The sequence below is a fragment of the Klenkia soli genome, from assembly GCF_900103975.1.
Taxonomy (GTDB): domain Bacteria; phylum Actinomycetota; class Actinomycetes; order Mycobacteriales; family Geodermatophilaceae; genus Klenkia; species Klenkia soli.
Window position 1 is genome coordinate 284,330 of the sequence record NZ_FNIR01000003.1, and the last position, 100,982, is coordinate 385,311.

Annotated in this window: 106 protein-coding genes, 1 tRNA gene and 1 rRNA gene (1 of these 108 cut by a window edge); 36 read left to right on the forward strand and 72 right to left on the reverse strand. The window is 74.0% G+C overall.

Features of this window, described 5'->3' with window-relative positions:
• A protein-coding gene (locus BLS67_RS06250; RefSeq protein ID WP_091241553.1) for an SRPBCC family protein crosses the window boundary here: on the forward strand, positions 1-137 show its 3' portion. The gene continues 325 nt to the left of window position 1, outside the view; only the last 137 of its 462 coding nucleotides appear in the window; its start codon lies off the left edge, out of view; its stop codon occupies positions 135-137.
• 453 nt (positions 138-590) lie between these two features.
• On the opposite strand, the gene BLS67_RS06255 is transcribed toward BLS67_RS06250, so the two are convergent.
• The 7 genes from BLS67_RS06255 to BLS67_RS06285 all read right to left on the reverse strand — a co-directional run bounded on the left by BLS67_RS06255 (position 591) and on the right by BLS67_RS06285 (position 4,085).
• Positions 591-1,052: a tRNA (cytidine(34)-2'-O)-methyltransferase gene (locus BLS67_RS06255; RefSeq protein ID WP_091241556.1), complete on the reverse strand. Its 462-nt coding sequence runs from the start codon at positions 1,050-1,052 to the stop codon at positions 591-593.
• A gap of 1 nt (position 1,053) precedes the next feature.
• Complete coding sequence (locus BLS67_RS06260) at positions 1,054-1,317, reverse strand: Txe/YoeB family addiction module toxin (protein ID WP_091241559.1); 264 nt, start codon at positions 1,315-1,317, stop codon at positions 1,054-1,056.
• On the reverse strand, positions 1,314-1,571 hold the full coding sequence (locus BLS67_RS06265) for a type II toxin-antitoxin system Phd/YefM family antitoxin (RefSeq protein WP_091241562.1): 258 nt from the start codon (positions 1,569-1,571) through the stop codon (positions 1,314-1,316). The genes BLS67_RS06260 and BLS67_RS06265 overlap by 4 nt, the downstream gene beginning before the upstream one ends.
• A gap of 68 nt (positions 1,572-1,639) precedes the next feature.
• Positions 1,640-2,164, reverse strand: coding sequence for a GNAT family N-acetyltransferase (locus tag BLS67_RS06270; RefSeq protein WP_165617498.1), 525 nt, complete (start codon positions 2,162-2,164; stop codon positions 1,640-1,642).
• Positions 2,161-3,141: a 4-hydroxy-tetrahydrodipicolinate synthase gene (gene dapA, locus BLS67_RS06275; RefSeq protein WP_091241566.1), complete on the reverse strand. Its 981-nt coding sequence runs from the start codon at positions 3,139-3,141 to the stop codon at positions 2,161-2,163. Before dapA ends, BLS67_RS06270 begins: the two co-directional genes overlap by 4 nt.
• A gap of 30 nt (positions 3,142-3,171) precedes the next feature.
• Entirely contained in the window at positions 3,172-3,525 is a 354-nt protein-coding gene (locus BLS67_RS06280; RefSeq protein ID WP_091241569.1) for a VOC family protein, read from the reverse strand.
• Positions 3,526-3,530: 5 nt separating this feature from the next.
• Positions 3,531-4,085: an isochorismatase family protein gene (locus BLS67_RS06285; RefSeq protein ID WP_091241572.1), complete on the reverse strand. Its 555-nt coding sequence runs from the start codon at positions 4,083-4,085 to the stop codon at positions 3,531-3,533.
• A 120-nt stretch (positions 4,086-4,205) separates the two neighbouring features.
• Between BLS67_RS06285 and BLS67_RS06290 the strand changes: the two genes are divergently transcribed.
• Positions 4,206-4,574, forward strand: a complete 369-nt coding sequence (locus BLS67_RS06290; RefSeq protein WP_091241574.1) for a hypothetical protein — start codon at positions 4,206-4,208, stop codon at positions 4,572-4,574.
• Here the strand turns inward: BLS67_RS06290 and BLS67_RS06295 are convergent, their stop codons facing one another.
• Both BLS67_RS06295 and BLS67_RS06300 read right to left on the reverse strand, forming a co-directional pair.
• Positions 4,575-5,255 (reverse strand): lysophospholipid acyltransferase family protein, encoded by a 681-nt coding sequence (locus BLS67_RS06295; RefSeq protein ID WP_207500343.1) that lies wholly within the window; start codon positions 5,253-5,255, stop codon positions 4,575-4,577.
• A 78-nt stretch (positions 5,256-5,333) separates the two neighbouring features.
• The gene (locus BLS67_RS06300; protein ID WP_091241576.1) at positions 5,334-5,699 is read right to left on the reverse strand and encodes a Rieske (2Fe-2S) protein; all 366 of its coding nucleotides are present in this window, start codon (positions 5,697-5,699) and stop codon (positions 5,334-5,336) included.
• Between the two features lie 94 nt (positions 5,700-5,793).
• Between BLS67_RS06300 and BLS67_RS06305 the strand changes: the two genes are divergently transcribed.
• Entirely contained in the window at positions 5,794-6,489 is a 696-nt protein-coding gene (locus BLS67_RS06305; protein WP_091241962.1) for a M50 family metallopeptidase, read from the forward strand.
• Here the strand turns inward: BLS67_RS06305 and BLS67_RS06310 are convergent.
• Complete coding sequence (locus tag BLS67_RS06310) at positions 6,478-8,847, reverse strand: glycoside hydrolase family 65 protein (RefSeq protein WP_091241579.1); 2,370 nt, start codon at positions 8,845-8,847, stop codon at positions 6,478-6,480. The two genes, BLS67_RS06305 and BLS67_RS06310, sit on opposite strands and share 12 nt — an antisense overlap.
• Complete coding sequence (locus BLS67_RS06315) at positions 8,844-9,563, reverse strand: HAD family hydrolase (RefSeq protein ID WP_091241582.1); 720 nt, start codon at positions 9,561-9,563, stop codon at positions 8,844-8,846. The genes BLS67_RS06310 and BLS67_RS06315 overlap by 4 nt, the downstream gene beginning before the upstream one ends.
• A gap of 104 nt (positions 9,564-9,667) precedes the next feature.
• Between BLS67_RS06315 and BLS67_RS06320 the strand changes: the two genes are divergently transcribed.
• Entirely contained in the window at positions 9,668-10,201 is a 534-nt protein-coding gene (locus BLS67_RS06320; RefSeq protein ID WP_091241586.1) for a YbhB/YbcL family Raf kinase inhibitor-like protein, read from the forward strand.
• Between the two features lie 67 nt (positions 10,202-10,268).
• Positions 10,269-11,132, forward strand: a complete 864-nt coding sequence (locus tag BLS67_RS06325) for a serine hydrolase (RefSeq protein ID WP_165617499.1) — start codon at positions 10,269-10,271, stop codon at positions 11,130-11,132.
• Here BLS67_RS06325 and BLS67_RS06330 read toward each other — a convergent pair.
• Positions 11,122-11,946 (reverse strand): GNAT family N-acetyltransferase, encoded by an 825-nt coding sequence (locus tag BLS67_RS06330; RefSeq protein ID WP_091241593.1) that lies wholly within the window; start codon positions 11,944-11,946, stop codon positions 11,122-11,124. The genes BLS67_RS06325 and BLS67_RS06330 overlap by 11 nt on opposite strands.
• Positions 11,947-12,035: 89 nt before the next feature.
• Here BLS67_RS06330 and coaA point away from each other — a divergent pair, with 89 nt between their 5' ends.
• On the forward strand, positions 12,036-12,998 hold the full coding sequence (gene coaA / locus BLS67_RS06335; protein WP_091241965.1) for a type I pantothenate kinase: 963 nt from the start codon (positions 12,036-12,038) through the stop codon (positions 12,996-12,998).
• 4 nt (positions 12,999-13,002) lie between these two features.
• Here the strand turns inward: coaA and BLS67_RS06340 are convergent, their stop codons facing one another.
• On the reverse strand, positions 13,003-13,428 hold the full coding sequence (locus BLS67_RS06340) for a VOC family protein (RefSeq protein WP_091241596.1): 426 nt from the start codon (positions 13,426-13,428) through the stop codon (positions 13,003-13,005).
• 50 nt (positions 13,429-13,478) lie between these two features.
• Here BLS67_RS06340 and BLS67_RS06345 point away from each other — a divergent pair, with 50 nt between their 5' ends.
• Positions 13,479-13,949 (forward strand): tetratricopeptide repeat protein, encoded by a 471-nt coding sequence (locus tag BLS67_RS06345; RefSeq protein WP_207500345.1) that lies wholly within the window; start codon positions 13,479-13,481, stop codon positions 13,947-13,949.
• On the opposite strand, the gene BLS67_RS06350 is transcribed toward BLS67_RS06345, so the two are convergent.
• A complete protein-coding gene (locus tag BLS67_RS06350; RefSeq protein ID WP_091241599.1) occupies positions 13,925-14,521 on the reverse strand; it encodes a DinB family protein in 597 nt (198 codons plus the stop codon). The genes BLS67_RS06345 and BLS67_RS06350 overlap by 25 nt on opposite strands.
• A 92-nt stretch (positions 14,522-14,613) precedes the next feature.
• Between BLS67_RS06350 and BLS67_RS06355 the strand changes: the two genes are divergently transcribed.
• Both BLS67_RS06355 and BLS67_RS06360 read left to right on the forward strand, forming a co-directional pair.
• The gene (locus BLS67_RS06355) at positions 14,614-15,030 is read left to right on the forward strand and encodes a VOC family protein (protein WP_091241603.1); all 417 of its coding nucleotides are present in this window, start codon (positions 14,614-14,616) and stop codon (positions 15,028-15,030) included.
• A 175-nt stretch (positions 15,031-15,205) separates the two neighbouring features.
• Positions 15,206-16,672, forward strand: a complete 1,467-nt coding sequence (locus tag BLS67_RS06360; protein ID WP_091241607.1) for an aminopeptidase P N-terminal domain-containing protein — start codon at positions 15,206-15,208, stop codon at positions 16,670-16,672.
• Here the strand turns inward: BLS67_RS06360 and BLS67_RS06365 are convergent.
• Together BLS67_RS06365 and BLS67_RS24710 are read right to left on the reverse strand one after the other, a co-directional pair.
• Positions 16,654-17,328 (reverse strand): response regulator, encoded by a 675-nt coding sequence (locus BLS67_RS06365; RefSeq protein WP_207500347.1) that lies wholly within the window; start codon positions 17,326-17,328, stop codon positions 16,654-16,656. The genes BLS67_RS06360 and BLS67_RS06365 overlap by 19 nt on opposite strands.
• On the reverse strand, positions 17,325-18,953 hold the full coding sequence (locus tag BLS67_RS24710) for a sensor histidine kinase (RefSeq protein WP_091241609.1): 1,629 nt from the start codon (positions 18,951-18,953) through the stop codon (positions 17,325-17,327). The genes BLS67_RS06365 and BLS67_RS24710 overlap by 4 nt, the downstream gene beginning before the upstream one ends.
• A 186-nt stretch (positions 18,954-19,139) precedes the next feature.
• Here BLS67_RS24710 and BLS67_RS06375 point away from each other — a divergent pair, with 186 nt between their 5' ends.
• Both BLS67_RS06375 and BLS67_RS06380 read left to right on the forward strand, forming a co-directional pair.
• On the forward strand, positions 19,140-20,543 hold the full coding sequence (locus tag BLS67_RS06375) for a CitMHS family transporter (RefSeq protein WP_207500349.1): 1,404 nt from the start codon (positions 19,140-19,142) through the stop codon (positions 20,541-20,543).
• Positions 20,544-20,554: 11 nt separating this feature from the next.
• The gene (locus BLS67_RS06380; protein WP_091241615.1) at positions 20,555-20,956 is read left to right on the forward strand and encodes a universal stress protein; all 402 of its coding nucleotides are present in this window, start codon (positions 20,555-20,557) and stop codon (positions 20,954-20,956) included.
• Between the two features lie 96 nt (positions 20,957-21,052).
• On the opposite strand, the gene gcvP is transcribed toward BLS67_RS06380, so the two are convergent.
• The 10 genes from gcvP to clsA all read right to left on the reverse strand — a co-directional run bounded on the left by gcvP (position 21,053) and on the right by clsA (position 30,122).
• Positions 21,053-24,016, reverse strand: coding sequence for an aminomethyl-transferring glycine dehydrogenase (gcvP, locus tag BLS67_RS06385; protein WP_091241618.1), 2,964 nt, complete (start codon positions 24,014-24,016; stop codon positions 21,053-21,055).
• Between the two features lie 24 nt (positions 24,017-24,040).
• Positions 24,041-24,601: a MerR family transcriptional regulator gene (locus BLS67_RS06390; protein WP_479723811.1), complete on the reverse strand. Its 561-nt coding sequence runs from the start codon at positions 24,599-24,601 to the stop codon at positions 24,041-24,043.
• Between the two features lie 216 nt (positions 24,602-24,817).
• Positions 24,818-25,309, reverse strand: coding sequence for a bifunctional nuclease family protein (locus BLS67_RS06395; protein ID WP_091241626.1), 492 nt, complete (start codon positions 25,307-25,309; stop codon positions 24,818-24,820).
• A gap of 71 nt (positions 25,310-25,380) precedes the next feature.
• A complete protein-coding gene (gene ftsR / locus BLS67_RS06400; protein ID WP_242653859.1) occupies positions 25,381-26,058 on the reverse strand; it encodes a transcriptional regulator FtsR in 678 nt (225 codons plus the stop codon).
• Between the two features lie 83 nt (positions 26,059-26,141).
• Complete coding sequence (gene odhI, locus BLS67_RS06405) at positions 26,142-26,660, reverse strand: oxoglutarate dehydrogenase inhibitor Odhl (RefSeq protein ID WP_091241632.1); 519 nt, start codon at positions 26,658-26,660, stop codon at positions 26,142-26,144.
• A 276-nt stretch (positions 26,661-26,936) separates the two neighbouring features.
• Positions 26,937-27,341, reverse strand: coding sequence for a glycine cleavage system protein GcvH (gene gcvH, locus BLS67_RS06410; protein WP_091241634.1), 405 nt, complete (start codon positions 27,339-27,341; stop codon positions 26,937-26,939).
• A gap of 13 nt (positions 27,342-27,354) precedes the next feature.
• The gene (locus BLS67_RS06415) at positions 27,355-28,221 is read right to left on the reverse strand and encodes a DUF881 domain-containing protein (RefSeq protein ID WP_207500351.1); all 867 of its coding nucleotides are present in this window, start codon (positions 28,219-28,221) and stop codon (positions 27,355-27,357) included.
• Between the two features lie 11 nt (positions 28,222-28,232).
• On the reverse strand, positions 28,233-28,565 hold the full coding sequence (locus BLS67_RS06420) for a small basic family protein (protein ID WP_055768226.1): 333 nt from the start codon (positions 28,563-28,565) through the stop codon (positions 28,233-28,235).
• 4 nt (positions 28,566-28,569) lie between these two features.
• On the reverse strand, positions 28,570-29,508 hold the full coding sequence (locus tag BLS67_RS06425; protein WP_091241638.1) for a DUF881 domain-containing protein: 939 nt from the start codon (positions 29,506-29,508) through the stop codon (positions 28,570-28,572).
• On the reverse strand, positions 29,505-30,122 hold the full coding sequence (gene clsA / locus BLS67_RS06430; RefSeq protein ID WP_242653860.1) for a cardiolipin synthase ClsA: 618 nt from the start codon (positions 30,120-30,122) through the stop codon (positions 29,505-29,507). Before clsA ends, BLS67_RS06425 begins: the two co-directional genes overlap by 4 nt.
• A gap of 158 nt (positions 30,123-30,280) precedes the next feature.
• On the opposite strand from clsA, the gene BLS67_RS06435 reads away from it, so the two are divergent.
• Together BLS67_RS06435 and BLS67_RS06440 are read left to right on the forward strand one after the other, a co-directional pair.
• Positions 30,281-31,081 (forward strand): alpha/beta fold hydrolase, encoded by an 801-nt coding sequence (locus tag BLS67_RS06435; RefSeq protein WP_091241641.1) that lies wholly within the window; start codon positions 30,281-30,283, stop codon positions 31,079-31,081.
• Positions 31,078-32,601, forward strand: a complete 1,524-nt coding sequence (locus tag BLS67_RS06440; protein ID WP_091241644.1) for a SpoIIE family protein phosphatase — start codon at positions 31,078-31,080, stop codon at positions 32,599-32,601. Before BLS67_RS06435 ends, BLS67_RS06440 begins: the two co-directional genes overlap by 4 nt.
• Here BLS67_RS06440 and BLS67_RS06445 read toward each other — a convergent pair.
• From BLS67_RS06445 to BLS67_RS06455, 3 genes are all read right to left on the reverse strand, one after another.
• On the reverse strand, positions 32,525-33,157 hold the full coding sequence (locus BLS67_RS06445; protein ID WP_207500353.1) for a VanZ family protein: 633 nt from the start codon (positions 33,155-33,157) through the stop codon (positions 32,525-32,527). The genes BLS67_RS06440 and BLS67_RS06445 overlap by 77 nt on opposite strands.
• Positions 33,158-33,296: 139 nt before the next feature.
• Positions 33,297-34,688, reverse strand: a complete 1,392-nt coding sequence (locus tag BLS67_RS06450) for an aspartate aminotransferase family protein (protein WP_091241647.1) — start codon at positions 34,686-34,688, stop codon at positions 33,297-33,299.
• A gap of 52 nt (positions 34,689-34,740) precedes the next feature.
• Positions 34,741-36,237, reverse strand: coding sequence for a CoA-acylating methylmalonate-semialdehyde dehydrogenase (locus BLS67_RS06455; protein WP_091241650.1), 1,497 nt, complete (start codon positions 36,235-36,237; stop codon positions 34,741-34,743).
• Between the two features lie 178 nt (positions 36,238-36,415).
• On the opposite strand from BLS67_RS06455, the gene BLS67_RS06460 reads away from it, so the two are divergent.
• Positions 36,416-38,002: a PucR family transcriptional regulator gene (locus tag BLS67_RS06460; protein ID WP_091241988.1), complete on the forward strand. Its 1,587-nt coding sequence runs from the start codon at positions 36,416-36,418 to the stop codon at positions 38,000-38,002.
• A 34-nt stretch (positions 38,003-38,036) separates the two neighbouring features.
• Here the strand turns inward: BLS67_RS06460 and BLS67_RS06465 are convergent, their stop codons facing one another.
• Positions 38,037-39,425: an NAD(P)/FAD-dependent oxidoreductase gene (locus BLS67_RS06465; RefSeq protein ID WP_091241653.1), complete on the reverse strand. Its 1,389-nt coding sequence runs from the start codon at positions 39,423-39,425 to the stop codon at positions 38,037-38,039.
• Positions 39,426-39,569: 144 nt separating this feature from the next.
• Between BLS67_RS06465 and BLS67_RS06470 the strand changes: the two genes are divergently transcribed.
• Positions 39,570-39,935 carry a cupin domain-containing protein gene (locus BLS67_RS06470; RefSeq protein ID WP_207500355.1) on the forward strand — a complete coding sequence of 122 codons (366 nt, stop codon included), beginning with the start codon at positions 39,570-39,572 and terminating at the stop codon, positions 39,933-39,935.
• Between the two features lie 139 nt (positions 39,936-40,074).
• Positions 40,075-41,007: a GAF domain-containing protein gene (locus tag BLS67_RS06475; RefSeq protein ID WP_091241656.1), complete on the forward strand. Its 933-nt coding sequence runs from the start codon at positions 40,075-40,077 to the stop codon at positions 41,005-41,007.
• Between the two features lie 58 nt (positions 41,008-41,065).
• Here BLS67_RS06475 and BLS67_RS06480 read toward each other — a convergent pair whose 3' ends face one another.
• On the reverse strand, positions 41,066-41,863 hold the full coding sequence (locus tag BLS67_RS06480) for a COG4705 family protein (protein WP_091241659.1): 798 nt from the start codon (positions 41,861-41,863) through the stop codon (positions 41,066-41,068).
• A 91-nt stretch (positions 41,864-41,954) separates the two neighbouring features.
• On the opposite strand from BLS67_RS06480, the gene BLS67_RS06485 reads away from it, so the two are divergent.
• From BLS67_RS06485 to BLS67_RS06500, 4 genes are read left to right on the forward strand one after another with little or no spacing between them, the layout of a single operon-like run.
• Complete coding sequence (locus BLS67_RS06485) at positions 41,955-42,638, forward strand: response regulator transcription factor (RefSeq protein ID WP_207500357.1); 684 nt, start codon at positions 41,955-41,957, stop codon at positions 42,636-42,638.
• Complete coding sequence (locus BLS67_RS06490; protein WP_091241662.1) at positions 42,635-43,969, forward strand: ATP-binding protein; 1,335 nt, start codon at positions 42,635-42,637, stop codon at positions 43,967-43,969. The genes BLS67_RS06485 and BLS67_RS06490 overlap by 4 nt, the downstream gene beginning before the upstream one ends.
• 52 nt (positions 43,970-44,021) lie before the next feature.
• Positions 44,022-44,633 (forward strand): DedA family protein, encoded by a 612-nt coding sequence (locus tag BLS67_RS06495; RefSeq protein WP_091241665.1) that lies wholly within the window; start codon positions 44,022-44,024, stop codon positions 44,631-44,633.
• Positions 44,626-45,642: a COG4705 family protein gene (locus tag BLS67_RS06500; RefSeq protein ID WP_207500359.1), complete on the forward strand. Its 1,017-nt coding sequence runs from the start codon at positions 44,626-44,628 to the stop codon at positions 45,640-45,642. The genes BLS67_RS06495 and BLS67_RS06500 overlap by 8 nt, the downstream gene beginning before the upstream one ends.
• Positions 45,643-45,744: 102 nt before the next feature.
• Here the strand turns inward: BLS67_RS06500 and BLS67_RS06505 are convergent, their stop codons facing one another.
• On the reverse strand, positions 45,745-46,359 hold the full coding sequence (locus BLS67_RS06505; RefSeq protein ID WP_091241667.1) for a TetR/AcrR family transcriptional regulator: 615 nt from the start codon (positions 46,357-46,359) through the stop codon (positions 45,745-45,747).
• Between the two features lie 339 nt (positions 46,360-46,698).
• Between BLS67_RS06505 and BLS67_RS06510 the strand changes: the two genes are divergently transcribed.
• Positions 46,699-47,799 carry an epoxide hydrolase family protein gene (locus BLS67_RS06510; protein WP_207500361.1) on the forward strand — a complete coding sequence of 367 codons (1,101 nt, stop codon included), beginning with the start codon at positions 46,699-46,701 and terminating at the stop codon, positions 47,797-47,799.
• Between the two features lie 382 nt (positions 47,800-48,181).
• Here the strand turns inward: BLS67_RS06510 and BLS67_RS06515 are convergent, their stop codons facing one another.
• The 7 genes from BLS67_RS06515 to BLS67_RS06545 form a co-directional block, all read right to left on the reverse strand.
• Entirely contained in the window at positions 48,182-48,445 is a 264-nt protein-coding gene (locus BLS67_RS06515) for a type II toxin-antitoxin system prevent-host-death family antitoxin (protein ID WP_091242000.1), read from the reverse strand.
• A gap of 423 nt (positions 48,446-48,868) precedes the next feature.
• Complete coding sequence (locus BLS67_RS06520; protein ID WP_091241676.1) at positions 48,869-49,219, reverse strand: putative quinol monooxygenase; 351 nt, start codon at positions 49,217-49,219, stop codon at positions 48,869-48,871.
• Positions 49,219-49,860 carry a 3-oxo-tetronate 4-phosphate decarboxylase gene (gene otnC, locus BLS67_RS06525; RefSeq protein WP_091241679.1) on the reverse strand — a complete coding sequence of 214 codons (642 nt, stop codon included), beginning with the start codon at positions 49,858-49,860 and terminating at the stop codon, positions 49,219-49,221. The genes BLS67_RS06520 and otnC overlap by 1 nt, the downstream gene beginning before the upstream one ends.
• Positions 49,857-51,101, reverse strand: a complete 1,245-nt coding sequence (otnK, locus tag BLS67_RS06530) for a 3-oxo-tetronate kinase (protein ID WP_207500363.1) — start codon at positions 51,099-51,101, stop codon at positions 49,857-49,859. The genes otnC and otnK overlap by 4 nt, the downstream gene beginning before the upstream one ends.
• Before the next feature lie 80 nt (positions 51,102-51,181).
• Positions 51,182-51,823 (reverse strand): AroM family protein, encoded by a 642-nt coding sequence (locus tag BLS67_RS06535; protein ID WP_091241686.1) that lies wholly within the window; start codon positions 51,821-51,823, stop codon positions 51,182-51,184.
• 32 nt (positions 51,824-51,855) lie between these two features.
• Complete coding sequence (locus tag BLS67_RS06540; RefSeq protein WP_091242003.1) at positions 51,856-52,953, reverse strand: isocitrate/isopropylmalate dehydrogenase family protein; 1,098 nt, start codon at positions 52,951-52,953, stop codon at positions 51,856-51,858.
• A 136-nt stretch (positions 52,954-53,089) separates the two neighbouring features.
• A complete protein-coding gene (locus BLS67_RS06545) occupies positions 53,090-53,782 on the reverse strand; it encodes a GntR family transcriptional regulator (RefSeq protein WP_207500365.1) in 693 nt (230 codons plus the stop codon).
• 100 nt (positions 53,783-53,882) lie between these two features.
• Between BLS67_RS06545 and BLS67_RS06550 the strand changes: the two genes are divergently transcribed.
• The 5 genes from BLS67_RS06550 to BLS67_RS06570 all read left to right on the forward strand — a co-directional run bounded on the left by BLS67_RS06550 (position 53,883) and on the right by BLS67_RS06570 (position 58,832).
• Positions 53,883-55,367 carry a CitMHS family transporter gene (locus BLS67_RS06550; RefSeq protein WP_091241694.1) on the forward strand — a complete coding sequence of 495 codons (1,485 nt, stop codon included), beginning with the start codon at positions 53,883-53,885 and terminating at the stop codon, positions 55,365-55,367.
• A 94-nt stretch (positions 55,368-55,461) separates the two neighbouring features.
• Positions 55,462-55,773 (forward strand): putative quinol monooxygenase, encoded by a 312-nt coding sequence (locus tag BLS67_RS06555; RefSeq protein WP_091241698.1) that lies wholly within the window; start codon positions 55,462-55,464, stop codon positions 55,771-55,773.
• The gene (locus BLS67_RS06560) at positions 55,770-56,234 is read left to right on the forward strand and encodes a cupin domain-containing protein (RefSeq protein WP_091241701.1); all 465 of its coding nucleotides are present in this window, start codon (positions 55,770-55,772) and stop codon (positions 56,232-56,234) included. Before BLS67_RS06555 ends, BLS67_RS06560 begins: the two co-directional genes overlap by 4 nt.
• A gap of 91 nt (positions 56,235-56,325) precedes the next feature.
• Positions 56,326-57,738: an NAD-dependent succinate-semialdehyde dehydrogenase gene (locus BLS67_RS06565; protein ID WP_091241704.1), complete on the forward strand. Its 1,413-nt coding sequence runs from the start codon at positions 56,326-56,328 to the stop codon at positions 57,736-57,738.
• A gap of 5 nt (positions 57,739-57,743) precedes the next feature.
• Positions 57,744-58,832, forward strand: a complete 1,089-nt coding sequence (locus tag BLS67_RS06570) for an Ldh family oxidoreductase (RefSeq protein WP_091242006.1) — start codon at positions 57,744-57,746, stop codon at positions 58,830-58,832.
• A 187-nt stretch (positions 58,833-59,019) separates the two neighbouring features.
• Here BLS67_RS06570 and BLS67_RS06575 read toward each other — a convergent pair whose 3' ends face one another.
• Complete coding sequence (locus BLS67_RS06575; RefSeq protein WP_091241707.1) at positions 59,020-60,075, reverse strand: aldo/keto reductase; 1,056 nt, start codon at positions 60,073-60,075, stop codon at positions 59,020-59,022.
• A gap of 32 nt (positions 60,076-60,107) precedes the next feature.
• A complete protein-coding gene (locus BLS67_RS06580) occupies positions 60,108-60,875 on the reverse strand; it encodes an SDR family oxidoreductase (RefSeq protein WP_091241710.1) in 768 nt (255 codons plus the stop codon).
• A 149-nt stretch (positions 60,876-61,024) separates the two neighbouring features.
• On the opposite strand from BLS67_RS06580, the gene BLS67_RS06585 reads away from it, so the two are divergent.
• Positions 61,025-62,167 (forward strand): metallophosphoesterase, encoded by a 1,143-nt coding sequence (locus BLS67_RS06585; RefSeq protein ID WP_242653861.1) that lies wholly within the window; start codon positions 61,025-61,027, stop codon positions 62,165-62,167.
• A 36-nt stretch (positions 62,168-62,203) separates the two neighbouring features.
• On the opposite strand, the gene BLS67_RS06590 is transcribed toward BLS67_RS06585, so the two are convergent.
• Positions 62,204-63,184, reverse strand: coding sequence for an aldo/keto reductase (locus BLS67_RS06590; protein ID WP_091242010.1), 981 nt, complete (start codon positions 63,182-63,184; stop codon positions 62,204-62,206).
• Positions 63,185-63,320: 136 nt separating this feature from the next.
• Between BLS67_RS06590 and BLS67_RS06595 the strand changes: the two genes are divergently transcribed.
• Positions 63,321-64,214, forward strand: coding sequence for a helix-turn-helix transcriptional regulator (locus BLS67_RS06595; protein WP_091241714.1), 894 nt, complete (start codon positions 63,321-63,323; stop codon positions 64,212-64,214).
• Here the strand turns inward: BLS67_RS06595 and BLS67_RS06600 are convergent.
• The gene (locus tag BLS67_RS06600) at positions 64,211-65,089 is read right to left on the reverse strand and encodes a helix-turn-helix domain-containing protein (protein ID WP_091241718.1); all 879 of its coding nucleotides are present in this window, start codon (positions 65,087-65,089) and stop codon (positions 64,211-64,213) included. The genes BLS67_RS06595 and BLS67_RS06600 overlap by 4 nt on opposite strands.
• Before the next feature lie 180 nt (positions 65,090-65,269).
• Here BLS67_RS06600 and BLS67_RS06605 point away from each other — a divergent pair, with 180 nt between their 5' ends.
• The 4 genes from BLS67_RS06605 to BLS67_RS24950 all read left to right on the forward strand — a co-directional run bounded on the left by BLS67_RS06605 (position 65,270) and on the right by BLS67_RS24950 (position 68,995).
• On the forward strand, positions 65,270-66,109 hold the full coding sequence (locus BLS67_RS06605) for an SDR family oxidoreductase (protein ID WP_091242013.1): 840 nt from the start codon (positions 65,270-65,272) through the stop codon (positions 66,107-66,109).
• 21 nt (positions 66,110-66,130) lie between these two features.
• On the forward strand, positions 66,131-66,904 hold the full coding sequence (locus tag BLS67_RS06610) for an NADPH-dependent F420 reductase (protein WP_091241722.1): 774 nt from the start codon (positions 66,131-66,133) through the stop codon (positions 66,902-66,904).
• Positions 66,905-67,218: 314 nt separating this feature from the next.
• Positions 67,219-68,529, forward strand: a complete 1,311-nt coding sequence (locus tag BLS67_RS23405; RefSeq protein WP_131801686.1) for a hypothetical protein — start codon at positions 67,219-67,221, stop codon at positions 68,527-68,529.
• Complete coding sequence (locus BLS67_RS24950) at positions 68,522-68,995, forward strand: DUF6221 family protein (protein ID WP_423221498.1); 474 nt, start codon at positions 68,522-68,524, stop codon at positions 68,993-68,995. The genes BLS67_RS23405 and BLS67_RS24950 overlap by 8 nt, the downstream gene beginning before the upstream one ends.
• A gap of 104 nt (positions 68,996-69,099) precedes the next feature.
• Here BLS67_RS24950 and BLS67_RS06625 read toward each other — a convergent pair whose 3' ends face one another.
• The 13 genes from BLS67_RS06625 to xerD all read right to left on the reverse strand — a co-directional run bounded on the left by BLS67_RS06625 (position 69,100) and on the right by xerD (position 78,645).
• On the reverse strand, positions 69,100-69,420 hold the full coding sequence (locus tag BLS67_RS06625) for a DMT family transporter (protein WP_091241733.1): 321 nt from the start codon (positions 69,418-69,420) through the stop codon (positions 69,100-69,102).
• Positions 69,420-69,794 (reverse strand): DMT family transporter, encoded by a 375-nt coding sequence (locus tag BLS67_RS06630; protein WP_091241737.1) that lies wholly within the window; start codon positions 69,792-69,794, stop codon positions 69,420-69,422. The genes BLS67_RS06625 and BLS67_RS06630 overlap by 1 nt, the downstream gene beginning before the upstream one ends.
• Complete coding sequence (locus BLS67_RS06635) at positions 69,791-70,321, reverse strand: TetR/AcrR family transcriptional regulator (protein ID WP_091241741.1); 531 nt, start codon at positions 70,319-70,321, stop codon at positions 69,791-69,793. The genes BLS67_RS06630 and BLS67_RS06635 overlap by 4 nt, the downstream gene beginning before the upstream one ends.
• 602 nt (positions 70,322-70,923) lie before the next feature.
• Positions 70,924-70,997: transfer RNA gene (locus BLS67_RS06640), tRNA-Pro, on the reverse strand.
• Between the two features lie 75 nt (positions 70,998-71,072).
• Entirely contained in the window at positions 71,073-72,419 is a 1,347-nt protein-coding gene (gene der, locus BLS67_RS06645; protein ID WP_242653862.1) for a ribosome biogenesis GTPase Der, read from the reverse strand.
• Positions 72,416-73,096, reverse strand: a complete 681-nt coding sequence (gene cmk / locus BLS67_RS06650; protein WP_091241749.1) for a (d)CMP kinase — start codon at positions 73,094-73,096, stop codon at positions 72,416-72,418. The genes der and cmk overlap by 4 nt, the downstream gene beginning before the upstream one ends.
• Entirely contained in the window at positions 73,093-73,455 is a 363-nt protein-coding gene (gene aroH / locus BLS67_RS06655) for a chorismate mutase (RefSeq protein WP_091242016.1), read from the reverse strand. The genes cmk and aroH overlap by 4 nt, the downstream gene beginning before the upstream one ends.
• Positions 73,456-73,517: 62 nt before the next feature.
• Positions 73,518-74,378 (reverse strand): pseudouridine synthase, encoded by an 861-nt coding sequence (locus BLS67_RS06660; RefSeq protein WP_278247113.1) that lies wholly within the window; start codon positions 74,376-74,378, stop codon positions 73,518-73,520.
• 9 nt (positions 74,379-74,387) lie between these two features.
• Positions 74,388-75,257, reverse strand: a complete 870-nt coding sequence (gene scpB / locus BLS67_RS06665; protein WP_242653863.1) for an SMC-Scp complex subunit ScpB — start codon at positions 75,255-75,257, stop codon at positions 74,388-74,390.
• Positions 75,254-76,096 carry a segregation and condensation protein A gene (locus BLS67_RS06670; protein ID WP_091241753.1) on the reverse strand — a complete coding sequence of 281 codons (843 nt, stop codon included), beginning with the start codon at positions 76,094-76,096 and terminating at the stop codon, positions 75,254-75,256. Before BLS67_RS06670 ends, scpB begins: the two co-directional genes overlap by 4 nt.
• Before the next feature lie 9 nt (positions 76,097-76,105).
• The gene (locus BLS67_RS06675) at positions 76,106-76,594 is read right to left on the reverse strand and encodes a hypothetical protein (RefSeq protein WP_091241757.1); all 489 of its coding nucleotides are present in this window, start codon (positions 76,592-76,594) and stop codon (positions 76,106-76,108) included.
• Positions 76,591-77,508: a ParA family protein gene (locus BLS67_RS06680; RefSeq protein ID WP_091241759.1), complete on the reverse strand. Its 918-nt coding sequence runs from the start codon at positions 77,506-77,508 to the stop codon at positions 76,591-76,593. Before BLS67_RS06680 ends, BLS67_RS06675 begins: the two co-directional genes overlap by 4 nt.
• Before the next feature lie 192 nt (positions 77,509-77,700).
• Entirely contained in the window at positions 77,701-78,645 is a 945-nt protein-coding gene (gene xerD / locus BLS67_RS06685; RefSeq protein ID WP_091241762.1) for a site-specific tyrosine recombinase XerD, read from the reverse strand.
• Between the two features lie 122 nt (positions 78,646-78,767).
• On the opposite strand from xerD, the gene BLS67_RS06690 reads away from it, so the two are divergent.
• Positions 78,768-79,388 (forward strand): hypothetical protein, encoded by a 621-nt coding sequence (locus BLS67_RS06690; protein ID WP_091242030.1) that lies wholly within the window; start codon positions 78,768-78,770, stop codon positions 79,386-79,388.
• Here BLS67_RS06690 and BLS67_RS06695 read toward each other — a convergent pair.
• From BLS67_RS06695 to steA, 8 genes are read right to left on the reverse strand one after another with little or no spacing between them, the layout of a single operon-like run.
• Positions 79,353-79,931 carry an NUDIX domain-containing protein gene (locus tag BLS67_RS06695; protein WP_091241765.1) on the reverse strand — a complete coding sequence of 193 codons (579 nt, stop codon included), beginning with the start codon at positions 79,929-79,931 and terminating at the stop codon, positions 79,353-79,355. The two genes, BLS67_RS06690 and BLS67_RS06695, sit on opposite strands and share 36 nt — an antisense overlap.
• A complete protein-coding gene (locus tag BLS67_RS06700) occupies positions 79,931-81,655 on the reverse strand; it encodes a CTP synthase (RefSeq protein ID WP_278247114.1) in 1,725 nt (574 codons plus the stop codon). Before BLS67_RS06700 ends, BLS67_RS06695 begins: the two co-directional genes overlap by 1 nt.
• Entirely contained in the window at positions 81,639-84,014 is a 2,376-nt protein-coding gene (locus tag BLS67_RS06705) for a hypothetical protein (protein WP_091241769.1), read from the reverse strand. The genes BLS67_RS06700 and BLS67_RS06705 overlap by 17 nt, the downstream gene beginning before the upstream one ends.
• The gene (locus tag BLS67_RS06710; RefSeq protein WP_091241773.1) at positions 84,011-85,114 is read right to left on the reverse strand and encodes a glycosyltransferase family 4 protein; all 1,104 of its coding nucleotides are present in this window, start codon (positions 85,112-85,114) and stop codon (positions 84,011-84,013) included. Before BLS67_RS06710 ends, BLS67_RS06705 begins: the two co-directional genes overlap by 4 nt.
• On the reverse strand, positions 85,111-86,808 hold the full coding sequence (gene murJ, locus BLS67_RS06715; RefSeq protein WP_091241776.1) for a murein biosynthesis integral membrane protein MurJ: 1,698 nt from the start codon (positions 86,806-86,808) through the stop codon (positions 85,111-85,113). The genes BLS67_RS06710 and murJ overlap by 4 nt, the downstream gene beginning before the upstream one ends.
• Position 86,809: 1 nt before the next feature.
• Positions 86,810-87,640, reverse strand: a complete 831-nt coding sequence (locus BLS67_RS06720) for a hypothetical protein (RefSeq protein ID WP_091241779.1) — start codon at positions 87,638-87,640, stop codon at positions 86,810-86,812.
• Positions 87,640-88,623, reverse strand: a complete 984-nt coding sequence (locus tag BLS67_RS06725) for a copper transporter (protein ID WP_091241782.1) — start codon at positions 88,621-88,623, stop codon at positions 87,640-87,642. The genes BLS67_RS06720 and BLS67_RS06725 overlap by 1 nt, the downstream gene beginning before the upstream one ends.
• Positions 88,620-89,753 (reverse strand): putative cytokinetic ring protein SteA, encoded by a 1,134-nt coding sequence (gene steA / locus BLS67_RS06730; protein WP_242653865.1) that lies wholly within the window; start codon positions 89,751-89,753, stop codon positions 88,620-88,622. Before steA ends, BLS67_RS06725 begins: the two co-directional genes overlap by 4 nt.
• 286 nt (positions 89,754-90,039) lie before the next feature.
• Between steA and BLS67_RS06735 the strand changes: the two genes are divergently transcribed.
• A complete protein-coding gene (locus BLS67_RS06735; protein WP_242653866.1) occupies positions 90,040-90,933 on the forward strand; it encodes a TetR/AcrR family transcriptional regulator in 894 nt (297 codons plus the stop codon).
• A 43-nt stretch (positions 90,934-90,976) separates the two neighbouring features.
• Here the strand turns inward: BLS67_RS06735 and recN are convergent, their stop codons facing one another.
• Genes recN through BLS67_RS06755 form a run of 4 tightly spaced genes read right to left on the reverse strand, consistent with a single transcriptional unit; the run spans position 90,977 to position 94,844 of the window.
• Positions 90,977-92,794, reverse strand: a complete 1,818-nt coding sequence (gene recN, locus BLS67_RS06740) for a DNA repair protein RecN (RefSeq protein ID WP_207500367.1) — start codon at positions 92,792-92,794, stop codon at positions 90,977-90,979.
• Positions 92,781-93,821, reverse strand: coding sequence for an NAD kinase (locus BLS67_RS06745; RefSeq protein WP_207500369.1), 1,041 nt, complete (start codon positions 93,819-93,821; stop codon positions 92,781-92,783). The genes recN and BLS67_RS06745 overlap by 14 nt, the downstream gene beginning before the upstream one ends.
• Entirely contained in the window at positions 93,818-94,615 is a 798-nt protein-coding gene (locus tag BLS67_RS06750) for a TlyA family RNA methyltransferase (RefSeq protein WP_091241791.1), read from the reverse strand. The genes BLS67_RS06745 and BLS67_RS06750 overlap by 4 nt, the downstream gene beginning before the upstream one ends.
• A 28-nt stretch (positions 94,616-94,643) precedes the next feature.
• Positions 94,644-94,844, reverse strand: a complete 201-nt coding sequence (locus BLS67_RS06755) for a hypothetical protein (RefSeq protein WP_091241795.1) — start codon at positions 94,842-94,844, stop codon at positions 94,644-94,646.
• Between the two features lie 157 nt (positions 94,845-95,001).
• On the opposite strand from BLS67_RS06755, the gene BLS67_RS06760 reads away from it, so the two are divergent.
• The gene (locus tag BLS67_RS06760) at positions 95,002-95,340 is read left to right on the forward strand and encodes an SCP2 sterol-binding domain-containing protein (protein ID WP_091241799.1); all 339 of its coding nucleotides are present in this window, start codon (positions 95,002-95,004) and stop codon (positions 95,338-95,340) included.
• A 10-nt stretch (positions 95,341-95,350) separates the two neighbouring features.
• Here BLS67_RS06760 and BLS67_RS06765 read toward each other — a convergent pair whose 3' ends face one another.
• Positions 95,351-96,445, reverse strand: a complete 1,095-nt coding sequence (locus BLS67_RS06765; protein WP_091242040.1) for an HAD-IIA family hydrolase — start codon at positions 96,443-96,445, stop codon at positions 95,351-95,353.
• A gap of 75 nt (positions 96,446-96,520) precedes the next feature.
• Between BLS67_RS06765 and BLS67_RS06770 the strand changes: the two genes are divergently transcribed.
• Positions 96,521-97,798, forward strand: coding sequence for a DUF1015 family protein (locus BLS67_RS06770; RefSeq protein ID WP_091241803.1), 1,278 nt, complete (start codon positions 96,521-96,523; stop codon positions 97,796-97,798).
• 6 nt (positions 97,799-97,804) lie between these two features.
• Here the strand turns inward: BLS67_RS06770 and BLS67_RS06775 are convergent, their stop codons facing one another.
• From BLS67_RS06775 to rrf, 3 genes are all read right to left on the reverse strand, one after another.
• Positions 97,805-98,215: a single-stranded DNA-binding protein gene (locus BLS67_RS06775; RefSeq protein ID WP_091241806.1), complete on the reverse strand. Its 411-nt coding sequence runs from the start codon at positions 98,213-98,215 to the stop codon at positions 97,805-97,807.
• 84 nt (positions 98,216-98,299) lie between these two features.
• Positions 98,300-99,376 (reverse strand): hypothetical protein, encoded by a 1,077-nt coding sequence (locus BLS67_RS23700; protein ID WP_207500371.1) that lies wholly within the window; start codon positions 99,374-99,376, stop codon positions 98,300-98,302.
• Between the two features lie 1,289 nt (positions 99,377-100,665).
• Positions 100,666-100,782, reverse strand: a 5S ribosomal RNA gene (rrf, locus tag BLS67_RS06790).
• Between the last annotated feature and the right edge of the window lie 200 nt (positions 100,783-100,982).

Consider the following 100,982-nt stretch of genomic DNA (forward strand, 5'->3'; position numbering starts at 1 on the left):
CCTGGTCGGGCTCGGGTACGCAGACCGGGTTGCTGCGCCTGGTGGGTCGGGTCGTGCCGATGGAGAAGGTGCTGGGGCCGGTGTTCGAGAAGGGTCTGGCCCGGCTGCGCGAGCGGGCCGAGGGTCGGCGCTCGTAGCCGGCGACCCCGACACCCTGCTCATTGCGTCACAGTGATGCAATGACGGGAAGCTGGTCGTCGCGACCCGGGGGAGAGTGCACCATCCCACCGGCGTCCGCATCGGGTCGGTCGTGCGAGTTGCGTCAGCCTGACGGAATCGAGCAGGTCGGGGAGATGTGGGCAGGGACGCCGACCGCGGGGCGATCGGCTGCACCCGGTGCGGCAGCGCAGCCGCGCTCGGCAGCGCGGACCGGGTGGGCGCCTCGTCGGCTGCGTTGCGAGCCGGTCCGGAGGTGCCAGATCCTGCTCGTCGCCGGCGTCGTCGGGACGGCCGATCCACCTGCTGGTCCACCGCTGCATCGTCTGCGCCGATAATCGACATTATGTCAGGTGGGACTTCTCGGCCGGGATTTCGTCGATCCCCGCACACCTGACCGCGAGGTCCCGGATGCTCCGCTGGGCAGGCCGGCCTCAGGAGCCGGCGAAGTCGTGCTGGCGCCAGGCCTCGTAGGCGGCGACCGCCGCGGTGTTGGACAGGTTGAGCGAGCGGCGGCCGGCCAGCATCGGCAACCGCACCCGGTCGGTCACCCGCGGGTGCGCCAGGACGTCGGCGGCCAACCCGGTGGGCTCCGGGCCGAAGAGCAGCACGTCCCCCGGTCCGTAGGCGACGTCGGTGTACCGGGTGGTCCCGCCTGCGGTGAACGCGAACACCCGCGCGCCCGGGACGGTGGACAGGAATTCCCCCAGGCCGGCGTGGACGGTCACGGAGGCCAGGTCGTGGTAGTCCAGGCCGGCTCGCCGCAGCTTGGCGTCGGACAGGTCGAAGCCCAGCGGTTCGACCAGGTGGAGGTGCGCGCCCGTGGCGGCCACCATGCGGATCGCGTTGCCGGTGTTCGGCGGGATCCGCGGCTCGTGGAACGCGATGTGGAACACGTCAGCTCCCGTAGTGGTAGCGGCAGGCCGCTACGCGGACCTCGCCGTCGACGACCCGGTAGACCAGCCGGTGCTCGTCGGTGATCCGGCGGGACCAGTAGCCGGAGAACCCGTGCTTGAGCGGTTCGGGCTTGCCGATCCCGCCGGAGTTGCCGGTGCGGGCCACGTCGGCCAGCAGGACGTTGATCCGCTTGAGGACCCGCCGGTCCTGGCTCTGCCACCAGAGGTAGTCGGCCCAGGCGTCGTCGGAGAAGACGAAGGTCACGGGGCTTCGGCGAGCTGCTGCGTACTCCCCCGGCCGCGCTCGAGCGCGTCGATCGACCCCAGCAGGCGTCGCGCGTTCTCCGGGCTGCGCAGCAGGTAGGCGGTCTCCTTCAAGGACTCGTAGTCCTCGAGCGCGACCATGACCACGGGCTCGTGCCCGGCCCGGGTGATGACGACCTCCTCGCGGTCGTCGACGACCGCGTCGAGCGTCTGCGCGTAGTTCGCCCGCGACTCGGAGTAGCTGATGGTCCGCATGTCGGCACTCCTTCGATGGACGTACAGAAAAGTGTACGCCCTCTCTCGGCATTGGTGGAGCAGGGTGATCACGGCCGACCGACCACCATGAGCACTGCGTCGACCTCGTTCTCGCCCCACCGCTGGCGCGCGGTGCCGATCTCCTGCCAGCCCAGTCGCCGGTAGAAGGCGCGGGCGTCCGCCGCCGGATCGACCAGCAGGACCGGGCTCAGCGCCGACCGGGCCGCGGACCGGCCGGCGGCATCCATGAGTGCCCGCCCGGCCCCGCGCACCGTGCCGTCGGTGACCAGGCGGGACACCACGGCGAGGTCCTCGACCCGGACGCCGGTCGCGGCCGACCACCGGTGCGCGGCCTGCAGCTCCCCCGGGTCGTCGTCCGGCCCGTGGGCGGCAGGGTGCAGCGCCACGTGCCCGACGACCCGGCCGGCGTGCTCGGCGACGAGTCCGACGAGCTCGGTCGGCGTCGCCAGCCAGTCGGCCCGGACGACCTCGCTGCGCCTCGGGTAGCCGTGGGTGGCGTGGCTGCGCCGGAGGATCGACAGCAGGGCCGGGAGATCCGACTCGAGCCGCGGCCGGACGACGACCTCGGTCACATGTCGGCGGCAAGGCCGCGGTAGGTGCCCCACCAGGGGTCGAGGTCGCGGCGGGTGTCGACGCCGGTGGCCTGCTCCCCCGCCGGCGCCAGCAGGCCGGCGGCGACCAGTCCGGCACGCAGCGCCTCGACCTCGGTGTCGTCGAGCTCGGCCAGCGGCTGCCGGACCCGGCGGTCGCCCAGCACCCCGAGCAGCTGCAGCGCGGCCTTGGCGGTGGTGGCGCCGTAGTTGGGCACGCCCATGATCGCGTCGAACGCCGGCAGCAACCGGGTGTGCGCGTCGAGGGCAACGGCGTGCTCCCCTGCCAGGAAGGCGTCGATCATGGTGCGCAGCGGCTGCCCGGCGGCGTGCGCCACCACGCTGACCAGACCGACCGCGCCGTAGGCCAGGTACCCCAAGGTCAGCGCGTCGTCCCCGCAGTAGACCTCGTAGCCCAGCGCCGTGAGCCGCGCGGCCTGGGCGGGGTTGCCGGTGGCGTCCTTGACGGCGACGACGGTGTCCAGCTCGAGCGCGGCCCGGTAGGTGTCCAGCGCGATCGACGACCCGGTGCGGCTCGGGACGTCGTAGAGCATCACCGGGATGTCGCTGACCGCGGCGACCGTGCGGATGTGCCCCAGGATGCCGTTCTGGCTGGGCTTGTTGTAGTAGGGCGTGACGACCAGCAGGCCGTCGGCGCCGATGCGCGCGGCCTGCTCGGCGATCTCGACCGAGTGCGCCGTGCTGTTGGTGCCGACGCCGGCGATCACCGACGCCCGGTCCCCCACCGCCTCGCGGACGGCGGCCAGGATCTCGCCGTCCTCGGGCACCGTGGTGGTGGGGGCCTCCCCCGTCGTCCCGGACACCACGACGCCGTCGCTGCCGGTGTCGACCACGTGGGCGGCGATGCGCGCGGTGGCCTCGAGGTCGACCCCGCCCGCCTCGTCGAAGGCGGTGGCGATGGCGGTGATCAGTCGGCCGAACCGGGGCGGGGAGCTCACCGCGGCAGCGTAGCCAGCGCCCGGACGGACTCAGCCGCGGTGCTGGGCGATGTTCACGACCGTGCCGTCGGGGGCACGGACGAAGAAGCGGCGCACCCCCCACGGCTCGGTGGTCAGCGGGTGCACGATCTCGTACCCGGCGGCCTGCGCCTCGGCGAAGGCGGCGTCGACGTCGTCGGTCTTCACCGTCAGCGCGGAGTCGACGGGCGCCGTGGCGTCGCGGGTGACCAGCTGCACGTGCGCGCCGGTGTCGGGGTCGGTGTACCGGGCCACCCAGCCCAGGCTGAACTCCTGCTGGCGCAGGCCCAGGTAGCCCGCCCAGAAGCCCTCGGCGGCCGCGATGTCGTCGACGCGCAGGTTCGTGGTGATGCCGACGGTGCGCACGACGGTCAGCCGGAGAAGGCTACGTCGGCGGCGGGGACGACCGCGGCGGTGCGGCCCGGGGCCGACTGGAAGCCCCAGTAGAGGTTGGTGTGGGAGATGACGTCGCCGGGTGGCGGGGCGCCGTAGGCGGTGAGGTCCTCGGTGGTGTGCGCGTCGCCGACCAGGGTGACGTCGTAGCCGCGGGTGAAGGCGCCGTGGATGGTCGACCGGATGCACGCGTCGGTCTGCGCGCCGGTGACCACCAGCCGGCCCACCCCGGCCTCGGCCAGCACCTGCTCGAGGTCGGTGGCCTCGAAGGAGTCGCCGTGCTCCTTGGCGACCAGGGCCTCGCCGTCGGCACGCTGCAGCCGCGGCACGTACTGCCACTGCTCGCTGCCCACCGGCAGCTCCTCCGAGGAGTGCTGCACCCAGACGACCGGGACCTGCTCGCCGCGGGCGCGGGCGACGAGGCCCTCGATGCGGCCGACGACGGCTGCGGTGTCGTGGGACTCGGCCATCACCCCGTTCTGCACGTCGATCACCAGCAGGGCGGTGTTCGGGCGGTCGGTCAGCGTGGTCATGACGTCTCCTCGGTGTCGGTGGTGCTCGCACCGTAGGACCGGGCACCGACAGTTCTCCACGGGTCGGACCGAGTAGTTCTGCCCTGGGGCGACGTCCCCGTCGTCGGCAGGGTCGTGCCCGTGACCCCGTACCAGCGCGCCGCCGCCGTCAGCTCCGCTCCCCGGACCACCGCCACCGCGTCCGCCCCCGTGCCGCTGCGCCGGTGGCCACGGGTGGGTGACCGGGTCGGTCAGGTGGTCCTGCAGTCGTCGGTGGCCGTCGTCCTCGCCGCGATGGTCGTCAACCGGCTCGGCGCCGTCCCCCTCGGCGGCGGGGCGCCGGCGGGGTCGGTGCGCACGTGGCAGCTGGACGCCCTGGCGCTGGTGCTGCTGGGCGCCCTGGGCGTCGGGCACTCGCTGCTGCGCCGCGGTCGCCCGGGGCGGTGGTCGGTCGCGGCGCTCGCGCTGCTGCTGCCGGCCGTGGTCGTGCTGGCGCCGGGCTGGGGCTGATCAGCCGGCGGCGGCGTCGTGCTCCTCGACGAGCTTGCGGTAGCCCGCGGCCGCCTTGGCCCGACCCGGGATCACCGGAGGGGCTGCACTGCGCACCTGCTCCATGACCCGACGGGTGAGGGCCACGGCGGACTCCCCCTCGCGGGCGGGGACCGGCGGCAGGAACTCGACGCGGATCCGCGGCCGACGCGGGAAGCGCACGACGTCGGTCTGCCCCGTGACGCGCACCCCCAGCACCGTGGTGCCGGGCACCGACAGGGCCAGCCGGCCGGCGCCGGACAGATAGCGCATGGCGCGCCCGCGCGAGACGGTGCCCTCGGGGAAGATGCCGATGCACCCGCCGCCGGCCAGCACGTCCACGGCCGCGGCGAGGGCGTTCTTGTCGCCCCGGCCACGGGCGATCGGGATCTGGCCCATGCCGTCGAGCACCTTGCCCACCACGGCGTTCTTCCACAGCGAGTCCTTGGCCAGCGCCCGCAGGTGCCGGCGGCGGACGGCGGCGATGCCCAGGATGACCGGATCCCACGCGCTGTCGTGGTTGGCCATGAGCACCGTCGGCCCCTCGGCCGGCAGGTGCTCCAGACCGGTGACCTGCAACCTGCCCCACCAACGGACGGCCGGGGTGCCGACGGCCATCACGAGCCGGTAGACCGGCGGCGGCGTCGTGGACGGGGTGGTCACGGGGGCCTCCTCGGGATCGCCCGGGGGCCGGGCGGCCGGGTCAGTGTGCCCGACGCCCGGGCCCGTCGCCGGGTCGGGTCAGCCCTCGACGACGACGTCGTCACCACGCCGGACGGCGCGTCGCACGCGCAGCGGCACCACCCGGCCCAGGAGCCGGATCAGCCCGGTGTAGCCGGGGGTGGGGCCGTGGTAGCCGAGGAAGCCGCGGGGGCCGGAGACCATGGCCCCGCTGCGCACGTCGTAGCGGGAACCGTGCCACGGGCAGACGAGGCAGCCGTCGGCGTCGACCGACCCCTGGGACAGGTCGGCGAGCTGGTGCCGGCAGCGGCGGGATACCGCGAACGGCTCCCCACCGGCCATCCCCACGGCGGAGGACCCGGCCCGGAGCACGGCGCCGGCGGTCAGGTCGGCGGCGGGGACGGTGGGTCGATCGGGAGTGGTCATGCCCGGGCCTACCCGGTCGCGACCAGGCTCAGCCTCATCTCCCCCGGCGCGTGCGCACCGACGTGCACAGTCCGGTGTGGTCGGCTGGGCGGCGATGAGCGAGATCTGGGACCGCGTCACCGCGACCTCTCCCCCGTTGCCCCTCCCCTGGCTGGTCGCCACCGCCGTCGTGGCCCTGGTGCTGGTCGGGCAGCGGGACGCCTGGCGGGTGACCCGCAACGCCGTGACGATCGCGCACGAGGGCGCCCACGGGGTGGCCGCGCTGCTGACCGGTCGCCGGCTGGCCGGCATCCGGTTGCACTCGGACACCTCGGGGGTGACGGTCTCCCGTGGCCGGCCCCGCGGACCGGGCATGGTCGTCACGGCGCTGGCCGGCTACGTCGGCCCGGGCCTGCTCGGGCTCGGGACCGCGGCGCTGCTGGCGGCCGGCCACGCGATCGGTGCGCTGTGGGCGCTGCTGGTCCTGCTGGCGCTGCTGCTGCTGCAGATCCGCAACTTCTTCGGGCTGTGGTCGGTGCTGGTCACCGGTGCGCTGGTGTTCGCCGCGACCTGGTGGCTGCCGGTGCAGTGGCAGTCGGCGTTCGCGCACGTGGTGGTGTGGTTCCTCCTGCTGGCCGCGCCGCGCACGGTGTGGGAGCTGCAGGCGAAGCGGCGCCGTGGCCCCACCCCGGACAGCGACGCCGACCAGCTGGCCCGGCTCACCGGCCTGCCGGGCCTGTGCTGGGTCGGGGTGTTCCTGCTGGTCGACGTCGGTGCGCTCGTGCTCGCCGTCCGGTGGCTACTGCCCTGAGGGGCGCCCTCGCCGCCGGGGTGCGCAGTGCGCCGGCTGGTGGACCGGGGCGACCTCGGGGGCCGGCGGGACGTCGAGCACCAGCTCGGCGCCCGTGACGGTGACCGTCTCGCCGTGGTGGCCGATCTCCAGGGGTTCGCCGTCCATGAGCTGGTAGACCGCCTGCTCCTGGGTGATCCGGACCCGCAGGCACCGGCCCCGGTAGACCACCCGGAACCCCAGCCCGGTGAGCTGCGGGGGCAGCCGGGGGGCGAAGGTCAGCCGGCCGTCGTGGTCGCGCATGCCGCCGAACCCGGCCACGGCGACCGTCCAGCCACCGGCCAGCGAGGCGATGTGCAGGCCGTGCCCGGAGTTGCCGTGCAGGTTCTGCAGGTCGGTCAGCGCCGCCTCGCCCCAGTAGTCGTAGGCCAGCTGCAGGTGCCCGCACTCGGCGGCCACCACGGCCTGCTGCGCGGCCGACAGGGAGGAGTCCCGCACCGTGCGGGCCTCGTAGTAGGCGAAGTCGGCGACCTTCTGCTCCTGGGTGAAGGCGTCCCCGCGCAGGTGCAGGGCCATGACCAGGTCGGCCTGCTTGACCACCTGCTTGCGGTAGATCTCGAAGTAGGGGTAGTGCAGGAGCAACGGGTACTTCTCGGGCGGGGTGCCCTCGAAGTCCCATTCCTGGTGCCGGGTGAAGCCCTCGCTGGTCATGTGCACGCCGAGCTCGTCGTCGAACGGGATGCGCATCTTCTCCGCGGCCTCGGTCCAGACGGCGAGCTCGTCGTCGGTGACCTGCAGGCGGCCGGCGACCCCAGGCTGGCGGCCCACGGCGGCGACGGCCTCGCGCAGGTTCCGCTGCGCCATCAGGTTCGTGTAGACGTTGTTGTCGACCACGGCGGTGTACTCGTCGGGACCGGTCACGCCGTCGATGCGGAAGCCCCGGCCGTCATCCAGGTGGCCGAGCGAGGCCCACAGCCGGGCGGTCTCGACCAGCATCTCGGTGCCGTGGTCGGCGTCGAAGGTCTCGTCGTGCGTGGCGTGCCAGTACCGGACGACGGCGTCGGCGATGTCGGCGTTGACGTGGAAGGCCGCGGTGCCGGCCGGCCAGTAGCCGCTGGTCTCCTCGCCCCGGATCGTGCGCCACGGGAAGGCCGCGCCCCGCTGGCCCAGCACGGCGGCGCGCTCGCGGGCCAGCTCGAGGGTCGACCAGCGCCAGATGAGCGCGTCGCGCACCGCCTCGGGTGCGGTGTAGGTGAGCACCGGCAGCACGTAGGTCTCGGTGTCCCAGAAGGCGTGCCCGTCGTAGCCGGGACCGGTCAGGCCCTTGGCCGGGATGGGCTGCCGCTCGGCGCGGAGCCCGGCCTGCAGGACGTGGAACATGCCCACCCGCACGGCCTGCTGCAGCTCGTCGTCGCCCTCGATGGTCACGTCGGCCTGCGCCCAGTGCCCGTCCAGCAGCTCACGCTGCTCGGCGGCCAACCGGTCCCAGCCGGCCAGCTTGGCGACGCTGAGCGCACCCTCCACCTGGTCGCGGACGGCGGCCGAGGACCGGCGGGAGGACCACCCGTAGGCCAGGTACTTGACCATCCGCAGCTTCTCCCCCGCCGGCAGCCGGGCCGCGAGGGTGTAGCGGGCGAGGTCCGCGGAGACCTCGAGGTCCTCGCTGGCGCTGTCGGGGATCAGCACGTCGTGGTCCATGCCGGCGGCCATGCGCAGCCGGGAGGTCTTCGTCTGGTGCACCAGGACGGCGTGCCGGCCGCGGCCGGTGTGCAGCTCGGACTGCAGCGGCTTGCGCAGCGCGGCGGCGGCGCGGGGGTCGTCGGAGCCGGAGTTCTCGATCACCTCGTTGGCCAGCAGGTCGGACTGGATGGCCACGTAGAGGTCGCCGCCGTCGTCGGTGCAGCGGACCTCGTAGCGGATGGCGGCGATCGCGCGGCGGGTCAGCGAGACCAGCCGGGTGCTGAGCACCTCGACCGTGCGGCCGTTGGGCGAGCGCCACTGCGTGCAGCGGCGCAGCACGCCGGCCCGGAGGTCGAGGGTGCGCTCGTGCGAGATGATCTGCCCGTAGTCCAGGTCCAGCGGGGAGTCGCCCACCAGCAGCCGGATCAGCTTGCCGTCGGTCACGTTGACGACGGTCTGCCCCTCCTCGGGGAAGCCGTAGCCGGCCTCGGCGTAGGGCAGCGGCCGCTCCTCGAAGTAGCCGTTCAGGTAGGTGCCCGGGACGACGGAGGGCTCGCCCTCCTCGAGGGTCCCGCGCATGCCGATGTGCCCGTTGGCCAGCGCGAAGACCGACTCGTTGACCCCGAGGCTGTCGTGGTCGATGGACGTCTCGGTGAGCGCCCACGGCTCGATCGGGAAGTGGGTCCGGCCCTCCGTCACAGGAGCTCGGCCAGGTCGGTGACGACGACGTCCGCACCGTGCTCGCGCAGCTGCTCGGCCTGCCCCACGCGGTCCACGCCCACGACGTGGCCGAAGTGCCCGGCCTTCCCCGCGGCGATCCCGGACTGGGCGTCCTCGAACACCGCGGCCTCCCCCGGCTCCAGGCCCAGCGCGCGGGCACCGGCCAGGAAGGTGTCCGGGGCGGGCTTGCCGCGGTAGCCCTCGCGGGCGGTGACGACGCCGTCGATGCGGGCGTCGACCAGGTCGGCGAACCCGCCGGCGGCGATCACCTTCTCGCCGTTGGCCGAGGCGGTCACGACGGCCACCGGCAGGCCGGCGTCCTTCACGGCACGCAGGTAGCGGACCGATCCCGCGTAGACGGTCACGCCGTGCTCGTCGATCTCGGCCTGGACCAGGTCGTTCTTGCGCGTGGCGACGCCCTGCACGGTCTGCGCGTCGGGGCCGTCGTCCGCGGAGCCCTCGGGCAGCTCGACGTCCCGGGAGGCAAGGAAGTCCCGGACGCCGTCGGCGCGCGGCTTGCCGTCGACGTAGCGCTGGTAGTCCTCGTCGCTGAACTCCCGGGCGCCCGGGTCGCGGTCACGGAGGAACTCGTCGAAGGTCCGCTTCCAGGCCGCCTGGTGCACGGTCGCGGTCTGCGTGAGCACGCCGTCGAGGTCGAAGAGGCAGCCACGGATGGTCTCGGGTAGTCCCAGCACGTGCGGAACGGTACGGCCGGTCACCGGCGATCACCTGCCGAGCGGGCCACGCCTCCTCCTCCTAGGTTGGGTGCGACCGAGTTGTCGAGCCGGAGGAGCACCCGATGTCCCGTCCCACCCCGCCGAACCCCTACGACTTCCTGCCGCAGGTGCCCGAGTTCGCGGTGACCAGCACCGACGTCCGCGACGGCCAGCCGATGGACCGTGAGCAGGTCAGCGGCAAGATGGGTCTGGACGGCGACGACCGGTCGCCGCAGCTGTCCTGGTCGGAGTTCCCCGAGGGCACCAAGGGCTTCGCCGTCACCGTGTACGACCCCGACGCCCCCACGGCCAGCGGCTTCTGGCACTGGGCCGTCACCGGCATCCCGGCCTCGGTCACCGAGCTGCCGTCGGGCGCCGCGGACGGCGGGTTGCCCGAGGGCGCCGTCCAGCTCCGCAACGACGCCGGGTTCGCCGGCTTCGTCGGCGCCGCTCCCCCGGCCGGGCACGGACCGCACCGGTACTACGTGGTGGTGCACGCCCTCGACACCGACGACCTCGGGGTGCCGGCCGAGGGCTCGTGTGCCTTCCTGGGCTTCAACCTCTTCAGCCACACCCTGGCCCGCGCGACCCTGGTGCCCACCTACGAGGTCTCCTGACCCGAGGGTTCCGGCGTGCCCGCGACCGGGTAGTGCACGACTCATGGGCCGGTGGGGCGGACGCTCGATGACGGTGGCTGCGGTGCTGGTCGCCGGCCTGCTCGTCGAGGCCGACGCGGCGAGCGCCGCCCCCGCCGTCCCGGCACCCACCCCGGTGCTGACCGCACCCGCCGTCCCGGGCCGGACTGCTGCCGTCGTCCCGCCGGCCACGGTCGCCCTGGCCGCCTTCGGCGGCACGGGGTCGCTGGTGGCGCTGGTCGGCCCGTCGCCGCGGCCGGTCTCGTCCAGCGCGGGGCACCGGGGGACGGCGGCCCCGTCGACCGCCGGTGACGTGGACGCGCCCGTCCCCACCGCGTCGCTGGTCAAGCTGTACCTGGCCGAGGGCATCCTGAGCGCGGCCCGCACGGCGGGCACCGTCGTGCCCGAGCTCGACCTGGCCCGCATCACCGCGATGTTGACGACGTCGGACGACACCGCCGCGTCCGAGCTGTGGGTGGCCCACGACGGCCCTGCGGTGGTCGTCGACGTCGCGGCCCGCTACGGGCTGCGGGCCACCGCTCCCCCGACGCCGGACCCGGGTGCCTGGGGGTCGGCGACGACGTCGGCGGCCGACCTCGCGACGTTCCTGGCCGACCTGCCCGACCGCGCGCACCCCGACGACGCCGACCTCCTGCTCGAGCTGCTCGCGCAGGCCACGCCGGTCGGGGCCGACGGGTTCGACCAGTCCTTCGGGCTGCTGGGCCCGACCCGGTCCGCCGACGTCGCCGCCAAGCAGGGCTGGATGTGCTGCGTGGCGGGTCAGCGCTACCTGCACTCCGTCGGGCTGCAGGACGGGCGGGTCGTCGTGCTGCTGGCCAGCTTCCCCGCCGACGTCGACTGGTCGGTGGCCCGGGCCGCGGTCGACGCGGCGGCCACCGCGATCAGTCGCTGACGCGCTCGGCGACCAGGGTGGTGCCGATGCGGGCGAACCCGACCCGTTCGTAGACCCGGGCGACGTCGTCGTCACCGGCGGCCAGGAAGACCGTCGTCACCGACTCCCGGGCGTGCTCGACCAGGGCCGACGCGAGACCGGCGCCCAGGCCGCGACCGCGGAACCGGGGCAGCGTGGCGACCCCGGCGATCTCGCTCGTGCCGGTGCCGTCGACGTCCACGGGCTGGTGCGAACCGACGGCCACGGGGTCGCCGTCCTCGACCGCGATCATCATGACCGTGCGCCCGTCGGCGATCCGCTCGCGCAGCACGCTGGTGGGCTGCGGTGGGTCGACCAGCCGGTCGGGCGCAGCACCCGGCGAGGAGGAGATGGGCCCGGCGGTGGCCCCCGCCGGGGTGGCGAACGCCAGCTGGGCCAACCGCTGGTAGGTGGCCAGCTGGGGGTCGTCGGCGCCGACCAGGTAGAAGCGGACCCCCTCGGGGAGGGTGACCTCGACGTCGTCGACGGCCACCAGCAGCGGCAGCTCGTCGACGCTCAGCCCGGCGGCCCGGGCGGCGTGGCCCAGCCCCGGGTTGCGCTCGGCGAACCACTCGAGGGCCTCGGGCATGCCGGAGGCCCGTTGCAGCGCGAGGGCGTCCTCGACGTCGGTGGGGCCGACCGGACCGCCACCGGGGTGCGGGCGGGCGGGGTAGGGCCACTCCGCCGAGCCGACCGGGACGTCGAGCCCGCCGACCCGCCGCACCGGGGTCTCCGGGAGCGGGGAGAGGGCGAAGTACTGCTCGATGCGGTCGAGCAGACCCGGTCGCGTCGGCACACCCGAACCCTAGACGCGCACCGGCGGACGTACCCGGCGGTGGGGCTGCGGGCCACCCGGGCGAGGTGGGTGGGGGTGCCGACGGCACCATGGTCGCCGTGACGGTCGCCCCGCGGAGCCATCCCTCGCCGTACGCGGCCTTCGACCGTGGTCAGTGGCGGGCCCTCGCCGAGGGCCAGGACCTGCCCCTGGACGCCGAGCAGCTGGCCCGGCTGGCGACCCTCGGCGACCGGATCGACCTCGACGAGGTGCGCACCGTCTACCTGCCGCTGGCCCGGTTGCTGGCCCTGCAGGTGGCCGCCAGCCGGCGGCTCTGGACGGTGCAGTCGGAGTTCCTCGGCACCAGCACCGCGAAGGTGCCGTACGTGATCGCGGTCGCCGGTAGCGTCGCGGTCGGCAAGAGCACCACAGCGCGCCTGCTGCAGGCCCTGCTCGCCGCCCAGCCGGACACCCCGCGGGTCGACCTGGTGACCACCGACGGGTTCCTGCACCCGAACGCGGTGCTGGAGTCCCGCGGCCAGCTGGGGCGCAAGGGCTTCCCCGAGACCTACGACCGCCGGGCCCTGCTCCGGTTCCTGGCCGACGTCAAGGGCGGGCGGGGGTCGGTGACCGCGCCGCTCTACTCCCACCAGTCCTACGACGTGCTGCCCGACCAGGTGCAGGTGGTCGACCGGCCCGACGTGCTCGTGCTGGAGGGCCTCAACGTGCTGCAGGCCGGCAACCGGGCCGACGGGCAGGTGCCCGAGGTGTTCCTGTCGGACTTCTTCGACTTCTCCGTCTACGTCGACGCCGGCGAGCACGACGTCGAGCAGTGGTACGTCGAGCGGTTCCACGCCCTGCGCCGGACGGCGTTCCAGGACGAGGAGGCCTACTTCCACCGCTTCGCCGACCTGACCGACGCCGAGGCCACCGAGACCGCCCGCGGGATCTGGGCGGCGGTGAACGGGCCGAACCTGCGCACCAACATCGCGCCCACCCGCTCGCGGGCCCGGCTGGTGCTGCAGAAGGCGGCCGACCACTCGGTCAAGCGGGTGCTGCTCCGCAAGCTGTGAGCGGTCAGTCGGGCAGATGGGCCCGACCGGCGTCGTCCAGCGGCCAGGCGGGGTTGTGCGCGACCTCCCAGCGGTGGCCGTCGGGGTCGGCGAACACCCCGTTGTAGCCGCCCCAGAAGGTGGCCGACCCCGGGCGGAGCACCGAACCACCCGCGGCCGCGGCCTCGGTGAGGACGGCGTCGACCTCGGCCGGTGACCCCACGTTGTGGGCCACCGTGATGCCGCCCCACCCGCCGGCGTCGTCGGGCACCTCGGAGTCCTCGGCCAGCAGGGCGCGCGACCACAGGCCCAGGTGGGTGCCGGTGCCCTGCAGGAACGCGACCTCCTCCTGGGACTGGCTGGACTCGCGCCAGCCCATCGCCGCGTAGAACGCCCGGGCCCGGGGCAGGTCGGCGACGCCGAGGGTGATGAGGGTGATGACCGGTCTCATGCCCCGACCCTGGCACGGGGCACCGACGGTTTCGAGGCATCCTGTCGTCCGTGGACTGGGAGCAGCAGGTGGCGCAGGTGTGGGCCGGGGACGTCGACGCCCCCGGCTTCGTGGACCGGATGGCCGCGCTGGCGGAGATCTGCCCCGCCGGGGACGGTTCGGGCCTGTTCGAGCTCGCCGGCGCCCACGACTCGACAGGTCATCCCGAGGAGGCGGTCCCCCGCTACGAGGAGGCGCTGCGGCGCGGGCTCACCGGGGTGCGGCGGCGGGAGGCCGCCGTCCAGCTGGCCAGCTCCTACCGGAACCTGGGCCGCCCGGCGGACGGCGCGCAGCTGCTGCGGGCAGAGCTGGAGCGCACGTCGGACGACCTGGACGACGCCGTCCGGGCGTTCCTCGCGCTGTGCCTGGCCGACGCCGGGCGGGAGCGCGAGGCGCTGGGGGTCGCCCTCGGCGCGCTGGCACCGCACGTGCCCCGCTACCGGCGTTCGCTGGCCGCCTACGCCGAGGAGCTGGCCCGGTAGAGGTCGCGCAGCACGGTGATCTCGGCGCCGTGGTGGATCAGCTCCCGGTTGAGGTGCAGCACCAGGTGGGCGAAGGGTGCCTGGGCGTCGATCGGGGTGGCCTGGCTGCGGCCGACCGTCCAGAGCTCGTCGGCGGTGAGCGCGCCGACGTCGCGCTGCCACGCCTCCACCGCCTCCTGCAGCGCGGCGACGCCTGCCGCGGCGGTCGGGTGGGCCAGGACCATGTCGTCCCGCCGTCTGGTGTGCCCGCCGAAGGTCCACTCCCAGCGCTCGGTGTAGGCCTCGACCAGGTGCGCCACCAGCCAGGCGATGGTGCGCGGGCCGGGGTCGTCGGGGCCGTCGGGCCACTCGACGACCCACTCCCCCGCACCCACCTTGCGGCGGCTGGTCTTGCCGCGCGGTGCGATCGAGAGCGCCCAGGGCGCCGGCTTCCAGAGGTACTCGTCGTCGGGGAGGTCCTGCAGGTGCTGGTGCAGGTCGAGCCAGGAGAAGCCCAGCTGGCCGGTGACCAGCGACGACACGTCCGGGCGGGTGAGCACGTCCCAGTCGAACTCCGGTGATCCGTAGGCCATGCCCCACCTTGGCACCGAAGCGTGCGGAGGTCGACGGTGTCGTACCCCGGGTGCACGGTGGAGTCGTCCCCCGACGTCCCCGAGGAGCTGCCGTGATCGTCCCGACCGTCCGACAGGTGGTGCTCGACGGCACCGACGTCCGCGCCCTGGCCGAGTTCTACCGTCAGCTGCTGGGCTACGGCTACCGCCCGGGGGACGAACCGCCCGCCGAGGGACCCGACGAGCTGGAGTGGCTGGTGCTGCGCAGTCCCGGCGGTGAACCGCAGCTCGCCTTCCAGCAGGTGGCGAGGCTGACGCCGACCACCTGGCCCGCGGACGACGTCCCGATGCAGCTGCACCTGGACTGCTCCGTCCCCGACGTCGAGAGCCTCCAGGAGGTGCTGCACACCGCGCTCGAGCTCGGTGCCGAGCTGCGGTTCGACCGCAGCGACGACCCCGCGGAGCCGCTGTACGTGTTCGCCGACCCGGCCGGCCACCCCTTCTGCGTCTTCGTCGCCGCGCCCGGCTGATCCGGTCAGCGGGGCAGCCGCGTCCCCCGGTCTCGCTGCCCCGTTCCGGGGTTCCCGCCCTCCGGACCGCCCCGGAGAGGGCAGAAACCCCGTACCCGAGCTGCACCGCTCGGCCCGCCCCGCAGAAGACCCACCGCCCTGCTGAGCCGGCAGCCGCGCGCAGGAGACTGTCGGCATGAGCTCCACCGACGACGCAGCGAGCACCCCGACCGTCCCCGACGCCACCCGGCGCGCGCCGCACGACCAGGCGTTCGGGTCCTGGGTGCAGACGACGCTGGCCGACGGGTGGGACCCCGAGCCGGAGGCCCCGCATCCCGCGCACCCGGGAGCCGCTGCCGCCGCTGCTGCGCACCGCGCCCGCCTGCTGGCCGCGCTGCCGGGACGCGCCGTCGTCGTCCAGTCCGGGACGGCACCGGTGCGGGCCAACGACACGGTGTACGGCTTCCGGCCGGCCAGCGCCTACACCTGGCTCACCGGGGACCAGGCCGAAGGCGCCGTCCTCCTCCTGGCCCCCGACGGCACCGCGACGATCTACCTCCCCCCGTCGGCCGGGCCCGGCACGCTCACCTACGTCACCGACCGTCGCGAGGGCGCCCTCTGGGTCGGCGGAGTCCCCTCGGCCGCCGGCACCGCCGCGCGGCTCCAGGTCGACGCGAGGCCCCGCACCGAGCTCGCCGCCGCACTCCGCGCCGCCGGTGAGGTCCGGGTGCTCGGCGGCATCGACCCCGACCTCGGCCCCGGTGACCCCGAGCTGGCGACCACGCTGGCCCGGCTGCGTGCGGTCAAGGACGACTGGGAGGTCGAGCGCCTCGCCGAGGCCTGTGCCGCCACGGCGCGGGGGTTCGCCGACGTCGTGCGCGAGCTCCCGGGCCTGCTGGCCGGCGACGGGCGGCGCGGCGAGCGGTGGCTCGAGGGCACCTTCTGGCGCCGGGCCCGGCTGGAGGGCAACGACGTCGGCTACTCCTCGATCGTCGCGGCCGGCAGCCACGGCACCTCCCTGCACTGGGCCCCCGTGGACGGCGACATCCGCGCGGGCCAGCTGCTGCTCGCGGACATGGGCGTGGAGACCACCTCGCTCTACACCGCCGACGTCACGCGCACCTTCCCCGTCGACGGCACCTGGACGCCGGTGCAGCGGCGCGTGCACGGCGCGGTGCGGGAGGCCCACCGAGCCGGCATCTCCGAGGTTCGCGCCGGCCGGCCCTTCCTCGCCGCCCACCACGCCGCGCAGTGGGTGCTCGCCGACCACCTGCACCGGTGGGGCCTGATCACCTGGACCGCGGACGACGCCCTGCACGAGGACCTCGCCCGCCCCGGCGCCGGCGCCCACCGCCGGTACACCCTCCACTCCACCAGCCACCTGCTCGGCCTGGACGTGCACGACTGCGCGGCGCTCGACGGCTCCGAGTACCTGGCCACCGTGCTCGAGCCCGGGCACTCCCTCACCGTCGAACCCGGCCTCTACTTCCAGGTCAACGACCGCACCGTGCCCGACGAGCTGCGCGGCGTCGCCGTCCGCCTCGAGGACGACCTCGTGGTCACCGACGGCGCGGCCCGGGTGCTGTCCGACGCCCTGCCCACCGACGCCGACGAGCTCACCGCGTGGATGGCCGACGCGCAGGCTCAGCCCCTCGGCCGGTAGCGCTGCTCCGGGCGGCCGGTGGTGCCGTAGCGCAACTCCAGCTCCAGCCGGCCGTCGGCGTCCAGCGCCGACAGGTGCCGCTGCGCCGTCGCGCGGGACACCCCGGTCGCCTCGGCCAGCTCGGCGGCCGACCGGGGCTCCCCGGCCGCCCGCAGCGCCTGCAGCAGCAGGTCACGGGTCGCGCTGGCCGCCGGCCGCGGCGCCGCCCCCTCGCCGCGCAGGGCGTGCAGTGCGGCGTCGACGGTGTCCTGGTCGACCTCGGGGACGTCGTCGACCACCCGCCGGTAGCGGGCGTAGGAGCGCAACCGCGCCTGCAGCACCCGCTCCGGGAACGGCTTCACCAGGTAGGCCAGCGCCCCGGCCCGCACCGCGGCGCGGAACGTCGGCGGCTCGGTCGCCGCCGACAGCACGAACGCGTCGCACCCCAGCTCGGGGAGCAACCCGATCCCGGACCCGTCGGGCAGGTAGACGTCGACCAGCGCCAGGTCGAACGGCGGCGCCCCGGATGCCCGGCGCGCCCCGACGGCGGTTCGGGCGGCGTCCCGGCTGCCGGCCCGCCCGGCGACGGCAAACCCCGGGACGGCGGCCACCGCCCGCGCGTGCAGCTCGGCGACCCGGAAGTCGTCGTCCACCACGAGCACCAGCAGATCGCTCACGTCTCCTCCTCCAGCACCCCGGGCAGCCGCACCACGAACACCGCGCCGCCGAGCCCGCCGTCCCCACCGGCCGACCCCAGCACCGCGGAACCACCCCGCGCGCGGGCCACCTGGCGGACCAGGCCGAGCCCGATGCCGCCCTCCCCGGAGGGGCGGGTGGTCACGCCGGTCTCGAACACCCGGTCACCCAGCTCGGGTGGCACGCCGGGGCCGTTGTCGGCCACCGCGACCACCAGGGCGTCGCCGTCCTCGACCAGGTCGACCTCGGCCACCCCGTCGGGCCGGCCGGCCAGCGCGGTGACCGCGTTGTCCACCAGGTTGCCCAGCACGGTGGTGACGTCGACCGGGTCCACCAGCCGGCGGCCGACGGCGACCGAGCCCAGCCGCAGCTGCACCCCGCCCTCCCGGGCGTGCGCCGCCTTGGCCGCCAGGAACGCCTGCAGGTACGGGTCGGCGACGGTGTCCAGGCCCTCGACCGCTGCGCCGAGCGGGCCGGTGCCGAGCAGCTCGTGCACGTAGTCGGCCGCCTCGGTGGTCAAGCCGGTGTCGAGCAGGCCGGACACCAGGTGCAGCCGGTTGGCGAACTCGTGCCGCTGCGCGCGCAGCACGGTGCCGGCCTCGGCGACGGCGTCCAGCTGGCGGGTGAGCAGCTCGACGTCGGTGCGGTCGCGCAGCGTCAGCACCACGCCCAGGTCGCGGCCGTCGCGGCTCACCCGGCGGGCCGAGCACAGCAGCGCCCGGTCCCCCAGCACGGTCAGCGACGGGGCCGGGTCGGGGTCGGCCACCAGCGAGCGCAACCCGGCCGGCCAGTCGTCGGTGGCGTCGCCCCGCGCCACCGGGCGGCCCAGCAACCGCACCGCCTCCTCGTTGGCCAGCACGACCCGACCGTCCGGCCCGACCGCGACCACGCCGTCCCCGATCCCCCGCAGCACCGCCTCGTGCCCCTGCAGCAGCCCGCCCAGCTCCTCGGGCTGCACGCCGTGGGTGAGCCGCCGCAGCCGGCGGGCCAGCAGCACCGCACCGGCCACGCCGCCCAGCAGCGCGAGGACGGCGGTGCCGGCGGCCAGCAGGATCGCGTCCCGCGCCAGCCGGTCCACCTCGGCCACCGCCACCCCGACGCTGACCTCGCCCACCACGCGGTCGGACCCCGGGGCACGCACCGGCACCTTGGCCCGGGCGGCCTCGCCGAGCGTGCCGGAGTCCTCCTCGACGACCTCTCCCCCGGCCAGCGGGATCGAGGGGTCGCTGCTGACCAGCAGACCCAGGCGGTCCGGGCTGGGATGGGCCAGCCGGAGCCCGCGGTCGTCGGTGACCACGACGAACAGGGCACCGGTGCGCAGCCGGGCGTCCTCGGCCGCCACCTGCACCGCGCCGTCGACCAGGGCGGCCCGGTCGGCGTCGGTGCTGGGTGCGGGCGCGTCGCTGGCAGCCTCGGCGCCGGCCCGGACGACGTCGTCCTCGGCGACGCTGCGGGCGATGGCGAGCGCGAGCCGGCCGGCGTCGTCGGTGACCTGCCGCTGCAGCACCCAGGCCGAGCCGCCGAACGCGACGACCAGGACGGCGACCACGAGGAGGACGAGCACGGCCAGCGTCTGGCGGGTGAACGACCAGCGCCGCGGGTGCACGAGCGGAGGCTACCCGTGGGGTGAGCAGAACGCGCAGAAGTAGTTCTTCGCGGACAACGGATCAGTTCGCGAGCAACCCCGGGTGACCCGCACCACGCCCATAACGTCCGTCACACCCCAGCGGGCCCGATCGGGGCCGGCGCACCAGCAGACGGAGCAACGATGCTTGTACTACTCGGATTCGGCATGGTCGCCGTGTTCATGGCGCTCATCCTGACCAAGCGGCTGTCCCCCGTGGTCGCGCTGATCCTGGTCCCGGTGACCTTCGCGGTCATCGCCGGCGCCGGCCTGGACGTCGGGGACGCGGTCAAGGAGCAGATCGGCGGCTTCGCCACGACGGCCGCCCTGCTGTTCTTCGCGATCATCTACTTCGGCCTGATGATCGACGTCGGCCTCTTCGACCCGCTGATCAAGGGCATCCTCAAGCTCTGCGGCGACGACCCCGTGCGGGTGGTCATCGGCACCGCCCTGCTGGCCGGCGTCGTCTCGCTGGACGGCGACGGCTCGACCACCTTCATCATCACCGTCTCGGCGATGCTGCCCATCTACCTGCGCATGGGCCTGTCGCCGGTCACCCTGACCGTCGCGGCGAACCTGGCCAACGGCGTGTTCAACATCCTGCCCTGGGGCGGGCCCACCATCCGCGCCGCCACGGCCCTGGACGTCTCCCCCACCGAGCTGTTCAACCCGATGGTGCCCAGCATGGTCGCCGGGTTCGCCATGGTCCTCGTGCTGTCGGTCCTCATGGGTCTGGGCGAGCGTCGCCGGCTGGCCAAGAAGGGCATCTCGCTCACCCAGGTGCGCGAGCAGGAGCTGGCCGGGGTCGGCGCGTTCGTCACCGGCGGGCCCGGCGGCGGACGTCGTCCCGTCGAGCGACCCACCGGCGGTGCCGGGGACGGCGGCCACACCCCCGACGACACCCCCGACGAGCCGGTCATCGCCGGCCTGGACCCGAACCGCGCCTCGCTGCGCCCGAAGCTGCTGTGGTTCAACGCCTCCCTGACCGTGGCGCTGCTGGTGCTGCTGGGCATGGACGTCGTCCCGCTGTTCTTCGTGTTCATGCTCTTCGCCGCCCTGGCCCTGGTCGTGAACTTCCCGAGCCCCGCGGAGCAGGCCGAGCGGATCAAGGAGCACAGCTCGAGCATCGTGGCGGTCGTGGCCATGGTCTTCGCCGCCGCGGTGCTGGTCGCCGTGCTGTCCGCCACCGGCATGGACACCGCGATGGCCAGCTGGATCGTCGACGTCGTCCCCGAGAGCTGGGGCCCGTACTTCGCCACGATCACCGCGGTGCTGTCGATGCCGCTGACGTTCTTCCTGACCAACGACGCCTTCTACTTCGGCGTGCTGCCGATCCTGTCGGAGGCCGCGGCCAACTACGGGATCACCCCGCTGGAGATGGCCCGGGCCTCGATCATCGGCCAGCCGGTGCACATGACCTCGCCGCTGGTCCCCGCGATGCTGCTGCTGATCTCGCTGGCCAAGGTCGACCTGGCCGACCACCACAAGAAGGTCATCTGGCGGGCCGCCCTGTGCTCGCTGTCCATGCTCGCCGTGGCGCTGCTCGTCGGCGTCGTCCCCTTCCACGCCTGAGGAACCGCGCCATGACCGCACCCGTCGTCACCGCACCCGTCGTGATCGCCGTCAACGACCGTCCCGAGGGCAGCGCCGCCCTCACCTGGGGTCTGAAGCGGGCCGCCCGCCTGCAGACCACCGCCGTGCTGGTGCCCAGCACCGGGGACACCCCCAGCGCCCCGGTGCACCTGTCGGTCGCCACCCGCGAGCTGGTCGAGTCGGCCACCGCGGCCGCCGGGGTCGACTACGTGCTGCACGAGCAGCCCGAGGACGTCGCCCAGGCGCTGATCAACCTGTCGGAGGACGCCGACATGGTGGTGCTGCCCGTGCGCCGCCGCTCGGTGACCATGAAGTTCCTGCTGGGCAGCAACGCGATGCGGGTCATCGCCGAGGCGCACTGCCCGGTCGTGACGGTGAAGTCGCCCGGCTGACCCCCGCACCACCACCCCGGCATGGGAGCCCATGCACCCGCTCTGGAGCGCCGGAACCGGGTGCACGGGCTCCCATGCCGGGGTGGGTGGGCGCGGCTACGCCTGGGCGACGACCTCGCGGTCGACGCCGGCGGTCTCGGTCTCGCCGACGCCCTCGGGGTCGGCATCGGCCTTCGGGACCGCGGTCGGCTCGACGTCCTCGAAGGCCTCCGGGGACGGGCACGAGCACACCAGGTTGCGGTCGCCGTAGGCCCCGTCGATGCGACGCACCGGCGCCAGGTAGTACCGGCCCACCAGCGACGGCAGCGGGTGCACCGCGGTCTCCCGGGAGTAGGGCTTGGCCCAGTCGCGGGCCAGCATCGCCAACGTGTGCGGGGCGTTGCGCAGCGGGTTGTCGGTGGCGTCGAACTCGCCCGACTCGACCTTGGCGATCTCGCCGCGGATGGCGACCATCGCGTCGACGAACCGGTCGAGCTCGCCGAGGTCCTCGCTCTCGGTCGGCTCGACCATCAGCGTGCCGTTGACCGGGAAGCTCATGGTCGGGGCGTGGAAGCCGTAGTCGACCAGCCGCTTGGCGACGTCGTCGTTGGTCACGCCGGTCGCCTTGGTGATGCCGCGGATGTCCAGGATGCACTCGTGGGCCACCAGCCCGTGCGCGCCGGTGTAGAGCACCGGGTAGTGCTCGCGCAGCCGCGCGGCCACGTAGTTGGCGGCCAGGATCGCGTGCTCGGTGGCCGACCGCAGACCGTCGGGGCCCATGAGCCGCAGGTAGGCCCACGAGATCGGCAGGATGCCGGCCGACCCGAAAGGCGCGCCGGCGACGGCCGGGCCCTGGCCCCCGGTCTCGACCAGCGGGTGCCCCGGCAGGAAGGGCACCAGGTGCTCGGCGACGCCGATCGGACCGACCCCCGGCCCGCCGCCGCCGTGCGGGATGCAGAACGTCTTGTGCAGGTTCAGGTGGCTGACGTCGGAGCCGAACCGCCCGGGACGGGCCAGGCCGACCAGCGCGTTGAGGTTCGCGCCGTCGACGTAGACCTGGCCGCCGGCGTCGTGCACCGCGGCGCAGATGTCGCCGACCGCGGTCTCGAACACCCCGTGCGTCGAGGGGTAGGTGATCATCAGCGCGGCCAGCCGGTCGGCGTGCTGCTCGACCTTGGCCCGCAGATCGGCGACGTCGACGTTGCCCTGGTCGTCGCACGCGACGACGACCACGCGCATGCCGGCCATCACCGCCGAGGCGGCGTTCGTGCCGTGCGCGGACGACGGGATCAGGCACACGTCGCGCTGCTCGTCGCCCCGTGCGTGGTGGTAGCCGCGGATGGCCAGCAGCCCGGCGAACTCGCCCTGCGAGCCGGCGTTGGGCTGCACGCTGACCGCGGCGTACCCGGTGATCTCGGCCAGCCCGGTGCACAGCTCGTCGATCAGCTGCGCGTAGCCGCGGGCCTGCTCGACCGGGGCGAACGGGTGCAGGCCGGCGAACTCCGGCCAGGTGATGGCGGCCATCTCGGTGGCGGCGTTGAGCTTCATCGTGCAGGAGCCCAGCGGGATCATCGTGCGGTCCAGCGCGAGGTCCTTGTCGCTGAGCGAGCGCAGGTAGCGCAGCATCGCGGTCTCGCTGCGGTGGGCGTGGAAGACCGGGTGGGTCAGGTAGGGCGTCGCGCGGCGGACGCCGGCCGGCAGCGCGTCCGCGACGTCGTCCAGACCGCCCGGCTCGACCCCGAACGCGGAGGCCACGTCGCGCAGGGTGGCCACGGTGGTGGTCTCGTCGCAGGCGACGGCGACGGTGTCTGCGTCCACCTGCCGCAGGTTGATCCGGCGCTCGGCCGCCGCGGCGACCACCTCGGCCGCCCGGCCGGGGACCGCGGCCAGCACGGTGTCGAAGAAGTGCTCGTGGACGACGTCCACCCCACCGGCCCGCAGCCAGCTCGCCAGCGTCGTGGCCGACCGGTGGGTGCGGGCCGCGATCGACGCCAGGCCCTCGGGCCCGTGGTAGACCGCGTAGGCGCCGGCGATGACGGCCAGCAGCACCTGCGCGGTGCAGATGTTGCTGGTCGCCTTCTCCCGGCGGATGTGCTGCTCGCGGGTCTGCAGGGCCAGCCGGTAGGCGACGTCGCCGTCGGCGTCCACCGAGACCCCGACCAGCCGGCCGGGCAGCTGCCGGGCCAGGCCCTCGCGCACCGCCAGGTAGCCGGCGTGCGGCCCGCCGTAACCCATGGGGACGCCGAAGCGCTGCGTGGTGCCGCAGGCCACGTCGGCACCCCACTCCCCCGGTGCCTCCACCAGGGTCAGCGCCAGCAGGTCGGCGGCGACGACCACCGCGGCGCCGGCCTCGTGCGCGGCGGCAGCGAGGGCCCGGTGGTCGCGCACGGCGCCCGACGCGCCCGGGTAGGCCAGCAGCACGCCGAAGGCCGCGGGGACGTCGGCCGGCCAGCCCGCGGACAAGTCGGCCACGTGCAGGGTGATGCCCAACGGCTCGGCCCGGGTCTGCAGCACCGCGAGGGTCTGCGGCAGGGTGTCGGCGTCGACCACGAACACCGAGTCCGGCTTGGCCCGACCGGCCCGACGGACCAGGGTCATCGCCTCGGCCGCGGCGGTCGACTCGTCCAGCATCGAGGCACCGGCCACCGGCAACCCGGTCAGGTCGGCCACGGTGGTCTGGAAGTTGATCAGCGCCTCGAGCCGGCCCTGGCTGATCTCGGGCTGGTAGGGCGTGTACGCGGTGTACCAGGCGGGGTTCTCCAGGATGGTGCGCTGGATGACCGCCGGGGTGGTGGTGCCCGAGTAGCCCAGGCCGATCATCGAGGTGAAGACCTGGTTCGCCGCGGCCCGCTCCCGCAGGGCCGCCAGCACCTCGGCCTCGCCCTGTGCGGCGGGGAGGTCGAGCTCGGCGCGGTCGCGGACGACCTCCGGCACGGCCGCGTCGACCAGGGCCGATAGCGTCGGCTGACCGACCGCGGCCAGCATGCGGGCCACGTCGTCGGGCCGGGGACCGATGTGCCGGGCGGCGAAGGCCCCCTGCGGCTGGAGATCGGCCAGGGAAGGGAGGAAGGGGTCGACCACGACCCCGAACGTACCCGCTGCGCGTTACGCGGAGGCGCGCCGACGGCGGCGGGCGGAGAGCTCGTCGTCGGCGTCGACCGGACCGCCGTCCAGGCGCTCGGCAGGGAGCTCGGCGAGCTCACCGGTCAGCTCGCGCAGCGCGCCGGAGACCGCGATGCCGAACACGCCCTGGCCACCGGCCAGCAGGTCGACGACCTCCTCGGCGGAGGTGCACTCGTACACCGTGGCGCCGTCGGACAGCAGGGTCACGTTCGCGAGGTCCTTGACCCCGCGGGTGCGCAGGTGGTCGACGGCCTTGCGGATGTTCTGCAGCGAGACCCCGGTGTCCAGCAGCCGCTTGACGACCTTGAGCACGAGGATGTCGCGGAAGCTGTAGAGGCGCTGGGTGCCCGACCCGGTGGCGGTGCGCACGGACGGGGCGACGAGACCTGTTCTCGCCCAGTAGTCCAACTGCCGATAGGTGATGCCAGAGGCCGCACACGCGGTGGGGCCGCGGTAGCCGAAGGCCTCGCTGTCGGCCTCGTCGTAGGAGGGAGCACCCACTGCCGCGTCGGTGAACAGCTGGCCCTGGTTGCCGTCGCCCACGTCAGCGTCCTCCTCGTCGTGCGGCCCGATCCGGAGACCCGGCCGGCGCCCCGCGCAGCCACCGAGCTGGACGCTCGGAGTTGCACCGGGGTGATTCGTCGAAGGTAGGCCCGGGCGGTAGGCCGGTCAACCGCGACCGGCGGCGTGTCGAGCAGCTCACCCCGGAGGGTGACCTGACCGTGACCTGCGATGGGCTCGGTGTCACGGACCGCTCACTCAGGGTGTCTGGTCGGACTCCGACGAGGGCCCGAAGAAGTCGTCGGGGCTGACCTGGTCGAGGAACTCGCGGAATTTCTCGACCTCGTCCTCCTGCTCGTCCGGGATCTCGATGCCGACCTCGTCCAGCAGGGCCTCGGCGCCGTAGATCGGGGCGCCGGTGCGCACGGCGAGCGCGACGGCGTCGGACGGCCGGGCGCTGACGGTCCGCTCGTCGCCGAAGACCAGCTCGGCCAGGTAGATGCCGTCCTTCATCTCGGTGATGTGCACGGCCTCCAGGCTCGCGCCCAGGGTGGTGACCACCTCGCGCAGCAGGTCGTGGGTCATCGGCCGCGCCGGCCGGACCCCCTGCTGCTCGAAGGCGATGGCGGCGGCCTCGACCGCGCCGATCCAGATCGGCAGGTAGCGCTCGCCCTGCGTCTCCTTCAGCAGCAGGATGGGCTGGTTGCCGGGCAGCTCGACCCGGACACCGACCACTCTGAGCTCCTGCACGTTGGGCCTCCCCCGGTCGGTGCTGGACCGGCCCCGCGGGCCGGACGGTCGATCACAACGTACGCCGGGGATCAGACCCCGGCGTCGGGCCCGAGGACCTCGCGGAGCCGAGCCTCCAGCAGCGCGGTGTGCAGCTGGGCGGACAGCGCACCCAGGTCGCGCAGCTGCTCGGTGGCCCGGGTGTGCGCGTCCTCGGAGCGGGCCAGCAGCACCGGGGCCACGACCTGCTCGACCAGCGCGGCCTCGCGCTCGGCGCTGGTGCGGTAGACCCGCAGGTGCCGGGGCTCGATGCCGTGCCGGGCCAGTCCGCCGGCCGCCCGGGCGACGGCCAGCGCGGACGCCGGGAACCGGCCGTCGGCGCCGGGGCTGAGCAGGCCGTACTGCACGCAGTCGGCCAGCTGGGCGTCGTCGAGGTCGGCGGCGGCGGCGAGCTCGGCCGCCGTCATCGGCTCGCCCTGCTCGGAGGCCGCGGCCGGCACCGGTGCCGGCGCCGGGACCTCGGGGCGGACCGGGAGCGTCGCCGGGGTCTCACCCCGGTCGAGCGCGTCCAGCTGCTCCTTGATCACCCGCAGCGGCAGGTACTGGTCGCGCTGGGCGGCCAGCACGAAGCGCAGCCGGTCGGTGTCGGCGGTGGAGAACTTGCGGTAGCCCGACGGCGTGCGCTGCGGGTGGACCAGGTCCTCGCCCTCGAGGTAACGGATCTTGGAGATCGTCACGTCGGGGAACTCGTCGCGCAGGTCGGCGAGCACCTCGCCGATGGTGAACCGGGGCCGGCTGTCGCCCGCACCCGGCCCGGACGCCGGCTCAGGTGCTCCGGACCGGGCCGCCGCGGTCACGACGAGACGGGGTCGCCGGTGCGCGGGCCGGTGAGGTAGACCAGCCGGAACTTGCCGATCTGGACCTCGTCGCCACCGGCCAGCGACGCCACGTCGACCGGCTCGCGGTTGACGTAGGTGCCGTTGAGGCTGCCGACGTCGTGCACGGTGAAGCCACCGCCCTCACGGTGGAACTCCACGTGCCGGCGGCTGACGGTCACGTCGTCGAGGAAGATGTCGCTGTCGGGGTGCCGACCGGCGGTGGTGACCTCCTGGTCGAGCAGGAAGCGGCTGCCCGCGTTCGGGCCGCGCTTGACCACGAGCAGGGCCGAGCCCGCGGGCAGGGACTCCACGGCGCCGGCGTGGGCGTCCAGGGGCGTCTCGCCGGTGGCCGGGGCCTCGCCGGAGTCCTCGCCGCCGACCTTGGGGATCACGCTGGTGGACTCGCCCACCCGCTCCGGGGAGAGGGCCGAGCCGCACTGCGCGCAGAAGCGACTGCCCTCGGGGTTCTGGTGTCCACAGCGAGTGCAGTGCACGGTGTCTCCTCCGGTGAGCAGGCGGCACCGCCGCGGACTGCGTGTGCAGGCCGCGGCCGGCCGGCGGACGACGGACCGGATGGTCCGTCGTGGGTCGGCCGCCGCGTCAGCGGGCGGGCCGGGGTCATGGAACCAGTCGGCCGACCCGAGGGTCAACCGGACGTCGAGGCTGAGGGTGGGTCCGTCGCGGCGCTGGTGGGCACCGCCCCGGATCACTCCCGACGAGCATAGTGATCGCCGCACGCGGGGCACCCGGGGGTGGGCACCCGCCGCGGCTCAGCCCTGGTCGACCAGGGCCTGGTAGGCCTGGGCGTCCAGCAGCTCGGCGGTGGGGTCGTCGGTGTCGCCGGTGACCTCGATCTCCAGCAGCCAGCCCTCGCCGTAGGGGTCGGAGTTCACCGTCTCGGGCGCCTCGCCCAGGGCGGTGTTGACCGCCGACACGGTGCCGGCCAGCGGGGCGTACACGTCGGACACGCTCTTGGTCGACTCGACCTCGCCGATCGGGTTGCCCACGGTCAGCTCGTCGCCGACCTCGGGCAGCTGGACGAAGACGATGTCGCCGAGGGCGTCCTGGGCGTGGTCGGTGATGCCGATGCGCACCACCGTCGCCGCGCCCGCGGAGCCCTGTACCTGGGCCCACTCGTGCTGGTCGGTGTAGCGGCGGTCGTCGGGCGTGCTCATGCTCGTCCTTCTCTCAGTTGCCGTCGGGTTCTGCGTACTGGGGGTCGTCGAGGGGGCGCAGGGCGTCGACGACCACCTCGTCGGACTGGACGATGCGGACGTCGCCGCCCACCCGCCGGACGGTGGCGCTCACCCCGCCCGGGATGTCCATCGCCGTGGCCAGCACCTGCGGGTCGCCGATCACGACGACGACGTAGGGCGCGGTGATGCCCTGCCCGTCGATGCTCAGCGCACCGTCGGACCCCGTCACCGCGCTGCTGACCCCGATCCGGACGTCGTCGACCTGCATCGTCTCGGCGCCGGCCCCGCGCAGCTCCTGGATCGTGTTGAGCAGGATGGCTGCCGAGACCTTGCCCTCCGGGTCGGTGATCGTCATGGTCAGCCCCTGGCCCTGCGCGGCCAGGCTGCCGTTGAGGATGCCCAGCTCGGTGGCCCGCTGCTGGGCCTCGGCCAGCGCCGCCGCGGCCTGGCTGTCGGTGTCGCTGAGCTGCTCGAGCGCGGTGCGCTGCTCGGCGATCTGCTGGCGCAGCCGGTTCTCGCGGGCGTTGAGGTTGTCGAGGATGGTGACGAGGTCCTCCTCGCGGGCGCCGGTGTAGGTCTGGTCGCTGTCGGTGCTGCGCACCTGGACGGCGAAGGCGAAACCGAGCAGCAGGGTGAGCACCCCGATCAGGGCGGCGGCCAGCCGGTCGCGCCGCCCGTGCCGGATGAGGTGCCACACCGAGGGAGCCGGCTCCGCCGGGGTGGTCCCCGCGGTGGGGGGCGTGTCGGCAGCGGGCGTCTCGGCAGCGGGCGTCTCGGCAGCGGCCGTCTCGGCAGGAGTCGTGGCGGCGGGCTCGTCGGCCGGGGTGTCCTCGCGCGCGGTGGGGGTGTCGTCGGCCATCGGTCGCCTCCTCAGGCCCGGAAGAGGTGCCGGCGGATGGCGGCGGCGTTGCCGAAGATCCGGATGCCCAGGACCACGACCACCGCGGTCGACAGCTGCGCGCCGACCCCCAGCTGGTCACCGAGGAACACGATCAGGGCGGCGACGACGACGTTGGACACGAAGGACACCACGAAGACCTTGGCGTCGAAGATCCCGTCGAAGCGGGCCCGGATGCCGCCGAACACGGCGTCCAGCGCGGCGACGACCGCGATCGGCAGGTAGGGCTGCAGCCAGACCGGGACGCTGGGGTCCAGCAGCAGGCCGAGCACCACGCCCACCGCGAGGCCGAGGATGGGGATCACCGGGTCAGTCTCCGTCGTCCGTGGTGCTGCCGGCAGCCGGGGTGCCGTCGTCCGGCGTGCCGCCGGTGGGCGCGACCTCGACCGGCCGGGCCGAGCGCAGCTCGGTGCTCCCGGCCCCGGGCAGGCTGAGGTCGTCGCTGCGGACGAAGTCGAACACCCAGTCGTAGGTCAGCTGCAGCCCCACCAGGTAGCGGGCCTCGGGCGAGGTGAGGAACCCGTTGTTGAGCGCATCGGGGTCGCCGATCGCCTGGACCTCGTACGGGCTGGTCACGGGCCGGAGGTCGACCAGGATCGCGCCGCCGGCCTGCCGGATGGTGGTGGTGGGGCCCAGCCGTTGGCCGTCGACGCTGATCGCCTCGGCACCGGCGGCCCACAGCGAGTTGACCAGCAGCTGCAGGTCGCGGTCGAGCACCTGGTCCACCTCGTCGTCGGTGGTGCCGGTGGCCACCGGGTCGTCGTCGGCCGAGGGCAGCGCGTTGCCCAGGTGGACGACCAGGCCGGGCCCGGACACCGGCACGGCGGCGGCGCCGGCCTCCTGCGCGGCGAGGTCGTCGAGGGCCTGCTGGCCCTCGGTGGTGGCCGACAGCGCCTGCTCGCGCGCGGTGCCGACGTCGGTCTGCAGCTGCGCGAGGCCGGCCACCAGGTCGTCGGTGACCGCCGACTCGCGGTCGATGTCGGCGATCAGCGCCGTGCGCCGTTCCTCGCGTGCCGGTGACGCCGCGGAGGCCTCGCTGTAGGTGAGCGCGGCCAGCAGGCCGGCCAGCACCATGACCACCGCGACCAGCGCCTGCCACCCCCGCTGGGTGCGCCGGGGCCGCTCGCGACCGGCCGCCCGGGCCGCCGCGGCCTGGGCGTAGGCCGGGTCGACGGTCTCGGCCAGCACCTGGTCCAGCAGCGAGGCGCCCAGCGACCGGGTGCGGGAGGTCTGCTGCGCCTGGTTCACCGCTCGGCCCGGCTCTGCCGCACCAGGCCGACGGCCTGCACGACGTAGAGGACGGCGGAGACCAGGTAGAGCGCCCCGCCCCAGATCGCCAGCGCGTAGGCCGGCGGTGCGATGACGGTGGCCAGCCACCCGGTGCCGTCGGCCATCAGCAGCCCCGGGAAGGCGTAGAGCAGGATGAACGTGGCCGCCTTGCCGAGGTAGTGCACCTGCAGCGGTGGCCAGCCGTGGACGCGCAGCACCAGCAGGACGACGGCCAGCAGCAGCTCGCGGGCCACGATCACCGCCACGAACCAGACCGGGACGACGTCGCGCAGCACGAAGGCCACCAGCGTGGCGACGATGTAGAGGCGGTCGGCGGCCGGGTCGAGCAGCGCCCCCAGCCGGCTGGACTGCCCGAGCACCCGGGCCAGCTTGCCGTCGGCCCAGTCGGTCACCCCGGAGACCATGAGGACGACGACCGCCCACCCGTCGGCCTGGGGACCCAGCAGCAGCCACAGGAACAGCGGCACCCCGAGCAGCCGGAGCACCGACAGCGCGTTGGGGATGGTCCACACCCGGTCGCCCAGGTCGTCGCGGGAGACCTGGGCGGTGTCCTGCGAGCCAGCCGTCGTCACGCGCCCTCCCTCCGTCCGCCTGCCCGTCGAGGGCGGCACCCAGGCTAGTGCCCGGGTCCGACAGGACCGGGGTGCCCGGGCCGTCCCGGTGACCGGCCGGGACGACGCCGCGTGGCCGACCCACCGGACCGGGGGGTGCACGCCCTACCGTGTGCCCCGTGGACCCGCTCCGCAGGAACGCCGTCACCGTCACCGGCAGCCCCGACGGGGTCCCGGTCGTCTTCGTGCACGGGTTCGGCTGCGACCAGGGGATGTGGCGGCACGTCGCCCCGGCGTTCGAGGCCACCCACCCGGTGGTCACCCTCGACCACGTGGGGGCCGGCGGTTCGGACACCTCCGGGTACGACCGGGAGCGGTACTCCTCGCTGCAGGCCTACGCCGACGACCTGGTCGAGGTGCTCGCCGCGTCGGGTCTCCCGCCGGTGGTGCTCGTCGGGCACTCGGTGAGCGCCACGATCGGGGCGCTGGCCGCGATCGCCCGCCCCGAGGTGGTCCGGCAGCTGGTCATGGTCGCGCCCAACCCCCGGTTCGTCGACGACGACGGCTACCGCGGCGGGTTCGGTGCCGACGAGGTCGACGAGCTGCTGGAGACGATGGAGGGCAACCACCTGGGCTGGTCGGCCGACATCGCACCGGTGATCATGGGCGCACCCGACCGCCCCGAGCTCGGCGAGGAGCTCACGCGCAGCTTCTGCCGGACCGACCCCACGATCGCGCGGGACTTCGCCCGGGTCACCTTCCTGTCCGACCACCGGGCCGACCTCGCGCACGTGCCGGTCCCGACGCTCGTGCTGCAGTGCTCGGACGACGCGCTGGCCCCCCTCGAGGTCGGCGCCTTCGTGCACGACCAGCTGCCCGACAGCGAGCTGGTGGTCCTGGCCGCCACCGGGCACTGCCCGAACCTGAGCGCACCCGCCGAGCTGGTCGGTGTGCTGCGCGCCCACCTCGACCGCGGGTGAGCGCCCCCGACGACTGGACCGCGGCGCCCTGCGGCTTGCTGGTCCTCGACCCCGCCGGCACCGTCGTCCGGGTCAACGACCAGCTGCTGGCCTGGGCGGGTCGACCGGCCGCCGACGTCGTCGACCGGGTGCGGTTCGGGGACCTGCTGTCGGTCGGTGGCCGCCTCTACTGGGAGACCCACCTCGCGCCGCGGCTGCAGCTCGAGGGCCGCCTGCAGGAGATCAGCGTGGAGCTGCGGAGCCCGGACGGTCGGGTGCCGGTGCTGCTGTCGGCCGCGGTCGTCCCCGGCAGCGGGCACGTCCGGGTGGCGCTGCACGGTGCCCGCGACCGGGTGCGGTTCGAGCGCGAGCTGCGCGCGGCGCGCGAGCAGGCCCAGCACGCGGTCGACCGGCTGAGCACGCTGCAGGCCGTCACGTGGGGGCTGTCCCGGGCGACCGGGGTCCGCGAGGTCGTCGAGGCGGTGCTCACGGCCGCGACCGGGCCACTGGGAGCTGCGACGGCGGCGGTGTGGACGTCGGTCGAGGGGCACCTGCAGCTGCACTCCGCCCGCGGCGAGGGCCCCGTCCCCGCCCCGTCGGCCCCCGACCTCGCCGCCGGCCCCGCGCCCCGGTCCGCCGACGGCCGGTTCGAGGTCCCGCTGCCCGGTGCGGCCGGGTTCCCCGGCGTGCTGGTGCTGGCCGGCGTCGACCCGGTGCCCGACACCGACGTGCTCGCCGCGGTCGCGCAGCAGGCGGGGCTCGCCCTGGACCGGGCCCGGCTGCACGAGCAGAGCGCCGGGGTCGCGCACGCCCTCCAGCACGCGATGCTCGCCGTCCACCCCCCGGTCGACCCCCGCTACGCCGTGGGTGCGACCTACCGGGCCGGCGTGGAGATGCTCGAGGTGGGCGGGGACTGGTACGACGTCTTCCTCGTCGGCCCGGGCACGCTCGGCGTCGTCGTCGGGGACGTCGTGGGGCGGGGTCTGGTGGCGGCCAGCGCGATGGGGCAGCTGCGCAGCGCCGTCCGGGCCGTCTCCGAGCCGGGGGCGGGCCCCGCGACGGCGCTGACCCGGCTGGACCGGTTCGTGGAGCAGGTGCCGACCGCGCAGATGGCGACCGTCGCCTACGCCGAGCTCGACCTGGCCACCGGGGTCCTGCGGTACGCGTGCGCCGGCCATCCCCCGCCGCTGCTGCTGCCGGCCGACGGCCCCGACCACTACCTGTGGGGCGGCCGGTCGACCCCGCTGGGCGCCGTCGTCGAGGGGGTCCCGCGCACGGGGACCAGCCTGCAGCTGCGGGCCGGCGACCGGGTGCTGCTCTACACGGACGGCCTCGTGGAACGGCGCGACCGCGGGCTGGACGAGGGCATGGCCGCGCTCGCCCTGGCCGCCGAGCAGGTCCGCGGTCGGTCGCTCGGCGACACCACCGAGGCGGTGACCGCCGTGATGCTGCAGGGCGAGGTGGTCAGCGACGACGTGTGCGCCCTGCTGCTGCGGTGGTCGGGGCCCCCGCAGCAGGGCGGGGTGGCGGCGTCCGGGTGACCGGCGGCGCGGGTGTGCCGGGGTGCAGGGCCAGGGCCCGGAGCCCCCGGGCGACGGCGGGTACCCGGCGCGCGCCGAGGAGCAGCGCGTAGCCGAGTGCGGCGCCCGCGGTGTTCGCGAGCCAGTCGTCGACGTCGGCGACGTGGCCCCCGGCGAGGGTGAGGGCGTTCACGAACTGGACGACCTCCATGGCCAGGCTGAGTGCCGCCCCGGCGGAGACGACCCGGACGGCCGACGCGCGGCGCAGCAGCAGCGGCAGCAGGAAGCCGAGCGGGAGGAACACCACCACGTTCCCGGCCGCGTCGACGAGCTCCGTGCCGCTCAGCGGGACCAGGTCCAGGTAGACCTGCCACGGCGTGGTCCGACGCCGGCCCAGCACCATCGGCCACACGGTGTTCGCGACCACGCCGGCCAGGTACACGCAGGCCGTGGCCACCAGCAGCGCCCGGGGGCCGGTCAGCACGCCCCGGCGACGCATCCGGTGCAGCAGCAGGGCGCAGGCCACCGCGGTCAGCGGGACCACGACCGGCCACATCGGCACGGCCTGCCCCGTCATCGGGCGAGCCGGAGGGCGCGGTGGGCGGGGGTCACGGAGGCATCATCGGCCGCCCCCGGCGGCCGCCGGATCCACCGCCGGGAGGAGATCTCCTCGTCCTCGGGTCCCGCCCGTCCGCGGCAGCCGGCCGGGAGCGGGATCAGACCAGGCCCTGCGCCTCGGTGAGGGTCGCCCGCAGGATCTGCTCCATCTCGTCGAACTCCGCCTGGCCGCAGATCAGCGGCGGCGCGACCTGGACGACGACGTCCCCGCGGTCGTCGGGCCGGCAGTACAGGCCGTTGGCGAACAGCGCGCCGGGCAGGAAGCCGCGCACCAGCGCCTCGCGCTCGGCCGCGTCGAAGGTCTGCCTGGTGGCCTTGTCCTTGACCAGCTCGACGGCCCAGAAGTACCCGTCGCCGCGGACGTCGCCCACGATCGGCAGGTCCAGCAGCTTGCGCAGCGTGGCGCCCAGGGCCTCCTCGTTGTCCAGCACGCGCTGGTTGAGACCCTCGCGCTCCATCAGGTCCAGGTTGGCCAGCGAGATCGCCGCGGACACCGGGTGGCCGCCGAAGGTGTAGCCGTGCGGGAACGCCACCCCGGGGCGGAGGAAGGGCTCGATGACCTTCTCCGAGGCGATCATCGCCCCGATCGGCCCGTAGCCCGAGCTCATGCCCTTGGCGCAGGTGATCATGTCCGGCAGGTAGTCGAACTTCTCGCAGGCGAACATCGTCCCGTGCCGGCCGAAGGCGCAGATCACCTCGTCGGAGACCAGCAGCACGTCGTGCCGGTCGCAGATCTCCCGCACGCGCTGGAAGTAGCCGGGCGGGGCGACCAGGCACCCGCCGGAGTTCTGCACCGGCTCCAGGAACACCGCCGCGACGGTGTCGGCGCCCTCGAAGAGGATGGCCTCCTCGATCCGGTCGGCCGCCCACAGCCCGAACGCCTTCTCGTCCTCGGCGAACTCGGGGTGCCGGTAGATGTTGGTGTTGGGGGCCCGGAACCCGCCGGGGGTCAGCGGCTCGAAGTCCTTCTTCATCGCCGGCAGGCCGGTGATGGCCAGGGCACCCTGCGTCGTCCCGTGGTAGGCCACGGCCCGGGAGATGACCTTGTGCTTGCCGGGCTTGCCCTGCAGCTTGAAGTACTGCTTGGCGGCCTTCCACGCGGTCTCCACCGCCTCGCCGCCCCCGGTGGTGAAGAAGACCCGGTTGAGGTCGCCCGGCGCCAGGTGCGCCAGCCGCTCGGCCAGCTCGGCCTGCCCCGGGGTGGTGTAGCCCCAGACCGGGAAGAAGGCCAGCTCGCCGGCCTGCTTCGCGGCCACCTCGGCGAGCTCCCGGCGCCCGTGCCCGGCCTGGACCACGAACAGCCCCGACAGCCCGTCGAGGATGCGGCGGCCCTGGTTGTCCCAGATGTGGGCACCCTCGCCGCGGGTGATGACCGGGACCGGCACCTCGGGGTGACGGCCCTGGCGGGCGAAGTGCATCCACAGGTGGTCCGCCGCGCGCTGGGCGGTGCGGTCCGGCACGCCGGCCGGGGGGTGCTCGATCGAGGTCACGGTGCAGGCTCCAGGCGGGAGAGGGATCGGCGGGAGAGGGAGTGGTGGGAGGTCAGGCGTTCTGCGGGAAGCCCAGGTCGACCCCGCCGTGGCTGGGGTCCAGCCACCGGGTGGTGACGACCTTGCTGCGGGTGAAGAAGTGGACGCCGTCCAGGCCGTGGGCGTGCGAGTCGCCGAACAGCGAGTTCTTCCACCCGCCGAAGGAGTAGTACGCCATCGGCACCGGGATCGGCACGTTGATGCCGATCATCCCCACCTCGACCTCGTTCTGGAACCGGCGTGCGGCACCGCCGTCGTTGGTGAAGATCGCCGTCCCGTTGCCGTACTGGTTGCCGTTGACGAGCGCGAGCGCCTCGTCGTAGCTGTCCACCCGCAGGACCGACAGCACGGGACCGAAGATCTCGTCGGTGTAGACGCTCATCCCCTGGGTGACGTGGTCCAGCAGCGTGGGCCCCAGCCAGAACCCCTCGGCTGCGCCCTCGACCTGGACGCCCCGGCCGTCGACGACGACCGTCGCCCCCGCCTCCTCCCCCGCGTCGACGTAGGAGGCGACCCTGTCCCGGTGCACCTGGGTCACCAGCGGGCCCATGTCGGCGCCGGTGGTGCCGTCCCCGGTGCGCAGGGTGCGGGCGCGCTCGGCGATCCGGGCGACGAGGTCGTCGCCGATCCCGCCGACGGCGAGCAGCGCGGAGATGGCCATGCAGCGCTCGCCGGCCGAGCCGAAACCGGCGTTGACCGCGGCGTCGGCGGCGAGGTCCAGGTCGGCGTCGGGCAGCACGACCATGTGGTTCTTGGCCCCACCCAGGGCCTGGACCCGCTTGCCGGCCCGGGTGCCGCGCTCGTAGACGTACCGGGCGATCGGGGTGGAGCCGACGAAGGAGACGCTCTTCACGTCGGGGTGGTCCAGCAGCCGGTCGACGGCCACCTTGTCGCCCTGGACGACGGTGAACACGCCGTCGGGCAGACCGGCCTCCTGCCACAGCTGCGCGATCCACAGCGCGGCCGAGGGGTCCTTCTCGCTCGGCTTGAGGACGACGGTGTTGCCGCAGGCGATCGCGACGGGGAAGAACCACATCGGGACCATGGCGGGGAAGTTGAACGGGCTGATGATCGCCACCGGCCCCAGCGGCTGGTGGACCGAGTGCACGTCGACCCCGGTGGAGGCGTTCTCGGTGAACCCGCCCTTGAGCAGGTGCGGGATGCCGCAGGCGAACTCGACCACCTCCTGGCCGCGGGACACCTCGCCCAGCGCGTCGTCGAGCACCTTGCCGTGCTCGGCGGTGATCAGGGCGGCCAGCTCGGGCTTGCGGGCGTCGAGCAGCTCGCGGAAGCGGAACAGCACCGCCGTGCGCTTGGCCAGCGAGGTGTCCCGCCAGGCCGGGAACGCCGCCGCCGCGGAGGCCACCGCGGTGTCGACGTCGGCCTCGGTGGCCAGCACCACGTCGCCGGTGACCTGGCCGGTGGCCGGGTTGGTGACCGGTGCGGTCGAGGCGGCGGAGCCGGGCGTGCGCGCGCCGGCGATCCAGTGCGGGATGACTGCGGTGCCCATGGCCCCATCCTCGGTGGCCGGGGTGGCTGTCGAGCAGTCGATCTGTCGGAGATGTGCGGTCCGGCCCGACGATCCGTCACCCGCGCGCAGGTCGGTCCGCAGGGCGGCGGACCGTACGCTCGGGCCGCCCCTGACCGGCAGTCCGTCGGGCGGGACGACGACCCGCGGAGGGATGCGCATGAGCGCGGTGACCGTCTCCCAGGTGCTGGCGATGGAGCCGTTGCGCGGCGCCGGGCCCACCGTCCTGGCCGGCGCGGCGGGGCTGGGTGCCGCCGTCCGGTGGGTGCACACCACCGAGCTGGTGGACATCGCCTCCCTCCTGCGCGGTGGTGACCTCGTGCTCAGCACCGGCATCGCGCTCCCCGACGACGCGGCGGGGCTCTCGTCGTTCGCGCGGAGCCTGCACGCGAGCGAGGCGACCGGGCTGGTCATCGAGCTGGGGCGTCGGTGGTCGCGGGTGCCCGACGCCCTGGTGGTGGCCTGCGAGGAGCTGGACCTGCCGCTGGTGGCCCTGGACCGCGAGGTGCGCTTCGCGGCGGTGGCCCAGGCGGTCGGCGAGCGGATCGTCGACGAGCAGGTCGACGAGCTGCGGTCGGCCCAGCGGGTGCACGACGTGTTCACCCAGCTGGGCATGGCCGAGGCCGGCCCGGCGCAGATCCTGGAGGCCACCGCGCGGCTGGCCGGCGCGACGGTCGTCCAGGAGGACGACCGGCACGGCGTCGTGGACTACCGACCGGGCCCCGACGGCGCCTCCGCGTTCCTGGCCGACTGGACCGTGCGGTCGCGCACCGCGGTGCTGGACGACCGCACCGGGTGGGATGCGGCGCGGGGCTGGTTGGTCACCCGGATCGGCCGACCCGAGCGCGGCTGGGGCCGGTTGGTGCTGCACTGCCCCGAGGCCCCGTCCCAGCGCGCCACCGCGATCGTGGAACGGGCGGCCGCGGCGCTGGCCCTGCACCGGCTGCACGACCGCCACCGCGACGGCCCGGTCCGGCGCGCGCACTCCGAGCTCCTGCTCGGCCTGCTGGCCGACCCGACGTCCCCGGAGCTCCTGGAGCGCTGCCAGGTGGCCGGCCTGCCCGTGGCCAAGCGCCAGTTCGTGGGTCTCGCCGTCCGGCCGGCCACGGCGCCCGACGGCACCCGGCCGGACACCGACGAGGTGCTCGCCGCCGTCGTGCACAGCGTGCACGAGGCCCGGGTGCCGGCGCTGGTCGCGGCGGTGGACCGCGACGTCCGGGTGCTGCTCTCCCTCGCCGTCGGGTCCGACGCGGAGCGGGCCACCGACGACCTGGCCCGTCGGGTGCAGCGGCGGCAGCGCGCGGTGGTCGGCGCGGGGCGGGTGGCCACCCGGGTGGGCGAGCTGGACCGCACGCTGCACGAGTCCCGGCACGTCCTGGACTCGGTGCCGGCGGGTGCGGCCGGTGAGCACGTCCTGCGGCTGGCCGACGTGCACCTGCGGGGGCTGCTGGCGATGCTCGCCGACGACGACCGGGTGCGCATGTTCGTGCGCCGCGAGCTGACCGCGCTCCGCGAGCACGACGAGCGCGAGGGCGACGGGTTGGTCGACGTGGTCCGCGCGCTGGTGCTGCACCCGCGGAGCAGGTCGGACGCGGCCGCGAGCCTGCACCTGTCCCGCGCGACGTTCTACGACCGCCTGGCCAAGGTGCAGCGCGTGCTGCACGCCGACCTGGACGACCCCGACGTCCGGGTCTCGCTGCACGTGGCCCTGCTGGCCGAGGAGATCGCGTCGACGAGGGCGCACTGAGCCGGCTGCCCTGCGACGTGGGTCCCGCCGGGGGTCAGCTGTCGAAGCCGAGGCCGAGGCGGTCCAGGGCGCGCATCCACAGGTTGCGTCGCCCGGTGGCGTCCTCCCGGTTCAGCGACCACCGGGTCAGCTGGATGCCGATCCAGGCCAGCGGCTCGGGCGGGAAGGGCAGCGGCCGGCGCCGGACCATCTCCAGCCGGGTCCGCTCGGTCGCACGACCCGAGAGCAGGTCGAGCAGCACGTCCGCGGCGAACCGGGAGGCGCCCACCCCCAGCCCGGTGAAGCCCAGGGCGTAGGCCACCCGTCCCCGCCAGGAGGAGCCGAACATCGCGGCGAACCGGGTGGAGGTGTCGATGACCCCGCCCCACCGGTGGGTGAAGCGGACACCGGCCAGCTGCGGGAAGGTCTCGTAGAACTGCTCGGCGAGCAGCCGGTGGGTGGCCCGGCGGTCCTCCAGCGCGCTGTCGATGCGCCGCCCGAAGTGGTAGATCGCGTCGTAGCCGCCCCAGAGGACGCGGTCGTCGTCGGTGAGCCGGTAGTAGTGGAACTGGTTGCCCGAGTCGGCGATGCCCTGGCGGCCCTCCCACCCGATCGACGCCAGCTGCTCGGCGCTGAGCGGCTCGGTGGCCAGCACGTAGTCGTAGACCGGCACGGTGTGGAACCGCAGCCGGGCCAGCAGCGGGCGGAAGGCGTTGGTGGCCAGCACGACGTGGGCGGCGGTGACGGTGCCCGACGAGGTGGTCACCCGCAGCTGGCCGGACCGCCGGGTGAGGTCGGTGACCCGGGTGCCCTCGGCGATGTGCACGCCCAGGGACTCCGCTGCCCGGGCCAGCCCCCAGGCGAGGCGGGCGGGGTCGACCAGGGCCGAGCCCTCGGGGACGACCCGGCCGGCCAGGTAGGTCGGCGAATGCACGAGAGCCCGCACGGCGGCGGCGTCGAGGAACCCGGGCGTACCCGGTTCCAGCCCGGCGACCTCGTGCGGCCTGGTCGCGACCGTGAGCATGCCGGGCAGGGAGAACCCGCAGTCGATGCCGTAGCGCTGGACGGTGTCGCCGATGCCGGCCAGGTTCTCCAGCCCGAGCCGCTGCAGCTGGTCGAACTCGGCCGGCCACCGCTCGCGGCCGTTGACCTCGCCGTGGGTGAGGCTGGCCTCGCAGAACCCGCCGTTGCGACCGGTGGCGTGCTCGGCGATCCGGTCGGCCTCCAGCAGGAGCACCCGGCGACCGGGCTCGCGCTCCACGGCCCGCAGCGCCGTCCACAGCCCGGTGAACCCTCCGCCGACGACCACCAGGTCGGTCTCGGTGTCGCCGTCCAGCGGCGGGCGCGGTGCCGGCCGCTGGTCGGTGTCCAGCCACGGCGACTGCGGCACCGCCCGGTCGAGGTCGTCGTCGACGGTGGTGGGGCGGTGGGTCTGGTCGGTCACGGGGTCCTACCTCCTCGGGTGCCGCGGTCGTCGGCCACCCGTCCTGAGTGAACGCCACCGCGCCGGCCCTGGACCCCAGCAGATCGTCGGGAGAACGCCGGTCCGGCGACAGATCGCCCCCGGTCGGGGGTGCACCATCGGCGAGTGACCGACGCCAGCGACGCCCCGAGGACCACTGCCGACGCCCGCCTGCTCAGCCCGGCTGCCGCCGCCGAGCCGCTGGAGGAGCTCCCGCTGGCGGAGGGCACCGTGCTGGCCGGCGCGCCGCGGGCCGGTCACCGCACCCTGCTCGACGACGGCACCGCCGTCGGCGTGTGGGAGCTGACCACCGGCACCGTGACCGACGTCGAGGTCGACGAGGTCTTCGTCGTCCTCGCCGGGGCGGGCTCGGTGACCTTCGCCGACGGCTCCGCGGTGCTGCTCGCCCCCGGGGTGGTGGTCCGGTTGCGGGCCGGCGACGCGACGACGTGGGTGGTCACCGAGACCGTCCGGAAGGTCTACGTCGCCTGAGGTGCCCGGACCGCCGGAGATCCCGGGGTCACCCGGTCGGGGGATCCCGGCCCGGTCCCGCTCAACCCGCTCCTTCCCCGCGCCAATCCGGGACCCGGATATACGGAACCGATTCGTATGCAAGTGCACAGGAGGATCCGTGCCGCTCGCCCGCTCGTCCGCCCACGCCGCCTTCGCCGCCGCGTCCCGCAGCACCCTCGCCGACCTGTCCACCGGAGGGCAGTTCGACCTCTTCCTCGTCGCCCGTGCCACGGACCGCTGGTGGACGCCGCTGACCGCCGTCCGCGCCACGGACGCGCTGCCCGTGCACCTGGGGACCCACTTCCCGGTCGAGACCACCGCGTGCCACCGGTTGCTCGTCGACCGCCGTCCGGTGGTGTCCCGGGACCTGCACCGGCACGGTGACCCCCAGGTGCGGGTGAGCTCCCGCGCCCACCACGTCGCCGGCTACGCCGGTGCGGCCATCCGGCGGCCGGACGGACGCCTGCTGGGCACCCTCTGCGCCTTCTCGGCCAGCCGGTTCGAGGGCGACGTCGACCCGATCGCCGCCCGGCTGCACGAGGGGGCCGACCGGCTCGCCCGTGACCTGGGGACGGCGCTGGACGTCGTCGCCGACGAGCGGCGGGCGAGCTACGACCACGCCCTGCGCAGCTCCGACGCCGCGACCCGGCTACCCGACCGACGGGGCTGGGGGCTGATGCTCCGCGACGAGGGGGAGCGCTCGCGCGACCTGGCCCAGGACGCCGCCGTCGTCCTGGTCGACACGGGGCTGGTCCGCACCACCCGAGGCGTGCGACGGGCCGCCGACGTCGTCCGGGACGTGGTCGGCGACCTGCCGGTGAGCCGGGTCAACGGCCGGCAGTTCGGCCTGCTCCTCGCCGGGGACGACGACCTGGACCCGGGCACGACCGCCGGAGACGTGCAGGACGCGCTCCGGACCGCCGGGTACAGCGCCACGAGCGGGTGGGCGGCCCGGGAGCCGGCCGGCGGCATGGCCGACACCTGGTTGCGCGCCGAGGACGCCCTCATCGGGGTCCGCTCGCAGCCGGGTCGCTCCCGGCTCGGCGCCTGACCGGACCGGTGCGCGTGCCGGGCCGTGAGGTCGTCCTCGTCCCTGCTCGTCGGGTGGGTCACCGCAGCGCGCCGGCCTCGACCGGGGGCGGCTGGTCGCGCTTGCTGACCGCCAGGTAGGCCACCACGGCGACGATCGTGGCCAGGAACAGCACGCTGGTCAGCGTCGTGCCCAGACCGAGGCCGCCGTCCACCCGGTCCTGGGAGAACCCGTCGCCCAGCGAGGCACCCAGCGGGCGGGTGAGGACGTAGGCGATCCAGAAGGTGAGCACCGCGTTGGCCCTGAACACCAGGTGGCTGGCGGCGACGGCGCCGATGAGGGCGGCGAACAGCAGGGCCGACAGCCAGTACCCGGCACCGAGCTTCTCGGCCACGAGGTCGCCGGCGGCGGTGCCGAGGGCGAAGGTGAACAGGATGGCCAGCCAGTAGCAGGCCTCCCGGCGGCGGGTCACGACGGAGTGGATCGACAGCGTCCGCTCCGCGGCGTACCAGCCGGCGAAGGTCAGGGCCAGCGCCACGGTGAAGACCGCGGTGGTGACCTCCAGCGGCACACCCAGGTTGTCGGTGAGGTTGTCGGTGATCAGGGTGCCGACGACGCTGATCAGCACCACGGTGGCCCAGTACAGCGGCGGGACGTACCGGCGGGCGCGGAACTGGAAGCCGAGCACGACCAGGAAGACCGCGCCGACGACGACCGTGGTGCCGGTCAGCCCGAACCCCAGGGTGTCGTCCAGGTAGTCCGCGGCGGTCTCCCCGACCGTGGTGGCCAGGATCTTGATGACCCAGAACCAGAGGGTGACCTCGGGGACCTTGTTCAGCAGCGCGCGCCCCGTCGAGGGGGCCAGAGGTGTGATCATGGCGGCAGCGTCGGACGGGGCACCTGCACACGACCTGAACGCTCCGCGCCGACGGGGCAACGCAGACGGTCCGGTCACCCATGATGGGGCCGTGAGCGAACTGCAGCCCCGGGTCCTGGTCGTCGAGGACGACCACGGCCTGCGCGACGTGCTGGCCCGGGGCCTGCGGGAGCACGACGTCACCGTGGTCACCGCCCGGGACGGCGCGGGCGCGCTGGGCGCAGTGCGCGGCTCGGGCGCGGACGGCTTCGACGCGGTGGTGCTGGACATCGGGCTGCCCGACTCCGACGGCCGCGACGTCTGCCAGGCACTGCGCGCCGCCGGCCTCACCGCGCCCGTGCTGTTCCTGACCGCCCGGGACCAGCTGCACGACGTGCTGTCCGGGTTCGCCGCCGGTGCCGACGACTACCTGGCCAAGCCGTTCCACCTCAGCGAGCTGCTGGCCCGGTTGCGGGTGGCCCTGCGCCGGAGCGCGGCGGCGCACCCGGTGACCACCGGGCTGGTCCTGGACCCGACCACGCATGCACTGGTCGGTCCGACCGGGAGGCAACGGCTGACCCCGACCGAGTTCCGGGTCCTCGCCGCGCTCATGGCTCGCCCGGGCGCAGTGGTCCGCCGACGGGACCTGCTGGCTGCCGGCTGGCCCGACGGCGCGCAGGTCGCCGACAACACCCTGGACCAGTACGTCGCCCGGCTGCGCCGCAAGCTCGACGCCGCCGGCGACCCGGGCCGGTCGATCGGGACCGCGCACGGCGTGGGCTACACGTTCACGTGAGCGGGCGGTGCGCGCGCACGAGCCTGCGCACCCGGCTGTCCTGGTCGGCCACGCTGGTCGTCGCGCTGTGGGTGCTGCTGCTCGCGGTCGGCGCCAACGCGCTGCTGGCACGGGTCCTGGCCGGCCAGGCCGACGACGTCCTGCAGGCCCGCGCCGAGGCGGTCGCGCAGACCGTGGACGTGGCCACCGACGGAACGGTGACGGTACTGGACGCCCGGGACGACCAGGCGCTGGACGTCGGCACCTGGATCATCGACGGCGCCGGCGGCATCGTGGAGCGCCCGCCCGGCAGCACCGACACGCTGGATCGCCGGGCCGTCGACCTCGCCGCCCAGGGCGCCGGCACCGTCGACGTCGACACCGGTCAGACGGTGCGGCTGCGGGCTCTGCCGCTCAGCGACGACGGACAGCAGGTGGCCGCCGTCGTGACCAGCACATCGCTGTCGCCCTACCAGCAGATCGAGCGGACCGCCCTGCTGGGCAGCATCGGGGTGGCCCTGCTGCTCGTCGTCGTCGTGCACCTGGTGCTGCGCGCCAACGTCACCCGCGCCCTCCGCCCGGTCCAGGACATGAGCACCCAGGCCGGTCGGTGGAGCGCCGACGACACCGACCGGCGGTTCGGCGACGACCCCCGCCCGGCCGAGCTCGCCGAGCTGGCCGGCACCCTCGACCAGCTCCTGGACCGCCAGGCCGCCGTCCTCCGGCACGAGCAGCGCTTCACCGAGGAGCTCTCCCACGAGCTGCGCACCCCGCTGGCCCGGGCGCAGGCCGAGATCGACCTGCTGCGCGCCCAGCCCCGCGACGCCCGCGAGCTCGCCGACGCGCACGCTGCCGTCGACCGGTCCACCCGCGCGATGGCGTCGATCCTGGAGACGATGCTGTCCGCGGCCCGCAGCTCCGAGGCCGTCAGCCCCGGTCGTGCGCGGCTGGTGGACGCGCTAGCACCCCTGGCGGACCCGGACGCCCGCGTGCCCGTCGTCCTCACCGGCGACCCGGACCTCGTCGTCGGGGTGGACGCCGACGTCGTGGTCCGTGCGCTGGCGCCGGTGGTCGACAACGCCGTCCGGTTCGCCGCCACCCGGGTCGAGGTCCACGGCGAGGCCCGGGCCGGCCGCGTGGTCGTGACCGTGCTGGACGACGGCACCGGCCTGACCCCGCAGGTCGCCGCCCGGGTCTTCGACCCCGGTTTCCGCGGTGACCCCGCCGACGGCCACGGCGGTGCCGGGCTCGGGCTGGCGCTCACCCGGCGGCTGGCGCTCGCCGCCGGCGGGACCGTCGTCGCCGTCCCCGGCGACCACGGTCGGGTGGAGGTCACCCTGCCCCGCGGGTGAGCCCACCCGCCGTTCAGGCGGTGTTCAGGGCCCGGCGGCGACCGTGGGGAGCATGAGCGGCTTCCTGGACCCGACCACCCTCATCAACACCTTCGGACTGGTCGGGATCATGGCCGTCCTGTTCGCCGAGACCGGGCTGCTGGTCGGGTTCTTCCTGCCGGGTGACTCCCTGCTCTTCACCGCCGGCCTGCTCGCCGCGGGGGGCCTGGTGGCGCCGTTGTGGGTGCTGCTGCTCCTGCTGCCCGTCGCGGCGGTCGCGGGCAACCTGGTGGGCTACTGGATCGGCCGGAAGGCCGGCCCCGCGGTCTTCCACCGCCCCGACAGCCGGTTCTTCAAGGCCGAGTACGTCGACCGGTCCCAGGCCTTCTTCGACCGCAACGGCGCCCGCACGATCGTGGTCGCCCGCTTCGTGCCCGTCGTGCGCACCTTCGCGGCGGTCATGGCGGGCGCCTCCCGGATGGACCTGCGCCGGTTCGCCCTGTACTCCGTCGTCGGCGGCGTCGCCTGGGCCGTCGGGGTCACCCTGCTCGGCTTCTGGCTGGGCCAGGTCGCCGTCGTGCGCGACCACGTCGAGCTGTTCGTCCTGGGCGTCGTCGTGCTGTCCCTGGTCCCCGTCGCCGTGGAGGTCCTCCGGGCCCGGTCGGGCAGCCGGGCCCGTGGGTGAGCGGGTCGCGGAGGACCTGGGGCTGACGGTGCTGGCGTTCGCCGCCTCGGTGGCCGCCGTGACCGCCCTGGCCCTGCGGTGGGGACGGTCCTGGCGGGAGGCGGGGCCCGAGGACCCCGTCGGGCGTTCAGGTCCTGGTCAGGACTCCCGGCGCACCATGACCGCGGCCGTCACCGACGGTGCACCGACCGCCGGGCTCAGCGCCGAGCTCCCCCCGCCTCGTCGCCACGCCCTGGAGCAGCCCGTGCCGCAGCACGCCCCGTACACCCGCCACCGCGTCCCGGGCGCGGCCGTCAAGGTCCCGGCCGTGACCGCGGTGTTCTGGCTGGTCAAGGTGCTCACCACCGGGACCGGTGAGGCCGCCGCAGACGGAGCCGCGGCCTGGGACCTGCCGGTCGCGGTCGCGGTGTCCGGCCTCGGCCTGGTCGCCGCCCTGTGGTGGCAGCTGCGCGCCGACCGGTTCCACCCGGGCCGCTACTGGACCGCGGTCACGATGGTCGCGGTGTTCGGCACCATGGTCGCCGACGGTCCGCACGTGCTGCTCGGCCTGCCCTACCCGGTCACCGCCGGGCTCGCCGCCCTCGCGCTGGCGGTCGTGTTCGCCGGGTGGCACCGGCTCGAGGGCACCCTCGACGTGCACAGCATCACCACCCGCCGGCGCGAGCTCCTCTACTGGGCGGCCGTGCTGACCACCTTCGCCCTGGGCACCGCGCTGGGTGACCTGGCCGCCGTGGTCTGGCGCCTGGGCTTCGCCGGGTCGATCGTGCTGTTCGCCGCGGCGATCGTGGTCCCGTGGGTCGGCTGGGCCCGGTTCGGGCTCCCGCCCGTGGTCGCCTTCTGGGCCGCCTACGTGCTCACCCGTCCGCTGGGCGCCTCGGTCGCCGACTGGCTCGGCAAGCCCGCGCACCCGGCCGGCGGCCTCGGCCTCGGCGACGTCCCGGTCGCCGCCGCCGGGCTCGTGCTCATCGCCGTGCTGGTGACCGGCACCGCCCGGCGGACGAACCGGTGAGCTGGTTCGAGGCCCCGCTCGACGTCCCGGCGGTGCTCGGGTCGGGTCACCACCAGGCCTACGACTCCCCCACGGCCGCCGAGACGCGACCCCGTCGCCGAGTCACGAGTCGACGGGTTGCAGGAGGTCGACCAGCACCTGGGGCAACAACTCGTCGTGCACCGCCGACGGGTCGGGCAGCGCCTCCATGGCCAGGCCTCCGGAGAGCGCCAGCAGCACGACGGTGATGTCACCTGCCCGCCAGCCAGCACGTACGGGGTGATCGGCCATGAACCGCTCGACGACCCCGGTGATGCGGGCGCGCAGCTCGCGACGCGACGTCACCAGCGCCGCCCGGACCTCGGGCTCGCGCAACGCCCGCTGGACGAACTCCAGGTACAGCACCTGCCACAGCGGGTCGCGGCGGGACAGCTCCCCACCCACGGCCACCAGTGCACCGGCCAGGTCTGTCGTCTCGCTCAGCGCCCGTTCCACCGCCTGGATCCGCGCGGCCGACTCGGCCTCCAAGAGCGCGATGAAGAGGTCGTCCTTGCTGCGGAAGTTCGAGTAGACAGCGCCCTTAGTGAACCCTGCTGCAGCTGCGACGTGGTCGGTGGTCGCGCCGGCGAACCCCCGCTCGGCGAAGACCTGCCGCGCGGCGGCCAGCACCTGCCCCCGGACCTGGTCCCGCCGCGGTCGAGGGCGGAGCGGCACGTTCTCGGGGGTGGCCCGGCTCATGCCGATCAGCGTACTGACCCGTATCCGATTCGCGGTATCGACGCTGCAGGACACCCTGACGGGCTCGACGAACCCGGCCGCGGGGACAGCCGGTCAGTGCGCCCGGTGTGCGGTCACGAACGCCCGGACGGCGGCGTCGAACTCGGCGTCCTCCGGGGAGGAGCCGCCGAACCCGCCGCGGGGCACCGCGCCGCAGGACACGGCAGCAGCCGCCGGTCCTCCCGGGGTTGGCCGGGCAGGCGCTGGTGGCCGCCGAGATGGGCAATGGCGAGGCCGTCGAGGTCGTGCGGTGGCTGTCCTCGGCGGGCGGGCCGGCGTCGGCGGGGGCAGGGTCGGGGCATGACCGACAGCACAGTGGTCCCGTTCCGCGTCGAGGTGCCGCAGGCGGAGGTCGACGACCTGCGTGACCGGCTGGCTCGCACCCGGTGGGCACCGGAGCAGGACCTGGACGGCGACCGCGGCGTCGAGACCGACCTGGTGCGCCGGCTGGCGCAGCGGTGGGGCGGGGAGTGGGACTGGCGGGAGCACGAGGCCGCGCTCAACCGCTTCGACCAGGTCACCACGACCGTCGACGGCACCCGCCTGCACGCGCTGCACGTGCGGTCGGCCCGGCCGGACGCCCCGGTGCTGGTGCTGCTGCACGGCTGGCCGGGCTCGGTCGTGGAGTTCCAGCAGGTGGTCCAGCCGCTGGCCGAGACCATGCACGTCGTGGTGCCGTCGCTGCCCGGCTACGGCTTCTCCGGCCCCACCCCCGACGGCGGCTGGACGTCGCAGCGCATGGCCCGCGCGGTGGCCGAGCTCCTGGCCCGGCTGGGGCACGACAGGTACGCCGTGCACGGCGGTGACTGGGGGGCGCGGGTGGCGCGCGACCTCGCCGTCCTGGACCCCGACCACGTCGCCGGGATCCACGTGACGATGACCAACGGCCTGGAACCGGCGGACGGCGGTGACGAGCGGGCAGCGGCGCGGGCGAAGCGCCAGGCCGAGGAGCTGTTGGGCTACATGAAGACGCAGGCCACCAAGCCGCTGTCGCTGGCCTACGGGCTCACCGACTCCCCAGTCGGCCAGCTGGCCTGGATCGCGGAGCGGTTCCGGGACTGGACCGACCCGGCGTCGGACGTCTTCGGCCCCGGCACGGTGGACCTGGTCCTGGCCAACACGGCCGTCTACTGGTTCACCCGCACGGCCGGGTCGTCGTCCCAGCTGTACTGGGAGCGCCGCATGCACCCCGCCGACGAGTGGTCGCGCACCGTGCCCACCGCGGTGTGCGTGCTGCCGCACGACCTCCGGCTGCCGGTGCGCACGGCCGTGGAGCCGGCGGTGGACCTGGTGTCGTGGACCGAGCTGCCCCGCGGTGGCCACTTCCCGGGCATCGAGGTCCCCGTCCTGCTCGTCGCCGAGCTCCGCCGCTTCGTCCACGAGGACCTCCCCGCCCACTGAGCCCGGCCGGTCGAGTCAGGGCGCGGCGCGGTACAAAGCAGCGCAGAAGGAAGAGGGACCTCGCCCATCCGGACGAGGCCCCTCTGACCTGCTGCTTCTCTGTCGGGCTGACAGGATTTGAACCTGCGACCCCTTGACCCCCAGCTTGCTCCAGGGAGTCCGCCAGTGTCCGCGCACGTGCTGTTTGCGCTGGTCAGCGCGGTTCAGCGTTCGTGGTCATCCGCGGCGGACGGTCGTCGTCCGTCTGGCGTTGCTACACCGGTTGCTACATCGGCGACCTGGCCCGATATCGGTCGTAGATCTCCCGGCAATGCCCTGCTCGCACAACGGTCACGACGAGTGCCTGGTCGAGGACGTCGTCGAGGACCCGGCGGCGCGCCGGTCATCCGGCGAGCTCATCCCGGAGTTCGGCCAGCGGCACCCGCTCCCCGTCGTCTTCAGCCTTGGCCGCCCGGTACGCCGTCACGTCCTGCGCCATCTCCAGCTCTTCGAGCGCCTCCAGGTCTGCCACCCCGACGACGACGGCGGCCAACGTGCCGTTGCGGGTCACCCCGATGCGCTCCCCGCCATCCATCACCCGGCCCAGCACGTCCGAGAGCCGATCGCGCAACTCCCGGGCGGTGACCATGTCGGAAATGGTGTCCATGGCGCGAGGGTCCAGCACAAGACCAACCATGTAAACGGACGTCGCGTCCAGGCGTCGCGCGTCGTCTCGAGCTCGGTTGCGATGGACGTCTTGGTGCGCAGCTGCTGGCCACACAGTTCAGAAGTCGTCGGTCCGTCCAGCAGTCCCGACCCAGGCCACAGCGGTGTCGATCCACAACCTGCGCGGGATGGGTTTGTGGTCCGTTGATTCCGGAACGGGTTTCGGTCACCGACCGGGCGCCGCGACCTGCGGTTTGCTGAAGTCATTCGAACGCGCCTCCAGCGGCTCACGAACAGGGGTTTGTGGGCCGCACGGGTGCATGCTGGGTCGTCGTCTATACGACTTGATCGACTTTCGGGCGGCCGGGCCCGGGCCCTGACGAACATTGCGTCTTCTGCGACCGACCAGCGCCCTGCCTGGCGTTCAGTCGGTGAGCTGACGCGTCGTTGCTGGATCGGTAGCCGCCTGATCGGTGCGCATGAGGACGGGCTCGCCGAAAGTGTTGTGGTGGGTGCCGGGTACGACGCACCGCTGGGCGACTCGTTGCCAGGCTGCGTAGTGGGGTGCGGCGCGATGTTCGGTGTAGAAGGCGTGCTCGTCGAGGTAGACCTCGTGGAGGAAGAACCGGAAGGGTTCGTCGCGTCGGCGGTGGACGTCAAAGCGCAGGCAGCCGGCTTCGTCGCGTAGGGAGGCGCGTGCGTTGGCCCGGATGCCAGTGATGAATTCGTCCATGTGTTCGGGGTGGATGGTCAGGTCGACCAGCACGGTGAACATCAGCGGGTGCCAGCGCGCAGCCGATCGGCCTGCTCGCGGGTCAGCGGCCGGGTGGGGTGGCCGGACAGCAGCAGGAACAGCTTGGCCGTCTCCTCAAGTTCCTCGATGGAGTCGGCTGCGGCGGCCAGGTCGGTGCCGGCGACGACGGGGCCGTGGTTGGCCAGCAGGAATGCCTTGTGGGTGGCCGCGGTCTGTTGGGCCAACGGTTCCAGGGTGAGGTCACCGGGTGCGTGGTAGGGCAGTAGCGGCAGGGTGCCCACGCGCATGACGTAGTAGGCGGTCAGTGGGGGCAGCAGGTCGTCAGGGTTGAGTCCGTCGAGGCAGGAGATCGCGACGGAGTAGGTGCTGTGCAGGTGCACGACGGCGTTGGCGTCGGGGCGGGCACGGTAGACCGCGGCGTGCAGGAACGCTTCCTTGGATGGCTTGGGCCCGTCGATGTGCTGGCCGGTGGTGTCGATGACCGACAGGTCGGTGAGCGCGCCGAGGCTGGCGCCGGTGGGGGTGATCAGGATTTTCTCCCCGGCTCGGACGCTGATGTTGCCGGTGCGCCCGAAGGTGAGCCGGCGGTGGAACAGCGAGGCCCCCAGGGCAATTACGTCGTCGGTGAGCCGGGCAGTGGGGTCGGTGGTGGGGTGTGTCATGGGGTGGCTCCTTCCACAGCGCGCACGAGGAGATCGGGGCGTCCGAAGTTGCCGGACTTCAGCAACAGGGCCAGGTGGGGCTCGGTGGTGGTGTGGCACCAGGGGACGCCGGGGTCGGCTTCCGGGCCGACCAGCAGCGATCGCAGGCTCAACGCCTTAACGACGGCGCCGGAGGTCTCCCCGCCGGCGACGATGATGCGGCGGCGCCCCGCCTCGCGGGCATTGTTCGCCAGCGTGGCGAGGGTCGTTTCCAGGACGGTGGCGGTGTCGGGGCCCATCGCGGCCTGGCCCGCGGCGCGGGCATCGGCTGGCGCCGAGGCATAGATCAGTACTGCTGGCTCGCTCCGGTGCTTGTGCAGCCAGTCCTGGGCGCGGGTGAGCAGCTGGTGTGGGTCGGGGGTGAGTGCGGGGTCGAGCTGGTGGGCGGGCATGACCTCTCGGGCGCGGGCGACCTGCTCAAGGGTGGCCGTCGAGCAGCTGCCGGCCAGCACGAGTGCGGGACCGGCGGGCAGGTGGTCCTCGGTGGCGGCGCGGGCGGCGGTGCTGCGCAGGTGGGCGCCGAGCGCGCGGGCCAGACCAGCACCGCCGGTCAGCAACGGCCGATCGGCCACTGCTGCGGCGAGCGCGGCCAGGTCGGTGTCGTCGGCGATGTCGGTGATTAGGTGCCGCACACCGGCTTCGGTGGCCTGCTGCAGTGCTGCGCGCACAGCGTCAGGTCCGGACCGCAGCTGCTGCAGGGGCAGGGCGGCGACCGGGTGCGGGGTCTGGCGGGCAAGCACTCGCACCAGGTCCGGGTCGGTCATCGGGGTCAGGGGGTGGTGAGCCATCGAGGACTCCGACAGGAGCTGGGACCCGACGAACAGGTGGCCCTGGTAGACGGTGCGGCCGTGTTCGGGGCTGGCCGGGCAGATGATGGCCGGCGCGCCACCGACGGCGTCGAGCAGTGCGTCGGTGACCAGTCCGATGTTGCCGGCATCGGTGGAGTCGAAAGTGGAGCAGTACTTGAAGTAGAAGCGGGTGACGCCATGGTCGGCCAACCACCGCTGGGCCCGCAGCGACTGCTCGATCGCCTCAGCGGCGGGGATGGTGCGGCTCTTGAGGGCAACGACGATCGCGTCGCAGTCGGGCAGGGCCATTTTCTTGATCGGGGTTCCGATGAGCAGCAGGACCTGCAGTCCCACACGTCGCAGCCCGGCGGCGACGTCGGTTGCGCCGGTGAAGTCGTCGGCCAGGCAGCCCAACATCGGATGGGCGCCCCCCGTCCGGCCCGCAGCTACTGCGGTGCTGGGCGCCGGGCCCGGGGCATCAGTGGGCGTTGATGTCACCGGCGGTCCAGCTGGACGGCGATGGCCTCGGCAGCCAGGTGCGGAGGACTGAGCACCGGGATCGACACCGCCGCGGCCGCCGCTGCGACCGCGGGGCTGAGGGAGAACTGGCCGATGACGATGAGGTCGGCATCTGCCGCCGCGGCCTGGGCTGCGGTGGTGACGGCGTGCTCGAGGTCTGCCGGTCCCTGGCCGGGATTGACGACGGTCCCGGTGACCGTGGCCCCGGTCAGACCTTGGGTGTCCAGGTACTCGCCTAACCGGGTGTTGGTGTCGCGCACCGCGGTGGGGTTGGGGCTGAGCACCGCAATTCGTCCGGGCGCCAGCTCAACGACCCGGGCGAACAGCGCGTCGTCCGAGCCCAGGACCGGGATGGTCCAGTCGGCCGGGCTGTCTTGGACCACCGACCCGTACATCGAGCAAGTCAGCAGCACCGCATCGGCGCCACCGGCGGCTGCGTGGTCGATGAGGTGCTCCATCCGTCGCCGGAGCGGGTCGGTGAGCCCGCCGGCCTGCTCGGCCTCGGTGATCAGGCGGTCGTCGAGCAGGTTCCACAGCGTGGCGCCGGGGAACCTGTCGAGAAGAGCCCCCCGGGCCGGGGCCATGGCCGCCGGGGTCGCGTGGATCAGCGCCACCATGGGTGCGCCGGTGACTGGAGCGTTCGGGCTGCTCACCGGGTCGGCGCCCCGGCGGTTGCCTGCAGCTGGGGGGTGTTGATGTTGTCGGCCACTGCGTCGGCGAACTGGTCGGTGGTGGCCTGACCACCCAGGTCGCGGGTGCGTGCGCCGGGGTCGGCGATGGTCGCGTCCACCGCAGCCTCGATGGCGCGGGCGGCCTCGCCGAAGGCGGCCTGTCCGGTGCGGGTGCCCCACCAGGACAGCAGCAGCGCCGAGGACAGGATAAGGCTGGTCGGGTTGGCCACCCCCCGGCCGGCGATGTCGGGTGCCGATCCGTGGGCCGCGTTGGCCGCGGCGTGGTCGTCACCGACGTTCAGCGCTCCGGCCAGGCCCAGGCCCCCGGCCAGTGCTGCGGCCTCGTTGGACAGGATGTCGCCGAACATGTTGGTGGTCAGCAGGACATCGAAGCGGTCCGGGCGCAGGTACAGGTCGGCAGCCATGGCATCGACGTCGATCTCGCGCCAGGTCACGTCGGGGTAGTCGGCGGCGACCTCGGCGACAGCGGCCATGAACAGTCCGTCGGTGACCTGCAGGACGTGCCGCTTGCCTACCACGGTGACGTGGTTGCGACGCTGGCGTGCCTGCTCGAAGGCCACCCGGGCGATGCGCCGGGAGGCCGAGGTGGTGATCAGTCGCAGCGACATCGCAGTGTCGGGGGTGGGCCGGAACTCCCCGTAGCCCTCGAACAGGCTGCGGTCGGCGTAGAAGCCCTGGGTGTTCTCGCGCACGACCAGCACGTCGAGGCCCTCCCTGCTCAACGGGACCCCCGCGCGGTGGCGGGAGGGGCGCAGGTTGGCGTAGAGGTCCAGCCGCTTGCGGATGGTGCCGGGGATGTTGATCCCGCCCTCGCTGACCGGCGGGTAGGCGGTCATGCCGCCGGGGCCCAGGATGACACCGTCGGCGGCCAGGCAGGCGGCCACTGCGCTGTCGGGCAGGGTCGTGCCGCTGGTGGTCAGCGTGGCGACGCCGACCTGGTGGACGTCGAAGTCCAGGCCCAATCCGAACGCGGCGTCGGCGCGAGTGAGCACGGCCTGAGTGGCCCCGCTGATCTCTGGGCCGATGTCGTCGCCGGGCAAGAGGGCGATCTTCATGCCGTGCACCATCGTGGGTCCGCCGTTCGCGTCGGGAGGCCTCACCTCTACTGGATGAGCACGCTCCATCTGTATGGGTATACCAAAGGTATACCGGATAGGAGTTGGGCACACCACTCCCAGGGCGGGCGGGGCACTACTGGACGAGAAGTTCGGTGTTGCTGTCCAGCAGTCGTCGGAAGATGGAGCTCGCGACGTGCTGGAGGTGCTCGACCATCGCAGCGGCGGCCTCCTCGGCCTGGCCGTCAAGCACGGCCTGGCACATGCGGATGTGTTCCCCGATGGACTCCTGCAGCCGTGAGGTGTCGGCATGGGCGATGTGCCGCAGTCGGGCGCTGTGTGGGCGCAGCTCGAGGATGGACCGGCTGAGGTACTCGTTCGGTGCATGGTCGGCCAGCAGGGCATCGAACTGCCCGGTGGCGGCTGTAAAAGCCTCTTGGAACGCCGGCGAGTACTCCTGGCCCTTCAGGCGGCCGAAAGTGCTCAGCAGTGTTTCGATGGCCTGTCGCAGGTCCCCGGCTCCGACCTCGCGGGTGGCCACCATGCTGATGGCCACCGGCTCCAGGACCTGCCGGAACTCGAACAGCTGCCGCGCACTGCGCAGGGAGATCCGCGAGACCATCGGTGCCCGGCGCGGTTCCAGGTCGATGAGCCCTTCTGCGGCCAGCCGTCGTACTGCCTCGCGCACCGGGGTGCGCGAGGCGCCGGTGTAGGCGACCAGTTCGGTCTCGGGCAGCGTGCGCCCGGGGGCGAGCACTCCGGACACGATCTCTGCACGCAGCTGGACGTAGACCTGGTCGGCCTTGCCCAGGCGAGCACCGTCGGTCACAACAACCGTCATGGCCGGATCCTAATGGTTGCCAACAGGTATACCTGTCTGCATACTCACCCGGACCAGTGAGGCAGACCACTCCCCTGAGAGGGCAACGATGCTCGTATTCCTAGGCTTCGCGATGATCGCGGTGTTCCTGTACTTGGTGATGGCCAAGAAGGTCACCCCCATCGCCACGCTGATCCTGGTACCAGTGGTGTTCGGGATCGTGGCCGGCGCCGGCCTGAGCATCAGCGACATGGTGGTGGAATCGCTGCTGAACCTGGCCCCGACTGCTGGGCTGCTGTTCTTCGCGATCATCTTCTTCGGCACCATGATTGACGTCGGCCTGTTCGATCCGCTGATTCGGCTCATCCTCAAGTCGGTGGGCAACAGCCCCACCAAGCTGGTGATGGGCACCGCGCTGCTGACCACCATCGTCAGCCTCGACGGCGACGGGTCGACGACGTTCATCATCGTGACCTCGGCGTTCCTGCCGCTCTACCTGCGGCTGGGCATGAGCCCGGTGACCCTGACCGTCATCGCGGCCATGAGCAACGGCGTGCTCAACACCGTGCCCTGGGGCGGTTCTACCTCCCGGGCCTCGGCCGCGCTCAACGTCTCCCCCATCGACATCTTCGTGCCGATGATCCCCTCGATCGTCGCCGGCCTGGCCACGGTCATGGTGCTGGCCTTCTTCCTGGGCCGACGTGAGTCACGACGTCTGGGTCAGCTGGAGCTCACCGACTCCTCCCCCGGCCTGCTGCGCCGTGCCCGGGCTGACAGCAACGAGGACACCAACGGCGGCGTGACCGTCGGCGCCCCGGTCGGCGGCGGCGATGCCACCGGTGGCGCCACTGCCGGCAGCCCCGCCGGCGGCGGCACCCGCGAAGCCCGGGTTCCCCAGGGCTCCTCAGTGGTCATCACCAACGACTTCGCCGCCCCGGTGTCCGAGGACGGTCAACACCTCATCGACCGGCCCAACGCCCGCCCCAAGCTGATCTGGATCAACCTGGTGCTCACCCTGGCCGTGATGACGATCCTCGTGGTCGACATCATCGAGCCGGTCCTGATCTTCATGGTCGCCGCCGCCACGGCGCTGGTGCTGAACTTCCCGAAGGTCCAGGAGCAGTCCGCCCAGATCAAGGCGCACGCCAGCTCGGTCATCTCCGTGGTCGGCATGGTCTTCGCCGCCTCGGTGCTCACCGGCGTGCTGTCAGGCACCGGCATGGTCGATGCGATGGCCAACTGGCTCGTCGACATCATCCCCGCCGCGCTCGGGCCCTACCTGCCCATCATCGCCGGCGTCCTGAGCATCCCGCTGACGTTCATCATGACCAACGACGCGTTCTACTTCGGGGTCCTGCCGATCTTGTCCCAGACCGCGGAGTTCTACGGCATCGCGCCCGTGGAGATGGCCCGGGCCTCCCTGGTCGGGCAGTCCCTGCACCAGTCCAGCCCGCTGGTGGCCTCCTTCCTGCTGCTCATCGGCCTGGCCAACGTCAGCCTGGGTGACCACTTCAAGAAGGTGATCTGGCGCGGCACGATCGTGGCGCTGGTGATGCTCGCCGTCGGCACGCTGTTCGCCTACCCCTTCGGCTGACCACTCAGCCGGCGCTCCTGCGCCGGCTGGGTGCTGCCCCTGCCGGCCGCCTGCCCACCGCAGGCGGCCGGCACTACGACTCTCTGGAGACACCATGTTCAGCCTGATCGTGCACCTGCACGTCGACCCCGCCGGCCGCGAGGAGTTCCTGGCCGCGATCACCGTCAACGCACAGGCCTCGGTCCGCGACGAGCCCGGCTGCCAGCGCTTCGATGTCTGCTCCGTCGACGGTGACCCCGACCGGTTCGTCCTCTACGAGCTCTACGACGACGCCGAGGCCTTCGCCGCCCACAAAGCCGCCCCGCACTTCGCCGACTGGCGCGCGGTGGCCTCCCGCGTCGTGCTCGAGCAGAACAACACCCCCGGCCAGCTGCTGGCCACCAACACTTCGGAGGTCACCGCGTGAGCACCCCCACCACCCCCGGCGCGCAGCCCACCAACCCCTGCCTGGTCCTGCGCCCGCAGGAGATCAACCGCTTCGACCGCGGCAACGGCGTGGTCACCCTGCCCTTCGTCGGCAAGTGGAACACCCCGGCGAACGAGACCAACCGCGTCACCACCGGCATGACCGTCTTCTCCCCAGGCACCGGTATCCCTTTGCACTCCCACAACGTCGAGGAGACCGTCCTGGTCTTCGAAGGCGAGGCCACCGCCGTCATCGGCGACGAGGAGTTCGAGCTCACCGCCGGGCAGGCCACCTGGGTGCCCGCCGGCATCCCGCACTGTTTCCGCAACCGCGGCACCGACACCATGACCATCTACTGGGTGTACGGCGGACGCGACATCACCCGCACCGTCACCGCCACCGGCGAGACCTTCACCCACCTGTCCGAGTCCGACCGCGGCGCCACCCCCGCCGCCAGCTGACCTGCCGGTCACCGGTCACCACGGTGACCCACCCGCCCCGACGCCGCCACCGGCCCGGCGCCGACGAACCCAGCCCCAAGGAGCGCACCCCGTGACCACGGTCGTCACCATCAACCCCGCCACCGGCGAGGAACTCAACCGCTACCCCACCCACGACGACGCCGAGATCGAAGCCATCCTCGACCAGGCCGTCACCGCCCAGCGTCAGTGGGCCGCGCTGTCCCTGGCCGAGCGGGCCACCGTGCTGCGCCAGACCGCGCAGCTGCTGCGCGCCGACAGCGCCGACCTGGCCCGGCTGATCACCCGGGAGATGGGCAAGCCGCTGGCCGAGGCCACCGCCGAGGTCGAGAAGTGCGCGACCGCCTGCGACTACTACGCCGACAACTCCGACCGCATCCTCGCCGACGAGCCGGTGGCCACCTCTGCTGACCGCAGCTGGATCAGCTATGAGCCCATCGGCGTGGTGCTGGCCGTCATGCCGTGGAACTTTCCGCTGTGGCAGGTGCTGCGCTTCGCCGCCCCCGCCCTGATGGCCGGCAACGCGGCACTGCTCAAGCACTCACCCAACACCACCGGCTCCGCGCTGGCCGTGCAAGACATCCTGGACCGCGCCGGGGTCCCAGCCGGCCTGTTCACCGCCCTGGTCATCGCCGAGCCCGACGTCCCCGCCGTCACCTCCCGGCTGATCGCCGACCCGCGCATCGGCGCGGTCACCGTCACTGGCAGCGAGCGCGCCGGCACCGCCGTCGGCGCAGCCGCCGGCCGCGCGGTGAAGAAGTCGGTGCTCGAACTGGGCGGCAGCGACCCCTTCGTCGTACTCCCTGACGCCGACGTGCCCGCGGTCGTGGCGATGGCGGTCAAGGCCCGGTACCTCAACGGCGGCCAGTCCTGCATCTCGGCCAAGCGGTTCATCGTCGACGCCTCCATCGCCGACACCTTCACCGCCCAGCTCGTCACCGCCGTGGAAGCCCTCGTCGTCGGCGACCCCGAGGCGCCAGGCACCGAGGTCGGCCCGATGGCCCGCGCCGACCTCGTCGACGGGCTGCACGCCCAGGTCGAGGCCTCCGTCGCCGCCGGCGCCACCCTGGCAACCGGCGGCAAGCCCCTGGGCGGCGCGGGCAACTTCTACGCCCCCACCGTGCTCACCGACATCACCCCCGGCATGCCCGCCTACGACGAGGAGATCTTCGGCCCCGCCGCCGCGGTCATCGTCGTCGACGGCGACGACGACGCCGTCCGGGTCGCCAACGACACCCGCTTCGGCCTGGGTGCCAGCGTGTGGACCGCCGACCCTGACCGGGGCCTGGCCGTCGCCCGCCGGATCCGCTCGGGTGCGGTGTTCATCAACGCCGTGGTCGCCTCCGACGTGCGGATGCCCTTCGGTGGGACCGGAGTCTCCGGCTACGGCCGGGAGCTGGCCGCCGCCGGCATGCGCGAGTTCGTCAACACCCGCACCTACTGGCTACTCGACGAGCCCGCCAGCACCGCCCCGGTCTCGGAGTGACCGCCATGACCACCACCCAGAACACCCCCGCCGGCACCGCGGCTACTGACCGCATCGACCGCAGCGAGCTGGTCGACTTCGCCGCCGGCATACTCACCGCCCTCGACGTCCCCGACGCCGACGCCCACCTGGTCGCCGACAGCCTCGTGCAGGCCGACCTATGGGGGCACTCCTCCCACGGCCTGCTGCGGCTGCCCTGGTACGCCGCCCGGCTGCGCAGCGGCGCCATGACCGCCGCCACCGCCCCCGAGACCGTCGCCGATACCGGTGCGCTGGTCGTCCTGGACGGCCATCACGGCATTGGACAGGTGCTCACCGACCGCGCTCGCACTCTCGCCGTTCAGCGGGCCCGCGCCCACGGCGTCGGCATGGTCGGGATCCGCAACTCCAACCACTTCGGCACGGCCATGTACTTCACCCGTGCCGCCGCCGCCGAGGGCTGCGTGGCGATGCTGACCACCAACGCCAGCCCCGCGATGGCCCCCTGGGGTGGCAACCAGAAGATCCTGGGCACCAACCCGTGGTCCATCGCTGCACCGGCCCCCGACGGCAAGGTCGTCGCCGTCGACATCGCCAACACCGCGGTGGCCCGCGGGAAGATTTACCTGGCCAAGAACCGCGGCGAGACCATCCCCGACACCTGGGCGCTCAGCCCCGACGGCGCCCCCACCACCGACCCCGCCGAGGGCGTGCTCGGGGTCATCCTGCCGATGGCCGGGCACAAGGGCTACGCCATCACCTTCATGATGGACGTCATCTCCGGCGCCCTCACCGGCAGCGGCGTCGGCACCCAGGTGCACGGGCCCTACGAAGCCGACCAGCACAGCAACTGTGGGCACCTGTTCCTGGCCGTCGACCCCGCCGCCTTCGGCGACGTCGCCGGCTACCACGCCCGCGTCGGGGAGCTCATCAACCAGGTCAAGGACGTCCCGCTGGCCCAGGGCTACGACGAGGTCTTCTACCCCGGTGAGCTCGAGGACCGCACCGAGGCCACCAACCTCGCCGCCGGCGGGGTGGCCCTCACCGCCCAGACCCGCCAGGAGCTGCAGCAGCTCGCCACCCAGCTCGGTCTGCCGACCGGCGTCAGCGGCTAAGCGTCTCGCGCCGGGGCCTCACACAAGAGTTTGCTGCATCCAACGGTTCCAGTCTCGTTCCACGTCGACGTTGTGGTCCGAGTTGTGAGCCAAATTTTGCAGGACCGCAAACGGGGGTTTGTGAGCCGACGGGGACCACGTGGGTCCACCGCGGCCGCGGACCCATGGGTCGGCGGCCGCGGTCCCCTCAGAACAACTCGCCGATGGCCTGATCGCTGGAGTCCAGGTAGCGCTCGCGCTGCTTGGTGCCGAACGGCCCGTACGGGTAGTCGTTCGGGGTGGGGGCGCTGACCTCGTCGAGACGGGCGGTTTCCTCAGCACTCAGTGTCAGGTCACCGGCGACGAGGTTCTGCTCGAGCTGGTGCAGCGTGCGGGCACCGATGATCGGGGCGGTCACGCCGGGCCGGTTGGTCACCCAGCTGTAGGCGACCTGGCCCGAGGTGACGTCGTGTGCCGCAGCGACCTCCCGGACGACGTCCAGGGTGGCCCAGTTCTGGTCCTTGGCGGCGAGGTCACTGAAGATGTGCTCGTTCATCGGGTTGCCGGCCCCGGCGCGGGTGTCGGTTCCGGCCTGCTCGCCCTTGCGGTACTTGCCGCTGAGGAACCCCGACGCCAGCGGGGACCAGGGCAGAAGGCCCAGGCCGTTGTGCAGCGCAGCCGGCACGATCTCGTACTCGATCTCACGTGAGACCAGGCTGTACTGCGGCTGCAGCGTCACCGGCACCGCCAGGCCCAGGGCGCGGGCGGTGCTGACGGCGAGCTGCACCTGCCATCCGGTGAAGTTCGACAACCCGACGTGGAGCACCTTGCCGGCGCGCACGGCGTCGTACAGGGCCCGCAGGGTCACCTCGATCGGGGTGAGCGCATCCCAGCCGTGCAGCTGGTAGAGGTCGACGGTGTCCCTGCCGAGTCGGCGGAGCGAGGCGTCCAACGCGCGGGTCAGGTTGCGCCGCGAGGTGCCGGCCTCGTTGGTGTCCGGCCCGGTGCCGAAACGGGCCTTGGTGGCCAGCACGACGCGGTCGGTGACCTCGGCGGGGCGGCTGGCGAACCAGCGGCCCAGCAGCTCCTCCGACGTCCCGGCACCGTAGACGTTGGCGGTGTCGACCAGGTTGCCCTCGGCCTCGACGAACCGGTCGAGGATCGCGAAGGCCTCGGCCTCATCGGTCTCGGTGCCGAAGCCCATGGTCCCCAGGGCGAGGTTCGAGACGGCGATGCCGGTCCCGGGCAGCAGGCGGTACTGCATGGTGGAGCTCCTTGTTGGTAGGTCGTGGGGGGTCAGGCCTGCGAGGTGGGCATGGCCCACAGCTCGGCGATCGATGACCGGCGGGGGCGGGTCACCATGTAGGCGATGGACTCTGCGATGTCCTCGGGCTGCAGCCGCTCGGGGATGTTCTCGGCGTCGGAGGCGGCCAGCTGGTCCTGCACGGCCTGGTTGTTGCGGGAGACCAGCTCGGTGGCCACTGCGCCGGGCTCCAGGACCCCGACTCGCACGTGCTTCTGGGTGACTTCCTGGCGCAGGGCCGAGGTGAAGCCCTGCACGCCGAACTTGGTCATGCTGTAGACGCCGAACTGGGGGTAGGCCTCACGGCCGGCGATGGAGGAGACGTTGACGATGTCGGCGACCCCGCGCAGGTCGTCCTCGGCGGCGGCGAGCAGGTGCGGCAGGGCGGCCTTGGTCAGGTAGAGCAGGCCCTTCTGGTTGACCGAGATCATCCGTTCCCACTCCTCGACGTCCTGGTCCAGGACGGTGCCCAGCAGCATCAGACCGGCGTTGTTGACCAGGACGTCGAGCCGGCCGAACCGGTCGAGGACGGTCTGCACGACGGCCTCGGCCTGCGCACGGTCGCCGATGTCTGCGGCCACAGCGAACGCGGTGCCCCCGGCGGCCTCGATGGTGGCGACCACGGTGTCGAGCCGGTCCGCGCGGCGGGCGACGACGGCGACGCTGGCGCCGAGGGCGGCGAGCTCCCTCGCGGTGGCCTCCCCGATGCCGCTGCTGGCACCGGTGACGATCGCGACGGTCTTCTCTAGTGGGGAGGGCATGTGCGGGGGCTCCGTCCGGTGACGGCCTGGGGGTGTCCCTGGGCTCATGTCCAGTGGACGCCGGACCTGGGCTGCGTGGCAGAGCCTGTCGAGAGGGGGTACTGACAGGGTCTGTCTTGCGACTGGTGCTCTGCCGGACCGTCGGCTGGGTGTCCGCACTGGTCTTCTACGCATTGCTCGCTGCCGTCCTGATCGGCGCGCTCGCGCTGTTGTGGGTGCGGCTGGTCCGGGACACGACGAGGCCGGGGTGGGTCCGTCGGACCGCCACGGTCGTGCTGGTGCTGCTGATGGCGAGCTCGGTCGCTGCCGATGCCGGGCGTCAGGTGTTTCCCAGGCAGGCGCAGCAGCCGTTGGACGTGGTGGGCTTCGGTTGGCTGGGTGCGTTGGTCTACCTGGTGCTGGCGCTGGTCGTCCTGGAGCCGGTGCGGTGGTGGCTGCGCCGACGCATCGCGACATCGGGCCCCGCCGAGGAGGTCGACGTCTCTCGCCGGCTGTTCCTGTTGCGGTCTCTGGCAGTCGGCGCCGGGGTCATAGCAGCGGGCACGGTCGGGTACGGCACGTGGGCGGCGGCCGCCCCGCCGGTCATCCGGCGGGTGCGCATCGCCGTCCCGGGTCTGGCCCCGGAGCTCGCCGGCTACCGGATCACGACGTTCTCCGACGCGCACCTGTCCTCCCTGTACGGCAGGGACCGGTTCGCTCGACTGGTCGGCATGGTCAACACCACCGAGCCCGACGTGGTTGCCGTCGTCGGGGACCTCGTCGACGGTTCGGTCGCCGACCTCCGGCGCGACGTGGCGCCTCTGGGCGACCTAGCCGCCCGGGACGGCGCGTTCTTCGTCACCGGCAACCACGAGTACTACGTGGACACCGCCGAGTGGATGGCGCACCTGCCCACGCTGGGGGTCGACGTGCTGCGCAACGAGCGGGTGACCCTCTCCCGCGGGGCGGGGTCCTTCGACCTCGCCGGCATCGATGACGCGACCGCCGGGGGTTCAGGGGTCCGCGGGCACGGCGCGGACCTGACCGCGGCACTGGCGGGCCGGGACGCCACCACCCCGGTGGTGCTGCTGGCCCACCAGCCGGTCCAGGTCGAGCAGGCCCGTGCTGCCGGGGTGGACCTGCAGCTGTCCGGGCACACCCACGGCGGTCAGCTGTGGCCCTTCCCGTACCTGGTGGGTCTCGAGCAGCCGGCGGTGCAGGGTCTGTCCAGGCACGGTGACACCCAGCTGTACGTCACCGCCGGGGTCGGGTACTGGGGCCGCCGATGCGGGTCGGGGCCCGGCCCGAGCTGACCGTCATCGAGCTCCGCAGGGCTGCGGGCACATCGGTCAGCGGTCGATGCTGGCCATGTTCGCTTCGTCGTGCCGTTCGCCCGTGGCCGGGGTGAGCGCGTCCAGCCGGGCGAGCTGGTCGGCGGTGAGGACGACGGCGTCCGCAGCGGTGTTCTCCTCGACCCGGGCCACCCGGCGGGTGCCGGGGATGGGGGCGACGTCCTCGCCCTGGGCCAGCAGCCAGGCCAGCGCGACCTGGGCGGGGGTGGCACCGGCCTCGTCGCCGACTGTGCGGACCTCCTCGACCAGCCGCAGGTTGGCCTCGAACGCCTCCCCGACGAACCGGGGGTTGGTCTTGCGCCAGTCGTCGTCGGGGATGTCGGCGGGGCTGGTGAGCTGGCCGGTGAGGAAGCCGTGCCCGAGCGGGGAGTAGGGCACGAACCCGATGCCCAGCTCCCGGAGCGTGGGCAGCAGCTCGGCCTCGGGGTCCCGTGCCCACAGCGAGTACTCGGTCTGCAGTGCAGCGACCGGGTGCACCGCGTGCGCGCGGCGGATGGTGGCCGGGGAGGCCTCCGACAGCCCGATGTGCAGCACCTTGCCCTCGGCGACCAGCTCGGCCAGCACGCCGACGGTGTCCTCGATCGGGGTGCTCGGGTCGACGCGGTGCTGGTAGTAGAGGTCGATCCGGTCGGTGCCCAGCCGGCGCAGCGAGCCCTCCACGGCGGCCCGCACGTTGGCCGGGCTGCTGTCGATCGTGCCCGGGCCGCCGCCGGAGTGGGACACCAGCCCGAACTTGGTGGCCACGACGACGGAGTCCCGGCGTCCCGCGATCGCCGTCCCGACCAGTTCCTCGGAGTGGTACGGGCCGTAGACCTCGGCGGTGTCGATGTGGGTGACGCCCAGGTCCAGGGCGCGGTGGATCGTGGCGATGGACTCGGTGTCGTCCAGGCCGCCGCCGGAGGTGTAGGTGCCGGCCATGGTCATGGCGCCCAGGCCGATCCGGGACACCTCGAGGGCGCCCAGGTGTGCGTTGCGCATGTCGTGCTCCTGACGGGTCGATCGGTCGCGGTCGTCCGCGACGATGCTCGCCCGTGCCATCAGGAGGCAGCCCCTGCTGAGAGGGGGTACTGACAGTGACTCTCTCCCGGACGTGGGCGGCCCTAGCCTCGGGTGCATGGTCGACAAGGACGCTGCCCGCGCCGCTCTGCGCGCCTACCTGGGCAGCCGCCGCGAGAAGGTCTCCCCCGAGCAGGCCGGACTGTCCTTCGTCGGGACCCGCCGACGGGTGACCGGGCTGCGCCGCGAGGAGGTCGCGATGCTGGCCGGGATCAGCGCCGAGTACTACGTCCGCCTCGAACGCGGCCTGGCCACCGGCCCCTCCCCCAGCGTCGTGGACGCCGTCGCCGCGGCCCTGCACCTGGACGACGACGAACGCGCGCACCTGGACCGGTTGCTCGCCGAGCTCACCCCCGAGGCCCGCAAGCACCGCCGCCGCCCGGTCACCGAGACCGTCAGCGCCGGCGTGCAGGTGGTGCTCGACGCCCTGACGACGCTGCCCGCGGTCGTGCTCAACGCCCGACTGGACGTGCTGGCCACCAACGCCCTAGGCAGGGTGCTCTACACCCCGGTCTTCGACATGGAGGGGACTCCGAACACCGCGCGCTTCCTGTTCCTGGACGAGCACCGGGCCCGGCAGCTGTTCCCGCACTGGGAGCGGATCGCCGACGACACAGTCGCTCTGCTGCGCATCGAGGCCGGCCAGCACCCCGACGACCGGGCCCTCGTCGAGCTCATCGGGCAGCTGTCCACCCGCAGCGCCACCTTCCGCACCCGCTGGGCCCGCAACGACGTGCGGGCGCACGCCGCCGGGGTCAAGGTGTTCCGTCACCCGGCGGTCGGCGAGCTGGCGCTGCCCTACGAGAACCTGCTGGTCGACGCTGCCGCCGACCACACCCTCACCGTGTTCGCACCCCACCCCGGGTCGCCCGCGCACGACGCCGTCCAGCTGCTCGCCAGCTGGAACGCCGAGTCACGGGCTGCCGTCTCCCCCCAGGACCAACTGGACTAACCCGTCGGGCCGCTGGGCTGCGCAGTGACGACCAGGCTGGCCAGCAGCTGGAGCGAGTCGTGTGCCGGTGACCCCGGTTGCGGGGTGAAGACGGTCAGCACCTGGTCCCCCGCCGCGTCGACGGTGAGGTTCTCGTAGGGCAGCTGCAGGTGGCCGACCAGAGGGTGGTCGAAGGTCTTGACCCCGCCCCGGTGGGCTCGGACGTCGTTGGCCGCCCAGCGGGTGCGGAACGCCGCACTCCGGGTGGACAGCTGCCCGACCAAGGTGGTCAACGCGGGGTCGTCGGGACGTCGTCCGGCCTCCACCCGCAGCACCGACACGGCGTCGTCGGCCAGGTCCTCCCAGTCCGGGACGAGCGTCCGGAACCGCTGCTCCTCCAGGAAGAGCAGCCGAGCGGTGTTCACCGGGCCCTCCTCGGGGAGCACCGAGGCGTAGAGCGCGCGAGCCAGCGGGTTGAACGCCAGCACGTCCAGCCGTGGGTTGAACACCATCGCCGGCAGGTGGGTGAGGGCGTCCAGCAGCACCTGCATCCCGAGGCTCAGGGCCTCCTTGGGCGGGCCCGGCCGTCGGCGGGGGCCGGGCACGAGAGCGGCCAGCACCCGGTCCAGGTGGGTCCGCTCGTCCTCGTCCAGGCGCAGCACCCGGGCGATCGCCTCCACCACGCCGGGCGAGGGGCCGGTCGCCTGACCGCGCTCCAACCGCACGTAGTACTCCGGGCTGATCCCGGCGAGCAGGGCGACCTCCTCGCGGCGCAGCCCCTTCACCCGCCGCCGGGTGCCGGTCGCCGGCAGCCCGACGTCGGCGGGAGAGATCCGCTCACGCCGGGTGCTGAGGAAGTCCTGCACCGCGGCGCGCGCCCGTTCCCTGTCGTCCACGGCACAGAGCGTAGGAGCGGCCGACCACCCCCCGGAACACCCGAGGGAGTCACTGCCAGTACCCCTCTCCAGCGGGTCTGGTTGCCCACCACCGATCGGCGTTCCCTGGCCTCCGGCGACACCGAGGCGCACCCGCCCCGCAGCAGCAGGGCCCGCCTCGACCGCCAGGAGGAGACCACCGTGTCCGAGAAGAAGGTCGTACTCGTCACCGGAGCCGCCCGCGGGCTGGGCGTCGACCTCGCCCGCGCCGCCCTGACCGCCGGCCACCAGGTCGTCGCCACCGCCCGCGACGCCGCCCGCGTCACCGCAGTGCTCGGTGCGTCCGACGACGTCCTCGCCGTCGCCCTCGACGTCACCGACCCGACCAGCGTGCAGGCCGCCGTGGACGCCGCCGTCCAGCGGTTCGGTCGGATCGACGTGCTGGTCAACAACGCCGGGTCCTTCCAGGCCGGGTTCTTCGAGCAGATCAGCCCCGAGCACTTCCAGGCCCAGATGAACACCAACTTCACCGGCCCGCTGAACGTCACCCGTGCGGTCCTGCCGCTGCTGCGCGCCCAGCGCTCGGGCGTGGTCGTCACGATCACCTCGACCGCGGGCATCGTGGGCGGCGCCTTCACCTCGGCCTACGCGGCCTCCAAGTTCGCCCTCGAGGGCTTCATGGAGTCCCTGGCCCCCGAGGTCGCCCCGTTCGGCATCCAGACGCTGACCGTGGAGCCCGGCTTCTTCCGCACCGAGCTGCTCACCCCGCAGTCCACCACCGTCCCCGACTCCACGATCGAGGACTACGCCGCCGGCACCGAGGCCACCGTCGCCGCCTTCGCCGGGATGAACGGCCAGCAGGTCGGCGACCCGGCCAAGCTCGCCACAGCCCTCATCGACCTCGCCACCCGCGAGCAGGTCCCCGCCCGCTTCGTCGCCGGCGCCGACGCCATGGCCGGCATCGAGGCCCGGATGGCGACCCTGCAGACCGAGGTCGACGCCCTCCGCGAGCTCAGCTCGTCCCTCTCCCACGACGCCTGAACCCAGCAGAGGACCCCCGCCATGACCGCACCCTCGACCACCCCCACGACCACCCCGCTCGGCATCATCGGCGCCGGGGCGATCGGCAGCACGCTCGCCCGCCTCGCTGTCCGCGCCGGCCTCGATGTCGTCATCGCGAACTCCCGCGGCCCGGAGACCCTGACCGACCTGGTCGCGGAGCTCGGACCGCAAGCCCGCGCCGCCACGGCCGCCGAGGTCGCCCGGCAGGCCGACGTCGTCATCGCCGCGATCCCGCTCATCGCGCACAGCTCGCTGCCCGTCGACGAACTCGCCGGCAAGACCCTCGTCGACACCACCAACTACTACCCCCAGCGCGACGGGCAGATCGCCTCACTCGACGAGCAGCAGATGACGGCCAGCGAACTCGTCCAGGCCCACCTCCCCGAGACCCGAGTGATCAAGGCGTTCAACAACATCACCTTCGCCAGCCTCGGCAACGGTGCCCGCGCCGCCGGCGCCGATGACCGCAGCGCCCTGCCCATCGCCGGGGAGGACGCCGACGCCAAACAGCAGGTGACCGCGCTGCTCGACGTCCTGGGCTACGACGCCGTCGACATCGGAGGATTGGCCGACAGTTGGCGAACCGAACCGGGCACCCCCGCCTACTGCGACCCCTACATGCCGGCCTGGCCTACCGAGAAGCTCAGCCTGGACGAGCTCGTCGGCTGGCTGCTCGCCGCCCCGGTGATCCCGATGTCCACGTCCGAGCTGACCGAACTGGTCTCCTCAACCACCCGCGGCCCGGCAGGGGGCTACTTCCCGGAAACCACCTGACGTTCGCTCGCGCGCGACCTCGCGTCGCGCGCGAGCGTCACGTCGCCACGGGCCGCGTCGGCGACGACTCCCAGGAATCGTGCAGAAGGCATTCCAGTTTCGGACCAGGTTGTGAGCCGGATTCCGTAGGACCGAATACCGGGGTGTGTGAACCGCTGAGCACGGCCGGTCTGAACTGAGGCTGACAAACCCGGCACAGCCATGACACGGTGGGGTCATGACTGATCTGCAGATGGAGTCCTCCCCGTCGCGTGGCTGAGCCGCGACGCACTCTCCGCCCGGGATACCTCGGCCTCCACCGTGGCCGGCTTTGGGTGGTCGATTACCTGCAGCCCACAGCTGCACTGGTGGATCCCGGCTCAGGTGCCGTGATCGACCAGGTGTCGTGGGCCCAGCTGCCACCGGCCGCCGATCCTGACCCGTTCGATCCCGACGGGCAGTGGCGGATCAACATCAGCGATGCCGGGGTGTGGGTTCAACAACGCTCAGGTCCGGTAGCGGCGGTGGCGGGCATGGGCCTGACCGGGGCCGCCTACAGCGCCGGCCGAAGGTTGACCGCCCGCAGCGCGCACGGCCTGTGGTGCCTGCCGGCCACGCCCCGCCCAGACCTCGCCGCCCGCCACGACGCACCACCGCGCTACCGCGGCAACCGCACCACCGTGCGCTTGATCAGCACTGGTCCAGACCCATCCAGGACCATCTCCGTCGACACCGGTGCCGTGCACGATGCTCGCTCGACCGGCGGTGACCTTCACCTGCTCATCGAAGAACGCACTGGCGCCCGCACCTCACTGGGACCGGACTCCTGGATCTACCGCCCGGCCCTGCAATGGGTCCGCGTCGCAGCCGATCATCCGGTTCCCGACCAACTGGAGCGGCACGACCTGATCAACAGTGAAGAACCCCCGGTGACGCTGTCGCAACGCAACGGCGGCCGGCTGTGGTCGACCCACCCCGAGCACCCTCGCCCGCGCACCGAACCCGCCGGCGGTCTGCACTGGCGCATCGCTCACGACGGTGGCCCACCCGGTCCGACCCGACGCGCCCAGGCCTGGCCCACTGCCCCCGATGCCGCCACCGACCTCGGCGGCAGGCATGTCGACCTGGGCCCCGGCGAGCCAGTCGCTGTCCTCGGCACCGCTGGACACCTGTGGGTGGCGATCGAGCAACCGCGTCTGCGCAACACCTACACCCGACCCGCTGCCACCGCGCTCGTGCGGGTCAACCCCAGCACCGGTGAGGTGACGACTGTGATGCCCGCCGACAGCCTGGACACCACCGCTCAATCCTGGCCCCTGGGACCCGCCCCGCTCGACGCCGAGGACTACGCCCGCTACTGGCATGCCTTCATGTCCGCACCCATGACCAACCACGAGCGACCCCTGGCCACCGGGGTCCGCAACGGACGGGCCGAGGTGGTCGGCACCTGGCCCGACACCGAGATCCACCTGACCTTCGACCTCGATACCCACCCCGACACCCGGCTGCGCCGGATCGTTCCGCTCTACGACGAACTGGGACGACCCAGCCCCCCAGACCACGCCATCTCCCACCTACGGGAGCAGATCGAAACCCGCCAGCTCCCCCACCCCTTCCCCATCGGCGCCGGCCATGTCGATGTCTGAGGCGCGGGTTCCGGGACACAGCCGACAACACCACGAGGCCACCTCGCCAGACGCCGAACTCGTCGCGTTCCTCCTCGACCGCCTCGACGAGGAACGCACAGCAGCCGAAGCCGCCACCCGCACCCCCGACGGTGACCGCATCCCAGGTTGGTACTGGTCCAGCGCTGGCGAGGCTGTTTTCCTCGACGGCACAGCCACCTGCGTGGCGTCCGGCCCGTGGAAACAACCGGCCCACCGACCATGGGCGCGCCACATCGCCCGGTGGGACCCACGACGGGCGCTGCTGACCTGCTCCCTTCTGCAACAACTCATCGACCAACACCGCCAACCAGCTACTGACCACTGCACCGGCTGCGGACACACCAACGCACCGATGACAGAGCAACGCCCAGCGCGATGCTCAACCCTGCGCGACATGGCTCGACTCTTCGACGTCCACCCGGACTACCGAAGCGAATGGGTTTGACGGTGGCTGGTTCTGGTCCGCGTTCTGGGCCGAATGTCGCAGGACCGTATACGGGGGTTCTCGGTCGGGTCGGAGGTCTTTCGGGGTGACCGGATCCCGCTAGGTCAGTGGGCGGCGCCGAGTTCGATGAGTAGGACGCCGGCGACGATGGCGGCGATGCCGGCGGCCATGAGCTTGGTGAAGGGTTCACCGAAGAGGAACTTGGTGGCCACGGCGGTCATGGCGACTCCGGCGGCGGCCCAGATGCCGTAGGCGACGCCGAGTCCGATGCCCTCGGCCAGGACGAGGGCGAGCATCGTGAAGGCGACGAGGTAGCCGATGACGACCGGGATGTACCAGCGCCGGGAGCCGTGGGCGGCTTTGCGCAGGGACAGGGTGGCGGCGACCTCGCTGACGATGGCGGCGGCCAGGAAGACGTAGCCCATCAGAGTGCTCCTCGCATGGTGGTAGAGGACTCGGTGGTGGCTCGCGCCTCTGTGGCCTTCTGGGAGCCGATCTCGACGGCGAGGACGCCGACGATGATCAGCCCGATGCCGGCGAACATGACGCCGGTGAGGGGCTCGTCGAAGAGCAGGGAGGACAGGATGGCGGTGGCGGCGACGCCGGAGGCTCCCCAGATGCCATAGGCGACGCCCAGGGGCATGCCGAGCTTGAGGACCTTGATGATCAACGCGAAGGCGGCGAGGTATCCGGCTGCGACCAGGGCGTAGAACGCCGGGGTGTCCTGGGCTGCCTTCAGCGACAGGGACGCGGTGACCTCGGCGACGATGGCTGCGCCCAGGACGATCCACTTGGTCATGGCTCGAGTCCTTCCACGAGTTCGGTGACGGCGGCCAGCACGTGCGGGCGCTCATCGGGGGTGAGGGTCAGGTAGTCCCCGGCGTCGCCGAGCCAGGCGCCGTCGGCGAGCATCCGGACGGCGGTCAGGCGGCCGCGGACGGCGGGGTCGGTGATGTCGTGCAGGTCGACCCAGGGGTGCATGCGCTGAACCCAGCGCTCGGTCAGGGGTCCGCGCAGACGTGCGTCGGCAAGCATCGCCAGGTCCGCCCCACCGAAGCCGCCCCGCAGGCTGACCACGGCATAGGCCCGCATCCGCTGAACCGCGCTGGCCTCGGCCGGGTCCCCGACCTCTGCGACGAGCTGCGTCTCCAGTGCGTCGACCGAGGCGTCGACCAGGGCGAGCATCAGGTCCTGCTTGGTCGCGAAGTAGTGCATGAGGCCGGGCTTGGTCAGCCCGACCGCACGGGCCACCGAGTCCAGGCTGACGACCTGATCGGTGGCCAACAGCTCCTGGGCGGCAGCGAGGACGTCTGCTCTGTTCGCCATGCCGACTAAGCTACCTTCCGAAAGGTAGGTCGCGCAAGGCAAGATGGGTGCCTCTCGCACATGCTCCTATGAGGTCACGACCGCCCGCTCGGACGCGCGCAACAGCACCACCGGCAGCCGCCGACTGATCTCAGCCAAGGCAGCAACCGCGTCAGTCGGCACACCGGGTCAGACGACCCCCGATGGCGCCGCCCCCATCTTCACGGTCCGGCTGCATCCGCCTGGGGGCAGGCGGGGCGGATGCTGCCGGCGGGCGGCTGTTCCCTCGTGCACATTCGGCGGCCGTCGATCTGGTTGCTACACCCGTTGCTACGCGCTTGATTGCGCGCTCGATCCGCGCCACCGCAGACCATGGCGCTGACCTGCACTTTCGCGTCAGATGAGGCCCTGCAGAAGCAACATTCGACAGCGACTACAGGTGAGGTCGACGTGCGCGCCACTCGGTCGGGCACCTGGTCGATCCGACGAATTCAGCCCTGACCTGGGCATTCGCAATCACGCGCCTCCCGACGGCGGCCGATGACCCCTTGTCACACGGTCAGGAGATACAGAAAAGCGGGCCGTCCAGATGGACGACCCGCCTCTGACCTGCGGTTTCTCTGTCGGGCTGACAGGATTTGAACCTGCGACCCCTTGACCCCCAGTCAAGTGCGCTACCAAGCTGCGCTACAGCCCGAGCTCGCGACGCCAGGGGCGCCGGTGAGCTGCGTCGAGAAGGTTACCCGACGCCGATCGGCCTCCGAGGGGTGGGTCAGCCCTTGTGGAAGTCCTTCGCCTTGGACTCCCGGACCTTCACCGAGACCTCGATCGGGGTGCCCTCGAAGCCCCACTTCTCCCGCAGCTTGCGCTCCAGGAACCGCCGGTAGCCGGCCTCGAGGAAGCCGGTGGAGAACACCACGAACCGCGGCGGGCGGACGTCGGCCTGGGTCACGTACTTGATCTTGGGGGCCCGGCCGCTGCGGGGCGGCGGCGGGGTCTCCTGCACCAGGGCGCGCACGTAGTTGTTCAGCTCCGCGGTCGGCACCCGGAACTCCCACGACGCGAGCGCGCCGCGCAGGTGGTCGGCGAGCTTGTTCACGCCGCGGCCCTTGAGCGCGGAGATGTTGACCCGGTGCGCCCACTGGATGCGGGCCAGGTCGCGCTCGATCTCCTTCTCCAGCTGGGCGTGCCGGTCCTCGTCGAGGGTGTCCCACTTGTTGATCGCGATCACCACGGCGCGGCCGGCCTCGATCACCTGGGTGATCACCCGCTGGTCCTGCTCGCTGATCACCTCGTCGGCGGCCAGCAGCACGATGGCCACCTCGGCGGCCTCGATGGCGGCCTCGGTGCGCAGGCTGGCGTAGTACTCGGTGCCGCTCGCCGTCCCGACGCGGCGGCGCAACCCCGCGGTGTCGACGAACTTCCAGTCCTCGCCGTCCAGCCGCACGATCGAGTCGACCGGGTCGACCGTGGTGCCGGCGACGGAGTCGACGACCGAGCGCTCGGCCTTCGACAGCCGGTTGATCAGGCTGGACTTGCCCACGTTGGGCCGCCCCACCAGAGCCACCCGGCGCGGACCACCCAGCTCCAGGGACTCCCGCGGCGCCTCGGGCATCGAGTCCAGCACCAGGTCCAGCAGGTCACCGGCCGAGCGGCCGTGCAGCGCGCTCACCGGGAACGGCTCCCCCAGGCCCAGCGACCACAGCTCGGCGGCACCGGCCTCGGCGCGCTCGTCGTCGACCTTGTTGGCCACGACGATGACCGGGGTCTTCGACCGGCGCAGCACCTTCGCCGCCGCCAGGTCGGTCTCGGTCACCCCGACCTGGGCGTCGACGACGAGCACGATGACGTCGGCGGTCCTCATCGCGTACTCGGCCTGCCGGGCGATCGCCGCGGCCATGCCCGACGCCTTGGGCTCCCAGCCGCCGGTGTCGACGACGGTGAAGGTCTTGCCGTTCCACAGCGCCTCGTAGGAGATCCGGTCGCGGGTCACCCCGGGGATGTCCTGGACGACGGCGGCGCGGCGGCCGATGAACCGGTTGACCAGCGTGGACTTGCCGACGTTGGGGCGTCCGACGACGGCCACGACGGGCAGCGGGCCGGTGGGTGTGGTGCTCACGTGTTCGCTCTCTCTCGGGCCAGCCCGACGATCGCGGCGATCGTCTGGTGCCGTTCCCAGTGGGTGCTGTCCACGGTGACCGCGTCGGTCGCCGGGCGCAGCGGGGAGTCGGTGCGGGTGCTGTCGTAGGTGTCGCGGCGGCGCAGGTCGGCGGCGATCGCGGCGATCTTCGCCGGGTCGGTCACGCCGAGCTGGGCGGCCCGCCGCTCGGCGCGCGCCTCGGGCTCGGCGGTCAGGTAGACCTTGAGCGTGGCGTCGGGCAGGACGACGGTGCCGATGTCCCGGCCCTCGACCACCACCGCGACGGCGTCGCCCACGAGGGACCGCTGGGCGTCGACCAGCAGCCGACGGACGGCGGGCACCGCGGACACCGGCGAGACCGCACGGGTGACCTCGCTGCCGCGGATCCGGTCGGTGACGTCGACGTCGTCCACCGTGACCTGCTCGGTGGCCGCGTCGGTGCCGATGCCGATGACGGCCTCGGTGACCGCGCGGGTGATGCCGTCGGCGTCGTCCAGGTCGACCCCGGCGTCGAGGACGGCGACGGTGGCCGCCCGGTACATCGCGCCGGTGTCCAGGTAGGCAGCACCCAGCTCGAGCGCGACCGCCCGGGCCACGCTGGACTTCCCGGTGCCCGACGGGCCGTCGAGCGTGACGGCTCCGGAGAAGGCGGTCACTGGGCGATGTCCTTGCGGAGGGCGACGGCGCCGCGCAGGTACACGTGCGCGATCTCGGCGCGGGGGCGGTCGGTGGCCACGTGCGCCATCAGCCGCAGCACCCGCGGCAGGGCGTGCGGGACGGCGATCTCGGTCGCGCACATCAGCGGGACGTCGCCCAGCCCCAGCTCGCGGGCGGCCAGCGCGGGGAACTCGCTGACCAGGTCCGGCGTGGCGGTGAACAGGATGCTGATCAGGTCCTCACCGGTCAGCCCGTTGCGGTCGAGGACCTCGGCGACCAGCTCGCGGGTCGCCGCCAGCACCTGCTCGCGCTCGTCGGCGTCGACCTGCGTCGCGCCCCGGATGGCTCGGACGGCCACGTGCACTCTCCTGTCGTGTGCGGTCCCTCCCGGGACCTCGATCGGTGGTGTCGGGCGCCCCGTCAGAGGCCGACGAGCTCCTGCAGCTGGCCGACCTCGGCCCGGGTGAGCTTGCGGATGACGCCGGTGCGCATGCGGGCCAGCTCCAGCGTGCCGACCTTGGTGCGGGTCAACCGCGAGACCGGCAGCCCCACCTCGGCCAGCAGCCGGCGGACGATGTGCTTGCGGCCCTCGTGCAGCACGACCTGGACGACGGACTGCCCGGCGTGCTGGTCGACCAGCTCGAAGTGGTCGACCTTGACCGGGCCGTCCTCGAGGTCGATGCCGGCCCGCAGGCGGCGGTCCAGGTCGCGGGCGACCGTGCCGGAGACCTGGGCGAGGTAGGTCTTGGACACCTCGTAGGAGGGGTGCGCCAGCCGGTGCGCCAGCTCGCCGTCCGTGGTGAGGATCAGCAGGCCCTCGGTGTCCTGGTCCAGCCGGCCGACGTGCACCAGGCCCTTGGCCAGGTCGCCGACCATGTCGCCGACGCAGGGCCGGCCGCGGTCGTCGCTCATCGCGGTCAGCACGCCGAAGGGCTTGTTGAGGGCGTAGGTGACCCGGTCGTTGCGGATCTCGATGCGGACGCCGTCGACGGCGATCTGCGCGGTCGCGGGGTCGACCCGCATGCCCTGCACGAGCACGACCTTGCCGTCGACCGAGACCCGGCCCTCGGCGATCATGTCCTCGGAGACCCGGCGGGAGCCGACGCCGGCGCGGGCGAGCACCTTCTGCAGCCGCTCGCCCTCGCCCTCGGCCACCGGGGTGCTCTCGCGCTCGCCTGGGTGCGCGGGGGCCAGCTCCATGTCCTCGGACCAGACGCCGTGCTCGTCGCCCTGCAGACCGGTGTCGTCGGCGGGGTTCTCGGGGGTGGTGCTGTCGGTCATCAGGTCCTTCTAGGAATCGGGGCGTTCGGCGATCACGGTGCGGGTCTCGGGCAGCAGCGGGCCGAGCTCGGGGAGCTCGGCGAGCCCGGTCAGGCCCAGCCGTTCCAGGAAGAGCGGGGTGGTGGCGTACAGCCCCCCACCGCTGTCGGGGTCGGTGCCGCACTCGTACACCAGTCCCCGGGATGCCAGGGTACGCACCACGGCGTCCACGCCGACCCCGCGGATGGCCGAGACCCGGGACCGGGTGACCGGCTGGCGGTAGGCGATGACGGCCAGCGTCTCGAGCGCGGCCTGGGTCAACCGGCTGCGCTGGCCGTCCAGCAGGTGCCGCTCGACGACCGCGGCGTGCTCCTCGCGGGTGTAGAGCCGCCACCCCTCGCCCACCCGGCGCAGCACCACCCCGGCCCGCCGGGCGTCGTACTCGGCGCCCAGCTCGGCAAGCGCGGCGCGCACCTGGCCGACGGTGCAGCGCAGGGTCTCGGCCAGCGTGACGTCGTCCACCGGGGTGTCGACGACGAACAGCAGCGCCTCGAGCCCGCCGCGCAGCTCCCACGGGTCGGCGACCTCGGGCTCGTCGGCGGGCTCGTCGCCGGCGGCCGGGTCGGCCTCCTCGACGGGCACCTCGTCCAGCGGCCGCAACGGCACGTCCGGCGCAGTCGCATTGCCGGGAACCGCGGTCTCCGGCAGCTCCGCGGGCTCGTCGGGCACCGGCGGTGGTCCGGGTGCGGGTGGTGGCGCAGGGGTGGACGCCGGGGTGAGGGAGCGGGCCAGCGCGGCGGCCGCGTCGTCCCACCCCCGCGCCTCCTCGGCAGCCGCGGCCTCCTCGGCGGCGGCGAGCTCGGCGGCCAGCTGCTCCCACGAGATGGGGCCCTCGCTCACGCGTACTCCTCGGCCGCCGCGGCCACCGCGTCGTCGTCCTCACCGGGCAGCCGGCCACCGACCAGCTGCGGCCCGGTCCACGACACGACCAGCTCGCCCAGCGGGGTCTCCTGCGCGACGTCGACCAGCTGCTGCCGGTACAGCTCCAGCAGCACCAGGAAGCGGGCGACCACCTCGAGGGTGTGCCCGCAGTCGGCGGTGAGCGAGGCGAAGGTGGTGCGGCCGCGCTCGGCGACCCGACGGCGCACCAGCAGCAGCTGCTGGCCGACGTCGACGGTCGAGGTGTGCAGGTGGGTGACGTCGACCGTCGGCGGGGGCTTGGGCGTGAGCGCCTGCCGGGCCAGGTCGGCGAACTGCTCGGGGGTGACGCCCAGCAGCACCTCGGGCAGCAGCTGCGCGAACCGCGGCTCGAGGGCGACGTCCCGGGGGAAGCGGCGGGCCGCCTCGGACTCCCGCTCGCGCAGGAAGCCCACCACCTGCTGGTAGGCCCGGTACTGCAGCAGCCGGGCGAACAGCAGGTCACGGGCCTCGAGGACGGCGAGGTCGTCCTCGTCGTCGACCTCGGCCGCCGGCAGCAGCCGGGCCGCCTTGAGGTCGAGCAGGGTGGCCGCCACGAGCAGGAACTCCGAGGCCTGGTCGAGGTCGAGCTCGTCGCCGAGGGCGTGCAGGTGCGCGATGAAGTCGTCGGTCACCTGCGAGAGCGCGATCTCGGTGACGTCGAGCTGGTGCTTGCCGATCAGCTGGAGCAGCAGGTCGAACGGGCCCTCGAAGTTCGTCAGCCGGACGCGGAACCGCCCGTCACCGGCATCGGCGACGGGCGGTTCCGCAAGGCTGGTCACTGCACGAGATTACTTCGACAAGTTCCTGACCAGCACGGAGTTCTCGCCGTGGGCGTCGAGGTCGGCCAGCAGGACGGCGATCGCCTCGCGGACGATGCGCCCCCGGTCGGCCACCACGCCGTGGTCGCCGCGCAGGTTCAGCCGCGCCGTCTCCAGCGCCAGCAGCTCCTCGGCCGAGCAGTAGACGGTGATCTTCTCCTCGTGCTTCACCCGGGTGCGGGTGCGGGAGCTGGGCAGGGTGCGCAGGGTGGCCAGCTCGTCGCGGGCGGAGCCCTGGATCAGCTGCAGCGGGGCGGGGGCGGCGGAGTCCTCGGCCGGCAGCACCGGCTCGGCGGGCCGCCGGTGCGCGTTGCCGCGCAGCGACGGGCTGGCCGCCGCGGCGGCCAGCGAGGGCAGCTGCGAGACCGGGGCGGCGTTGCCGGTGTCGGTGTCGGCGGCGGCGTCGGTGCGCCGGAAGAACAGCTCGCTCGCGCCGGGGAGGACGGGGCGTCGTGTCACAGGGCCAGAACCTCCTTGGCGAGATCGCGGTAGGCCTGCGCGCCGGTGGAGGTCGAGGCCCAGGTGGTGATCGGCTGCCCGGCGACGGTGGTCTCGGGGAAGCGCACGGTGCGGGTGATGACGGTCTGGAACACGGTGTCCCCGAACGCCTCCACCACCCGGCTGAAGACCTCGCGGGCGTGCACGGTCCGTGAGTCGTACATCGTGGCGAGGATGCCGTCGACCTCCAGGGAGGGGTTGAGGCGCTCCTTGACCTTGTCGATGGTGTCCACCAGCAGGGCCACGCCGCGGAGGGAGAAGAACTCGCACTCCAGCGGGATGATCACGCCCTGCGCGGCGGTCAGCGCGTTGACGGTCAGCAGGCCGAGCGAGGGCTGGCAGTCGATGAGCACGTAGTCGTACTCCTGGCGCACCTCGGCCAGCACGCGCAGCAGCGACTGCTCGCGGGCGACCTCGCTGACCAGCTGCACCTCGGCGGCGGACAGGTCGATGTTCGACGGCGCCAGGTCCAGCCCGCGCACGTGCCCGACGTTGCGCACGATGACGTCGCGCAGCGTGGTGTGCCGCTCCATCAGGGCGTTGTAGACGGTGCGCTCGAGCTGTTGGGACTGGATGCCCAGCCCGACCGACAGCGCGCCCTGGGGGTCCAGGTCCACCAGCAGCACCCGGCGGCCGTGTTCGACCAATGCGGCGCCCAGGTTGATGGTGGACGTCGTCTTGCCGACCCCGCCCTTCTGGTTGCACATGGCCACGATGCGGGCGGGGCCGTGCCGGTCCAGCGGCTTGGGCGTGGGCAGCGGGCGCTGCCGGGCCTTGGCCGGGTCGGTGCGGCCGGCGGGGGCGCCCATCTCCACGTCCGCCGCCTCCGCGCGCGGTCGCGCGGTCGCGGTCCTCGTCACGACGGGTGTCGCCATCCTCGGTGCCTCTTCCCTCGGTCGAACGTCCGGTCCTGGAGCGGTCCTGCGACCCGGCGCTTCCCCGGCGCCGTGTCGACTTGTCGCCCTACGACCCATCCATCGGCAGTTGTCGCCCGGGGTGTGACCCCGTCCTGCCCCACCGATCCCAGGGGCACCTACGAGGTGGTCAGCGCAGGGCGCGGCGCCGTGTCAGCGCAGGGCGCGGGGGTGGCTGGTCGCGTAGACCTCGCGCAGCCGGTCCACCGTGACCAGCGTGTAGACCTGGGTGGTGGTCACCGAGGCGTGGCCGAGCAGCTCCTGCACCACCCGCACGTCGGCCCCGCCGTCGAGCAGGTGCGTGGCGAACGAGTGCCGCAGGGTGTGCGGCGACAGGTCGGCGAGGTCGGCCAGGCCGGCGCGCTCGGCCGCCGTCCGCAGGATCGCCCAGGCCGACTGCCGGGACAGCGGCCCGCCCCGGGAGTTCAGGAACAGCGCCCCGCGGACGGCGCGGCCGGTCACCAGGGCCGGCCGGGCCCGCACCAGGTAGTCCTGCACGGCCCGGACGGCGTAGCTGCCCACCGGCACGACCCGGTGCTTGCCGCCCTTGCCGGCCAGCCGCACCACGCCCGACCCCGCGTCGAGGTCGTCCACGGCCAGCCCCACGGCCTCGGAGATGCGGGCGCCCGTGCCGTACAGCACCTCCAGCAGCGCCCGGTCGCGCAGCGGGCGCGGGCCGTCCCCCGCCCCGGCGGCGTCCAGCAGGGCCTCGACCTGGTCGACGGTGATCGCCTTGGGCAACCGCCGGGCGGGGGTCGGCGGACGCACCTCGGCCGCGACGTCGTCGCCGACCAGGCCGTCCAGCAGCGCGAACCGGTGCAGCCCGCGCACGGCGACCACCGCGCGCGCCGCCGAGGACGCCGACAGGGGCGGGTGCTCGTCGTCTCCGCTGCGCAGCGCGACGAGGAAGGCGGCGACGTCGGACTCCCCCACCTCGCCGAACCCGCGGACCCCGCCCGCCTCGAGGAACCCGGCGTAGCGGCGCAGGTCCCGCCGGTAGGAGCTGATCGTGTTGGTGGCCAGGCCGCGCTCGACGGTCAGGTGGTCCAGGTAGCCGGTGATCACCCTCGCCACCGCCACCGCCGTCGCCACCACCACCCCACTCTCCCCCGCCCTCCCCCCGGTGATCACGGACCTGTGCGCCGGACACGCCGGGACCCGGTGTCCGGGGGTCCGTGATCACCGGGTGGGACCGGCTCGGCACCCGCACGATCGCACCCATGCGCCTCTACGCCGACCGGCCGGTCCTCCGCACCCGGCAGCTCACCGCCGACCTGCTGCTGCTGGGCTGGGCGCTGCTCTGGGTGCTGGTCGCCCGCGCCGTGCACGCCGCCGTCCTCGTGCTGGCCGAGCCCGGGGTGCAGCTGGAGTCCCTGGGCCGGTCGATCGGCGACACGATGGGCGACGCCGCCGGGGTGGCCGGCGACGTCCCGCTGGTCGGGGACGACCTGTCCTCGCCGTTCCGGTCCCTGGGCGAGTCCGGCGACGGCGTGGCCGGCGCCGGGCAGGGCCTGCAGGACGCCGTGCACACCCTGGCCTGGGTCCTCGCCGTCGCGCTGGTGGTCATCCCCGTCGGGTGGGCGCTGGTCCGCTGGGCCACCTGGCGGCTGGGCTGGGCCCGCGAGGCGACCGCCGCCGGCGGTCTGGACGTCGAGCTGCTCGCCGCCCGGGCGGTGGCCACCGCCCCGCTCCCGGCGCTGGCCGGTCTGCCGACCGGCACCGGCGCCGCGTGGCGCGCCGGGGACGCGAGCGCCGTCCGGGCCCTGGCCGACCTGGAGCTGCGCCGGCTGGGCCTCCGACCGGGATCAGAAGCCGGTGTCGACGGCGCGCAGCTGCGGTGACGCCGAGCGGTGCGCCGCGGCAGCCAGGATGCCGATGACGGCCAGCGCGTTGCGCACCGTGCCGTCGAAGACCATCTGCAGCGCCCGGTCGAGCGGCACCCGCTCGACGGTCATGTCCAGCTCCTCGTGCTCGACCACGAAGCCCTCGGGCCGGTCGACCGGCGACAGGCCCTCGGCGAGGTAGAGGCCGACCAGCTCGTCGCAGAAGCCCGGGGTGGACAGCGAGGTGGTGAGCAGCTGCCACCGCGCCGCGGCCAACCCGACCTCCTCGGCCAGCTCGCGCTTCGCCGTCTCGAGCGGGGGTTCGCCGGCGGCGTCGCGCAGGCCGGCCGGCAGCTCCCACAGGTGCTCGCCGATGGCGTGCCGGTACTGCTTGAGCATCACGACCGCGCCGTCGTCGTCCAGCGCGAGGACGCCGACCGCACCCGGGTGGGCGACGACCTCGCGCACCGACGACCCGCCCTCGGGCATGGCGACGGTGTCGCGGCGCAGCGAGATCACCCGGCCGGTGTAGATCTCCTCGCTGGCCAGGACCTCGTACATCAGATGCCCATCTCGAGGTCGGCGGGCACCGGGATGCGGCCGGACTCCTGCCGGTCGACCGCGGCCTTCACGAACGCGGCGAACAGCGGGTGCGGCCGGGTGGGCCGGCTCTTGAGCTCGGGGTGCGCCTGGGTGCCGACGTAGAACGGGTGGACGTCGGCCGGCAGCTCGACGAACTCGACCAGCGTGCCGTCGGGCGAGGTGCCGGAGATGACGAGGCCGGCCGCGGTGAGCCGGTCGCGGTAGGCGTTGGCCACCTCGTAGCGGTGCCGGTGCCGCTCGGTGACCTCGGTGGAGCCGTAGGCCGCCGCGGCGACCGAGCCCTTGGTCAGCGCGGCCGGGTAGCTGCCCAGCCGCATGGTGCCGCCGAGGTCGCCCTTGCCGCCGACGATGTCGACCTGGTCGGCCATCGTGGAGATGACCGCGTCGGGGGTCCCGGGGTCGAACTCGGCCGAGTTGGCCCCCTCGACGCCGGCCAGGTTGCGCGCGGTCTCGATGACCATGCACTGCAGACCCAGGCACAGGCCCAGGGTCGGGATGCCCTGCGTGCGGGTGTGCCGCAGCGCGCCGAGCTTGCCCTCGATGCCGCGCACGCCGAACCCGCCGGGCACGCACACGGCGTCGACGCCGGCCAGCGCGGCCGCGGCGCCCTCGGGGGTCTGGCAGTCGTCGGAGGGCACCCAGCGGATCTGCACCCGGGTGCGGTGGGCGAACCCGCCGGCCCGCAGCGCCTCGGTCACCGACAGGTAGGCGTCGGGCAGGTCGATGTACTTGCCGACCAGGCCCACGGTGACGGTGTGCTTGGGGTTGTGCACCCGCTCGAGCAGGTCGCCCCACACGGTCCAGTCGACGTCCCGGAAGGGCAGCCCGAGCCGGCGGACGACGTAGGCGTCCAGGCCCTCGGTGTGCAGCACCTTGGGGATGTCGTAGATCGACGGCGCGTCGGCGCAGGAGATGACGCCCTCGGCCTCGACGTCGCACATCAGGCTGATCTTGCGCTTCATGCCGTCGGGGATCTCGCGGTCCGAGCGGCAGACCAGCGCGTCGGGCTGGATGCCGATGCTGCGCAGCGAGGCCACCGAGTGCTGGGTGGGCTTGGTCTTCAGCTCGCCCGAGGGCGCGATGTAGGGCACCAGCGAGATGTGCAGGAAGAAGCAGTTGTCCCGGCCGATCTCGTGCCGCACCTGGCGGGCGGCCTCGAGGAAGGGCAGCGACTCGATGTCGCCGACGGTGCCGCCGATCTCGGTGATCACGACGTCGACCGGGTCGCCGTCCCGGCCGGCGGACTGCGCGCCGGCCAGCATGCGGGCCTTGATCTCGTTGGTGATGTGCGGGATGACCTGCACGGTGTCGCCCAGGTACTCCCCGCGGCGCTCCTTCGCGATCACGTCGGAGTACACCTGGCCGGTGGTCACGTTGGCCCGGCCGGTGAGGTCGGTGTCCAGGAACCGCTCGTAGTGCCCGATGTCCAGGTCGGTCTCGGCGCCGTCCTCGGTGACGAAGACCTCGCCGTGCTGGAAGGGGTTCATGGTCCCCGGGTCCACGTTCAGGTAGGGGTCCAGCTTCTGCATCGTCACCCGCAGACCGCGGGCCGACAGCAGGGCTCCCAGCGAACTCGCGGTCAACCCCTTGCCCAGCGAGGAGACGACGCCACCGGTCACGAAGACGAACTTCGTCGGGGCTGAGTTGGGGAGCAGATTCCGAGGTTCAGTCAGTCGACCCACGGGCGCTCACGCTAACACGGTCGCCGGGGGCCTCCCCGCGGTCGACCGGCGCCGCGACCAGCCACACCAGCAGGGGCACCAGCAGCGTGGCCGAGGTGGCCGGGATGGCCACCCCGGAGTCGTTCACGGCCGCCGAGACGACCAGGCCCAGCGCCACCGACAGCAGCCCGGCCCGCAGCACGCGGACCTCGTCGGCCGGCAGCTCGCCCACCCGCCCGTCCGGCCCGGGGCGGAGCGGACCGCCGGGGCGGAGGAGCCACACCGCGGCCACCGCGGCGACCAGCAGCGTGTAGGCCAACGTGCTGCCCAGCAGGATGCCCAGGTTCGCCGAGGCCTTGCGCCCGACGACGGTGAGGGCCTCGCCGTCCAGGATCTGGGCGACGAACCGGCCCAGGTGGCTGCGCTCGGCGGGCGGGCGGGTCCAGTCCAGCACCGCCACCGAGCCGACGGCGACCACCGCGGCGGCGAGGACGGCGACCAGCCGCAGGACGGTGACCCGGATGCCGCCCAGCAGCATGGCCAGCAGCAGGAACCCGGGGACCGCGCCCAGCACGCCGCCGAAATCCCGGCCCAACCCCGGGGCCCCGATGACCGCGACCACCGGCAGCATCATCACGAGCACGGTGACCAGCGCCCGTCGCCGGCGCCGCCCCTCGGGGGCGCGCCGGGCCAGCCAGCCGGCGGCCGCGGCGGTCAGCAGGAGGGCCGCCACCGGCATGAGCCCGAACGTCAGGTTGCCGAACCCGGTGAACCGTCCGGCGACGATCGCGTCGTAGCCGAGCAGCCCGTCCAGCTCCAGGTGCGAGCCGGTCAGCACGTCGGCCACGGGCACCGCGGCGGTGACGGCCAGCACCACGAGCGCGGGGCCGGCGCGGTGCCGGCGCCAGGGCCCGGCCACGGCCACCAGCGCGACGAGCGCGGTCGCGGCCAGCACCGAGCCGGCCAGGGCGGTGCGGGGCGCCCCGCTGTCCTCCCACGGCGCGAGGGAGGCCAGGTAGGTCGCCACCGGCAGCGAGGCCGCGAGCAGGCACAGCGGGCGGACCAGCCGGCGCAGCCGGTCGCGGGCCCGGGTCGGCGGCCGCAGCCGGGCCGTCAGCCGGGCCGCCGCCCGGCGCAGCCGTTCCGGTGTCCGGCGAGGAGCCGTCCAGCCGCCGACCGCGAGCAACCCCAGCCCGACCACGACGGCCAGCACGAGCACCAGGACGCCGAAGAAGTCCCCGGTGCTCCGGTAGTGCACGACGGCCCGGCTGTTGGCGTCCTCGAGCTCGGCGACCGCGTCGGCCAGGGCAGGCCGCCCTGCGGTCGTCGACATCGCCTGCCCGTTCATCGAGGCCGGCTGGTCCACCCCGAGCGCGGCCAGCGCCGTCGGTGCGGCATCGATGAGCTGCACGAACGGCGCCCGGCCGGTGCTGGCCGACGTCAGCCAGCCGCCGTCGAAGCCCGCCCCGTGGGCCATGGCCACGTGCAGCTGCGGGCGACCGTCGTTGACCTCGGAGATCCCGTCGACCAGCAGCAGGGTCTCACCGGGCAGCGTGTCCAGCACCGCGCGGAGGGACGCCAGGGAGGTGTCGACCGCCGCCAGCGCGGCCGGGCGCGAGAGCGGGTCCGTGCCGGTGTCGGTCTGGTCCTCGCCGGGGGCGCCGGCGTCGACCAGCGGGTCGAGGGAGACCAGGGAGAGCGGGCAGTCCTCCAGCAGGTCGGCGGTGGCCACCGGGTCGCTGGGCAGGGCGTCGAGCTGGGTCAGCTGGGTGTCGACCCCGGCGGCGGCCACCGTGGCGGCCCGGCCCGCGGTGATCGCGCACCCGACGGCGTCCGACAGCGCCGCGGGCTGCGCGCCGAAGCGGGCGGTGGCCTCGTCGCTCGCGATCAGCGCGACGGCGGCCTGCGGGTCGGCCAGACCCACGGCGGCCACCTGCTCCTGCAGGCCGCAGTAGGACAGCGAGGTGTCCTCGGGCACGCTGTCGAACAGCCCCGGCGGGTCGGTCGCCGGCTGGCCGGCGGTCTGGTCCTCGGGCAGCGGGACCGGTGGCAGCGGGTCGGGCCGGCCGGCCCAGCGGGCCCGGTTGCCGGCGCCGAGGGTCGCCCACCCGTCCAGCACACAGGTGGTGGAGCGGGCCGCCCGCACCGACAACGACCCGATCGCCGACTCACCGGCCAGCTGCCACAGCGCGGGGGTGCGCTCGGGGTCGACGTCGGACCAGGTCAACCCGGGGATGCCCACGACCACCACCCGGTCGGCGGAGGTCGGCGCGGAGGTCGGCGCGGCGGCTGGCCCGGCGGCCGACGCCGGGTCGGTGAACCCCCCGAGCAGGGCGAGGACGGCGACCACGACGACCGCCGCCCGCCGCAGGCCCCTCACGGGACCGGGCCGAGGAGCTCGCGGTAGACGGCGACCAGCGACCGGGCGGTCCCCGCCTCGTCGGGCCACGTCGCGGCCCGGGCGCGGCCCGCCTCGGCCAGCGCCGCGGCGCGGACGGGGTCACCGAGCAGGGCGCCGACCGCGGCGGACAGGGCGGCCGGGTCACCGGGCGGGACCAGCTCGGCCGCGTCGCCGACCAGCTCCGGGATGCCCCCGACCCGGGTGGCCACGAGCGGGGTGCCCGACCGCAGGGCCTCCTGGGCGGTGAGCGACCGGGCCTCCCACACCGACGGCAGCACGCAGAGGTCGGCGGCGCCCATCAGGTCGGCGACGTCGGTGCGGCGGCCCAGCAGCCGCACGGGGAGGCGCTCGGCCGTGATCCGGGCGGTCAGCTCGGCCGCCAGCGGTCCGTCGCCGGCCACCGCGACCCAGGGGCCGTCGGTCCACCCGGCAGCGGCGTCGAGCAGGGTGTCGTAGCCCTTCTGCGGGTGCAGCCGCCCGACCGCGAGCACCAGCGGTCGTCCCTGCGGCACCCCGAGCTCGGCGCGGACCTCGCCGCGGGACCGGGTGACCGGCGGCAGCGGGGGCGCCGACACCGGTGCCACCCGGACGTCGCGGGCCCCGGCCGCCCAGGCGTTCTCGGCCAGGTCGCCGGAGGCCGCCAGCACCAGGTCGGCGGCCCGGATGGTGGCCGCCTCGACCCGGCCCAGCAGCGCCTGCTTCGCTCCGGCGCCGGGTTGCAGCGCGTTGTGCAGGGTGAGCACCAGGGGCGCGCCGCCGTGCCCGGCCGCCCGGGCGAGGGCGGCGACCAGGCCGGCCCGCAGCCCGTGGGCGTGCACCAGCTCGGCGCCGGCGGTGGCCCGGGCCAGGGCCAGCACGGCCCGGGGATCACCGGGCACGGCCGAGATCTGCACCGGCCGGAACGCGGCCGCGGACGAGAACCCGAACAGCGAGTCGGTGGCGGCCGGGCCGCAGACCCGGGTGCGCGCCCCGGCCCGGGCCAGCGCGGGCAGGAGGGAGCGCACGTGCGTGCCCACCCCGCCGGTGCTGGTGGCCAGCACCGCCGCGATCCGTCGTCCCTCCAGCTCTGCCCCGCTCACCGGGCCTCCCCCGCCGTCGACCGCTCCGCTGACCCCGCCGATGTCCCGCTGCCCGGTGTCCCGCTGCCCGGTGTGCCGTCGCCCGAGCCCCGCAGCCCGGCCACGGCGGCCAGCAGCGGTCGGCGTGCCAGTGCCATCATGACCGCCCCCGCCACGACCAGGACGACGACGCCCGCCACCATGCCAGTGCCGACGGCTGCCAGCACCCCACCGGTGGGCACCGGGTCCGCGCCCAGCGCCCGCGAGACCGCCAGGCCCGCGGCACCGCCCAGCAGGCCGGCGAGGACGGCGACGCCGGCCACGCGCGGGAGGCCCGTGAGCGCAGCGGCACCGACCGTGCGGCCGACCACGACCAGCAACCCGACTCCCGCGACGGTCACGCCGGTGGTGTGCCCCAGGGCCAGGGCGACCGCCCGGTCGTCCGCGGGCAGCACCGCGGACAGCACCAGGTCGGCCACCACGGCGACCAGCCAGCCCCCGGCCACGCACACGGTGGGCGACCGCCACGACCCGCGGGCGTACAGCGCCCGGGTGAGCACCGCCACCAGGCCGTAGCCCAGCAGGCCCGGCACGAACGCGACGATGGTCGGGGCCAGCCGGACCGCCGACGCGGCGTTCTCCGGCGACGCCAGGTAGACCCGGGCCATCGGCCCGGAGACCGCGACCAGCCCGGCGGCCGCGACCGCCGACAGCGCGACGACCAGGACCACGACCGGGGCCAGCACGCGCCGGAACCCCTCGTCGTCGCCGACCGCGGCGCGCTCGCTCAGCCCCGGGTAGGCCGAGGTGGCCAGCGGCACGGCCAGGGCGGCCCAGGGCAGCAGGAACAGCGTCATCCCGGCGAAGTACACGACCTGGGTGCCGTCCGGGACGGCACCGGCGTTGGCCAGCCGGATGGCGACGACGGCGACCAGCTGCTGACCGGCCAGCGTGATGACCCCGGCCAGGGCCAGCCGGCGGACCGCCGGTGCCGCACCCACCGGGAACCGCAGCCGGGGCCGCAGGCCCAGCCGCAGCCCCTGCAGCGGCAGCAGCAGGCACCCGGCGAGGGCGACGACACCCAGCGTCGTGCCGACCCCGAGCACCAGCTCGGCCGGCCGCGACAGGTCCTCGACGTCCCGGCCGCCCCCGATGCCGGCGAAGGTCAGGTAGGCCCCGGCGACGACGACCGAGGACAGCAGCGGGGCCAGGGCGGGCCCGGCGAAGCGGCGGTGGGCCTGCAGCACGCCGGTCAGCACGATGCCGATGCCGTAGAGCACGACCTGCGGGGCGAAGACCACCAGGAACCGCGCCGCGAGGTCGACCTTGCCCGGGTCGGCGGCGTCGTCGCCCAGCAGCGCACCGGCGATCGGCCGGGCCAGCAGCGCCAGGGCGACGGCCAGCGGGGTGAGCACCAGCAGCGCCCAGCCCAGCAGCGCCGAGGCGGTCTGGCGGACCTGCTCGCGGTCACCCGCCGCGATGCCGCCGGCCAGCATCGGCACGACCAGGCTGGCCAGCGCCCCGCCGGCCACCACCTCGAAGACGATGTTGGGCACGTTGTTGGCTGCGAGGTAGGTGTCGCCGGTGGACGCGGCGCCCACGGTGTTGGTGAAAACCACGCTGCGGCCGAAACCGGCCACGCGGGCGAGCACGGTGAGCACGGCGATCAGCGCCGCCGCACCGGCCACCCCGCGGACGGCCTGCTGGCGGGTCACCTCAGGTGGCGCGCCGGCCGAGCCGGTCGAGCTCGCGCAGGCCCGGGGTGGACTCGATGACCTGGGTGAAGCTGACCTTCTCGCTGGCGAGGGTCAGGCCGGTGATGAGCGCCAGGGCCGTCACCCGGGCCGGGCGCGACCGTCCCGCGGCCAACCGCAACCCGAGCACGGCGCCCAGGGCGTTGGCGCCGGCGTCGCCGAGCATGACCCGCTCGCCCAGGTCGGTGGGCAGCACGGCCAGGGAGGCGCCCAGCGGGCCGGCCACCAGGCCACCCGAGGGGCCGGCGAGCAGGCCGGCCGCGAGCAGCGACCCGGCCTTGGCCGCGCGACCGGGGCGCAGGTCGAGCAGGTTCACCAGGTTGGCGGTGCCGGCCACCAGCCCGGTGGTGAGCACGCCGTCCGCGAGGGCGCCGACCCCGCGGCCCCGGCGGGTCAGGACGGCGGCGACCAGCCCGGCCGCACCGATCCCGGCCACCTTGACCGCCCCCGCGGACACCCTGCCCTCGCGCAGCGCGGCGAGGTGCCCGGCCAGGCCCTTGTCCCGGGCCTGGTCGGGGCGGGCGCCGGCGAGGTCGTCGTAGCCGCCGACGACCCCGGAGACCGCGCCGACGACGGCCGCGGCGGACCCCCACCCGGTGGGTGCCCCGGCCGCGGCGGTCGCGGTGGCGGCGGCCGCCAGCACCGGGCCGCCGAGCAGGGTGAGCGGACGCCCGGCGTAGTTGACCCGCCGCCACCGGGCAGCGCCCGGGCGGTCGGCGGAGCTCAGCGCACCGGCCAGCCCGGCCCGGGCCAGCGCCGCGCCCGCCGCGGCCAGCGCGAGCCGGGAGGCCATCAGTTGCCGGCCCCGCTCCCGGCGGTGGCCGGGATAGGCGGCACCGGCTGGGCGTCGTCCCCTGTGCCGAACTTGCCCGACGTGCCCTCGCCCTCGGTGGACAGCGCCAGCACGGTGCTGATCCGGCCCTCGGGGGCGTTGGCGTTGTCCACCGTGGAGACCAGGGTCGAGGCCTCGGTGTCGGCCCGGATCGTGCCGACCAGCCCGCCGTCGGCAGCGGCCCCGGCGTCGCCGGAGACCACGGTGCCCGAGCCCTGCCGGTCCAGGGCGGTGACCAGCTGGACCAGGGTCGCGTTGCGCTCAGCGGCGTCGTCCCCGGTCAGCGAGCCCGAGGTCAGGAAGATCGCGTAGTCCGCGGCGACGACGCTGGCGCTGTCCTGGGTGAGGACGCCCAGGGTGGAGAGACCGCCGAGCACCTGGGCGGTGGCGGTGGTGGCCGGGGCCTCGGACGTGCTGCCCTCGGCGGCCCGCGGGATCATCAGCACCTGCGCCAGCAGGCTGGCCACCAGCTCACCGGTGTCGCTGGTCTCGGTGGGCAGCTCGACCCCGGCCGGCAGGGCGCCCTGGGTGGCGAGGTAGTTCTGCAGGCTCGACGCGGACCCGGGGTCGCTGTAGGCCGGGTTGAGCCGGACGGTGCCGTTGACCGTGGCCCCCGCGTCGCCCAGCAGCGAGGTGATCTCGTCGACGGCGTCGGTGTCGACGTCCTCGTTGCCCACGACCAGCAGCACCGAGCGCCCGGTGAGGGTGCCGGCCACGAGCGCGGGCCCGACCTCCTCGGCGAAGCCGCCGGTGGAGTCCAGCTGCGCCTGCAGGCCCTGGTTGGTGTCCTCCAGCGACCGCTTGTCCTCCTGCAGCCCGCTCACCTGGGTCTGCAGGTTGTCCAGCAGACCGCCGTTGAGCGCGGTCGTGCCGATCACGATGCCCAGCGCCACGGCCAGGAAGACCGCGATCAGGGAGACGAGGTGGTAGCGGAAGTCGATCACGAGAAGAGGTTCTCCAACCAGAACACGAGGCTTTCCCACTGGTCGACGAGCAGGTCGACGTAGATGCGGCCGGCGGTGGACACGGCCAGCGCCGCACCGATCGAGACGAAGGCGGCCAGCACCAGCAGGACGAGGGCGAGGGTCGAGATGCGGCTGCGGTAGAGCCGGGACACGCCCTTGGCGTCCACCAGCTTGCCGCCCAGCCGCAGCCGGGTGAGGAAGGTCGAGGCCATGCCGCCGCGCCCCTTGTCCAGGAACTCGACCAGGGTGGCGTGCGTGCCCACGGCCACGATGAGCGTGGCGCCCTTCTCGTCGGCCAGCAGCATCGCGATGTCCTCGCTGGTCGCCGCGGCCGGGAAGGTGATCGCCTCGACCCCCAGGTCGAGCACCCGCTGCAGGCCGGGGGCCCGGCCGTCGGCGTAGGCGTGCACGACCACCTCGGCGCCGCAGCGCAGCACGGCGTCCGAGACGGAGTCCATGTCGCCGATGATCATGTCCGGCTGGTAGCCGGCCTCGATGAGCGCGTCGGCCCCGCCGTCGACCCCGATCAGCACCGGGCGGTAGTCGCGCACGTAGGACCGCAGCGCGCCGAGGTCCTCCTTGTAGTCGTAGCCGCGGACCACGATGAGCACGTGCCGACCGTCGATCTCGGTGCGGACGTCGGGGACGCCGACCCCGTCGAGCAGGAGGGCCCGCTCGGTCTTCATGTACTCCATCGTGTTGGCCGCGAAGGCCTCGAGCTGGGTGGACAGCCCGGCGCGGGCCTCGGTCATCGCCTCGGCGATGGTGGCCTCGGTCTGCTCGGTGCCGGTGGCCACCGCGACGTCGTCGACCAGCAGCGCGTTGCCCTCGAGGCGAACCGTCGTGCCCTCCTTGACGGCGGCGAAGACCTCGCGCCCGACGCCGTCGACCAGCGGGATGCCGGCCGCGGCCAGGATGCCCGGGCCCAGGTTCGGGTAGCGGCCCGACGTGCTGGCGGCGGCGTTGACGACCCCGCCGACCTTGCAGGAGACCAGGGAGTCCGCGCTCACCCGGTCGATGTCGACGTGGTCGATCACCGCGATGTCACCGGGCCGCAACCGCTTGGTCAGGTTCTTCGTGCGGCGGTCGAGCCGGACGGTCCCGCTCACGCCGGGGGCGGTCTCGGTGGCGCGCCCACGCCGCAGGGAGCCGATACGCATGGTCACGATCGTCGCACGGCCCTCGCGCGCGGACCCCTACCGACGCGCTCCGGCCCTCCCCGCGCGGCCACCGTGCACCCCGATCCGGCACCGGTCCGGTCACGGATCGTGAGCGACACCGGGCCGCCGCGACACGCCGGTCCAGGTTCCGGCACCACGTCGGGACCGGTTCCTCGCGGCCTCTAGCGTGGTTCGGGTGACTGGTGGGGCCCGGGCAGGGCGAGCTGCAGCGACCGTGCCGACCGACCCCACCCGGTCGGAGATCGGTGCAGCGACCGCAGTCGAGCGTCCCGAGGACGTCGTCGCCGCCGACGCCCGCGCCCAGGCCCGCGCGGCCGCGCCCGACGAGGTGGAGCTCGCGCTCACCGACGTCCCCGCTCCCGACCCCGCCCCCGACCCCGCCCCCGGCCCCGCCCCGGTCGACCCGCCCGAGCCCGCCGCGCCGGCGGCGGCGAAGCCCGCCTCCCGGCGCCGGAAGAAGGGCGTCAACCTGCGCGAGGTCCGGCGGCAGCAGACCCGCGAGGCCATCGTGGACGCCGCGGCCGCGCTGTTCGCCGAGCGCGGCTTCGACCACGTCAGCGTGCTGGAGATCGCCCAGCGGGCCGGTGTCGTCGAGAAGACGGTCTTCAACCACTTCCCGGTGAAGGAGGGCCTGGTCTTCGAGGCCGACCCGCCGATGCAGGCCGCCCTGCTGGACGCCGTCCGCCGCCGTCCGGCCGGGGAGTCGGTGGCGGCCGCGGCCGGCACGTTCATCGTCGCCGCCTGCAGCCGCCTCGGTGACCCCGCGGCCGCGTCCACCGTGGCCGAGATGGCCCGGGTCATCCGCGGCTCCCGGACCCTGCAGGTCCGCGAGCGGGAGATCCTCGGCCAGCTCACCGACGCCCTGGCCGAGCAGATCACCCTCGAGACCCGGGCGGCGCCCGGTGAGCTCGAGCCGTGGCTGGCGGCGCACTCGGTGCTGGGGCTGTACCAGGCACTGCTGGAGATGGCCCGCGACCGGGTGCTGTCCCCCACCGGGGGGCCCGCCGGCCACGCCGACCTGGTGGCCGAGCTGCGGGCCAGCGGTGAGCGCGGGCTGTCGCTGCTGCAGTTCGGCCTGGCCAGCTACTCGAAAAGGAAGAGGACCTGACCGCCCCCCCACGACACGCTCCGCGCGCCGCGGGCCCCTGCGGTCAGGCCGTTCCAGCATCTCGCCGGGCCTTCTCGAGGAGTTCTCGGGCGTGGGCCTGGCCGGTGTCGCTGTCGGTCAGGCCCGAGAGCATCCGGGCCAGCTCGCGGACCCGGTCCTCGCCCCGCACCGCCCGGATGTCGGTGGCGGTGACCCCGGCCCCGGTGTCGGCGTTCTTGTCCACCACCAGGTGGGTGTCGGCGAACGCGGCCACCTGCGCCAGGTGCGTGACGACGACGACCTGGTGCTCGCCGGCCAGCCGGGCCAGCCGTCGGCCGATCTCCCCCGCCGCCTGACCACCCACGCCGGCGTCCACCTCGTCGAAGACCATCACCGGCACCGGGTCGGCCCCGGCGAAGACCACCTCGATGGCCAGCATCACCCGGGAGAGCTCGCCGCCCGAGGCCCCCTTGTGCACCGGCCGGGCCGGGGCGCCCGGGTGGGCGGCCAGCAGGAGCGCCACCTCGTCGGCGCCGTCGGGGCCGGGGTGCTCCGGGTCGGTCTCGACGGAGAACGACACCCGCGCCGCGGCCATGGCCAGCCCGGCCAGCTCACGGCCGACGTCGGCGGCGAACCCGTCGGCGGCAGCGGTGCGCCCCGCCGTCACCCGGGCCGACAGCTCGCGCAGCTGCGCCCGCGCGGCGTCCCGCTCCGCCGTCAACTTCTCCAGCGCCTCGTCGGAGACGTCGAGCCGGTCCAGCCGCTCCTCGGCGTCCTGCGCCCAGGCCAGCACCCCGGCCACCCCGGCCCCCGCGTCGGCGTAGCTGCGGACCAGTGCGGTGATCGCGGCCCGGCGGTCGAGCACCTCGGCGAGGCGGGCGGGGTCGGCGTCCAGGTCGGCCACGTAGCCGGCGAGCTCGACCCCGACGTCCCCGACCACGGCGCCGACGTCGGCCAGCCGCGTCGCCAGTGCCCGCAGGTCCGGATCCCCGGCCGCGGCCAGCGCCCGCTGCCCGGCGGCCAGGGCGGAGACGGCGTCCTGCGGTGCGTCGTCGGAGCCCCCGAGGTCGCCGGTGGTGTCGCCGACCAGGGCCAGCCGGGCCTCGTCGGCGGCGGCCCGCAGGGCGTCGGCGTCGCCGAGCCGGGCGGCCTGGGCGTCGAGCTGGGTGTCCTCGTCGGGCTGGGGGGCGACGGCGGCGATCTCCTCCAGCCCGCGGCGGAGGACCTCGGCGGTCTGCGCCAGCTCGCGGGTCTGGGTGCGACGGCGTTCGAGGTCCTCGGCCAGCTGCCGCCAGCGGGCGTGGGCGGCCCGGTGCGCCTCGACCAGCTCGAGCTGACCGGGGCCGGCGTAGCGGTCCAGCGCCCGGCGCTGCTCGGCCGGGCGGGTGAGCCGCAGCTGGTCGGTCTGGCCGTGCACGGCCAGCAGGTCCTCGGCGAGCTCGGCGACCAGGCCCACCGGCACGCTGCGGCCACCCAGGTGGGCCCGGGACCGGCCCTCGGCGCTGACCGTGCGGGCGAGGATGAGGGTGCCGTCCTCGTCGGGCTCGGCCCCGGCGTCGGCGGCGCGCGCCCAGACGGGCGAGTCGACCGGCAGGGCCAGCCGACCCTCGACCCCGGCTCGACCGTTGGCGCGCACCCGGCCGGGGTCGGCCCGACCACCGAAGAGCAGGCTCAGACCGGTGACCACCATGGTCTTGCCGGCGCCGGTCTCACCGGTGACGACCGTCAACCCCGGGTCGAGGTCGAGGGTCACGTCCTCGATCGCGCCCAAGCCGTGGATGTGCAGCTCGACCAGCGCCCCGTTGCGCGCCGGCACCGCAGCCGTGACGGGTGCCGTGGTGGGTGCCGCAGCGGGGCGGCGGGTCGGCTCACGCCTGGGCACCGGGCACCTCGTCCCTGGGTCGGGCGTCGGCGGTGTCGTCGCGCAGCAGCACGTTGCGGGCGCGCGGGAGCTCCTGGCCCGGCCCGGCGTGCCCCCGACCGCCGCGGAACCCGCGCACGGGCAGCCCGAACTTGGCCACCAACCGGTCGCCGAAGCTGCGCGGCTGGACCCGGGCGATGCGCACCGGCCGGTCGGAGCGCCGGACGTCGACCCGGCCCCCGAGGGGGATCTCGACGGTGCGCCGGCCGTCGGCGGACACCCGCGCGCGGGTGCCGTCGGCCGGGACCCCGACGGTCAGCACCGACTCCGGCGAGGTGACCAGCGGCCGGGCGAACAGCGCGTGGGCGTTCGTGGGCACCAGCAGCAACGCCTCGACGTCGGGCCACACGACCGGACCGCCGGCGGAGAACGCGTAGGCGGTGGAGCCGGTGGGGGTGGCGGCGAGCACGCCGTCGCAGCCGAAGCTGGTCAGCGGCCGCCCGTCGATCGCGATGACGACGTCGAGCACCCGTGAGCGCTCGACCTTCTCGACCGACGCCTCGTTGAGGGCCCAGGTGCCACCGGTCCACACGCCGTCGGCGTCGAAGACGTCGACCTGCAGGGTGAGCCGTTCCTCGACGGAGTACTCGCACTGCTCGATCGCCGACAGCGTCTCCTCGACCGTCTCGGGCTCGGTCTCGGCGAGGAAGCCGACCTTGCCCAGGTTCACCCCGGTGAGCGCTGCGTCGGTGGCCCGGGCCAGCTCGGCGGCGCGCAGGAAGGTGCCGTCGCCGCCCATGACGATGACGACCTCCGCCCCGTCGGCCGCCTCGGGGCCGAAGGGCACCACCTCGGCGCCCTCGATGCCGAGGTCGGCCGCCTCGTCGTCGAGCAGCCGCACCACCAGCCCGGCCTTCTGGAGCCGCTCGGCGGAGGTGCGGGCCAGGTCGATGATGTCGGCACGCCCGGTGTGCACGGCCAGGAGCACCCGGCGGACGCCGTCGGCCGGGGTGCAGGCGGTGCTCTCGGGGGGCTGTACGGCGGTCACTGGGGGCCTTCCTGGACTGCTCGGGCGATGGCGTCGGGCTGCGGCGGCGGTGCGTCGGCCCGCAGGTGGAGGAAGAACTCGACGTTGCCGGCCGGGCCCGGCAGCGGGCTGGCGACGACCCCGGCGGTGCCCCAGCCGAGCTCGTGGGCCGCACGGGCGACCGCGGTGACGGCCTCGGCGCGGTGGCCCAGGTCGCGGACGACGCCGCCGGTGCCCAACCGCTCGCGGCCCACCTCGAACTGCGGCTTGACCATGGGCAGCAGCTCGCCGTCGGGCCGGGTGCAGGCCAGCAGCGCCGGCAGCACCAACCGGAGGGAGATGAACGACAGGTCGGCCACCACCAGGTCGACCGGGCCCTCGATCACCTCGGGGGTGAGCGTGCGGACGTTGGTGCGCTCGTGGACGACCACCCGGTCGTCGGTGCGCAGGGACCAGGCCAGCTCGCCGTACCCGACGTCGACGGCCACGACCTGGCGCGCCCCTCGGCTCAGGCAGACCTCGGTGAAGCCGCCGGTGGAGGCACCGGCGTCCAGCACCCGGCGGCCGTCGACCGCCACGCCGAGGCCGTCGAGCGCGCCGATCAGCTTGTGCGCCCCGCGGGACACCCACGACGGTTCGTCGGGTTCGGTGCGGACGACGACCGGGGTGCCGGCCTCGACGCCCGTGGCGGGTTTGGTGGCGGCCTGGCCGGCCACGGTCACCCGCCCCTGCGCGATGAGGGTCTGGGCGTGCTCGCGCGAGCGGGCCAGGGATCGGCGGACCAGCTCGGCGTCCAGCCGGGCACGGCGGGCCATCAGCGCCGCCGACCGGGAGGGCAGGCCCTCACAGCTGGTCGATCGTGGCGAGCAGCCGGTGCAGGCGGTCGTGCTCGGCGGCGAGGACGTCGGCGTGCTCGGCTACCGGGAGGTCGCGCAGCACGGTGCCGAGAGCGCCCCCGTCGGCCGCCCCGGCCGGGGGGACGGCGGGCGGTGCCGACGGCAGCCAGGCCCCGGGGCGGGGCGGTCGTGCCTGCGGTGCGCTCACCCGGTGCCCCTCCCGTCGTCGGACTCCCCGACCGGTGGCCGGGGCCCCTGCGAGGTTACCGGCCGCGGCCGACGGCGCGGGCCGCCCAGGGCCCCCGGTAGCGTGCCCGGCGATCCCGACGCCGGCCGGGACCCCGAACCCGATGGAGGCAGCTCCCGTGGCCACGCTCGAGCAGTGCATGACCGCCCTGGAGGGCTTCGTCGGCGACCTGGCCGCCAACCCGGCGCTGAGCGGGCTGGACCGCACCGTGTCCTGCCGGATCACCGACCTCGACCAGGTCGTGCAGGGCCGGTTGGTCAACGGCAGCGCCCAGGACATGGCCGCCGTCCCCGCCGGACCGGGCGTGCCCAAGGCCGACATCCGGATCACCACCTCCAGCGACGACCTGCTGGCGCTGACGTCCGGCGAGCTGTCCTTCGGGTCGGCCTGGGCCTCGGGCCGGGTCAAGCTGGAGGCAGGGCTGCGCGACATGCTGCGCCTGCGCTCGCTGCTCTGACCCGGGGCGCTCACCCCTCGCCCAGCCCCCACCGGGCCAGCGACCCACCCGCACCGGAGCCTGCCCCGGCCCGCACCCGAGCTGGGGCGGCGTCGTCGGGGTGGTCAGCCCAGTGGGCGACGCACAGGGCCCGCAACCCGTCGAGACCGTCGTCGGTGACCCCGTCGGTGCCGTCGTCGGTGCCGCCGTCGGCCTGCGTCAGCTCCAGCCCGCCGTCGGTGGCCATGGCGGTCCAGGCACCGCAGGTCCACCCGCCGTCGACCGCACGCACCGGCGGGTGGGGGTGGTCGAGACCGGAGACGTCCGCGGCGACGAGGTCCGGACGGGCCTGCGGTCGGGCGGCCAGCAGGTCGGCCGGGGTGGTGACGCCGGAGAGCACCAGCATCGTCGGCACCCCCACCCGACGGCCGCCCTCGACGTCGGTGTCCAGCCGGTCCCCGACCACCAACGGGCTGCGCGCCCCGGTGCGTCGGACGCACTCGGCGTGCATCGCCGGGTCGGGCTTGCCGGTGACGAGCGGCTGCTGCCCGGTGACGGCGGCGACCACCCCCACCAGGGCTCCGTTGCCGGGCAGCACCCCGCGCGGCGACGGGATCGTGGCGTCGGTGTTGGTCGCCACGTGCACGGCTCCGGCCCGGACGGCGACCACGGCCTCGGCGAGCTGGGTCCAGCCGACGTCGCGCCCGTACCCCTGCACGACGGCCACCGGGGCGTCCTCGGCCCGCTCGACCACGCGCAGACCCGCCTCCCGCAGGGCCGTCGCCACCCCGGCACCGCCGACCGGCAGCACCGCCGCACCCTGCCCGAAGCGCTCGGCGACGACGGTGGCCGCGGCCTGCGAGCTGGTGATCACGTCACCGCGCTCGGCGGGCATGCCCAGCTGCGTCAGGTGGTCGGCCACCTCCTGCGGGGTGCGGGCGGCGTTGTTGGTCACGAAGCCCAACCGCATGCCGGCTGCGCGGGCGCGCTCGAGCGCTGCCGCCGCACCGGGGACGGCGTCGGGTCCGACGTAGAGGACGCCGTCGAGGTCCAGGAGCGCGACGTCGTGGGCGGTGTCGGGCGGCTCGGGGGAACCGTGGGCGAGCAGCGGCGCGTCGGAGGTCACCGGGAGATCGGACCACAGCACCCCGGACGGGAGCACCCCGGACCTCGGGCGGGCAGCGGCTCCTACAATCTCGGGATGCCCTCGTCCAGCGCAGCCGGCCCCGGACTGCGGGTGCACCCGTTCCGGGCGCTGACCTACGCGGTCGCCACACCTGAGCAGCTGGCCCGGGTCAGCTCCCCCGCCTACGACCTGGTGACCGCGGCGGGCCGCCGGCGGTTGGCCGCGGCCGACCCGCACAACGTGGTCCGGCTGATCCTGCCCGGCACCTCGGACGCCGGCGAGGACGAGACGAGCAGCCCGATCGGCGACTGCGACACCGGGTCGGCCGCCCGGGCGGCACGGACGCTGGCGGCCTGGCGGGCCGACGGAGTGCTGGTGACCGATGCCGCACCGGCGCTGTGGTGCTACCGGATGAGCAGCCCGGACGGCGAGGAGACGGTCGGCTGGCTCGGCGCGGTCGAGCTGCCACCCGACGGCTCGACCGCGGTCCTCCCGCACGAGGACGTCTTCGCCCCCGCGGTCGAGGGGCGGCGGGCCCTGCTGGCGGCGACGCAGACCGACCTGGAGCCGATCGTGCTGGCCCACGACCCCTCCGCCGAGGTCGCCGAGGTCACCGCGGTCACGGTGCGCCGACCGCCGGACCTGCTGGTCACCGATGCCGACGGGGTGCGCCACGAGCTGCGCCGGGTCGACGACCCCGCGGCGCTGGACCGGCTCTCGACCGGCTTCGCCCAGGTGGCCTCGGTCATCGCCGACGGCCACCACCGCTTCGCCGCCGCCCGCGCGCACGCCGCCGGCGGACCCGGCCGGGTCCTCGCACTGCTCACCCCGATGGGACCGGGCGGGCTGCGGGTGCAGGCCATCCACCGGGTGGTGCCGGGCCTGGACCTCGCCCGGGCCGGCCGGCTCGCCGGCACCGGGTTCACGGTGACCCCGGCCGACGGCGACGCCGAGGAGATCGCCCGGGCCTGGGTGCGCGCACCGGGCGCCGAGTGCTTCCTGGTCACCGACGGGCGGGGTGTGCTCCTGCTCTCCTCCCCCGACGACGCCGTCCGCCGCCGCATCCCGCGCGACGCCCCGGTGAGCTGGCGGGCCCTGGACGTGGTGCTGGCCCACCACGGGCTGCTCACCGGGCTGTGGGGGCTGCCCGACGACCCGTCGGTGGTCCGGATCGCCCACGACGTGCCCGAGGCCCTGCGGCTGGCCCGCGAGCTCGACGGCGTCGCCCTGCTGCTGCGCTCGTCCTCCCCGGCCGACGTGGCCGCGGTGGCCAGGGACGGGGCACGGATGCCGCGCAAGTCGACGCTGTTCGTGCCCAAACCCCGGACGGGCCTCGTCCTCTTCCCGCACTGAGCCGCCTCAGGCGGGGCCGGCGTCGCCGACCACGCCCCGCGCCCCCGGGACGCGGACCTTGCGCACCCGGTGGCACTCGACCTCGTGGGCGACGGCCGCGCCGGTCGGGCTGCGCCACACCCGGCGGCGCAGCGCGCCCTCGACGTCCAGCACGTCGCCGGGCTGCCACGTCGCCGACCGGGTGATGAGGGCCTTGGCGTAGGTGATGCAGGTCAGCGTGTCCTGCCGGGGTTCGCGGGGACGCGCCGGGCGGGAGGTCGGCGGCTGCCTGCGGACGGTGAGCTTGAGGACCAGCAGCGTGTCGCCGCTGGCCAGTTCGCGCAGCTCGGGCGGGACGGCGAGCACTCCGCGCAGCGCGACGTCGTTGCGCGAGCTGCTGGTGGGGGCGGGATCGGGATCGGTGGCTGTGCGGCTCATGCCGGCAGCTTGGTTCCGCGCCCGGACGACCACCAGGCCCGCCCACGATCTGTGGACGGGCCCGGCGGTTGTGGACGGCGGAGGTCAGTCCGTCGGTGCGTCGTGCTGCGGCCGCTCGCCGGGGGCGGCGAACAGACCGGACTGGTCGGCCGGCAGGGGCCGCGGCGGGACCTGGGTCACCGGCTCCGCGGTCTGCCCGTCGGAGAAGCCGGGCGACGGGATCTCGCCCAGCAGCTCGGCGACCTCGTCCTCGACGTCCTGCTCGTCGGGGTCGTAGTCGGCGCCGATGCCGGCCTCCTCCGCCGAGACGTCCACCGAGCCGTCACCCGCCGCGTCGGGGTCAGCGGGGGCGGCGGAGTGGTCGTCCTCGACGTCGTCGTCCGAGCCCGGGACGCCCTGCCCGAGGTCGTGGCCCGCGAGATCGGCCTCGGCGTCGGCCTCGGCGTCGTCCTCGGCGTCGTCCTCGATGTCGACGTCGTCGAAGCGAGCGGCCACACCGGTCTCGTCGTCGAGGTCGGCGGCCATGACGGCCTCGAACCAGATGTGCGCCTGCTGCTCGTCGCCACGGGCCACCAGCAGGTCGGCGTAGGCGGTGGCCAGCCGGAGCTGCCCCAGGTCACCCGAGGTGAGCTGGTCCGGGGTCGGACGGCCACCGAGGGCCGCCTCGAGCACCAGCGCGGCCGCCGGCAGCTCACCGAGGTCCTGCCGCGCGCCGGCCTCGACCAGCCGCAGCTCGACGACCTCCTCGGCAGCCGGGCCGTCCGTGAGCGCCTCGCCGACGAGCCGCAGGGCGACGTCGGGCCGGCCGAGTGCGCGCTCGCAGTCGGCCAGGACGGCGCGGTAGGAGTCGTCCCCGCTCATCCGGCGGTAGGCGCGCAGCTCGCGGGCAGCCTCGGCGAAGTCCCCGGAGTGGTAGGCGGCGACACCGACCGCCTCCCGGACGACGGCGATCCGCGACGCACGCTCGCGAGCGGCCTGCGCGTGCAGCAGCGCCGCGGCGGGGTCCTCGTCGAGCAGGCCGCCGGCGGCCGCCAGGTGCTGGCCGACGACGCCGGCGTTGCGGGACTCGAGGCCGCGCAGGGCCCGCCGCACCGGGGCGTCCAGCTGCTGCGGGTCGGCCCACTCGGGGATCGGCGGGCCCGAGGCGCGACGCTCGTCCACCACGCCGCGAGGACCGGAGTCGCGCCGGTCGCCGCCACGGGCCGGTCCCCGACCCTGCGGGGCCGGACGGCCACCACCGGAGGGACGACGCTCCTGCCCCTGCGGCCGCTCACCCTGCGCCGGGCGACCACCAGCCGCGGGCCGGCGGTCCTGCCATGCAGGCCGGTCCCCACCCGCAGGCCGCCGGTCATCCCGCTGCGGACGGTCGCCGCCGGAGGGACGACGCTCCCCGTGCTGGGGGCGGTCACCCCCTGCCGGACGACGGTCCTGCCACGACGGCCGCTCACCCTGCTGAGCACGGTCTCCCCCAGCCGGACGACGGTCCTGCCACGACGGCCGCTCAGCCTGCTGAGCGCGCTCCCCACCGCCCGGACGACGGTCCTGCCAGGAGGGACGACCACCGGCACCGTCGGCCCGATCGCCACGACCAGCCCCGTCCTGCGCGGAGCGTGCCGGACCGGATCGGCCGTACCGCGGCTGCCAGTCACCACTGAGCCGGGCACGCTCCCGCGCACCGGGCAGCTCGTCCCCACCGGGACGGCCACCGGTGTCGGGACGGCGCTCCGGCCCGCGGGGGCTGTCACCGGCGGGACGACGGTCCTGCCACCCCCCGCGTCCCTCGGGACGACCACCCTGCGCACCCGGTCGCTGCGGCCGACCACCGTCGCGACGCGGACCCGCACCACCGCGCCCACCAGCTGCGCCCTGGCCGCGGTCCTGCCAGCCGTTGCCACCGTCGGGGCGTCCCGAGCGGGCCCCACCACCGGTCGCCGGTCGGCGGTCCTGCCGCTGCCCGCCACCCGGTGACCAACCGCCACCACCACCACCGACCGGACGACGGTCCTGCCAGCCACCCTCACGGCGCGGTGCTCCTCCGCGCTCGCCAGGGCCCCCGTCGCGGCGCGGTGCACCGGTACCACCGGCGGGACGCTGGGGCCGGCCGCCCCCGGTGTGCCCGTTGCCGTCGCCCCGGGCACCGCGGTCGTCACGTGACGATGCGCCGCCCTCGGGCCGGGGTCGTCCCTGACCGGCAACGTTCCGCCGATCACCGGCCGGTCGGCCACCGACCGGTCGGCCACCGCGCGGGCCACCGCCCCCGGTGCCGAACGGCCTTCCGCGACCGCCGTCGGATCCGCCGTTGCCTCGTCGGGGGGAGCTCATGGTGTCGTCGTACCTCATCGATCGTCGGTGACGCCACCGGACGAGGGTCTCGGTGACAGGGGCCGGACTGGTGCACACAACGCAACAAGGGGGCCAGAGCTAGGCTCTGACCCCCTTGTCGGAATGGTGTCCGGCGGCGTCCTACTCTCCCACCCGGTCCCCCGGGCAGTACCATCGGCGCTGAGAGGCTTAGCTTCCGGGTTCGGAATGAGACCGGGCGTTTCCCTCTCGCCATGACCGCCGTAACGCTGTGAAAGTTTCCACCCACGCACCCCGGTCAATGGGGGTGGGGGCGGTGTGAACACACGGGTGTGTTCGTGCTTTCAGAACCGCACAGTGGACGCGAGCAAGACATGCATTACGTAAAAGGTTGTTTGTTGGTCAAGTCCTCGGCCTATTAGTACCGGTCAGCTCCACACATTGCTGTGCTTCCACCTCCGGCCTA

Excerpts from the sequence above, each read along its gene's own strand:
- BLS67_RS06265 (WP_091241562.1), bottom strand. The coding sequence starts at position 1,571 with ATGCGGACCATCAGCTACTCCGAGTCGCGGGCGAACTACGCGCAGACG.
- BLS67_RS06285 (WP_091241572.1), bottom strand. The coding sequence starts at position 4,085 with ATGACCACGCTGACCGACCGCCCGAACACCGCCCTGCTGGTGATCGAC.
- BLS67_RS06300 (WP_091241576.1), bottom strand. The coding sequence starts at position 5,699 with ATGACCACTCCCGATCGACCCACCGTCCCCGCCGCCGACCTGACCGCC.
- BLS67_RS06305 (WP_091241962.1), top strand. The coding sequence starts at position 5,794 with ATGAGCGAGATCTGGGACCGCGTCACCGCGACCTCTCCCCCGTTGCCC.
- BLS67_RS06320 (WP_091241586.1), top strand. The coding sequence starts at position 9,668 with ATGTCCCGTCCCACCCCGCCGAACCCCTACGACTTCCTGCCGCAGGTG.
- BLS67_RS06325 (WP_165617499.1), top strand. The coding sequence starts at position 10,269 with ATGACGGTGGCTGCGGTGCTGGTCGCCGGCCTGCTCGTCGAGGCCGAC.
- coaA (WP_091241965.1), top strand. The coding sequence starts at position 12,036 with ATGGTCGCCGTGACGGTCGCCCCGCGGAGCCATCCCTCGCCGTACGCG.
- BLS67_RS06340 (WP_091241596.1), bottom strand. The coding sequence starts at position 13,428 with ATGAGACCGGTCATCACCCTCATCACCCTCGGCGTCGCCGACCTGCCC.
- BLS67_RS06350 (WP_091241599.1), bottom strand. The coding sequence starts at position 14,521 with ATGGCCTACGGATCACCGGAGTTCGACTGGGACGTGCTCACCCGCCCG.
- BLS67_RS06360 (WP_091241607.1), top strand. The coding sequence starts at position 15,206 with ATGAGCTCCACCGACGACGCAGCGAGCACCCCGACCGTCCCCGACGCC.
- BLS67_RS06375 (WP_207500349.1), top strand. The coding sequence starts at position 19,140 with ATGGTCGCCGTGTTCATGGCGCTCATCCTGACCAAGCGGCTGTCCCCC.
- BLS67_RS06380 (WP_091241615.1), top strand. The coding sequence starts at position 20,555 with ATGACCGCACCCGTCGTCACCGCACCCGTCGTGATCGCCGTCAACGAC.
- gcvH (WP_091241634.1), bottom strand. The coding sequence starts at position 27,341 with ATGAGCACGCCCGACGACCGCCGCTACACCGACCAGCACGAGTGGGCC.
- BLS67_RS06415 (WP_207500351.1), bottom strand. The coding sequence starts at position 28,221 with ATGGCCGACGACACCCCCACCGCGCGCGAGGACACCCCGGCCGACGAG.
- BLS67_RS06445 (WP_207500353.1), bottom strand. The coding sequence starts at position 33,157 with ATGACGGGGCAGGCCGTGCCGATGTGGCCGGTCGTGGTCCCGCTGACC.
- BLS67_RS06455 (WP_091241650.1), bottom strand. The coding sequence starts at position 36,237 with ATGGGCACCGCAGTCATCCCGCACTGGATCGCCGGCGCGCGCACGCCC.
- BLS67_RS06460 (WP_091241988.1), top strand. The coding sequence starts at position 36,416 with ATGAGCGCGGTGACCGTCTCCCAGGTGCTGGCGATGGAGCCGTTGCGC.
- BLS67_RS06480 (WP_091241659.1), bottom strand. The coding sequence starts at position 41,863 with ATGATCACACCTCTGGCCCCCTCGACGGGGCGCGCGCTGCTGAACAAG.
- BLS67_RS06495 (WP_091241665.1), top strand. The coding sequence starts at position 44,022 with ATGAGCGGCTTCCTGGACCCGACCACCCTCATCAACACCTTCGGACTG.
- BLS67_RS06505 (WP_091241667.1), bottom strand. The coding sequence starts at position 46,359 with ATGAGCCGGGCCACCCCCGAGAACGTGCCGCTCCGCCCTCGACCGCGG.
- BLS67_RS06510 (WP_207500361.1), top strand. The coding sequence starts at position 46,699 with ATGACCGACAGCACAGTGGTCCCGTTCCGCGTCGAGGTGCCGCAGGCG.
- BLS67_RS06515 (WP_091242000.1), bottom strand. The coding sequence starts at position 48,445 with ATGGACACCATTTCCGACATGGTCACCGCCCGGGAGTTGCGCGATCGG.
- BLS67_RS06520 (WP_091241676.1), bottom strand. The coding sequence starts at position 49,219 with ATGTTCACCGTGCTGGTCGACCTGACCATCCACCCCGAACACATGGAC.
- otnC (WP_091241679.1), bottom strand. The coding sequence starts at position 49,860 with ATGACACACCCCACCACCGACCCCACTGCCCGGCTCACCGACGACGTA.
- BLS67_RS06535 (WP_091241686.1), bottom strand. The coding sequence starts at position 51,823 with ATGGTGGCGCTGATCCACGCGACCCCGGCGGCCATGGCCCCGGCCCGG.
- BLS67_RS06540 (WP_091242003.1), bottom strand. The coding sequence starts at position 52,953 with ATGAAGATCGCCCTCTTGCCCGGCGACGACATCGGCCCAGAGATCAGC.
- BLS67_RS06550 (WP_091241694.1), top strand. The coding sequence starts at position 53,883 with ATGCTCGTATTCCTAGGCTTCGCGATGATCGCGGTGTTCCTGTACTTG.
- BLS67_RS06555 (WP_091241698.1), top strand. The coding sequence starts at position 55,462 with ATGTTCAGCCTGATCGTGCACCTGCACGTCGACCCCGCCGGCCGCGAG.
- BLS67_RS06570 (WP_091242006.1), top strand. The coding sequence starts at position 57,744 with ATGACCACCACCCAGAACACCCCCGCCGGCACCGCGGCTACTGACCGC.
- BLS67_RS06575 (WP_091241707.1), bottom strand. The coding sequence starts at position 60,075 with ATGCAGTACCGCCTGCTGCCCGGGACCGGCATCGCCGTCTCGAACCTC.
- BLS67_RS06580 (WP_091241710.1), bottom strand. The coding sequence starts at position 60,875 with ATGCCCTCCCCACTAGAGAAGACCGTCGCGATCGTCACCGGTGCCAGC.
- BLS67_RS06590 (WP_091242010.1), bottom strand. The coding sequence starts at position 63,184 with ATGCGCAACGCACACCTGGGCGCCCTCGAGGTGTCCCGGATCGGCCTG.
- BLS67_RS06595 (WP_091241714.1), top strand. The coding sequence starts at position 63,321 with ATGGTCGACAAGGACGCTGCCCGCGCCGCTCTGCGCGCCTACCTGGGC.
- BLS67_RS06610 (WP_091241722.1), top strand. The coding sequence starts at position 66,131 with ATGACCGCACCCTCGACCACCCCCACGACCACCCCGCTCGGCATCATC.
- BLS67_RS24950 (WP_423221498.1), top strand. The coding sequence starts at position 68,522 with ATGTCTGAGGCGCGGGTTCCGGGACACAGCCGACAACACCACGAGGCC.
- BLS67_RS06625 (WP_091241733.1), bottom strand. The coding sequence starts at position 69,420 with ATGGGCTACGTCTTCCTGGCCGCCGCCATCGTCAGCGAGGTCGCCGCC.
- BLS67_RS06630 (WP_091241737.1), bottom strand. The coding sequence starts at position 69,794 with ATGACCAAGTGGATCGTCCTGGGCGCAGCCATCGTCGCCGAGGTCACC.
- BLS67_RS06635 (WP_091241741.1), bottom strand. The coding sequence starts at position 70,321 with ATGGCGAACAGAGCAGACGTCCTCGCTGCCGCCCAGGAGCTGTTGGCC.
- BLS67_RS06660 (WP_278247113.1), bottom strand. The coding sequence starts at position 74,378 with ATGACCGACAGCACCACCCCCGAGAACCCCGCCGACGACACCGGTCTG.
- BLS67_RS06680 (WP_091241759.1), bottom strand. The coding sequence starts at position 77,508 with ATGGCGACACCCGTCGTGACGAGGACCGCGACCGCGCGACCGCGCGCG.
- BLS67_RS06690 (WP_091242030.1), top strand. The coding sequence starts at position 78,768 with ATGCGCCTCTACGCCGACCGGCCGGTCCTCCGCACCCGGCAGCTCACC.
- BLS67_RS06695 (WP_091241765.1), bottom strand. The coding sequence starts at position 79,931 with ATGTACGAGGTCCTGGCCAGCGAGGAGATCTACACCGGCCGGGTGATC.
- BLS67_RS06720 (WP_091241779.1), bottom strand. The coding sequence starts at position 87,640 with ATGGCCTCCCGGCTCGCGCTGGCCGCGGCGGGCGCGGCGCTGGCCCGG.
- BLS67_RS06750 (WP_091241791.1), bottom strand. The coding sequence starts at position 94,615 with ATGGCCCGCCGTGCCCGGCTGGACGCCGAGCTGGTCCGCCGATCCCTG.
- BLS67_RS06770 (WP_091241803.1), top strand. The coding sequence starts at position 96,521 with ATGCCCTCGTCCAGCGCAGCCGGCCCCGGACTGCGGGTGCACCCGTTC.
- BLS67_RS06775 (WP_091241806.1), bottom strand. The coding sequence starts at position 98,215 with ATGAGCCGCACAGCCACCGATCCCGATCCCGCCCCCACCAGCAGCTCG.